A 113,851-nucleotide genomic window follows, 5' to 3' on the forward strand; every position below is an offset into this window, starting at 1 on the left:
CGCGGCCGGTTGCGTAGCGACCGCCCGGCCCCCGCTCCGCCCGTCCACCCCGCGGCGGGGCCGCTGGCGCCCGCCCCGGGCCCCCCACGGCGAGGAGCACCGAACCCGCGGTCCAGGTGGTGAGTTCGCGCGGCCAGACGGCGTTGTCATCGAAGACGTAGCCGGTCCAGTACAGGCCGCTCTCGGCGTCCCGCAGGTGCCGGATCGACTGGAGTATCTCCAGCGCCCGGTCGGACTCGCCCAACGCCCAGAGGGCCAGGGCGAGTTCGGCCGACTCGCCGCCCGTCACCCACGGGTTGGGAACGACGCAGCGCACCCCGAGCCCGGGGACGACGAAGCGGCTCCAGCCCTCCTCCACCCGGGACTTGGCCTCCGCACCGGTCAACGCGCCGCCGAGGACCGGGTAGTACCAGTCCATCGAGTAGCGGTTCTTGTCGAGGAAGCGCTCGGGGTGCAGGCGGATCGCATGCCGCAGCGCGCCGACCGCCAACTCCCAGTCCGGCTGCGGCTCTTCGCGCTGCTCGGCGATGGCGAGCGCGCAGCGCAGCGCGTGGTGGACCGAGGACGAACCGGTCAGCAGGGCGTCCGTCACGTCGGTGCCGTCGTCCTCGCGCTTCCAGCCGATCTGCCCGCCGGGCCGCTGGAGCCGCAGCACGAACTCGACCGCCGCGTAGACGGTGGGCCACAGCCGGTCCAGGAAGTGTTCGTCACCGGTGGCGAGGTAGTGGTGCCAGACGCCTACGGCGACGTAGGCGACGAAGTTGGTCTCGCGGCCCCGGTCGGTGACGTCCCGCGGGTCGCCGTCGGCGTAGGCGGCGAACCAGGAGCCGTCCTCGTTCTGGTGTTCCGCGAGCCAGTTGTACGCCCGCTCGGCGGCTTGGTGCTCGCCCGCCGCGTCCAGGGCCATCGCGGCCTCGGTGTGGTCCCAGGGGTCCAGGTGGTGGCCGCGGAACCACGGTATCGCGCCGTCCTCCCGCTGCACGGCGAGGATGCCGGCGACGGTCGCGGCGGCCTGCTCCGCGGTGAGGACCCCGGGCAGGACGAGGTGTTCTGTCCGGGGGGTGGTCACTTGGCGGCCGCCAGGGGGAGGTGCGGCTTGGTCGCGTACGCCACGAAGCTCTTGCCGAGGAGCGGGTTCAGGGCCTGTTCGGCGGCCCGGGTCGCCAGCGGCTTCTTCATGATGTCCCAGACCAGCAGCTTGTGGTACGCCCGCACGGGCAGCGCCTTGTCGTTGTCGACGCCGAACGCGCACTTCAGCCACCAGTACGGCGAGTGCAGCGCGTGGGCGTGGTGGGTGCCGTAGGGCCGCAGGCCGGCCTCGCGCATCTTCGCCAGGAGTTCGTCCGCCTTGTAGATGCGGATGTGGCCGCCCTCGACCTCGTGGTAGGCGTCGGAGAGGGTCCAGCAGACCTTCTCGGGGCCGTAGCGCGGAACGGTGACGGCGATCCGGCCGCCGGGCTTCAGGACCCGGACCATCTCGGCGAGGACGCCCTTGTCGTCGGGGATGTGCTCCATGACCTCGGAGATGATCACGACGTCGAAGGACTCGTCGGGGAAGGGCAGGGCGAGCGCGTCGCCCTCCATGGCCGTCGCGGTGGCGCCGGCCGGGGCCTCGCCGGCCTCCTTCATCGCCGCGAACCACTTCGCGACCTCGCGGATCTCCTCGGCGTTCTGGTCGAGGGCGACGACCTGGGCACCCCGCCGGTAGCACTCGAACGCGTGCCGGCCGGCACCGCATCCGAGGTCCAGGACTCGGTCGCCGGGGGCGAGCGGGAACCGGGAGAAGTCGACGGTCAGCACGTGGCCCTGCTTTCGGGATAGACACCGGTGACACCGGTCGAGGTGGGGGACTCGGGGTTCGCCGAGCGGGCGATCGCCTCGCGGTAGCCGGCCACCGTGCCCTCGGCGGCCCGCGCCCAGGTGAAGCGCGCCAGTACGCGGGCGCGGCCCGCGGCGCCGAGCCGCGCCGCCAGCCCGGGGTCGCCCAGCACCCGGCCGAGGGCGACGGCCAGCGCGCCGGCGTCACCGGGCGGTACGGCCAGGCAGGTCTCCCCGTCGCGGCCGGCGACCTCGGGGATCGCCCCGCCCGTGGTGGCGACCAGCGGGGTGGCCGTGGCCATGGCCTCGGCGGCGGGGAGCGAGAAGCCCTCGTACAGCGACGGTACGCAGGCGACCTCGGCCGAGCGGACCAGGCCGACGAGTTCGGCGTCGGAGATGCCCTTCACGAACTCGACGGCGCCTTCCAGGCCGTAGCGCTCGACGGCCTGGGCGACGGGGCCCTCGGCGGGTCTCCTGCCGACGACGACGAGATGGGCGTCCGGACGCTCGGTGCGTACCTTCGCCAGCGCCTCGACGAGGAAGACGAGGCCCTTGAGCGGCACGTCCGCGCTGGATGTCGTGACGATCCGGCCCGGCACGACGGGCACCGCGGGGTCGGGTGAGAAGAGGTCGGTGTCGGCGCCGATGTGGACGACGTGGATGCGGTCCTCGCGTACGCCGAGGTGGTCGACGATCTCCTGGCGCGAGGTGCCGGAGACGGTGACGACCGAGGGGAGGCGGCGGGCGACCCGGCGCTGCATGCGGGTGAAGCCGTACCAGCGCCGGACGGAGAGACGGCGGCGCGTGGTCTCGGCCGCCGCCAGGTCCAACTGCCGGTCCACGGTGATGGGGTGGTGGATCGTGGTCACCAGGGGGGCGCCGACGTCGCCCAACAGGCCGTAGCCGAGCGTCTGGTTGTCGTGCACGACGTCGAACTCGCCGCGCCGGGCGCGCAGATGACGGCGGGCCCGCAGCGAGAACGTGAGCGGCTCGGGGAAGCCGCCGGTCCACATGGTGGCGACTTCCAGCGCGTCGATCCAGTCCCGGTACTCGCCCCGTCCGGGGGTGCGGAAGGGGTCGGGCTGGCGGTAGAGGTCGAGCGAGGGCAGTTCGGTCAGGGAGATGCCGTCGTACCCCTCGTCGAGGACGGGGTAGGGCTGCGAGCCGATGACCTCGACGCGGTGGCCGAGCCGGGCCAGCTCGCGCGAGAGATGGCGGACGTAGACGCCCTGGCCCCCGCAGAACGGGTTCCCCTTGTAGGTGAGGAGCGCGATGGTGAGCGGTCGCTCTCCCCCGGTCCCGGCTCCGCTCGACCGGGAGGGCCCTCCACCGGCCGCGGATCCCTTCCGGGAGTCCGCTTCCCTGGCCTCAGCGGTCACTCCGGGCCCCCTTCTGCCTGCACTGTCCCGCGAGATTACGCCGGGACGCTAATCTAGAACAAGTTTCAGACTTGATCGTTCAGGAGGCTCTGAATCTACCGGCAGGTAGGGGTGGTGTGAGAAGTGGATCAGGTGATTCGCGCCACGGCGCGGGGCCCTGACATGCTGTGCGATCACTCGCCCTCACCGACTGTCACGGAACGGGATCCATGCCTGCGGAAGCCAAGGTGGTCAAGGTGGAAGCCAGCGGTGCGCGGCCGGCCTCGCCGCCCCTGACCGAGCGCCAGGAGGCGCGGCGGCGCCGCATCCTGCACGCGAGCGCGCAGTTGGCGAGCCGGGGCGGGTTCGACGCGGTGCAGATGCGCGAGGTCGCGGAGTCCTCGCAGGTGGCGCTCGGCACGCTGTACCGGTACTTCCCGTCCAAGGTGCACCTGCTGGTCGCCACCATGCAGGACCAGCTGGAGCACATGCACGGCACGCTGCGGAAGAAGCCGCCGACCGGCGACTCGGCGGCCGAGCGGGTCGCGGAGACCCTGATGCGGGCCTTCCGCGCGCTCCAGCGCGAGCCGCATCTGGCCGATGCGATGGTCCGGGCGCTGACCTTCGCCGACCGCAGCGTCTCCCCCGAGGTCGACCAGGTGTCCCGGCAGACCACGGTGATCATCCTGGACGCGATGGGCCTGGAGAACCCGGGCCCGGACCAGCTCTCCGCGGTCCGGGTCATCGAGCACACCTGGCACTCCGCCCTGATCACCTGGCTGTCGGGCCGTGCCTCCATCGCCCAGGTGAAGATCGACATAGAGACGGTGTGCCGTCTCATCGACCTGACGGACCCGGCCGCGAACGGCCAGGCCCGTTAGCTACTCCTCCGGCGGGAAGACCGGCTCGCCGCTTCCCAGCAGGGTGATCATGACGGCCTCCACCGGGCAGCCCTCCGCCGCCGCGAGGATCGTCTCGTTGGCGTCGGTCTCCGGCTCGGTCGGGTGGGACTGCATGCCGGTGTCGAGGCGGAAGCGGTCCGGGGCCTGGTGGACGCACTGGGCGGCCCCGACACAGACGGAGCGGTCGACCTCGACCAGCCAGCGGTCGCCCATCTACGCCTCCCAGCCGGCGGGCAGATGGATCATCTTGTGCTCCAGGAACTCGGAGTACCCCTCGGGCCCGAACTCCCTTCCCAGGCCGGAGTTCTTGTAGCCGCCGAACGGGCCGAGCATGTCGAGGCTGAAGGTGTTGACGGAGTAGGTGCCGGTACGGACCCGGCGGGCGACGTCGATGCCGTGCGCCACGTCGGCGGTCCACACGCTGCCGCTGAGCCCGTAGTCGGAGTCGTTGGCGATCTTCACCGCCTCGGCCTCGTCGCCGTAAGGGAGCAGGCAGATGACCGGGCCGAAGATCTCCTCGCGCGCGACGCGCATCGAGTTGTCGACGTCGCCGAAGAGGGTCGGCTCGACGTACCAGCCGCGGTCGAGGCCGGGCGGGCGCCCGCCGCCGGTGAGGACCTTGGCGCCCTCCTCCTGGCCGATGCGGATGTAGTCGAGGCTGCGCTGCTGCTGGCGCCTGGCGACCAGCGGGCCGACCTGGGTGGCGGGGTCGAGCGGGTCGCCGACCACCAGCGCGCCCGCCGCCGCGGCGAAGGCGTCCGCGAACTCGTCGTAGCGCGAGCGGGGCAGCAGGATGCGGGTCTGGGCCACGCACGCCTGGCCGTTGTTCATCCACGCCGCCGAGGCGATGCCGGGGACGGCGGTGGCGAGGTCCGCGTCGGGCAGCACGATCGCCGCCGACTTGCCGCCCAACTCCAGGGTGACGCGGGTGAGGTTGCGGGCGGCGACCTCCATCACGCGCTTGCCGGCGGCGACCGAGCCGGTGAAGGAGACCTTGTCGACGCCGGGGTGTCCGACGAGGTACTCGCTGACCTCGCGGTCGGCCGGGAGGATCGACAGCACGCCCTCGGGCAGCCCGGCCTCCCGTGCGATCTCCCCCAACAGGTAGGCGTCCAGGGGCGATTCGGGCGACGGCTTGAGGACGACGGTGCAGCCGGTGAGCAGCGCGGGCGCGAGCTTGGCGGCGGCGACGAACTGCGGGACGTTCCAGGGGACCACCGCCGCGACCACTCCGACCGGCTCCCGGCGGACGAGGATCGGGCCGAGGACACCGGCGCGCCGTTCCTCGTGGGTGAAGTTCCTGGCGACCGTGATCGCCGCGTCCCAGACCATCATCGCGCCGAGGGCCTGGGCGAGGACGCTCCAGGAGTACGGCGAGCCGTTCTCGGAGGAGATCACCCGGGCGATCTCCTCGTGCCGGGCGGCGATCCCGTCCTTGATCCGGGTGACGACCGCGAGCCGCTCGTCGAGCGTCGCCCGCGGCCAGGGGCCCTCGTCGAAAGCGCGGCGGGCGGCGGCGACCGCGCGGTCCACGTCCTGGGCGGAGGCGTGCGGCACGCGTCCGATGACCTCCTCGGTGTGCGGGGAGATCACCTCGATGACGTCCTCGCCCAGGGGGTCGGTCAACTCCCCGCCGATGAACAGCTGTCCGTGTTCCACGAGCTCGGTCATGGCCGACTGCCTCCCCGGTGACGGATTCTGACGATCCATCAGATACGAGCACTGAATACCAGTTCCGGTGAGCGGAGTCCACGTATAGTGACCGGAAGGACGGCGATTGGGGAGTCCATGGCTCAGGTCCACGACCACGGCGGCGGAGTCCGCTCCCTCCAGGTCCCCATCCCCGACAACCCCCTCGGCAGCACGCTGGTCTACGTCGTCGACACCGACCGGGGGCCGGTCCTGATCGACACCGGCTGGGACGACCCCGCCTCCTGGGACGCCCTCACCGAGGGCCTGACCGCCTGCGGCACCTCCGTCGGCGAGATCCACGGGGTGGTCATCACCCACCACCACCCCGACCACCACGGCCTCTCCGGGCAGGTGCGGGAGGCCTCCGGGGCGTGGCTCGCGATGCACGCGGCGGACACGGCGATCGTCCGCCGGGCCCGCTCGACCCGGCCGGACCGCTGGCTGGCGTACATGGCCGCCAAACTCGCCTCCGCGGGCGCCCCCGAGGAACACCTCGCGCCGCTGCGGGCGGCCCGGCCGCGCAATGTGCCGGGGCTCACGCCCGCGCTGCCCGACCGGGAGATCGTCCCCGGCGAACTCCTCGCCCTGGCCGGTCGCCGGCTGCGCGCGATCTGGACGCCGGGCCACACCCCCGGGCACGTCTGCCTGCACCTGGAGGAGGAGCACCCGGCGCGACTCCCGGGCCACGGACGGCTGTTCTCCGGCGACCATCTGCTGCCCGGGATCACCCCGCACATCGGCCTCTACGAGGACCCGGACGACACCACCCTGCCCGACCCGCTGGGCGACTACCTCGACTCGCTGGAGCGGATCGGCCGGCTCGGGCCGGCCGAGGTGCTCCCGGCCCACCAGCACACCTTCACCGAAGCGGCCTCCCGGGTAAGGGAGTTGCTGGACCACCACGAGGAGCGTCTGAGCGGTCTGCTGGCGCTGCTCTCCGTCCCCCTCACCACCTGGCAGGTCGCCGAGCGGATGGAGTGGAACCGCCCCTGGGCCCAAATCCCCTTCACGTCACGGAACATCGCGGTCTCCGAGGCCGAGGCGCATCTGCGCCGGCTGGTGAAGCTGGGGCGCGCGGAGGCGATGACGGGCAGCGATCCGCTCCGGTACGTGGCGGTGTAATCCGGTGGCCGCCGGGGCGGACCAGGTGCTAACAACTGATCATGGACCCCTTGGAACGACTCCTCGCCGAACGCGCCTGTGAACGACTCGTCCTGGACTTCGTCCGCCGCCTCGACCTGGGTGAACCCTCGTCCGTGGCCGAGCTGTTCACCGAGGACGGGGTCTGGGAGTGGCCGCCGCCGAACGGGGACGGGCGGCGGTCCGAGGGGCGGGCGGCGCTGCGGAAGTACTTCGGCGCGCGTCCCGTCGACCGGCTCTCCCGGCGCCTGATGTCGAACGTCCTGGTCACGCTCGTCCAGCCGGACACCGCGATCTCCACGGCGTACTTCACGACGTACCGCGTCGACGGCCACCACGGCGAGTTCGTCCCGGCCGGGCCGCCGGTGCAGGTCGGGCACTACGAGGACACGTTCCGCAAGGTCGACGGGGAGTGGCTGATGGCGACGCGGACGCTCTTCCTGCCGTTCGGGGGGCCCACTCCCCGGCGGTGACGGGCGGCGTCACGGGCTCGTCGCGTAGGCGATCCCCTCGTCGTACGACATCGCCCGGCCCTCGCCGTACGACCTGGCGTAGCGGGCGTCGCCGACGCTGGCGCGCACGCGGAGTTCGCAGGTGCGGCGGGTGGCGATGAGATCGGGCGAGTCCATCTGGGCGCGGCCGGTGAGTTCCCAGACGCGGGTGCCGATGCCGAGGAGGCGGGCGGCGCGGTGGCCGTCGCCGGAGGCGACGACGGCGGCGGCGAGCACGTCGAGCCCCAGGGCCGCGCCGGCGGTGTTGTGCAGCAGGGCGTGGCCGGCCACGGCGGTGCGGGCGCCGAGGACGGCGGCCGGTACGTCACCGCGGGCGAGGTCGGCCTGGGCGGCCAGGTAGTCGGCGAAGGCGCCCGCCCAGCGCTCGCCCTGCTCCCGGCTGGCGGTGCGCACCTCCTCGGCCACCTCCCGGCCCCGCTCGAACTCGCCGCCCAGGACGTGCGCGAGGGAGAGTGCGAGCCGCACCTGGAGCTGCGCCGCCCCCCACGCGTCGTCCCGCACGGGGAGTCGGCGGGCCGCGCCGAGGACGTCGATCGCCTCGGCGAGCCGGCCGGTGAGCGCCAGCCGGCCGCCCCGGAGGTACACGGCGGCGACCTCGGCGACCGGGTCGGCCTGGTCGCGGGCCGCGTCGGCGCAGCGCACCGCCCAGTTGGCCGCCGCCTCGTGGTCGCCCTGGAGGATGGCGACCGCGCCGCGCGACCAGAGGGCGAGGGTGCGGCCGGGGCCGGCCGGCGGACCCGCGGCGAGCGCCTGGTCAAGGCAGTGCTGGGCCTCACGAAGGTGGCCGCAGTGCCGCCACAGGAAGCCGACGTGGGCCACCGTCTCCACGGCCTGTCCGGTGTCCGGCCCGGCCAGCGCGCAGTCGACGGCCGCGCGCAGGTTGGCGTGTTCGGCCAGGACGCGTTCGCACCAGACGACCTGCTGTCCGGTGTTCCACTCCGCGCAGCCCTGCCGGGCCAGGTGCGCGTAGTGGTCGCGGTGGCGCAGCCGTACGGAGTGTTCCTCGCCGAGCGCGCGCAGCCAGTCGGCGCCGTACTCGCGGACGGTGTCGAGCATCCGGAAGCGGGTGGGGTCCTCGCGCCGGGGCAGCACGATGGACTGGGCGACCAGCCGGCCGAGCAGTCCGGCGACACCGGAGGCGGGCAGTGGGCCGCCCGCGCAGACGTCCTCGGCGGCCTCGGCGCGGAAGCCGCCGGCGAAGACCGACAGCCGTGCCCACAGCAGGCGTTCGAGGGGCGCGCACAGTTCGTGGCTCCAGCCGATGGCGGTGCGCAGGGTGCGGTGGCGGGGCGGTCCGTCGCCGGTCTCGGCGGCCAACAGGTCCAGTGGGGACGGCAGATGGGCGTGGAGGCGGGCGTGCAGCTGGTCGAGGGTGAGGTCGGCGAGGCGGGCGGCGGCGAGTTCGAGGGCGAGGGGGATGCCGTCGAGGCGGCGGCAGACGGCGGCGGCGGCGGGCCGGGCGGCGGGGTGCAGCCGGTAGCCGACGGCGGCGGCGCGCTCGGTGAACAGGGCCAGGGCGTCGCCGGAGACGCCGTCCATGAGCAGGGGTTCGACGGACTCGACGCGCTCGCCGGGCAGGCCGAGCCGTTCCCGGCTGGTGACGAGGATGCGTACTCCGGGCAGCCGGGGCAGCAGGGTGGCGGCGAGCGCGGCGGCGTCGGCGAGGACGTGCTCGCAGGAGTCGAGGATGAGCAACAGCCCTTTGCCGCGCGCCCATTCGGCGATGACGTCGGTCACCGGGTGGGTCGAGTGGTCGGCGAGCTTCAGCGTCTCCATGACGGCGAGGGCCACCAGCCCGGCGGTGTGCAGCGGGGAGAGCTCGACCAGCCAGACCCCGTCGGGGTAGGCGTCGCGCACGACGGTGGCCGCCCGCAGCGCCAGCCGGGTCTTGCCGACCCCGCCGACGCCGACGAGGCTCACCAGCCGGGCCGGCCCGCCTCCCGGGTCGAGGGCGGCGCCGAGCCGGTCGAGTTCATGGCGCCGCCCGATGAAGCTGCGTGTCTCGGGCGGCAGATTCCCGCGGTGAGTCCTGTGCGGCACGGGTCCCAGTGTGTCGGCGGCTCCCCCGCTTCATACGCCGCTCCTGGAACTCGGGGCACGCTCGGACAGAAAGCCGGAAAGGAGAGGTCCCGATCGGTCGCTTTCGGACGGATGGCGACGACTTCGATCGTCAAGAGGTCAACTACCCGCCGGAGCCGCCGCGAGCGGGGATTTTGCGCCATGGTCGTCCGGACGATGGGCCGAGCGGGACTCGACGAGAGGCAGCGCGTGAACGCCATGGGTGGAGGGCTCCGATTCCTGGCGGCGCCGGTGGGCTGCCTGCTGGCCGCCGTGCCGGGGCTGCTCCTCGGCCAGTCGCAGCCGCTGCTTCCGCTGCTGGCCATCGGCCCGCTGATGGCGGCCGTCTTCCTCACCGCCCGCCGCACCGCGCTGGTCTGCTGCTGCACGGTGCTGCCCGCCCTCGTGGCGGGCGACGTCTGGGAGCCGACCGCCGGGTCCGTCGCCCGCTGGGGCGGGCTGCTGCTCGCCTGCGCGTGCGGGGTGTACTCGGCCCGGCAGCGGGACCGGCTGCGGGCCCGCCTCGCCGAGGTGCGCGAGGTGGCTCGGGTCACCCAGGAGACGATCCTGCGCCCGGTCTCGCGCACCCTGTCCGGCACCCAGGTCAGCACCCGCTACCACTGCGCCACCCGCGAGTCCTACGTCGGCGGCGACCTGTACGACCTCGCGGTGACGCCGTACGGTCTGCGGGTGCTGGTGGGCGATGCCCGCGGGCACGGTATCGACGCGCTGCGGATGAGCGCCGGCACGATCGCCGCCTTCCGTGAACTGGCCTATACGACATCGGACTTGACGGAGCTGGCGGCCGGACTCGACGCCCGGCTGACCCCTGTTCTGGGCGCCGAGGACTTCGTCACGGTGGTGCTGGCGGAGTTCGCGCCGGGCGAGGTGCACCTGGTCAACTGCGGTCATCCGGCGCCGTTGCGCTCCGGCCAGCGCCTGGAACTGCTCGAACCGCCCCTCCCCTGCGCGCCGTTGGGCCTGAACCCCGAGCCGCGGCAGTACCGGGTCCGCCTCCAGCCCGGCGACCGCCTGCTGCTCTACACGGACGGCCTGACGGAGGCCCGAGCCCCTGACGGCACCCCGTTCGCCCTGCTCACCGAGTCCGCCACGGCGCTCGGCCAGCCCTTCCCGGAGGCGGCCCTGCGCGAACTGCACGACCGCCTGCTCGCCCACACCGGCGTCCCGCCCGCCGACGACCTGGCCCTTGTCCTCTGCCAGCCGACACCCCTGCCGACCCCGGTGCGCGTGTAGGCCAGGGCCGGGAAGAGACCGCCGTCACCTCCGCCGCCCGGGCCGCGTGAGGCCGCGCGCACCGCGAGTGACACCGGGCGGCGGAGAGGGTGAAGCGCCCCACATGACCCAGGTCACCCACGAAGGGGAGTAGTAGCTGAAAGGGGTGACATGTCTCCGGTAAAACCGCCCCTGACCAGGGCATTGAGAGCCTGGTCACATAGTTGACCATTAACTCAAATGCGGCCACAACTAGTAAAAGGGGTCTTTGCGGACAGCCCCCCGGGCCTGTTTCTCTGGAGCAGTCGCACGGCGCCGACGAGCCTTCACGGGCCGCGGCGCCGCCGCACGCAGGAGCCGCGCACCGCGTGGTGACGGCAGGCGGCCGACGTCAATGTCCCCGAAGAAAAGGTTCTCCGTGTCCGTCTCCCGCATCGTCTCCCGACTCGCCTCCCCGAAGAAGGCACTGACGACCGCCGCCCTGGCCGCCGCGACCACCGGCATGGTGCTGACCGCGGCTCCCGCCCAGGCCGCGACGGCCTCGGCCTCCTCCGCCCAGGCGGTCGCGCACAAGATGATCCCGAGCGCCGCGCAGTACAACGCGTTCAGCAACATCGTCGAGCACGAGAGCGGCTGGAACATCACCGCCACCAACTCGTCCTCCGGCGCCTACGGCCTCGTCCAGGCGCTGCCCGGTTCGAAGATGGCCTCGGCCGGCTCCGACTGGAAGACCAACGCCGCCACCCAGATCAAGTGGGGCCTGGACTACATGAACTCCCGCTACGGCAGCCCCGCCGCCGCCTGGAACTTCTGGCAGTCCAACGGCTGGTACTGAGCCGCCCGGCATGCCGTACCGGGACACCCCCGCACTCCGGCGCTGTCGGGACACCGCACGATCTGCGGCACCGACGCCACCGACGACCGGCACCGGTCGACGCCCCCCTGAAGCACCTGCCGCGCCCTCGCCCCCATCCCCGGCGAGGGTGCGTTCGCGTGCGCGGGCGCTGCCGATCGGCACGTCAGGGTCCCGCCCGGCCGCGTGGTGCCGGGTCTCCGTGGTGGACTTGGGCACACCGTGCCCCTACCGCTGACCGGAGCCGCCCGGATGAACGACCAGAGCGACCGGGACGACCGGGACGGCCAGAACCAGCCTGGGCCCGCGGAGGGGCGGGGGCCGGCCCACGGGCGGGCGGGGGCGGAGGCGCGGGGGGTGCGGCTGGTGGCCGTGCTGCTGGGGTTGACCGTGGTGAGCGGGCTGATCGACGCCGTGAGTTATCTGGGCCTCGGGCACGTCTTCACCGCGAACATGACCGGCAACGTGGTGGTGCTCGGCTTCGCGGCGGCCGGGGCGCCCGGCTTCTCGGTGCCGCACACGCTGACCTCGCTGGTGTCGTTCCTGGTGGGCGCGGTGGCCGGCGGCCGGATCGCGGTGCGGATGGGGACCGGTTCGCGGCGCACCTGGGCGCGGGTGACCCTCGCCGCCGAGGCGCTGCTCGTGGGGGTCAGCGCGGTGGTCGCGTTCGCGGTACCGCACGCGACGGTGACGGCGTACACGCTGATCGCGCTCACGGCCCTGGCGATGGGGCTGCGCAACGCGACGGTCCGCAAGCTGGGCGTGCCCGATCTGACCACCACGGTCCTGACGATGACCCTGACCGGCCTCGCCTCCGACTCGCGGGCGGGCGGCGGTTCCGGCCACCACTCCCCGCGCCGCTCGGCCTCGGTGGTCGCGATGCTCGCCGGTGCCTTCCTCGGCGCGTGGCTCACCCTCCACCACGGGCTGGGCATCCCACTGCTGATCGCGGCGGTGGCGGCCGGGGTGTTCGCCGTGACGGCTTCGGGACACGAGTGAGGTATCACTTGCGTGAAGTGCTCAGGCAGACTTCACCCGTTGTGTCCCACCAGCCAGCAAGAGGAACGCGCATGATCACGCTCACGAAGGAAGACGGCCCGGCGGATCTGGACGGAGTCACCCATCTGTCGATCGGGGTGTCCTGGGACCCCACCGCCGGCAGCAGCGGCGGACTGATCGGGAAGCTGCGGCGGACCGCCGGCACCGACCTGGACCTGATCGCCGTCGCGATGCAGGGCGGCGAACCGGTACGGCTGGCGGGGCTGGACTCGCTCGACCCGCTCGGCAACGGCTCGTTGGTGCACAGCGGCGACAACCAGACCGGCAAGGGCGACGGTGACGACGAGACGGTGACCGTCGAGTTCGGCCGGATACCGACGAACGTCACGTCGATCGTGTTCGTGGCCGCCGCCTACAAGAAGAGCAGCTCGTTCCAGAAGGCGCGCAACATCAGCTTCAAGGTCTACGACGCGACCGGCGGCACCAGCCAGCAGGTCGCCGACATCTGGCCGAGCCTGCTCAGCAACGACAACGGATGCGCGGTGGCGAAGGCGATCCGGGTCGGCAGCGGCTGGAAGCTGGAGGTCATCAACGAGACCGGCAAGATCAAGCAGGGGGACGAGCGCGACCTCATGCGGTTCGCCGCGCGCAGGTAGCGGCGGAGACGGGCCGACGGCGCCGGGAGGCCGCCGGCCCGAGCCTGTCAGCCGGCGCTCACCCGGAGCTCCTTGACCCCGTTGATCCAGGCGGAGCGCAGCCTGCGCGGGTCACCGGTGAGCCGCAGCCCCGGCATGGCGTCCGCGATCGCGTGGAAGATGAGGTCGATCTCCAGCACGGCGAGGGACTTGCCCAGGCAGTAGTGCGGACCTCCGCCGCCGAAGCCCAGGTGGGGGTTGGGGTCGCGCAGGACGTCGAAGACGTCCGGGTTCTCGAAGACCTCGGGGTCGTGGTTGGCGGAGGCGTAGAAGATGCCGACCCGGTCGCCCTTCCTGATGGTCCGGCCGCCGAGTTCGGTGTCCTGGGTGGCGGTGCGCTGGAAGGCGTTGACCGGGGTCGCCCAGCGGACGATCTCCTCGGCGGCGGTCCCCGGCCGCTCGCTCTTGTAGAGCTCCCACTGCTCGGGGTGGGTGAGGAACGCGTGCATGCCGTGGGTGATGGCGTTGCGGGTGGTCTCGTTGCCGGCCACCGAGAGCATCAGCACGAAGAAGCCGAACTCGTCGGAGTTGAGGTTGCCCTCGTCCTCCGCCGCGACCAGGGTGCTGACGATGTCCTTCGCCGGGCACTGCTTGCGGTCGGCCGCCATCGCCATGGCGTAGGTGATGAGTTCGGCCGCCGACTCCGCGCCGACCTCGGCCGTGATGGCGTACTCCGGATCGTCGTACGCGATCATCCTGTTGGACCACTCGAAGATGCGGGTGCGGTCGTCCTGCGGGATGCCGATGAGTTCGGCGATGGCCTGGAGGGGCAGTTCGCAGGCGACCTCGGTGACGAAGTCGAACGGTCCCGAGCGGGCGCGGGCGCGGGCCACGATCGCCTGCGCGCGGTCGCGCAGCCGCTCCTCCAGGGCGCGGATCGCCCTCGGGGTGAAGCCGCGTTGCACGATTTGGCGGACTCGGGTGTGTTCGGGCGGGTCCATGTTGAGGAGAATCAGGCGCTGGGCGTCGATCGCGTCGCGCCGCATGTGCTCGCCGAAGCGGATGATCGCCGTGTTGAGGTACGAGGAGAAGAGGTCCGGGTGCGTGGAGACGTACCGGACGTCGGCGTGCCGGGTGACGGCCCAGTAGCCCTCGTCCTGGAAGCCCGCGATGTTGCGCGGCTGGGCGATCCAGCGCACCGGTTCGGCCTCGCGCAGGGCGGCGAACTCCGGCAGGGGGACCCGCGCGTGCAGCAGGTCGGGGTCGGTGAGGTCGAACCCGTCGGGGAGAGCTGGACAGGGCATCGGCGACTCCAGCCTGTTTCTGACGGTCCATCAGGATGGCCGTGAAGGTAATAACGGGTTCTACAAGTCGCAAGAGGTACGGCACGCCGAATTCCCTGCACGACCCTTGCGGTTGAGGACGGCCGGTCAGCAGACTGCAACACAGAACTAGAACGCGTACTAGTTCTGCGTGGCGGGTGGCCGGGACGCCCGCGCCGCGCGGTGTCCGAGGAGAGGACGTGTCCCATGGTCGCGGAACCCGTCATCGTGGAAGCCGTACGCACCCCCATCGGCCGGCGCGGCGGAGCGCTCGCCAACCTGCACCCCGCCTACCTCCTGGGCGAGACCTACCGTGAACTCCTCGGCCGCACCGGCATCCAGGCCGACTGCGTCGAACAGATCGTCGGCGGCACGGTGACCCACGCCGGCGAGCAGTCCATGAACCCCGCGCGCAACGCCTGGCTGGCCATGGGCCTGCCCTACGAGACGGCCGCGACGACCGTCGACTGCCAGTGCGGCTCCTCCCAGCAGGCCGCGCACCTGGTCGCCAACATGGTCGCGGCGGGCGTCATCGACGTCGGCATCAGCTGCGGGGTGGAGGCGATGTCCCGGGTGCCGCTCGGCTCGGGGTCCAAGCACGGGCCCGGGAAGCCGTTCCCGGAGGAGTGGAACGTCGACCTGCCCAACCAGTTCGAGGCGGCCGAACGCATCGCCCGCAACCGGGGGTTGACCCGCGAGGACGTCGACTCCCTCGGCCTGCTGTCGCAGGAGCGGGCGGCGGGCGCCTGGTCGGAGGAGCGCTTCAAGAGGGAGACGTTCGCCGTCCAGGTCCCGACCACCGAGGACGAACAGGCGGCGGGCCAGGGCATGTGGCGGCTGGTCGACCGTGACGAGGGGCTGCGCGACACGTCCATGGAGGCCCTGACCCGGCTGAAGCCGGTCATGCCGACGGCCGTGCACACGGCGGGCAACTCGTCGCAGATCTCGGACGGCGCGGCGGCGATCATGTGGGCGTCGAAGCGGATGGCGAGGGCGCTGAAACTGCGTCCCAGGGCGCGGATCGTCGCCCAGGCGCTGGTCGGTTCCGACCCGCACTTCCACCTCGACGGGCCGATCGACGCGACGCGGGCCGTGCTCGGCAAGGCGGGCATGACGCTGAAGGACATCGACCTCGTGGAGATCAACGAGGCGTTCGCGTCGGTGGTGTTGAGCTGGGCGCGGGTCTTCGGGCAGGACCTGACGAAGGTCAACGTGAACGGTGGCGCGATCGCGCTCGGGCACCCGGTGGGCGCGACCGGCGCCCGGCTCATCACCACCGCCCTGCACGAACTGGAGCGCGCGGACAAGGAGTTCGCGCTGATCACGATGTGCGCGGGCGGCGCGCTGGCCACCGGCACGATCATCCAGCGGCTGTAGTCGGGCGGATCGGGCGGCCCGCGGCCGTCAGGTCAGATGGGTCCGGGCGCAGGCGCGGAAGGCCGCGAGCAGGGGGCGGTCCTCCTCGCCCGCGCGGGTGGCCACGACGACGCGGATGGGTTCGACGCCTTCCAGGGGGACCGTGGTCAGATCCGGCCGCAGCCCCTTGCGGACCGCGCCCGCCGGGGCGAGCGACACCGCCTCGCCCCCGGCGACGAGTTCGAGCTTGTCCTCCAGGTTCGCGACGAGCGGACCGTCCGGCGCCGGCCGGCCGCCAGGGCGGGGATCGACGCGCCAGAACGCGTTGAACTCCTCGTCGGCGAAGCGCGGAACGGGCTCGTCCGCGATGTCGTCGAGGGTGACGTACTCCTTGCCCGCCAGCCGGTGGTCGACCGGAATCACCAGCACCCGGGGTTCCTCGTACAGGACCGTCACGCTCAACTCCTCGGTGCGGAACGGAAGTCGGCCCACCACCACGTCCACCCGGCGCTCCCGCAGGGCCGACCACGACTCGCCCCAGACGAGGAAGCGGCTGTGCACCTCGGCGTCCGGACGGGCGCGGCGCAGCGCGCGTACCGCCGGGGTCACGAGCAGCCCCGTCATGTAGCCGATGACGACCCGGCTCGGCTGCCCGGCCGCGCGCACCACGGCCACCGCCTCCGCGGCCGACCGCAGCAACGCCTCGGCGCGGGGCAGGAACTCCCGCCCCGCGTCGGTGAGCCGGGCGCCCCGCGGCGTCCGGTCGAAGAGCCGAGTCCCCAACTCGCCCTCCAGCCGCCGGACATGGCGGCTCAGCGACGGCTGCGCCAGATGCAGTACGGCGGCGGCGCGGCCGAAGTGCAGCTCCTCGGCGAGGACGGTGAAGCAGCGCACGAGGCGCAGGTCCAGGTCGGCGGCCGGGACGGACGGGAGTGGCGGTGACGGCGGAGGCGACGGAGGCGGTGACGCGGGCGATTCACTCACTCTTCGACTGTACGTCGGCCTGACCTGCCGCGATACGGGAAATGAATCGGGCGTTCCCGGACCCGTCTTGGACCGGCGGGGTGCGGCGGGCGCAGGGTGGGAGAACACCGTTTGTTTCCGACCCGTATCTGATGTGGGTGATCTTGTCATGCGTGTTTTCGTCACCGGAGCGACCGGATTCGTGGGCAGTGCCGTGGTCCGCGAACTGCTCGGCCATGGGCACCAAGTGCTGGGCCTGGCCCGCTCCGACGCCTCGGCGGACCGGCTGACGGCGGCCGGGGCCGAGGTGCACCGGGGTTCCCTGGAGGACCTCGACGCGCTGCGCGCGGGCGCGCGGGCCGCCGACGGTGTGATCCACACCGGCTTCGTCCACGACTTCTCGAACTACGCCGCGTCCGTCGTCACCGACCTGAACGCGGTCAACGCGCTCATCGACACCCTCGCGGGCTCCGACCGCCCCCTCGTCGTCAGCTCGGTCATCGGCCACGCGAACCTCGACCGCCCCGCCGGTGAACTCGGCAGCGAGGACGACGTACCCGATCCGGCCGCCCACCCGGGCGACCCGCGCCTGCCCGCGGAGGCGGCGACCCTGGCGTCGGCGGCGCGGGGCGTCCGCGCCTCGGTGATACGGCTTCCGGCGTCGGTCCACGGCGAGGGTGACTACGCCTTCGTCCCCGCCCTCATCGGCGTCGCCCGCGAGAAGGGCGTCTCGGCCTACCCCGGTGAGGGCGCCAACCGCTGGGGCGGCGTCCACCGCGAGGACGCGGCCGTCCTGTACCGGCTCGCCGTCGAGCGGGCCCCGGCGGGCTCGGTCCTGCACGCGGTCGCCGACGAGGGCGTACCCCTGCGGGAGATCGCCGAGGTCATCGGCAAGCGGCTGGACGTACCGGTGACGAGCATCCCGCAGACGGAGGCCGACGACCACTTCGGCTGGCTCGGCCGCTTCTGCACCATGGACCTGGCGGCCACGAGCACGCTGACCCGCGAGCGGTTCGGGTGGACCCCGACCCGCCCCGGTCTGCTCGCCGACCTCGACCAGGAGTACTACTTCACTCCGCGGTAACCGCGGTCGCGGAGGTCCAGTCGACGAAGGTGGTGAAGACGGCGGGATCGACCGTGAGGACCGGTCCCGCCGGAACCTTGGAGTCGCGGACGGCGATGCATTTGCCTTCGGCGATCTCCAGGCAGTCGCCGCCCTGATCACCGCTGTAGGAGGACTTGCGCCAGGCGAGCGGGCCGAGGGGCGCGCATTCGACGCATTCGCCACCCTGGTCACTGCTGTAGCTGGACTTACGCCAATGGTTCACCGTCGGCATCGCGTTGCTCCCCATAGCGCTCCTCCATCACCCGCCGGATCAACACCGCCGAGTCCCGGATGGAGAGTGCGGCGGCTTGGAGATGATCGTAACGGAGCGAACAGCCCTCGACGGCGTCCGGGTTGGCGCTCGGATGCCCGCTTCCGTAGCTCTCCGTGTAGACGATGGCTGGGTCGCTCGCGAAGCGGAAGAGCGTGTACGAGCCAGTTAGTCCGGCGTGTGCCCCCGTCGTGAACGGGAGAATCTGGACGTTGACCCTCGGGTTGTTTTCGAAGGCCAACAGGTGGGCCAGTTGGCCGTGCATGACCTTCGCGCCACCGATCTCCTGGTACAACCCGGCTTCGCTGACGATGGCCCAGAAGACCGGCGGGCCCTGCTTCTCGAAGATGCGCTGACGGGACAGTCGCACGGCGGTGCGGTCGTCGAGCTTGCTCTGGTCCAACGCCCCGAGCGTGGCACGGGCGTAGGCGTCGGTCTGGAGGAGGCCGTGGATCAGGTGGGTGTGAAAAGTGGAGATCTCGACGGCCCGTGCCTCCAACTCCGCTACTTCCCTGAACCAGGCCGGTAGTTGACTACGCATCACCAGGTCCTGGAGCCGGGACAACAAGCCCCCCGTCCCCAGTGCCGCGTCCACCCGTTCGCTGAACTCCCGGGTCGGCAGCTTTCTCGCCGTCTCGATCTGGCCGACCAGTGACCCCGTGTAGTTGACGATCTCGCCGAGCTGGCGTTGCGTCAGGCCGGCCGCCTCGCGGTGTCTGCGGAGTTCGAAGCCGTAGTAGTCGAGAGGTGACGCTCCCGGATCGAGGGTGTTGATGTGGGTCACGCGATGGCCCCCTGCCGTGCAACTCGGTCCACGCGGGGACCCGTTGTATTCATTCCGTAGCCGAGCGTAGTCAGCGCACGTCAGTCTCGTCCTGTGAACGAACAGATTCCCCCCACCCTCCTGGCGCCCCGTTTCGCCCAGTACGTCATGCGGCTCACCGTCGGCGAGCACTCGGCCCGGCACATCCGCCGTATCGTCCGCTCGTACCTGGCCGAGTGGGAGCTGTCCGCCCTCGCGGACGCCGTCGAACTCGCCGTGACCGAGCTGGTCGCCAACGTCGTACGGCATGTTCCCGACCGGCGCTGCACCCTCGCGCTGCTGCGCCAGCCGGCCGGTGTCCGGGTCGAGGTGAGCGACGGGTGCCCCCGACTTCCGTGCCTGCCAAGGGAGTTGTCCATGAAGTCGGAGGGCGGGCGCGGGCTCCTCCTGCTGGACGCGGTGGTCGACCGGTGGGGGGTGCGGCGCGAGCCGGCGCCCGGTACCGGCAAGACCGTGTGGTTCGAGTGCGCCGGGCGCCAGGCGGTCCGGGTGGGCTCAACGTCCGCCCCCGCAGTGGCTGACGCGGGCGTACACGACGACCTGGGCGCCGTGCAGCCGGGTCCGCGCGCAGGCCACGAAGTACGTCCGTAGCGTCCGCCGTTTGACCTCCTCCCGCGGGAACGGGTCGAGCGGCTGCCCGGCGGGGTCGGTCAGCGCGATGACGCGGTGCGCGACGAGGAGGCGGCGCCGGATGGTGGCCGCGGGCAGTTCGGTGCCCTGGAGGGTGCCCGAGGCGCGGGGTGACTCGTCCAACGCCAGGTCATGCACCCGGTGGTAGACGGACGGCGACGACAACAGCCACTCGCGGCGGCGCGCGGGCAGGAAGAGAACGTCGTCACCGTCGCGCGCGTTCCACTCGACCGCCGTCGAGACGGCGATCACGTCGTCCTTGCGGCTGCCGGGCGAGCGCAGGGCCAGCGACCACGGCAGCAGGACGGAGAGGGCAACCACCGTCAGCAGCACGGCGGTTACGCTCCGAACAGCGGGGGTGAACCGGTGCCTGCGGTCGTGGAGCCGCGCGAGCGCGGCCCCGGCGAGCAGCGCGAGTCCCGCCATGCCGTACAGCACGTACCGGTCGAGGTACCAGGGCTTGAGCTGGGAGACCACCAGCAGCAGACCCGCCGGGACGACGAGCAGCGGCAGCGCCACCGAGACCAGCACCTCCGGCCCCGGGTCGGCCCGCCCACGCATCAGGAACCCGCGGAGCAGCACGCCCGTGCAGGCCGTCGCCAGGAACTGGAGCCACGCGGCCGGCCCCGGGGGGCCGAGCCAGCCCAACTGCTCGTCCGCCTGCCCGGCGCTCGCCACCACCAGCGGGACGAGCGCCGCCAGCACCGCCGTCGCCGAGACGGCCCACCGCCGCCACACGGCTTTCGGCACCCCCAGCCTCCACAGCGTCAGCCCGTGGGCCGCGAGCGTCAGCGCGGCGAACTCGTGCAGCCAGCAGGAGACTCCGAGGGTCAGCGCGTACGCCGTCCACCAGCGGCGACCGGACCCGGCGGTGATCCGTGCGTCGGCCGCGCGCAGCAGGAGATACGTCGCCCAGGTCACCCCCGCGGTCACCAGGGCGTACGAACGGCCCTCCTGCGCGTACCGCTGGACCAGCGGCAGCACCGCGAAGACCAGCCCCGCGAGCGTCCCGGCCCGGCGGCCGGCCAGTCGGGCGCCGATCGCACCGACCCCGGCCGCCGCCAGCGAGGCCGCCACCACCGAGGGCAGCCGGAGGGCCGGCAGGCCGCCGTCCCAGCACGCGAAGACGGCGTGCATGAGCAGGTAGTACAGACCGTGCACGGCGTCGATGCGCCCCAGCAGCCGCCACAGCTCCCGCAGCGAGCGGTGGGCCACCTGGTAGGTGACCGACTCGTCGCGCCACATGCTGTCCTGCCGGTCGATCCCCCACAGGCCCAGAGCGAGCGCGGCCCCGCCCGGAACGGCCACCGGCACCACCGGCACCGCCCGCGCTCTGCGGCGCGGGGCGCGCAGGCGCCGTACACCGCTCGTCAAGTCCCGTACGGAGTCCAGGTGTTGACTGATGAGCTGCTCCTCGAACGGGTAACGACATACGGCCCGCGGGGACGAGTCCCTGCGGGCCGTACAACGAGGTCGAGGTGTGCGAGGAGGCGGGGGCGCGAGGAGGAGGACTGGCGCGCGACCCCGGGCGGGCTGCCCGGGATGGTCAGTTGAGCACGGGGTCGGGTTCGCGGGTCCGCACCGCGGGCTCGGCCGGTTCCTTCGAGGCCGCCCGCGGCCCCGACAGGAGATACGTGAGGCCGAAGCCGGCGACGACCACCGTGGCACCGCCGACCGCGTCGAGGATCCAGTGGTTGGCGGTCGCGACGATCGCGGAGACCGTGAAGAGCGGGTGCAGCAGACCGAGGGCCTTCATCCACCACTTGGGCGCCATCACCATGATGACGATCCCGCACCACAGCGACCAGCCGAAGTGCAGCGAGGGCATCGCCGCGTACTGGTTGGTGACGGCGGTCATCGCGCCGTAGTCCGGCTTCGCGAAGTTCTGGACGCCGTGCACCGTGTCGATGAAGCCGAGGCCGGGCATCAGCCGGGGCGGGGCCAGCGGGTAGAGCCAGAAGCCGAGCAGGCCGATCAGGGTGGCGATACCGAGGGAGCTGCGGGCCCAGCGGTAGTCGGCGGGGCGCCGGACGTAGAGCACGCCCAGGATGGTCAGCGGGACCACGAAGTGGAACGACTCGTAGTAGAAGCCGAGGAAGTGCTCCAGCCACGGCAGCTTGACCACCGTGTGGTTGGCCCAGTGCTCGACGTCGATGTGCAGGGCCTTCTCGATCGAGTGGATCTGGTGCCCGTGGTGCTCCGCGAGGGCCCGGCTGCCGGGGGCGGCGGCGCGCACCGCGGAGTAGGCGGCGTAGAAGACGCGGATCAGCAGCAGTTCGAGGAGCAGGTTGGGTTTGGTGAGCACCCGGCGCCAGAACGGCAGCAGCGGCACCCAGGACCAGCGGGCCGGGACCGGGGCCGCGTACTCGGTGGGGATCGGACGGCGGTAGTACGGCGACGCGCACGACAGGAACGGCACGACGGTCACGGCGGCGAGGGCCGCGAACAGCACCACGTTGTCCCGCACGAAGAACACCGACGACATGTTCGGCAGCAGCATCTTCGCCGGCAGGGTCACCACCAGGACCACCGCGACCGGCCACACGAACCGGTTCGAGACCCGCTTGCCGACCCTGCCCACCACCGCGAGCAGCACCCACAGCAACTGGTACTGCCAGGACGTGGGCGACACCACGATCGCCGCGCAGCCCGTGATCGCGACCGCGAGGAGCAGCTGCCCGTCGCGCGCGTACCGCACCGCCCGGCGCACCCCCACGCAGGCGACGGCCGCGCCGAGGGTCAGGAACAGGCCGATCTCCAGCGGGCCGGTGAGTCCCAGCCGCAGCAGCGCCCCGTGCAGCGACTGGTTGCCGAGGGCGTCCGCCTTGCCGCCGAGACCGACCCCGGCGATGTGGTGCACCCAGTAGGTGTGGGAGTCGTGGGGCATCGCGGCCCACGCGAGCGCCACGCTCGCCGCGAACGTGATCCCGGCCGAACCGGCGGCGCGGCGGCGGTCGGTGAACCACAGCAGCGGCGCGAAGAGCAGCAGCGTCGGCTGGAACGCCGCCGCGACCCCGATCAGCACACCGCCGGTCCGCTCACCGCGCACCGTGAAGACGCCCAGCAGCACCAACAGGACCGGAATGACGCTGATCTGACCCAGCCAGAGGGTGCTGCGCACCGGCAGCGACAGCATGAGCAGGCTGATCGCCACCGGGGCGGCGAGCAGCGTGGAGCGGCGGGTGACGGGCGGCGGCAGCGCACGCGCGGCGGCCAGGCCGACCGCCACGACCAGCAGGAGGGTGCCGAAGGTCCAGCCCCAGCCGAGCGCCTGTTCAGCCGCGTGGGTGAGGGGCTTGAGGACCAGTCCCCCGAAAGGAGTGCCGGTGAACCGCGTCGAGTCGTACAGGGAACCCTTCACGTGCAGGACGCCGTGCGGTCCGACCCAGGTCTCCAGGTCCGTCAGCCGCTCCCCGCGCGGCGTGCTGAGGACGACGGCCACCTGCCGTACGGCCAGGAACGCGGCGACCAGCCACAGGCCCAGACGGGCCGCGCGCAGCCGGGTCCTGACCCCGGCCGCGCCCGTCGCTCCGAAAGCTCCCGCCGGTCGCCCGCTGTGCTCCACATTCGCCACGCCTCGTAGGCCTCCCGCCCCGTAAGTCCCACGCGTCCAGCGCGGGGTTCCTCCGCGCACCCTACGAGCCTCGCACCGCCCGTGCGCACAGCCGCAGGCAACCCCCTGGTCACCTGACCGCCGTCCCACTCCGTCCGGTGTTTCTTCCGCGCTCGCCCGGGCTCCCGCTGCCATCCCCCTGTGCTCTTCCTGTTCGACGACCATAGTCGGCCGCCGGTTCACCGGGCACGTCACGTGACTGCGCGCTTTTGATCCGTCCCGCTGAGTGGATGCGCCACCTCGGCCGTACCGTCTGAAGCCCCGTGTGGCCTGGTGGGGCGGTGGGCGGAGGAGCCTGTGAGAGTGGTCGGTGTGCGGCGGGGGCGGGTGGGCGCGCGGGCCCTGGCGGTCGTGCTGGCGCTGTGCGCGTTCCAGCTCGGGTCGCTGGTGGCCCCGGCGTGGGCGTGCGGCTGCGGGGCGATGGTGCCCGGCTACCGGCAGCACCTCGCCGTGGGCCGCGAGGAGTCCGTGGTGCGCTGGGACGGACATCGGGAGCAGATCGTGATGAGCCTGACGGTCTCCGGGGACGCCGGACGGGCCGCGTGGATCATGCCGGTGCCGCACCGGGCCACGGTGACGCTCGGCGACCCGGCGCTCTTCGGTACGCTCGCCGCCGCCACCGCGCCCGTGCACCGCCACCGCTACCACTTCTGGCCGCACGACGGCGACTGGCCGCTCACCTCCGGCGACGGCTTCGGCGGCCCGCCGCCCGGCGTGGGGGCGGCGCCGTCGGTGAACGTGGTCGGCCGGGAGCGGCTCGGGCCGTTCGACGTGGCCCGGCTGACGGCCACCGACCCGGCGGCCCTCGGCGACTGGCTGACCGCGCACGGCTTCACCCTCCCCGCGAGCCTGCCGGGAGCCCTGCGGCCCTACGTCGACCAGCGCTGGGAGTACGTCGCGGTCCGGCTCGTCCCGAAGACCGCGGACACCGCCCTCAACGGCACGCTGGACCCGCTGCACCTCGCCTTCGCCGCCGAGGCGCCGGTCTACCCGATGCGCCTGTCCCGGCTGGCCCGCACCCCGCAGTCGCTCGGCCTCTACGTCCTCGCCGCGCACCGGATGGAACCGGGCTCCGCGATCGGCGGCGACCAGCCCCGGGTCGTCTACGCCGGGCGGCTCACCGCGAAATCGGGCGCGCTGGCCCAACTCCTCCCCGGTACCCCGTACTTGACCGCCGTCGACCAGGAGTTCCCGGAGCCGTCGCGGATTTCGGGCGACCACCTGCTGCGCCGGGCACCGACGGACGCCGCCTTCCAGCAGGTGATCTACGAGGACCGGCTGCGCGAGGTGGCGGGGGTCCCGGCGTGGCTGCTGACGGTCGCGGGCGGCCTCGCCGTCCTGGTCGCGGTCCCCGTGGTGCGGACCGCGGGGCGCGCACGGCGGGGACCCCGCGCGGGGCGTGCGCGGGAGTAGTCAGCGCGGCCCCACCGGACAGGGTCGCCTCATGTCTCGTGGTAGAAGCCGACGTTGACGCTGCGCGGTCCGGTCCGGTCCTGGATGACGATCTCGCCGCTGCCGCCCCGGGGCAGCGGCACGGACCCCCCGTAGCCGACGGTCTGGGCGTACTCCCCGACGATCAGCCGCACCTCGGAGGAGGGGTCCGGCTGGGAGCCGCGCAGCCAGCTCACCTGCCAGGTGCCCTCGGGCCCGCACAGGAACTCCAGATGCACCCGCGAGATGAACAGCCAGTCGTCCGGCGTCGCCAGCCGGCAGACGGCCTGGTCCCGGCCCACCCGCAGCACGGCGCCGGGGTCACTGGGCGCGTCCGCCATTAGCATGCCTGCCGTGGCGCCCGCGTCCGCCCCGGAGACGGAGGCCATGGTGAGTTCGAGCACGTGCGCTCCTTCGAAGTGCTGGTGCGACAGCTTGGGGGAACTGCCTTGCGCGGCGGCCGGGTTGGCGCACCGCCGCCGCATGATAAATCGCCCGGGACCCTCTCGTCCGGCACAATGGAGTCATGACCGAGCGAAAGCCACCGGGCGTGCGCTTCGATACCTGGGTCGACAGGCAGATCCGTGAGGCCGAGGAGCGCGGCGACTTCAGCGGACTGCCGGGCGCGGGCAAACCCCTGCCGGGCGGCGACGACACGTCGTACGACGAGTTCTGGTGGATCAGGCAGAAGATGGCCCGCGAGGGCCTGTCGGTCCTGCCGCCCGCCCTGGCGCTGCGCAAGGAGGCCGAGGACGCCCTGACGGCGGCCCTCGCGGCCCCCTCGGAGCGGATCGTCCGGAAGACCGTCGAGGACGTCAACGTCAAGATCCGCGCCATGATGTACAGGCCGCCGCCCGGCCCCCCGCTGGGCAAGAAGCCGTACGACGTCGAAGAGGTCGTCAGGCAGTGGCGGGAGGGCCGGGCGGCGGCCGGTTCGGTCTAGCGCCGTACCGGTCGTGCCGGTGGTACGGGTCCTGCGGGTGCTGCGGGTTGCTCGGTCCTTCCGGTGGTGCCGGTCGGACGTCGGGTCACGCGTGCAGGAGGCGTTCCGCCAGCTCGCGGTAGTCCTTCAGGGCCAGGCGGAGCTGCTCGGTGTCCTCCTCGGCGGAGTGCCAGGTGCCGTGCAGGGTACGCCGGCGCTCGGTCACGGCCTCGGTGAAGAGCGTGGCGAGCTCCTCCAGCACGTGGTCGGCCTCCTCCACGGCGGACCGGGGCCCGTCCACGAACCCGGTCACCGCGTGCTGCAAGCGCAGGCTGAGCTTGTCGGTCTCGTCGTGCGGGAGCAGACGGGCGCCGGAGTCGTGGCTTGAGCCCTCGGTGCGGGACGTGGTGCCGGACGTGGAGCGGGTCGTGCCGGACGTGGGGGCGACGGATCCGGTGCCGGTGCTCGTGGTGCCGGTGCTCGTGGTGCCGGTGCTCGTGGTGCCGGTGGTGCCCGTAGCGCCGGTGGTGCCCGTCGTGCGGTCGCGCGCGGCCCGGTCGGTGTCCTTGGCGCGGTCGTCGTCGCCGTCCAGGGCGCGGTCCGCGTCCTGGGTGCGGCCGAGGTCCTTGGTGCGGTCGGCGCCCGCGACGGCGGTGCCGGACTGGGCCGGGAGCTGGGTCGCCTCGCGGTCGGTACCCGTGGTCGTCGCGGTACCCGTGGTCGACGCGGGCGTTGCGGTCGTCGCGGTTTCCTTGCGCCGCTCGGCGGCCGTACCGGCCGGGTCGGCCGAAGTGCCGTTGCCCAGCGGGGAGTTCGAGCCGCGCGTACCGGTCGTGGTGCTCGCGGTGCTCGTGCTGCCCGTGCCATCCGTGCTGCTCAGGTCGCGCGCGTCACGGGTGTCACGGGTGCCGCGTGCCTCGCGGGTGTCGCGTGCCTCGCGGGTGTCGCGTGCCTCGCGGTTGTCGCGTGCCTCGCGGGTGTCGCGTGCCTCGTCGGCGGTGCCGCTCGTCACCGTGCTGCCGGTCGGGTCGGCCGTCGGTCGGGTCGTGTCGGGCATCTGGGTCAACTTCCCTTCACTGTCTGCTGGTTGGACGCGCCGAGGACGCGGCGCCCGTCGTGCTCGTCACTGGTGGCGGTGCTGGTGGCGGTGCCGGTGGCGCGGTCGTCGCGGCCGTGGTCCGCCTTCACGAGGTCCTCGAAGAGGGCGCGGGCCTCGACCATCGCCTCGCGCATCTCCTCGGTTCCGGCCTGGCTCTCGGAGGCACCGGCCGTGGGCGCGGCGACGCTGTGCACGCGCCGGTAGCCGTGCACGTGGTGCGCGTGGTGCACCGAGAGCGCGTCGAGCCGCTGGTCGTGGTCGTCGGCCGGGAACCCGCGGGTGTCGGCCAGTTCGGCGATCAGCTGGTCGGCCTCGGCGAGCGCCTCCCGCGGCGAGTCGACGAAGTGTTCCTGGGCGGCGGTCCAGCGCGTCTCGAACCGCTCGCGGGCCGCGGGCTCCAGCGGTCGCAGTCGCAGGGAGCCGTGCCGCTCCACCCGCTCGGTGAGTTCGCGCTCGGCCGCCTTGGTGTCACCGTCGTGCCGGGCCACCGTCCGGTCGTACTCAGGTCCGAAGCGCCGCTTCAGACCGGGGCCGCCGTGCCGGCCGCGGGCCCGCAGAATGAGGGCGGCCGCCACTACGACGACGGCCACGATCACGATAAGAGCGATGATCACGCCTGTGGACATGGGTGCCTTCCGGATTCTCGGCCAACCGGCCTTCCGTACGGGCCGGTTCGAGGTTCGGATTGCCCCGAAGGCGCTCCTCAAACGGGTCCCGTCACTACCGCGGTGGCCCGGGAGACCGGAGAGAGGACGTTCCGCCGCCGTGTCGGTCCCGGCGGGCGCTGCCGAAGCGAGGGGGCGAGGCGCCGGACGGGCGCCCGGCCCGGCCCGGTGGCGCCGGAGACCTCAACTGGCTTGACGCGCGGTCTTGTTGTGGGGTTGCTCGCCGTCCGAGCCGCACAGTTCGGCGCTCATCTCCCGCACCAGCTGGATCAGGTCGGTGGGCCGGCCGGGGCCCCACCAGTCGCCGAGCAGCGCGGCCAGGGACTCCTCGCGGGCCTGCGCCAGCCGTTCGGCCACCGCGTGACCCTCGCCGGTCAACTCCAGTTCGAGACCCACGCGTCGGGCGAGCCGGCGTTCCTCGACCTGACGGGCGGCGGCGAGGATCACGGGCAGTGGCACGGCACTGCGCTCGGCGAGCACACCCGGCTCGGCCCAGCCGTACCGCCTGATGCGCAGCAGCAGCCAACTCGCCGCCGGCTGGAGGTCGCAGCCCGCGCGTGCGGTGATCTCGCGGTAGATCTCGCGCCGTCCCTCGCGGGTGCCGAGCACGGACAGGGCGCGGCACACCTCGTCGTACGACGACCGCTCGACCGGGTTGCTGGCGAGCGTCTCGGTGACGTCGGGGGCGGTGACCGAGCCGCGCAGCTTGTCCTCCTTGAGGAACCAGGCGAGCGCGAAGCCGACGAGGGCGACCGGAGCGGCGTAGAGGAAGACGTCGGTGATGGACGACGCGTAGGCGTGCAGGGCCGCCGGGCGGAGGGCTGCCGGCAGGGCGGCGATGCCGCGCGGGTCGGACTCCAGGGTGTCCGTGCTGACGCCGGGCGGGAGCGGGGTGCCGCGCAGGGCGTCCGCGAGCTTGCCGCCGAGGCGGCTCGCGAAGACCGTGCCGAAGATGGCGACGCCGAAGGAGGCACCGATGGAGCGGAAGAAGGTCGCGCCGGAGGTGGCGACGCCGAGATCCTCGTAGGGGACGGCGTTCTGCACGATGAGGACGAGCACCTGCATGACGAGGCCGAGGCCCAGGCCGAAGACGAAGAAGTAGACGCTCATCTCGGCCGTGGAGCTGTTCACGTCGAGCCGGTGCAGCAGGAGCAGGCCGAGGGCGGTGACGCCGGTGCCCGCGATCGGGAAGACCTTCCAGCGGCCGGTGCGGCTGACGATCTGGCCGGAGGTGGTGGACGACAGCAGCATGCCGAACACCATCGGCAGCATGTGCACGCCGGACATGGTCGGCGAGACGCCCTGGACGACCTGGAGGAAGGTCGGCAGATAGGTCATCGCGCCGAACATCGCGAAGCCGACGATGAAGCTGATGACGGCGGCGAGCGCGAAGGTGCGGACGCCGAACAGGCGGAGCGGCAGCACGGGTTCGGCGGCCCGGCGCTCGACGAGGACGAACACCACGGCCAGCACCACGCCCAGGACCGCGAGCCCGATGATCCGCGGTGAGCCCCACCCCCAGGTCGTGCCGCCCATCGAGGCGACGAGGACCAGACAGGTCGCGACGGCCGCGATGAGGAAGGTGCCGAGGTAGTCGATGGTGTGCCGGGCCGACTTGCGCGGGATGTGCAGCGCGGTGGCGATCACGGCGAGCGCGACCACGCCGACGGGCAGGTTGATGTAGAAGACCCAGCGCCAGCTCAGGTGCTCGGTGAACAGGCCGCCGAGCAGGGGTCCGAGGACGCTGGTCGCTCCGAACACGGCCCCGAAGAGACCCTGGTAGCGACCGCGTTCCCGGGGTGACACGACATCCCCCACGATCGCCATCGACAGCACGATCAGACCGCCGCCGCCGAGCCCCTGCAAGGCGCGGAAGCCGATCAGTTCGGGCATGTTCCGCGCCATGCCGCAGAGCGCGGAGCCGATGAGGAAGATCACGATCGCGGTCTGGAAGAGCCGCTTGCGCCCGTACTGGTCGCCGAGTTTGCCCCACAGCGGGGTCGCGGCGGTCGACGCGAGCAGGTACGCGGTGACCACCCAGGAGAGGTGTTCGAGGCCGCCGAGGTCGCTGACGATGGTCGGCAGCGCGGTCGACACGATGGTCTGGTCGAGGGCGGCGAGCAGCAGTCCCAGCAGCAGCGCGCCGATCGAGACGAGGACGTTCCCGGACACGTGCTCCTGCGCGGCGCTGCCCTGCCGCGGGGCGTTCCCGGGCGGCTGCGCGTCGCCGATCTCGCCCGTCCTGCCGTGCGCGTCCCCGGCCATCCGGACCTCCCGAGGGTTTCGTTACACATCCATGGTGAGCGGTGTGCCCCGTTATGGCCTGTCGAGTCCCGGTGGAAGCGGGTATTCCGGGGGGACTGGGGAGAGCGCGTGAAGAAGGCCCGCATAATCTCTGGAGTCCGACGGGAGGGGACGAACACATGAACGACCCGCAGAACCACGTATGCCCGGAGTGCGGCGCGCCTCGCACGGCCGACGGCAGCCCCTCCTGCGGGTGCACCCGGCGCGCCGCCGACGCCCTGCGCGACACCCGCACCGCGGAGGCCGCCGCCGCGGAGGACTTCGACCCCCTGCGGATCCGGCCCTATGTGGGGCTGGGGAACAGCGGCGGGACCGAGGGGACCACGGCGGGCGGGCCGGCGCGCGCGGGCGGTGCGGGGCCCGGCGCGGCGGACACCTCCGTACAGGCGGGTTCGGCGGGAACGCCGGCCGCCGCCTTCCAGGACGAGACGCAGCCGCTGCCGGCCGTGGACGCCACGACGGCTCCGCGCACCGGGGCACCGGCGGACGCCTCGCCCCTCTACGCACACACCGCGAACACCGCCGTGATACCCGCGGCGGACGGCACGGTGACCCCGCAGGGGATGGCGGCGGACCCGGCGGGCCACACCACCGACACCGCCCAAGTGACCGCCCCGGACGCCACGATGGCTCTGCGGACGGCGACGCCCACGGACATGCCCGGCCTCTCCACGGCCTCCGCCGCCGACGGCTACGACGGCTACGACGGCTACGACGGCTACGACGGCCAAGGAACGCCGCGCCGCTCCCGCCGGACCGCCCTGCTCGCCGCCACGGGTGCCGTCGTGGCGGTGGTGGCGGTCGGCGGTTTCGCGAGCGGGCTGTTCGCCTACAAGTCACCGACGCGGAACGACGCGGCACCCCAGGACGTACGGACCGGCATGGGGAACGCCCCGACGACCGAGGCCCCGCCGTCCCTCACCGCGAGCCCCACGGCCGCACACTCGACGTCCGCCCGCCCCTCTCCCTCGGACAGCGCGAGCGGCTCCCCCTCGGCCACGGCGACCAGCGCGTCCCCGAGCCCCTCCGACTCGGGCAGCCCCAGCCCGACCCCGACGAGGAGCTCCGCCACCGCGTCGCTCGCCCCCGCCCCGGACCAGGGAAGCAGCAGCAGCCCCGCCCCCGTCCTGCGCCGTGGCGACCACGGCGCTGAGGTCACCGAACTCCAGCTGCGCCTACGTCAGTTGAACCTCTACCTGGGTCCCGACGACGGCGACTACTCCGGCCGGGTCGAAAGCGCCGTTCGCACCTACCAGTTGGCGCGCGGTGTCACCGGCGACCCGTCGGGCGTCTACGGCGCGGCGACACGAGCGAAGCTGGAAGCGGAGACCTCCGAACCGTGACACCCACGCGAGACCGGCCAACGGGCTGACGGAGACGGTCGGTTGGCGAGCGGGCGGGTCTGGTCTGGTCTGGCTGGTCTGGTCGGACACCGAGCCGACGGCGAAAGCCGAGCCGACGAGGCGGCCGGGTCCGCACCCGCGTCGCTCATCCGGCGATGTGCAGCCGGATCTCCCCGCCGCCGGTGTTCTCCACCCGTATCTGCCGAAGATCTGGTACCACCACGTCCGCCCGGTGGTACCCGGCCTGCGGCCCGACGCCGACGACCCGCATCCCGGCCGCGCGTCCCGCCGCGATGCCCGCGCCGGAGTCCTCGAAGACGACACAGTCCGCGGGGGCGACGCCCAGCTCGGCGGCTCCCTTGAGGAAACCCTCGGGATCGGGCTTGCTCGCGCCGACGGACTCGGCGGTGACGCGGACCTCGGGCAGCGGCAGCCCCGCCGCGGCCATCCGCGCCGTGGAGAGCGCGACGTCGGCCGAGGTCACGAGCGCGTGCGGAACACCCTGGAGCGACGCCAGGAACTCCGGCGCTCCCGGCACGGCGACGACGCCGTCCAGGTCCGCGGTCTCCTCGGCGAGCATGCGCGCGTTCTCGGCGTGGTTCAGCTCCATGGGCCGGTTCGGGAGCAGCAGCGCCATCGACGCGTAGCCCTGCCGGCCGTGGACGACCTTCATCACCTCGTCCCCGTCCAGCCCGTGCCGGTCGGCCCAGCGCCGCCAGATCCGCTCGACGACGGCGTGCGAGTCGACGAGGGTGCCGTCCATGTCCAGCAGGAGGGCGCGGGCGGTGAGAACGGTCGTGGCCGTCATCGGCAGCTCCAAGACGCGGTAGAGGGGGCGAGAAGAATGCGCCGGGTGCGGTGCGTTCGGTGGATGCGAGGGGAGTGCTCGCACCGGCTCGGCCCCGGTGGGACGGGTCGGCCCCCGAAGGGACACCTCACCCCGGCGGGCACGGTCGGCCCGGACGGGACCTGGCGGCCCCGGAGGGACAAGGCGGCCCCGCCCGCCGGTCAGGGAGAACGGGCGGGAGCCACTTTGTTTCTCTACGGTACAAAACCCGGCCCGCTTCCCGCCACCGCCCCCGGAAACAGTTCACTCACAGTTCAGCTCCACCGGTTCCGCACCGGGGTCCGCCCGGGGCCCCGCAGCGCGGTCCCGCGTCGGTGTCAGGCAGCGAAGGCCTCGTAGAGGCTCCAGACCCCGAGCGCCACCATCAGCACCGCCGCGATCTGCGTGATCAGCCGCAGCGGCACCCGCTTCATCAGCGCCTTGCCGCCGACGATGCCCAGCCCGCCGACCGCCCACAGGGCGAGCACCGCGCCGAGGCCGACGGAGAGCGGGTCGTCGTAGCGGGCGGCGAGGTTGGCGGTCATGATCTGGGTCAGATCGCCGAACTCGGCGACCAGGATGAGCATGAAGCCGGTGCCCGCGACCTTCCAGAAGGACTGGTCGGCGGGTGTGCGGATCTCCTCCTCGCCCTCGTCCCCCTTGAAGAGGAGAACCGCGGCGCCGCCCAGGAAGAGCACACCGGTCAGCGCGTGCACGAGCTGCTGCGGGAGCAGGGTCAGGACACTGCCCGCGGCGACCGCGAGCACGACGTGCAGCAGGAAAGCGGCGGCGACGCCGGCGAAGACGTACGAGGCGCGGTAACGGGTGCCGAGGACGAGGCCGGCGAGCGCGGTCTTGTCGGGGAGCTCGGCGAGAAAGACGACGCCGAACACGAGCGCCGTGACGGTGATGCTGATCAAAATTCCTCAATCGGTCGGGGCTGCCCCACCGAGAGCGCGTGTACCAGCTGCGGACACCTCGGCACGGCAGCACACGCGGCTTGCCGTGTCCGGGGACACGGAGGGTGCACTGCTCTGCCGAAGGTCTCGCTGGCCGGTCCGCGCGTCCGTGAACGGACGGATCTGCCTCCGGGCGCCGGCTCAGACGAGCTGAGCAGTATGTCGACGGTCCGGCGAAGAGCTACTCCCCTTCTGCGCCGTCCATAGTACGCGAGCCCCGGACGGGCCCTCCCGTGAGGAAAGTCCCGCCGCGCCCCTTGTTGTGTCATGTGCACGTCACTAGCTTCTTACCGGACGCACACCTTCCCGCAACACGGCACCGCGAGCATTTCCCCGCTCGTACTCCAACACCCCCACACCACAAGGGAGTTCGTATGCCGAAGTTCTACGCGCGTCGACGGCTCAGCATACTCGCGGCACTCACCGGACTCATAGCCTGGATCGGGCTCCTCAACGGCCCGACCGCCTCCGCCGCGCTGCCCACCCCCGTCAGCGCCGCGACCGCCCGCACCTACCTCGCCTCGCTCTCCGTCGCGACCGAGAACCGCACCGGCTACGCGCGTGACCTGTTCCCCACCTGGATCACGATCAGCGGCACCTGCAACACCCGTGAGTACATCCTGAAGCGGGACGGCACGAACGTCGTCACCGACTCCGCCTGCGCCTCCACCAGCGGCAGCTGGTACTCGGTCTACGACGGCGCCACCTGGACCGCCGCCTCCGACGTGGACATCGACCACCTCGTCCCGCTCGCCGAGGCCTGGGACTCCGGCGCCGGCGCCTGGACCACCGCCCAGCGCCAGGCCTTCGCCAACGACGTGACCCGCCCGCAGCTCCTCGCCGTCACGGACAACGTCAACCAGTCCAAGGGCGACAAGGACCCGGCCGAGTGGATGCCCTCCCTCAGCTCCTACGCGTGCACCTACGTCCGCGCCTGGGTCCAGGTGAAGTACTACTACGGCCTCTCGGTCGACACCGCCGAAAAGACCAAGCTCAGCTCGGTCCTCAGCGGCTGCTGATCCCTCTCGGGGGAGCGGAGAACTGGCCACCGGCCTCCGTCGTTCCGTACGGTACGGAGCGACGGAGGAGGACGATCGACTTGGCCGGAATACGCCTGGGCCCACTGCTTCGCTACGTAGACGGCTCGTCCGCGACCGTGTGGATCGAGACGAGCCGCCCGTGCGCGGCCGAAGTGCGCTGCGCGGACGGCGCCCGCGGCACCGCCCGCACCTTCCAGATCGCGGGCCACCACTACGCCGTGGTACCGGTGGAGGGACTCACGCCCGGCACCTCGTCGCCGTACGAGGTGTTCCTGGACGGCGCCCACGAGTGGCCGCCGCCCGAATCGCCGTTCCCACCCCCGGTGATCCGCACCCCCGACGCCGACGGAACCATCCGGGTCGCCTTCGGCTCCTGCCGCTGGGCCGCGCCGCCCGCCGACGCCCAGGACCCGGTCGGGCCCGACGCCCTGGACTCGATGGCCGCCCGCCTCGCCGGCGCCCCGGAGGCCGAACGGCCGGACGTACTCCTCCTGTTGGGCGACCAGGTGTACGCCGACGAGGTCTCCGACGACACCCGCCGCTGGCTGGCCTCCCGCCGCGACCTGAGCGAACCGCCGGGCGCCGGAGTCTCCGACTACGAGGAGTACACCCACCTCTACTACGAGTCGTGGCTCGACCCCGAGATCCGCTGGCTGCTGTCGACCGTGCCGAGCTGCATGATCTTCGACGACCACGACGTCATCGACGACTGGAACACCAGCGCCGCCTGGCTGGCGGACATCCGGACCACACCGTGGTGGCGCGAGCGGCTGCTGAGCGGCCTGATGTCGTACTGGGTGTACCAGCACCTCGGGAACCTCAACCCCGCCGAACTCGCCGCGGACCCGCTCTACGCCCGGGTCCGCGCACACCCCGACGGCACCGACGAACTGCGCGCCTTCGCCGCCGGGGCCGACGCCGACCCGGCCTCCGTCCGCTGGAGCTACCGGCGCGACTTCGGCCGCGTACGGCTGCTGATGGTGGACAGCAGGGCCGCGCGCGTGCTCGACGAGGACCGGCGCGCGATGATCGACCCCGGCGAGGCGGAGTGGCTGCGCACCGAGGCCCTCACCGACCGCGACTGCTACGACCATCTGCTGCTCGGCACCTCCCTGCCCTGGCTGCTGCCGCACCTGGTGCACGACGCCGAGGAGTGGGACGCGGCCCTGTGCCGGGGCGAGCGGGGCCCGCGCTGGGCCCGCTTCGGCGAACGCCTGCGCAGAGCAGCCGACCTGGAGCACTGGGCGGCCTTCCCCGACTCCTTCGAGGAACTGGCGGGACTGATCGCCGAGACCGGCACCGGCCCGCAGGCACCGGCCACCGTGCTCGTGCTCTCCGGCGACGTGCACCACGCGTACGCGGCCGAGGCGACCTGGCCGGCCGGCCGCGCGCCGGACGCGCGGGTGCTCCAGCTGACCTGCTCGCCGGTCCACAACTCCATACCCGCCTACATGCGGCACGGGTTCCGCCTCGGGTGGAGCGCGGCGGGCCGGGCACTGGGCCGCCGGCTCACCCGGCACGGCCGCTGCGCACCGACATCCGTCAAGTGGCGCAGAACGGGCGGCCCTTGGTTCGGCAACCAGATCATGACCCTTACGCTGCGCGGGCGTTCGGCCCGGCTGCGGCTGGAACGGGCACAGCCCGACGGGACGCTGACGACCGTGCGGGAGTCCACCCTGACCGAACCGTGAGCGGCAGGCGCGGCGGGCCCTTCCGGCCGGGGTGCCCTCCCGTGCGCGGGCGCGGGAGGGCACCCGGCGCGTTCAGGTGCGGCCGGCCGCCCAGCCGAAGGGCACCGTGAAGCACGCCGAACGCGCTCCCTTGGTACCCGGCATGTCATGGATCACCACGGAGGACGCCTCGCCCCGGCGGAAGCCCCAGCCGTGCCGGGCGCTCGCCCCGCCGGAACCGTGCCCGTCGGCGGTGAAGTCCAGCCAGACCTCGTTGGCGGCGGTGACGTCGGCCGGGTTCTTCGACGGCCGGTGCTGGTAGTGCGGACCGGCCGCCGCCGGATCGGCGCCGCACGGCTTCTGGTGCACATGGACGCCGTACGCGTGCCCGGGGCGCAGCCCGCGCACCCGCAGCTCCACGGTGGTCGCCCCGCCCGCCCCGGTGTGCTGGCTCACCTGGACCCACGCGCCGGCCGGAACCAGATCCATGTCGTACGTCACCGCGGCCGACGGCACGAACGCGGAGGGCGGCGCGAAGCGCCCGTCCGTCCGCATCCAGTAGCCGTCCGGGGCGGCACCGCCGCCGGAGCCGGCCGCGCCGCCCGCCAGCAGGGCCGCCACGACCGCGCCCACACCTGTCACTGCCACCATGTTGGACACCGTTCCTCACGTCTCGACACCGGGGCCGCCTTCGCTTCCCCCTCCGTTGCTACGGGACATGCGCGCGGGCCGCTCCCCGGGACGGGGCAGCCGGGTGAACCCGCCGCGCGCGACCCACGAACCCCCCGTGAACCACCGGCCACAGCCCGGGCGTACGCTGTACGGCTGTCATGGGGGAGTAAACGGGGGATCGTGTGTTCGAGAGTGTGGGGTCGCTGACCGGCAGTCCATGGATCTACGCCATGGTCGCCCTGTCGGTGCTCCTCGACGTGTTCCTGCCGGTGCTGCCGAGCGGAGTCCTGGTCATCGCGGCCGCCACGGCGGCCGCCGCCGGGTCGGGTGCCGCGTCCGGCGCGGTACCGCACGAGGTCCCGGACATCCTGGCGCTGATCCTCTCCGCCGCCACCGCCTCCCTCCTCGGCGACCTGGTCGCCTACCGCCTGGCCTGGCGCGGCGGCGCACGCCTGGACCGCGCCATCTCCCGTTCCCGGCGCCTCACCGACGCACAGGAACGTCTCGGCGTGGCGCTGGCCCGCGGGGGCGGCGCGCTGGTCATCCTGGCCCGCTTCGCCCCGGCCGGCCGCTCGCTGGTCTCCCTCGGCGCGGGCGCCGCCCACCGCCGCGCCCGCGACTTCCTCCCCTGGTCCGCCCTCGCGGGCCTCTCCTGGGCCGTCTACAGCGTCGCCCTCGGCTACTTCGGCGCCCAGTGGCTCGGCGCGACCTGGCTGGCGACGGGGGTGTCCTTCCTGGCGCTGTTCGGGGCGGGAGCGGGAGCGGCGTACCTGATGCGGAGGGAACCCGAGCCGGCGGAGGCGGCGGCTGCGGGTTAGAGGCCGCCGCGCCGCGCCCGGCGGGGCAGCGGTCCCGTCAGGCCGGGGTGCGGTGAGGAGTCCGGCCCCGCACCTCCAGACCGGCCAGCAGCTCGGCCGTGGCGTCGGCGATCAGGTCCACGGCGTGGTCGAAGACCTCACGGTTGTGGGCGGCGGGCTCCCGGAAGCCGGAGACCTTCCGCACGAACTGGAGCGCGGCGGCGCGGATCTCCTCCTCGGTCGGCTCGTCGGGCAGTGCGGGCGGTCGAAGGGTCTTGATACTGCGGCACATATGTCCAGTCTCCTGCCGTCGAGGACATACCGTCGACCGTTCCGCCGGAGCAGCCGGAAGTCCCCGTAAGGAACTCGCGACTCAAAATCGAACAGGCGTACCATTGCGGGGTGGCTACGACCTACGACTTCCCGAGTGACCTCCTCGCCGGTCAGGAGGAGCTGCATCAGGTCCGGGCGGAGCTGTCGGCCCTGCTGAAGCGGCTTCCCTGGTCGGTCGAGCCGCTCGACGGCTTCAGCGACACCGGCGGCTGGCGCAAGGTGGAACGCCCCGCCTCCCCCGGCTGGACGGCCGACGAACAGGCCGAGGTCGAGAAGCTCCGCCGGCGCGAACACGAACTCGCGGTCTTCGTCACCGGCCACCGCTTCTGGGCAGAGGTCACGGCGCCTGAACGGGTGGACGCGCGCACGGAGTTGAAGCACGCCGAGCCGCGCGACGCGACCTGATCGGCAGCGGAAAAGGACGAAGGCCCGGGCCACCGGTTTCACACCGGCTGACCTGGGCCTCGTTCGTGTCCTGGAACTGGTGGGCGCGGACGGTTTCGAACCGCCGACATTCGCCTTGTAAGGGCGACGCTCTACCCCTGAGCTACGCGCCCAGGACGAGTCGACAGCCTACATCGCCCGGGGCGGGTCCCCGCACATCCGCACCGGCCGGGGGGTTATCCCCACCCCGGGTCCGGGAGGGCGCCGGATGCCGCGGGCGGGCGGAAGTCCCTACGGTTCACAGGAGTCGTAGCGGCTCGTACGGGGCCGTAGCGGGTCGTCGTCCGGTTCTGGGGGAGATCATCGTGGGTCGTCACAGCGTGGCCGTCCGTTCCGTCGCCGTGGCCGGGGGCGTGGTGGCGCTGCTCGCCGGGGTCACCGCGTGCGGGGCCTCCGCCGGGGACGACAAGCATCCCGATCAGCGGTCGTTCGCCCTGCACGGGCGGACGCTGACCGTGGACTCCGACGACTCCGCGCTGGAGATCGTCTCGGCCCCGGCGAACCCCGCGGGAAAGGTCGAGGTCACCCGGTGGTGGCAGGGGTCGGTGACGTTCGGGAAGGGCCCCGCGGTGACCTGGGCGATGAAGGACGACCGGCTGGTGCTGCGGATGAAGTGCTCCGGGATCGTCGCCGACTGTTCCGCCAGGCACCGGATCGAGGTTCCGCGCGGGATCGCCGTGAAGGTGGAGAGCCGGGACGGGAGTGTGCGGGCGCGGGGGTTCCGGGACGCGCTCACCGTGCGCACCGGTGACGGGAGTGTGCACGTCACCGACTCCAGCGGGCCGTTGCGGCTGCGCAGCGGGGACGGATCCGTGCGGGCGGAGGTCTCCTCGCGCCGGGTGAGCGCCACCACGAGGGACGGCTCCGTGCGGCTCGAACTCGGCGCCGTGCCCGACCTGGTGGAGTCGCGCAGCGGGGACGGGTCCGTCACGATCGGGCTGCCCCGGTCCGCCGCGTACCGGGTGACGACCACGACCGGCGACGGCTCGGCGCGGATCTCGGTGCCCCGCGACGCGTCCAGCGCCCATGTGGTGACGGCGCACACGGGCGACGGCGGAATCACCGTACGAACGGCGAACTGACCGGGCCGTGTGTTCGTCCTTCACGGGTGGGAGAATGACACCACGCAGGGCGGACACCAGCACGGGAGAGGGATGTGACGGCGACACCTACGCAGCCGTACGCGCCGTTCACCGGGGCCCGGCGCGGCTCCGCCGCCGTCCGTGCCGCGGTCGACACGGTCACCCTGGCGGGACTGCCGCTGCTGCTCGCCCTCGCGCTGCCCGCCGCGTTCGCGGGCGGCGGCACCCGGCGCTGGTTCGGCGGGCGCGCGGAGAGCCAGCGGGCCGAGGCCCAGGCGGCGAAGGACGCCGCCGCCGCCGCGTTCTACGAACTGGACACCGCCCAGCGCGACCTGCGGATCTCGATCGAGACGATCACGGCGGTCGACGACTCCCCCGCCGCCCGGCGCGCGGTCACCGACTTCGAGGCGCTGGGCCGGCGTATCGACGAGGCGAGCAACCAGTACATCAACGCCATCGACGCCCACGATCTGGACCGGGACGATCTGGAGGCCGCCGCCGCCCATCGCGCCCGTACCGAACTGACCGCCGCCAAGGACCAGTTGGGCCGGGTCAAGCAGGAACTGGACCGGTTCGAGAGCGGACTCGGCCCGCTGCTCGGCAAGGCCGAGACCCAGCTCGCCCGGCTGGCCCCCGCCGTCGAGCGGGCCCGGCAGGCGCTGCTCGCCGCGAGCAACGCCCTTGACGCCGTGCGGAGTTCGGGGCTGACCGCGGACGACCTCGCCGCCCGGCTCGCCGCGCTCGCGCCGGAGCTGACCAAACTGAACCAGGGCGCCGGACAGCACGGCGTACCGCAGACGCTGGAGCGGGCCGCGCAGGTGGCCCGGGAGGCTGAGGCGATCCGGGCCGAGGCCGAGCGGCTGCCGGAGCGGGCCGCCGAGATCGACCACCGGCTGGTGTCGCTGCGCACCCGCGCCCAGGCCCTCACCACGCGCGCCGGGCAGGTGGACCCGGTGCTGAGCGAACTGCGGCGGCGGTTCTCGGCCGCGTGCTGGCAGGACCTCCAGCACGTGCCCGAGCAGGCCGGGCAGAACGTGGGACAGGCCGAGCTGAAGCTGAAGGAGGCGCGGGCCGCGCGGGACGCGCAGCGCTGGCCGGACGCGACGGCGCTGCTCTCGACCGCGCGGGCGCTGCTGAACACGACCGACGAGGCCGTGTCGGCCGCCGGGGACCGGCTGCGGCGGCTGAACGCCGTACAGAAGGACCCGCAGCAGGAGACCGACCGCACCCGGTTCGCGATCCGGGACGCCCAGCGGCTGGCGATGACCGGCCGCAGCACCCCCGACCCGCGCCACGCCCGCCCCTTGGACGAGGCCGTCGCCCGCCTGGACCGGGCGGTCGCCTCACTGGAGGGGCGCCACCCCGACTACTGGCACTTCCTCACCGAGACGGAGGCGGTGCGGCAGACCGCCGCCGGCGTCGTCACCCGCATCCGCGAGGAACGCGGCACCGGGCACTGAGGGCCCCGCGCGGTCCCGCCGCCGACCGCCGTCTCCGGAACCGGGACGGTAGCCGCGGCTCGGCCCGGCGACGGGACCAGGACGGGTGCGGGGGCGGGGCATGCGGCAGGGACAGGGACCAGGCCCTAGTCGTGGATCGCCGACCAGGCGCTGTCCCCGGCGCGTACCACGGTGGTGGTGGACGTGTCCGACGTGCCCGCCGACGGGGCTGTCAGGGAAGCGACTTGGGGCAGAACCGACAGCAGTACGGCGGAGAGGGCCACCGCCGCCACGGTCAGGCGGCGGTGGATCGACTTCCTGGGACTCACGGCATTCTCCTCGACCCGGGGTGATCGGTCCCCGAGGGGAAGATCTTTACATGTTCTCCCCAAACAAGGGGAGTCCGGGGAGGGACCGGGAACACTTCACGCCACGGCGGGGATCACTTCACCACCGTCGACCAGTCCGGTGACTGCCCGGGATCAAGGCTGCGCAGCCGCTCCAGGGTCTGCGGGGTCTGTACGTCCATCCAGGCGGCCAACTCCTTGAAGGAGACGCACTTGACGCCCTTCTTGGTGCAGATCTTGGGGACGATCTGGTCGATGGCCTTCATGTAGATGCTGCCGTTCCAGTTCTCGAAGTGGTTCCCGATGAACAGCGGCGCCCGGCTGCCGTAGTAGACCCGGTTGAAACCGGCCATGTAGGAGTCGACCGTCTCCTGCTCCCAGGCGGCGAACTTCGCCGCGTCGCCCTGGGTCTCGCCGTCGGACTGGTTGTAGAGGAAGTTGAAGTCCATCGACAGGCCCTGGTACTTGCCGCCCTCGTACGGCAGCAGTTCCAGCGGGAAGTCCCACAGGCCGTTCTTCTTGGTGGGCCATATCTGGAAGTCGCCCGCGGAACTGGCGTCGTACGTCCAGCCGTAGCCCTTCAGGGCCTTCAGCAGGTTGGCCTGACCCTCCAGGCAGGGGGCGCGACCACCCACGACCTCCTTCTTGAAGTCGAAGGGGAGCGGGGCGATGTCCTTGTAGCCGGTGTTGGTCTTCCAGTTCTCGACGAACGAGAAGAACTGGTCGATCTCGCTCTTCCACTGCTCCACACTCCAGTCGCCGCCGCCCTTGGCGCCGCAGAAGTGGCCGTTGAAGTGGGTGCCGATCTCGTTGCCCTGGTCGTACGCCTCGCGCAGCTGCTCCAGGGTGTCGCGTATGTGCTGGTCGGTGGGGAAGTCGATGGCCGCGGAGCCCACCGGGTGCAGCGGCGGGTGGTAGAGGTCCCTCTTGCTCTTGGGCAGCAGATAGATGCCCGTGAGGAAGAACGTCATGTGGGCGTTGTACTCCTTGGCCATCTCCCGGTAGTGCGAGAAGAGTTTGTCGTCGCCCTGGAGCGCGCCGTCCCAGGAGAAGACGACGAACTGGGGCGGTTTCTCACCCGGTTTGAGCGGTACGGCCTTCAACTCGCCCTTCTGCGGCCCGGTGTACGACGTGGACCCGTCCCCGAGCACCCGCGTCTTGCCGTCCCACACCGGGTCCTTGCTGGACTTGGCCGAGTTGCCCTTGCCGGAGGAGGCCGCCGGCGCGGTGTCGTCCGTGCGCGTCAGGACCAGGTATCCGGTGACCAGCGAGGCCACCGCCAGGAAGACCGCCAGGGTGAGGAATCCCGGCCGGGCGGCGCGGCGCGGTGCTCGTGCGCGGTGCCGGCGGCCGGATGGCGCCTTCGTTCCAGGCTTCATGTGCGGCTCATTCTTCGAAGGGGCGGGGGCGGCGCGGCGGTCAGCCGAGGGGGCTCATGGCACTCGACCAGATGCCGTAGGGGACGTCGGCGGTCGCGCCGGCGAGGCCCTCCAGGGGAAGCGGTTCCAGGCTCTTGGACAGATCGATGCGGTAGACGACGATCGCGGTGGACACCTGCTTGTCCGTCCCGACGTACCAGGCGGCGGTGTCACCCTCGGTGGTGCCGACCTTGCCCGCGACGTCCGCGGCGGCGGGAGCGGCGGTCGGGTGCGCGCTGTCGAAGGAGTCGGTGAGCGCCTCGCTGACCTCGCGGGCGGTCACGGTGCTCACCGCCCGGTTCGGCGCGGGCCGGTCCAGTGCGACCCCGGAACCGTTGCGGGTGATCCGGCGCACCGAGTACGGCTCGGTGTGCACGCCCTTGGCGGCGAACGTCGTGTAGGCGCTCGCCATGCGCAGCGCGCTGGGTGTGGCGCTGCCCATGGACATGTCGGGCACCTGCGGCCCGAAGCTGGAGGAGAGGATCCCGGCCGCCTCGGCGGTCCTGCGCACCGTGGGCAGGCCGGTGTCCATGCCGAGTTGCATGAACGGGGTGTTCACGGACTCGGCGAGCGCCTTGCGCAGCGTGATCTGGCCGTAGGACTTGCCGTCGTCGTTGTGTGCGGCGACCTTCTTCCCGCTGCGGTCCCAGTAGGGGCCCTCGGGCGTGGTCACCGGCACGCCGTCGTCCCCGTCGTAGAGCGTGTCCGGGGTGACCGGTTCCGGCGGTCCGCCCCTGCTCTTGGTCACGCCGTGTTCGAGACCGGCGGCGTAGACGAAGGGGAGGAACGCGGTGCCCGCGGGGACGGTGCTCGCGTTGGACTCGTTGTACCCCTGGGTGCGGTGGTCGGGGCCGCCGTAGAGGGCGAGGATACGGCCGTCGGAGGCGACCGAGGAGGCTCCGTAGTGGGCCGACTTCGCCTTGGCCGGACTGGCGGCGAGGGCCTTCTTGCGGGCCTTGGTCACGGCGTCGGTCAGCGCGGCCTCCCGGGTGCGGTCGAAGGTCGTGTAGATCTGGTAGCCGCCGAGGTCGAACTGCTTGTCCGTGATGTGCGCGGTCTTCTTCGCGTACTGGGCGGCCAGCTCCACCAGATAGTCGCTCTGCTTTCCGGTGTCGTAGGTCTTCGATTGCTTCAGCGGCTCGGGGAAGGTCTTGTACTTGGCGCGCTCGGCCGCCGACAGCTTGCCGGTCTTCACCATCCGGTCGAGGATCCAGGACCAACGGGCCACCGCCCGCGCGTGGTTGGCCTTGCTGATAGCCGGGTCGTAGAGGCCGGCGCCCTTGAGGAGCGAGGCGAGGAAGGCGCCCTCGCTGGCGTTGAGCTGGCTGACGTCCTTGCCGTAGTAGGCCTGCGAGGCGCGCTGGAGGCCGTAGGTGCCGCGACCGAACCAGCTGGTGTTGAGGTACCCCTCCAGGATCTTGTCCTTGCTCATCCGGTTGTCGAGCTTGAGGGAGATCATCGCCTCGGTGAACTTGCGGCTCACCGTCTGGTTCTGCGTCAGGTAGACGTTCTTCACGTACTGCTGGGTGATGGTGGAGCCCCCCTCCGTGACACCCTTGCCGACCGTGCTGTACAGGGCGCGGGTGATGCCCCGCACGGAGACTCCGGGGTCGGTGTAGAAGCTCTCGTTCTCCGCCGCGAGCACCGCCCAGCGGACGTTCTGGGGTATGTCCTTCAGCGGCATCGCCTGGCGCTGCACCCAGCCCGTACGGGCCATGGGGGTCCCGTCGGACCAGAAGTAGACGTTGTCCTGCTGGGTGGCGTACGAGTTCAGGTTGCTCGGTATGTCCGTGGCCGCGTAGGCGACGACCAGGAACAGCCCGGTCAGGCCGATCGCCGTCAGCCAGGCGCCCAGCCACTGCCGCCAGGAGGGTATCCAGCGGCGCCAGTCGTCCCGGCCCGGGCGGGGGTAGTGCGGGCGCAGCCTGCGGGCGTAGGGGGCGAGGCGGCGGGCGAGGGGGGTCAGCCGTTCGACGAGCACGGCGAGCCGGGGGCCCACGACGGCGGCTATCCGTCCCCACGCCGTGGGCCTCGGTAGCGCGCGACGCATCGCGGAGCGAGTGATTTTCGCCACATCGGCCGGCTTGACCATGCGTATCTGCATGGTTTCGTCCGGCCTCGGGGGCATATCGTCCCGCGAAGGCAGCTCCGCCGACGCGGACGCGGCGGACGACGCGGCGGCGCTGCCGGGCTTGAGCGACGGGTCGGCGCGCAGCGACTCGACGTTCAGCTTCATCGTCGCGTCCGCCGGCGGGGGCGGACCGTCGGCGCCGGCCCTCGGTGTCCGGGCGGCCTTGGCCGGAGGGCTGCCCTTGGCCGAGGAGGTACCCCTGGTCGGGAGGTTGCTCCTGGCCGGAGGGGCGCCCGTGGTCGGCGGGTTGCCCGTGGCCGGGTTCGTCGAAGGGGTGCCGTCCACCGCGGAGTCGCCCTTGGTCGGGGGCTTCTCGCGGCCGGCCGACGGCTCCCGCCGTCCGGCCGGCGGGTCGGGGTTGAGCAGCGGATCGGCGCGCAGGGCCTCGACGTTGAGCCGCATCGTGGCGTCGGCCGGCGGTGGCGGGTCCGCCTGCCGGGCCTCCTCGGGCGGTACGCCGTCCTCGGCGCCCCGGCGCCGGGGTCGTTTCGGCTCCGCGCGGCGGCCATGCGCCCCGCGGTCACCGTCCTGGGCGTCCCCCCCTTGCCCTGCCTCGGTCACGTCCGCTTCTCCCTCCGCACTCGGTGGTGCTCGCGCGGGTAGATGCAGCGGCCGACAGAGCGGCTGCGAGCCCCCCTGTTTCCCCCGGCCTTACGGCCTCCTCGCGGCCTTCACAAATTACCAGCGATCTTTTCAATTTGTTCGATCACGAATCAGTCAGAAATGGGTCGATGTGATGCACGCAACTCGCCAGCACGGTCGCGCCCGTTAATCTGAACACATGCCACGCTATGACTTCCGCTGCCGTACCTGCGGCGCCACTTTCGAACTGAGCCGCCCGATGGCGGAGTCCGCAGCGCCCGCGACCTGCCCGTCCGGGCACGACGACACCGTGAAACTGCTGTCCACGGTAGCCGTCGGCGGTTCGGCGCAGGCCCCGGCCCCCGGGCCCAACGCGGGCGGCGGGGGCGGTGGCTGCTGCGGGGGCGGCTGCTGCTCCTGACCCTCCGCGGAGTGCGAATTTCTCAGGAAGTCTTCAACTTCCGTGCCCTGTCGCGGCCGGGCGGGCCGCCCCAAGGAACTCCCGCAGGATGCGCTCCCCGGCCAGCACCCCGCCCTCGGTGAGCGCGCCGACCGTGGGCGCCGTCCAGCCGCACTCGGCGAGCTCGCCGTGGCCCGGCCGCCAGCCCCGGTCGGCCGCGAGCAGCAGATCGGCGTCGAGCAGCGAGTCACCGGCGGCGAGGGTCAGTTCGGCACCGGTGCGCCGGGCGACCTCGCGCACGGCCGCGCCCTTGGTGAGCGGCTTCGGTACGGCGTAGATCTTGCGGCCCTGGAGCGACACCGTCCAGCCGCGCTCCTCCGCCCACACCGCGAACTCCTTCACCCAGTCCTCGGGGAGCAGCTCGCGCTCCACGACGAGATAGACGAAGAGGTCCTCGGCGACGCGGTGCTTGCGCACCCAGGCCGGGTCGGCGGAACCCTCCAGGTGGTCGCGCACCTCGGCGAGCGGCGCGCACTCGGCGGCCAGCCGGCCGGTCACCGTGGCGTGCCAGTCCAGGTCGGAGACGCCGTCCACCAGCAGATGGCCGCCGTTGGCGCAGATCGCGTAGACCGGCTCGGGGCCCGGCAGGCTGATCCGCTGGTACTGCTTGCGGGTACGGGTCGTGGTGGGCACGAACACCGCCGCGCCGCCGAGTTCGGTGAGGAGTCCGGCCGCGGTCTCCGTCATGAAGGAGAGCGGTCTGCTCTCGTGCACCTCGACGCAGAGCAGCCGGGGCGCCCGCGCGTCCGGCATGGTCAGCGCGAGGGAGGCGGCCGAGTAGATGAGCGTACGGTCGAGATCGCTCGCGACGAGGACCGGCATCAGACCGCCACCGTCCGGCCGTCGGCGCCGGTGGCCCCGCGCGTGTACTGAGGGTGGATCAACCCGACGCAGGTGTACGGCAGTTCGGCGACCTCCTCGACGGGCACCCCGCGCTGAGCGGCGAGCAGCCGGACGTGGTCGAGGTCGGCGCCCGCGCCGGCCCGGGCGAGGATCTTCCACGGCACACGGCGCAGCAGCACCCGGGTGGTCTCGCCGACCCCGGGCTTCACCAGGTTCACGTCGTGGATGCCGTACTCCTCGCTGATCCGCTCAACCGCCGCCCAGCCCTGCCAGGTCGGCCTGCGGTCGGCGGAGAGCAGCTCCTTGGCGCGGGCGGCGACGGCGTCGGAGACCTCGGGAAAACGGGCGGCGACCGCGTCCAGGAAATCCACCGAGACATCGGCGCCGGCGAGTTCGCGGTAGAACTTGGCGCCGTGGAAATCATCCGGGCCGACAAGGTCGGAACGGAGTACGGTACGCGAAATCAGCCCGGACACCGTCGAGTTGAGGCAAGCGGACGGAATGAGGAAATCCTCCCGGGTACCGTACGTGCGTACGCAGGAACCCGGATCGGCGAGTACCGCGATCTCCGGATCGAAGCCGGTGATGCCGTCGGATTCCTCGAACTCCTTTATGGCGTCGGCTAGTTCGCGGGTGATGGCACCCTTGCCGGTCCAGCCGTCGACGAACACGACGTCGGCCGGGTCGTGATGGGCGGCCAGCCAGCGCAGCGCGTTGGCGTCGATGCCCCGGCCGCGCACGATCGACACGGCGTAGTGCGGAAGGTCGAGACCGTGCCGGTGCTGGGCCCAGCGGCGCATCAGGACGCCCACGGGGGTGCCGGCCCGGGCGAGCGAGACGAGGACCGGGCGGGGACGCTCGGCGAGGACGATTTCGGTGACCGCCCCGACGGCCAGCGCGATCCGCGCGGCGGAGCCGGCCAGCGCGGTGTGGAACAGCTCCTGGTACCGCTCGCTCGGCTGGTACTCGACCGGCAGCGACTCCGCGTAGTGCGCCCCGCCACTCTGGATCGCCTCCTCCCGCTCCTCGGTCGGCGCCTCCAGCGTGACGTCCGAGAGGTCCTGGAGCAGCCAGCCGACCTCCTCGGGGGCGTACGAGGAGAAGGCGGGGCCGCGGAGGGGCTCGGGCAGCATGGCGGGCCTTTCGGGTACGGGCGGGGGCTCGGGTGCGTAGCTGGGCACGACCGCCAGCAGCACGTGCGGGGTGTGCGCGGCGAGCCGGGCCAACAGGCCGTCGGGGGCGTGCAGTTCGGGGGTGTCCGCACGGGAGTCGACGATCGCGACGACGGCGTCGAAGCCGGCGCCGGCCACGTTGTAGGCGTATCGCTCGCCGGGTCCGTCGGCCGGGGCGTCGTGGGCGGGGAAGACGAGCCGGCTGCGTATCGCGTAGCCGGGGTCGTCCACCGCGAGGACGGGCGAACGGGTCGTGGTGGAGTACCGCACCTCGGCCCCGACCACCTGCTCCAGCTCCCGCGCCACCCGCAGCGGCGCGTACATCAGCTCCTCGAAGCCGAGCACCAGCACGCGTCCGGCGTCACCGGGCAGCGCCTCCGCGAGCCGCGCGGCGAGGGCGGGCAGCGCGCCCTCCAGCCGCGCCCGGTGCGCGGGGGTGAACCCGTGCCGCCCGCCGTCGGGGAGCCCACGCGGCCAGCACAGCTCGACACGGGTCACGCGGCCGGGGGCGGGGGCCGAGGCGGGGGCGGGTTGGCTCCCCGCCGCCTGCTCGTACCGGGCGACCAGCTCCTGGCCCTTGCGCAGTACGTCCGCCGGGAGCCGCACCGTGCCGGAGGCGGCGGCGATCAGATCCACCCGGGCGCCGATCTCCGCGGCGAACGCGTCGAGGCGTCCGGCGTCCGCCGCCGAGCGCATGTCGACCAGGGCGACCACGACGTAGCGGTCCCGGGGATAGCGTTCGTGCAGGTCGCGGATGGTGTTCAGGATCGTGTTGCCGGTGGAGAACTCGTCGTCGACCAGGACCAGCGGGCCGCTTGTGGCCAGCAGGGCGGGGTCCTCGGGGAGCAGCAGGTGGGACGTGGCGTGCGAGTGGGACTCCTCGAAGCCGCCCGCGCGGGCCACCCCGGCGACCGGGCGGCGGGTGGAGTGCAGACAGGTCGCCAGGGCGACGCCGTCCGCGACGGAGTGGCCGAGGCCGGTGGCGGTCTCCGCGTAGCCGAGGACGACCGCGCGGCGGGCCTCGTCGTCGCCGAGCAGCTCGCGCACGCGCCGGCCCAGCGCGAATCCGTGGCCGTAGACGACGGACGGCGACTGCGGCACGTGCTTGCCGAGCACGTTCGACACGAGCAGATGGGCCCGCTTGGGGTTGCGGCGCAGCGCCAGCCCCAGCAGACCGGTCAGCCCGGCGTCGCCGACCAGCTCGACACCGAGCCGCTCGGCGACCCAACTGCCGCTCCAGACACCGTTGTTCACTGCCTTGTTCATACGTCCCTTGCGGTTCAGCCGGGTATCCCGGCGGCGAGCAGCTCCACGAAGCCGACGTCCTCGCGTGCGACCCCGAAGAGCTCGGCGCGCAGCAGGGTCCGCTCGGCCCAGGCGCGGTGCGGCTTCACCTCGTTCATCTTGTTGGTGTACGCCGAGCGCAGCACGCCCCCGCCGAGCAGCTCCGGCCGCAGGATGTCCTGCGCGTCGCTGTACTCCTCGTGGCTGACCACGGAGAGCGCGTGCACGGGCAGCACGTGCGAGGGGTGGATGCAGGTCTTGCCCATGAGCCCGTTGGCCTGGTCGAGGGCGATCTCGCGCAGCAGCCCGTCCATGGCGTGCTCGATCAGCGCCTCGCGCAGCTCCTCGGCCTTGCCCTCCAGGAAGGGGCTGCGGCGCAGCTGCGGCTTGAACATGCGCTCCTGGACCCGGAAGTACTCCCACACCGGTCCGGTCACGGTGAAGCCGGTGCCGTCGGCGCGGCCCAGCATGTTCACCACGTCGGCGATCACGGAGGCGACGATCTGGACGTCGTAGGCGGTCATGTCGGAGGCGCGGCGCAGCCCGTACGACGAACAGAAGTCGGTCACGCCGAGGCGCAGGGCGAGGACGCGGTCGCGGTACTTGACGACCGCGCGGGAGATGCCCTCCAGGGTCTCCACCCGCGACTCGCGGTACAGCAGCTCGGGCGACTCCAGGACCGGCATACCGAAGAGGCGCCGGCCGCTCGCCGCCTCGGCGTCCGCGAGGGCCTCCAGGAAGGGCATCCCGCGCTCTTCGGTGAACTTGGGCATCACGAACCCGGAGAGCAGCCGTACGGCCGGGCCGAGCCGCCGTACGAGGTCGGGGATCTGCTCGGGCACCCGGACCCGGACGAAGAGCAGCGGAAGGTCGGCGTCCGGGCGGCCGGCCAGCTCGGTGAACTGACGGACCAGGTTCTCCTCGGCGGCCGGGACGTCCTCGTCACTGATCGAGTCCTCGAGACAGAGCACCATCGAGACGACACCGCGCCCCGCCTGCTTGACGATGTCGTCGGCGAGCCCGGGCCGGGTGGCCGGGCTGTACAGGGTGGCGCCCAGGCCGGCGGCGAGCAGCCGGGCCGGGGAGTCCGCGTCGAACTCGCACGGCTCCTGGTAGAAGAGACGCGCGCGTACCGTAGGGGCAATCTGCCCGAAATGCTGCATAAAGCTCCCCCATGGTGACGTAGTGGCTGGTGAGGTGTGGACAGGTGGCCGGTAATAGTACGTAGGTATTCATGTCCTCAGTTCCCGTAGGGCATGAATTTCAGGTAACTCGGCCATGTCGACGACCCGTGGCCCCGCATTGTCGTGACCAGGACCGAGAGGGCAGGATGACCGCATGACGCACGCGATGCTGAAGGGGTCGAACGTTCCGGTCGAAGCGACGACGGTACGCGCCGTGCTGCGCTGGACGCCCGGGCAGGGGGGCCCGGACGTGGATGTCTCGGCTCTCCTCCTCGGCCCGGACGGCCGGGTCCGCTCCGACGAGGACTTCGTCTTCTACAACCAGCCCCGGCACCCCTCCGGGAAGGTCTGGCGGCTCGGGAAGAAGCGTGTCGCGGAGGGCCCCACCGACACGATCCAGACAGATCTCGCCGGTGTCGAGCCCGAGGTCGGGCGAATTCTCATCGTCGCATCGGCGGAGGACGTTCCCTTCAAGCTTGTCACCGGCCTGCGCATCCTGCTGTACGACGCCGCGGCCACCGGCGCCGAACCGCTGGCCTACTTCGACATCAAGCCGGAGACCGGCGAGGAGACCGCGCTGATCTGCGGCGAGGTGTACCGGCGGGGCGAGGGCTGGAAGTTCCGCGCCCTCGGCGAGGGCTACTCCAACGGCCTGCGGGGCCTCGCCACCGACTTCGGCATCACGGTCGAGGAGTCGGAGGGCGCGCCCGAGACCGGCCGCCCGCTCCCGCCCGAGCAGCCGACGACGGTCCCCGCACAGCCAGCGTACGGCTACCCGCAGGAGCCGGCGCCCCAGTCTGCCTACGGCTACCCGCAGCCGTCCGCCCACCCCGACTACGGCTATCCCCAGCCGCGGACGGCCGCCCCGGTCCCGCCGGTGCCCGCCGGCACGTACGGCTATCCGCAACCGGTGCCCTCGACCACGGCGTCCGACCCGGACTTCCGGCTGCCGCCGCAGGGACCGCAGTTCGTCGGAGGCCGGTGACGGCCGCCCTGCGTCCGGCGGCCGGCCGCCCGCCGGTGGTTCACCTCTCGGCCTTGGTCTTGTAGCCGCGGCCCCACTGGAGGCCCCACCCGTAGAGCCGGTCCAGCTCCGCCTGGAAGCCGTAGACGAACTTCACCTCACGGCGGACGACCAGTTCGCCCTTGACGTTCTCGATCAGCACGACCGCGCAGGAGCGGGCCTGGGGGTGCCGCTCGTCGAGGCCTATCTCGATCCGGGGCCCGTTGCTCGGGTAGAGCGTCACGATCGCGTGCGTACGGTCGAACGCGGGCGTCTGGTCGTAGATGTACACGAAGACCAGCAGCCGCTTGATGTCGTCCCGGTGGTCGAGGTTGACGTACATCGTCTCGCCGGAGGCGGAGCCGAACCGGTCGTCGCCGCTGAGCTTCACGTACGGCGGCGCGTTGACGTCGCCGAGGAGGCCGCCGAGGGGCTGGACGACGCCCTTGGTTCCGTCCATCAGCTCGTACAGGCAGCCCAGGTCGAGGTCGACGTTGACCATGCTCTGGCTGTGGCCCATCACCTCCGGCGGCTTCAGCGCCTTGAAGGGGTGGCGCAGCAGACTCTCCCGCTGCGGGCCGCCTATGTCGGAGGTCCGCATCCGCCAGGACAGGTTGACGCGCAGGTTGCCGGTGGCCGCGCCCTGCTTGGTGAGCGAGACCTGATGGTGCCGCTTGGTCAGCTCGATGGCGTTGCTCGCCGCGCTGCCCGAGTCGAAGGCGGCATCGCGCCCGCGCCAGATCCCGTCCAGGAAACCCATTCCCGCCCCCACGTCCACATCACAGCCCGAAGGGGCGGCCGAGCAGAGGAGGAGTCCTCAACGACCGCCCCGCTACAGAGCGTTCCCTTGCCCGGGGTGGCTTCACACGTGCGGCACCCCGTGAACCGCGCCTCGGCGAACGGGCGCGTCACACGCCGGAGGAGACCTCGCTCTTGTCCGCCGGGCCCGCCGCATCTCCCTCGGCCGCCGCGATGGCCTGGTTGCGGCGGACCGAGGACCAGAACGACCAGCCGATGAGGATGACGCCCACCAGGCCGGTGATGACCTCGTTGATCTGGTACTGGATGGTCACCATGAGGATCACGGCCAGCGCGCCGATCGCGTAGTGCGCGCCGTGCTCCAGGTAGACGTAGTCGTCGAGGGTGCCCTGGCGGACCAGGTAGACCGTCAGCGAACGGACGTACATCGCGCCGATGCCGAGGCCCAGCGCCATCAGCACGATGTCGTTGGTGATGGCGAAGGCGCCGATCACGCCGTCGAAGGAGAACGACGCGTCCAGCACCTCCAGGTAGAGGAACATGAAGAACGCGGCCTGGCCGGCGAGGACGACCGGCGGCTTCTGCCTGCCGGAGCGCTCGGCCTCCTCGTCCTCCTCGTGCTCGCGTTCCTCCTCCGCCTCCAGGCGGTCCTCGAAGTAGCCGGAGAGCCCGCCGACGATCATGTACGTGATCAGACCGGCGATGCCGGCGATCAGCACCGTCTGCGCCTTGTCGGTGTGGGCGCCGCCGTGCTGGTGGGCGTGGGCGGCGAAGGTGAACGAGGTGATCAGCAGGACGATCAGCGCGATGCAGACCGACAGCATGTCGACCTTGCCGAGCTTGGCGAGCGGGCGCTCGATCCAGCGCAGCCACTGGATGTCCCGGTCCTCGAAGATGAAGTCGAGGAAGATCATCAGCAGGAACATGCCGCCGAACGCAGCGATCGCCGGGTGGGCGTCGGTGACCAGCTGCTCGTAGCGGTCCTTGTTGTTCAGCGCGAGGTCGACCGCGTCGATCGGGCCGATCTTCGCGGTGATGGCGACGATGACGACGGGGAAGACCAGCCGCATACCGAAGACGGCGATCAGCACGCCCACCGTGAGGAAGATCTTCTGCCAGAAGGCGGACATCTTCTTCAGGATCCCGGCGTTGACCACCGCGTTGTCGAAGGAGAGGGAGATCTCCAGGACGGCCAGGATCGCCACGATCCCGAAGGCGGTCCATCCCCCGTAGAGCACGGCTGCGACCAGGCCGATGGCAGTGATGCCGAACGACCAGCCGAAGGTTTTCAGAAGCACTGGCTACCCAATCGTGTGTTGGGGGTTCCCCCATTACGGTGTCCGGGGGAGGCCCTCCCCCGCGCCGCACTCGGTTTTACTCAGACTTTGGACTTCGGGAACCGAGTCTAGAGGGAACCCCCACCGGCCTGGACACCTGCCCGGAACCGACGCCTTTACGAGACGTTGACCCCGAAATCCAGGGCGATGCCCCGTAGTCCGGACGCATACCCCTGTCCCACCGCTCGGAACTTCCATTCGCCCTGGTACCGGTAGAGCTCGCCGAAGATCATCGCGGTCTCGGTCGAGGCGTCCTCACTCAGGTCGTAGCGCGCGAGCTCCTGGCCGTCGGCCTGGTTGACCACACGGATGAACGCGTTGCTGACCTGGCCGAAGGTCTGGCCGCGCTCATCGGCCATATGGATGGAGACCGGAAAGATGATCTTGTCGCAGGTGGCCGGCACCTTCGGCAGGTCGACCAGGATCGACTCGTCGTCACCCTCACCCTCACCCGTGAGGTTGTCGCCGGTGTGCTCGACCGAGCCGTCCGGGCTCGTGAGCTGGTTGTAGAAGACGAACCACTCGTCCCCCATCACCCGCCCGCCGGTGCACAGCAGCGCGCTGGCGTCCAGGTCGAAGTCGGCTCCGGTGGTGGAGCGCGCGTCCCAGCCCAGCCCGATCATCACCTGCGTGAGGTTCGGTGCGGCCTTGGACAGGGAGACGTTGCCCCCCTTGGCGAGCGTGACGCCCATGATGCTGGTCCTCCCCGAGGTACTGCTTCACTGATTGTCCTGCGCGTCCGGCACCGCGCACACGGCGCGGTGCCGGACGATCGGGCGTCCCGGGTGCGCGGACGCCGGGGGTCTCAGACGTTGACGCCGAAGTCCTGGGCGATACCGCGCAGGCCCGAGGCGTAGCCCTGGCCGATGGCGCGGAACTTCCACTCCGCGCCGTTGCGGTACAGCTCGCCGAAGACCATGGCGGTCTCGGTGGAGGCGTCCTCGGAGAGGTCGTAGCGGGCGATCTCGGCGCCGCCGGCCTGGTTCACCACGCGGATGAACGCGTTGCGGACCTGGCCGAAGGACTGCTGGCGGTTCTCGGCGTCGTAGATCGAGACCGGGAAGACGATCTTGTCGACGTCGGCCGGGACCGCCGCGAGGTCGACCTTGATCGCCTCGTCGTCGCCCTCGCCCTCGCCGGTGGTGTTGTCACCGGTGTGCTCGACCGAGCCGTCGGGGCTCTTGAGGTTGTTGAAGAAGACGAAGTTCGCGTCACTGGCGACCTTGCCCGCCGCGTTCACCAGCAGCGCGCTGGCGTCCAGGTCGAAGTCGGTGCCGGTCGTGGTGCGGACGTCCCACCCCAGACCGACGATGACCGCGGTCAGGCCCGGGGCCTCCTTGGTCAGTGATACGTTGCCGCCCTTGCTGAGGCTGACTCCCACGAGTCCTCCATTGGTTTCTGGGGGCGGGGAGCCCCGGCGTGCGTTGGTATCGGATCAACGTGTCGATCCTAGTAACGGGTTCCCGTACCCCGCAGGCCCGGAATCCAACAATCACAGGGTGTCGAGCGCCTTCACGTACTCGTCGAGGTCGCGCGCGTCGGGCAGTCCGTTCACCACGGTCCAGCGCACCACGCCCTCCTTGTCGATGACGAAGGTGCCGCGCAGGGCGCAGCCCTTGCCCTCGTCGAATACGCCGTACGCGCGCGAGGTGTCGCCGTGCGGCCAGAAGTCGGAGAGCAGCGGGTACTCCAGGCCCTCCTGCTCGGCGAAGACGCGCAGGGTGTGGATGGAGTCGTTGGAGACGGCGAGCAGCTGGGTGTCGCGGTCGGTGAACCGCGGCAGGTTGTCGCGCAGCGAGCACAGCTCGCCGGTGCAGACGCCGGTGAAGGCGAACGGGTAGAAGAGCAGCACCACGTTCTTCTCGCCGCGGAAGTCGGAGAGCCGCACGGTGGCGCCGTGGTTGTCCTTGAGCTCGAACTCGGGGGCCTTGTCGCCGACCTGGATCGCCATGTCGTCCTGCATCCCTTCGGTGGGGCTGTTCGGGTGTCACCACCCTACGCAGCGATCACCGCATGCGGACGGACGGGCTGGTGAGACCAGCCCGTCCGGGATCCGGCGAACGAGGTACCGCCGGCGACTACCTCTTGGACTTGGCGGCCTTGGGCGTCACCAGCCGGCTGCCGCTCCACTCCTTGCCCACGCTGACGCTCTTGGTGGCCGACAGCCCCGCCGTCGTCGCGGCTTCCGAGACGTCGCTCGGCTCCACATAACCGTCGCGGCCGGTCTTCGGGGTCAGCAACAGGATGGAGCCGCCCTCCTCGACGTACGTGGTGGCGTCCACCAGGACGTCGGTCAGATCGCCGTCGTCGTCGCGGAACCAGAGCACCACGGCATCGGCGACGTCGTCGTAGTCCTCATCCACAAGGTCGCTGCCGATGACTTCCTCAATGGCCTCGCGGAGTTCCTGGTCTACGTCGTCGTCGTAGCCGATCTCCTGGACCACCTGCTCGGGCTGGAACCCCAGCCTGACGGCAGGGTTCGTCCGCTCCTCCGCGTGGTCCGCGGTCGCGCTCACGGGGTGCCTCCTGATCATGTCTTCATATGGGGGTCCCCCCAGGCCCGTCCGGGGCGCTGGGGGAGTCTCAGCCACGCGCGTGCGCGCAGCGTTGGCCGTAGTCCACACGGGCGGGACGGATCGCGCAAGTACCCGGCGGTTCGGACCGCCGAAACGGTGACGATCCTGGCCGTGTCGCCGCAACTCCTGGCACGGTATCGCGGCCTCCGGTGACGCACACCACAGCGTTCTGCCCGGTTTGCTCCGTTGAGAACCATCCAAAGGTACGGGACTCGAATGGGCTTCCGCCCCAGTACCCGCCCCTACGGGCCCCAGAATACGGACATCCGGGTATCGGTTACCTCACGGTAGAGATGACGATTGCTCCACCGAGGTACACGATGGGGACGATGCGGGCACATGGCCCAACAGGAAAGACACCTTCTCAGACAGGCTTCTGACCGCCCTCCGACCGCCCTCCGACAGCGAAGGAACAGCGTGGCTTCCGGATCCGATCGCAATCCGATCATCATTGGCGGCCTTCCGAGTCAGGTCCCTGACTTCGATCCCGAGGAGACCCAGGAGTGGCTCGACTCCCTGGACGCCGCCGTCGACGAGCGCGGCCGTGAGCGGGCCCGCTACCTGATGCTCCGGCTGATCGAGCGGGCCCGCGAGAAGCGCGTGGCCGTGCCCGAGATGCGCAGCACGGACTACATCAACACGATCGCCACCAAGGACGAGCCGTTCTTCCCCGGCAACGAGGAGATCGAGCGCAGGATCCTGAACGCGACCCGGTGGAACGCCGCGGTGATGGTCTCCCGGGCGCAGCGGCCGGGTATCGGCGTCGGCGGTCACATCGCCACGTTCGCCTCCTCCGCCTCGCTCTACGACGTCGGCTTCAACCACTTCTTCCGGGGCAAGGACGAGGGCGACGGCGGCGACCAGATCTTCTTCCAGGGGCACGCCTCGCCGGGCATCTACGCCCGCGCGTTCCTGCTGGACCGGCTCTCCGAGCAGCAGCTGGACGCGTTCCGCCAGGAGAAGTCGAAGGCGCCGTACGGGCTCTCCTCGTACCCGCACCCGCGGCTGATGCCGGACTTCTGGGAGTTCCCGACGGTCTCCATGGGTCTCGGTCCGCTGGGCGCGATCTTCCAGGCGCGGATGAACCGCTACATGGAGGCGCGCGGGATCGCGGACACCTCGAAGTCCCACGTGTGGGCGTTCCTCGGTGACGGCGAGATGGACGAGCCGGAGTCGCTCGGGCAGCTGTCGATCGCGGCCCGCGAGGGCCTGGACAACCTGACCTTCGTCGTCAACTGCAACCTCCAGCGGCTCGACGGCCCGGTGCGCGGCAACGGCAAGATCATCCAGGAGCTGGAGTCCCAGTTCCGGGGCGCCGGCTGGAACGTCATCAAGCTGGTGTGGGACCGCACCTGGGACCCGCTGCTCGCCCAGGACCGCGACGGTGTGCTGGTCAACCAGCTGAACACCACGCCGGACGGCCAGTTCCAGACGTACGCCACCGAGACCGGCGCGTACATCCGGGAGCACTTCTTCGGGCACGACCACCGGCTGCGCGCGATGGTCGAGAACATGACCGACGCCCAGATCCTGCACCTGGGGCGCGGCGGGCACGACCACAAGAAGGTGTACGCGGCCTTCGCGGCGGCCAAGGCGCACACGGGCCAGCCGACCGTGGTGCTCGCCCAGACGGTCAAGGGCTGGACGCTGGGCCCCAACTTCGAGGGCCGCAACGCCACGCACCAGATGAAGAAGCTGACGGTCGACGACCTCAAGCGCTTCCGCGACCGGCTGCACCTGCCGATCTCCGACAAGGAGCTGGAGTCCGGCGCCCCGCCGTACTTCCACCCGGGCCGGAACTCGGAGGAGATCCAGTACATGCACGACCGCCGCAACTCGCTCGGCGGCTACGTGCCGACGCGGGTCGTGCGCGCCAAGCCGCTGCCGCTGCCACCGGAGAAGACGTACGCGAGCGTGAAGAAGGGGTCCGGGCAACAGTCGATCGCCACCACCATGGCGTTCGTCCGGCTGCTGAAGGACCTCATGCGGGACAAGGAGATCGGCAAGCGGTTCGTGCTGATCGCGCCGGACGAGTACCGCACGTTCGGCATGGACTCGTTCTTCCCGAGTGCGAAGATCTACAACCCGCTCGGCCAGCAGTACGAGTCGGTCGACCGGGAGCTGCTGCTCGCCTACAAGGAGTCGCCGACCGGCCAGATGCTGCACGACGGCATCTCCGAGGCGGGCTGCACCGCCTCGCTGATCGCCGCGGGTTCGGCGTACGCGACCCACGGCGAGCCGCTCATCCCGGTCTACGTCTTCTACTCGATGTTCGGTTTCCAGCGCACGGGTGACCAGTTCTGGCAGATGGCCGACCAGTTGGCGCGCGGTTTCGTCCTGGGCGCGACCGCCGGCCGTACGACTCTGACCGGTGAGGGGCTCCAGCACGCCGACGGCCACTCCCAGCTGCTCGCCTCGACCAACCCGGGCTGTGTGGCGTACGACCCGGCGTACTCGTACGAGATCGCGCACATCGTGCAGGACGGCCTGCGGCGGATGTACGGGCCGGAGAGCGAGGACGTCTTCTACTACCTGACCGTCTACAACGAGCCGATCCAGCATCCGGCCGAACCGGCGGACGTGGACGTGGAGGGCATCCTCCAGGGCATCCACCGAATCCGGCAGGGCACTTCGGGGACCGTGCCGGCGCAGATCATGGCGTCCGGCGTGGCCGTGCCGTGGGCCCTGGAAGCGCAGCGGATCCTCGCCGAGGAGTGGAGCGTGCGCGCCGACGTGTGGTCGGCGACCTCCTGGAACGAGCTGCGGCGCGAGGCCGTCGCGGTGGAGCAGCACAACCTGCTGCACCCCGAGGAGGAGCAGCGCGTGCCGTACGTGACGCGGAAACTGAGCGGGGCCGAGGGTCCGTTCGTGGCCGTGTCCGACTGGATGCGAGCGGTTCCCGACCAGATCGCGCGGTGGGTGCCGGGGACGTACCAGTCGCTGGGCGCGGACGGCTTCGGCTTCGCGGACACGCGCGGCGCGGCCCGGCGGTTCTTCCACATCGACGCGGAGTCGATCGTGGTGGCGGTGCTGACCGAGCTGGCGCGCGAGGGCAAGGTCGACCGGTCCGTGCTGAAGCAGGCCATCGACCGGTACCAGCTGCTGGACGTGACGGCGGCGGACCCGGGCGCGGCGGGTGGCGACGCGTAGCACCACGCACGGCGGGGCGCCCGTTTCCGGGGGCCGCGGGGACTGTTCAACGGTTTCCCGCGGCCCTTGCCGGGCGCCCCGCCGACCTACGATGCGGCCATGAAGGAACATCCGGCACAAGCCCGTTGGGAGCAGCGCACCCAACGGCCCCTGCTGGCGCTCGCGGTGGGGTTCGCCGTCGCCTACGCGGTGCCGATCGTGGACAGCACCGCGGGCCACTCGCTGACGACGGTGTGCACGGTCGTCGAGTGGGTCGTGTGGGGGGCGTTCGCCGCCGACTACCTGATGCGGCTCGCGATGTCCCGGGACCGCCGCTGGTTCGTGCGGAGGCACTGGATGGACCTGTGCGCGGTGGTGGTGCCGATCCTCCAGCCGCTGCGGCTGCTGCGCATGGTGTCGACGCTGATACTGGTCGGGCGGCGGGCGCGGATGGCCTCGCAGATCCAGCTGACCACGTATGTCGCCGGCGCGGTGATCGGGCTGCTGATGTTCGGATCGCTCGCGGTGCTCTCCGTGGAGCGGGACTCCCCCAGGGGGAACATCCGCACGCTGGGTGACGCCGTCTGGTGGTCCTTCACCACGATGACGACCGTGGGCTACGGCGACCACGCGCCGACCACCGGACTCGGGCGGATGATCGCGGTCGGGCTGATGCTCTCAGGTATCGCGCTGCTCGGCGTGGTGACCGCCAACATCGCCGCCTGGTTCATCGCCCGGTTCGAGAAGGACGACATGGAGGAGCTGCGTCAGACGCTCGCCATCGAGTCGCTCACCGCGGAGGTGCGGGCGCTGCGGGCGGAGGTGGCGGCGCTGTCGGGGACGGCGGCACCGCGGTCCGGTGTCACCGCCGACGACTGACGCCGGCCACCTCTCGTCGCGACGGGCCTCAGAAGAGGCCGCCGCCCGGGGTCGCCACGCCCGCCAGCCAGACGAGCGCCAGCAGGGTGTCGATCGCCCCCAGCACCAGGGCGACCAGGGCCGGCAGGGGCTGGGAGCTCGACCAGGTCCGGCCCATGGCCAGCCAGCCGCACACCACCGCCACCGGGCCGAGGACGATCCCCAGCGCGAAGAAGCCCGCGACCGCACAGACGAGTCCGACGATGCCGAGCGTCGCGCGATCCGGCCCGGTCCCTGACCACGTACGGCCACGTGACCGAGGGTGCCTGCGCGTTCCGTTACCGAAGCTCGTCATCATCAACTCCCTGGTCGTGCCGACCAGTTGATTACGCCCTGGCCGGTTCGGCTACGACCACCGGGTACCCCGGACCGCACGAAGAAAGCCTGCCTGCGCGCCGCCCCCCTCCGGCAGCGCGCCGCAGACCTCACGTCCTCCCGTGGCCTGCGGAGGAGTTGACCCACTGTGACCTGCGGCGCGTACCGGATGCCAGGGACCTTTAGCGGAGTCACCCTGATAGGCGAACTCGCCCTGAAAATCGGTCAGATGTGGTCATCATCGCCGGCGGCGACGAGACCGGCCGGACCCGTCGCGGAGACGGGCGAGTCGCACCGCACCACCTGGTGATCTTCGCGGCCGTGGGCACCGGGGCGCCCGGGGCGACCGGCGCGACACCCGCCCGGACCGCCTCGCCCGGGAGGTCACCGACGACGCGGAAGGCCGTCACGGCACCGAGCACGGCCGTACCGGGACAGCCGCCGACGGGCCACCGGCGTACCCTGCCAAGCACCGGCGCGTACCGGATCGAGAGCCCTCCGGAGCCGAAACCGTGATCCCCGTCACTCGGTTACCGCGAGACCCTCCCGTAGTCTTAGTGTGTCCTCCCAGTGACTTCCTTCGACTCCTCCCCCATCCTGAACGTCTGGCGCGCACTGGCCGCGCTGGCCGTGGTGTTCGTGATGCTGGCGACCACCGGCTGGACAGCGATCCGCAGCCACCCCGGGAACACCGCACTCCAGACCTCCCTGCGCGCATGGGACCACGGCCGGATCGACGGGCACCGCCTGCCCGACCCGGACGTCTCCCCCGCCCGGGTGGCCCGCTTCTTCGCCTCGCTCACCGCCCAGGACCGCGGCCGCCTCGCGCACCGCTATCCGCTCGCGGTCGGCAACATGAACGGCGCGCCCGCGCCGCTGCGCTACCTCGCCAACCGGATCGCGCTCGACCAGGCCCGCAAGGTCGAGAAGAAGCGGATGCACGACAGCCGCCTCTCGGCCGACGGGCAGCGGGAGGCGGGCCGCCTCATGCACCGCTTCGAAGCGCTGCGGAGCGGGGGCCGGCAGATCCTCGCCTTCGATCCCGAGGGCTCGGGGCGGGTGGCGGAGGTCTTCGGCGACCTGACGACGGCACAGCGGGTCTCCGTCGTCGTCCCCGGCGTCGACACCGACCTGCTCACCTTCCAGAAGACGTACAAGTGGTACTCGGCGCCGGTCGGCATGGCCACCGCCCTGTACGCGGCCGAGAGCACGGCCGACCCGGCGGCCCGTACGGCCGTCATCGCCTGGGCCGACTACACCGCCCCCGGCGGACTCGGCCTCGACTCGGCGACCGCGCGGCGCGCCGAGAACGGCGCCGTACGGCTGAACGCGCTGGTGCGGGCGCTGCCCGGCACCTCGCCGGTCGCGCTGTTCTGCCACAGCTACGGCTCGGTGGTGTGCGGCGTCGCCGCACACGCGCTGCCGGACCGGGTGAGCGACATCGCGGTGGCCGGCAGCCCCGGCATGCGGGCCCCGACCGCCGCGCGCCTGCGCACCTCCGCCCGGGTGTGGGCGATGCGGGACCCCGACGACTGGATCCAGGACGTCCCGTACCTGGAGGTCGGCGGCCTCGGCCACGGGGCCGACCCGGTCTCCACGGAGTTCGGTGCCCGGGTGCTGTCCGCCCGGGACGCCCAGGGACACACGGGCTATTTCCGGCCCGGCACGGAGAGCCTGCGCAACTTCGCCGACATCGGCGTCGGGGCGTACCGCACGGTCACGTGCGCGCACCTCGGCAGCGCGTGCCGGCTGGGGCTGTCCGGCACCACGACAGCCGGACGCGCGTAGCGAGCGCGAGAACCGCGGTCCGCGCGGAGAGGGGACGAAAAAAGCACGTGCCGCCTACGATGAGCCGCATGGGTGACGTACTGGCCGGATTTCATGCCGCCTGGGAGTTCGAGTCCGACTCGCTGGTCGTCCGCTACGAACGAAGTCTGCGCACCCCCAAGCTGTTCCAGGCGCTCGGCGAACGCCGGGTCCCGCTGGCCGCGCTCTCCGGGGTGACCCTCACCCACGGCAGGCGCGGCACGGTGGTCCTGCGCGCCGAGCCGAGGCCCGGCGCCGACCCCCTGATGGAGGCCGCCGCGGGCCAGCTCAAGGAGGGCTGCGACCCCTACCGCCTGGTGCTGCCCGCGGAGCGCGAGACCCTCGCCGAGTACTACGCCGACGAACTGCGCGCCCGCCTCACCCACACCGGGCCCACCGACCGCTTCCTGGTGGCCGCGCCCGAGGCGCCGCTCCAGTTCAAGGCGTACGACGGCAAGGCCTCCTTCGACGGCCGGTCGGTGTTCTTCCGCTGGTTCTGGACCGGGGCCTCGTCCGCCAAGTGGAAGGCCGGCGACCAGAGCGTTCCCGTCGCCGACCTCGTCGGCGTCGAGTGGCGCTCGCCGGAGCTGCTGGAGGGCCATCTGCGGCTGCTGCACCGCGACTCGGCCGCGACGCCCGCACCGGCCGACCAGGACCCGCGGGCCGTGGTGTTCGGCCTGGGGTACGGGCCGGTGCACGAGTCGCTGCCGTTCGCCGCGGCGGTCCTCGCCGCGGTCCGCAGGGCGGGGCCCACGGCGGTGATCGCCTCGCCGGCCGCGCGGCGCGACCCCGCCGACATCGCGGAACGCATCCGTCACCTCGGGGCGCTGCACGAGGCGGGGCTGGTCACGGACGAGGAGTTCACGGCGAAGAAGGCGGAACTCCTCGCGGAGCTGTAGCGGCGCCGGCCCCGCCGACCCCGCTCCCCGCACTCACCCGCTCCTCCGCCGCGCCCCGCCCCTCCCCTCGCCTCCTCCTGCCGCCTACTCCCGGGTGGTGGAAGCGAAGGCCATGTCCGCGTAGCGGTCCCCCGCCACCTTCGCCGCGATCGGTTCCAGGAGGGCGAGTTCCTCCTCCGTCAGGACGAGACGGGTGGCCGCCGTGTTCTCCTCCACCCGGGTGCGCCGGGTGGTGCCGGGGATCGGGACCACCGGCAGACCGTGCACCCGGGCCTGCTGCTGGACCCAGGCGAGGGCGATCTGCGCGGGGGAGGCCCGGTGGGCCTGCGCGACCGTGCGGACCGGCTCCAGGAGGGCGGCGTTGGCGGCGGCGTTCTCGCCGGTGAAACGGGGCTGGCGGCGGCGGAAGTCGTCCTCCCCGAGGTCCTGCTCGGCGTCGGCGAAGGAACCGGTGAGGAAACCCCGGCCGAGCGGCGAGTACGGGACGAGGGCCACGCCCAGCTCACGGGCGGCGGCGACCAGGCTGATCTCGACGTCACGGCTGAACAGCGACCACTCCGACTGCACGGCGGTGATCCGGTGCACGCCCTGGGCCGCGCGCAGTTCGGTGCCGGTGACCTCGCTCAGCCCGAGGTGCTTCACCTTCCCCTCGGCCACCAGCTCCGCCATGGCGCCGACGGTCTCCTCGATGGGGACGGTCACGTCACGGCGGTGCATGTAGTAGAGGTCGATGACGTCGACGCCCAGCCGCTCCAGGCTCGCCTCGACGGCCTGGCGGAGGTAGGGCCGGTCGTTGCGGATGATCCGCCGGGTCGGTTCGCCGGGCGGGCTCGACAGCGCGAACTTGGTGGCGACGACGACCTCGTCGCGGTGCGCCCGGAAGAAGGGCGACAGGAACCGCTCGTTCTCCCCGGCGCCGTACGCGTCCGCCGTGTCGTACAGCGTCACACCCAGCTCCAGCGCCCGCTCCAGGGCGGCCCGCGACTCCTTGGCGTCGCGGTAGCCGTACGCGGCGCTCATGCCCATGCAGCCGAGCCCCTGGACACCCACCTCGGGTCCGTCCGTGCCCAGCCGTACCGCGGGAATTGCGTGCTCCGTCATCCGGCCTTCTCCGTTTCGTAGGCCCGTACGCGGTCGGCGTCCGCGTAGAAACTGATCTTCCGGTCGAGTACGGCGAGCGTGTCGTTCAGCTCGGCGATCCTCGCCCTCACGTCCCGGCGGGTCGCCTCCAGCAGCGCGAACCGCTCCCCGTAGGTGTGCTCGCCCGCCCGCACCAGTTCGGCGTAGCGCACCATGTCGGCGACCGGCATTCCGGTCAGCCGCAGCTTGCCGACGAGATCCAGCCAGTCCAGGTCCCGGTTGGTGTAGCGGCGCTGGCCGGTGTGCGAGCGGTCGATGTGCGACATCAGCCCGATCCGCTCGTACCAGCGCAGCGTGTGCGCCGTCAGGCCGGTGCGGGCGACGACCTCGCTGATCGTGTAGCTGTCCTGGCCCTCCGGGCGCCGCCGCGCGAGCGGCGGGGCGGCGCAGCTGTCGGTCCTGGTGCCCGTGGTCTCCATCACCGTCATGACCCCAACGTATGACCTTCGAGTGCACTCGAAGCAAGCGGAAACCGGTGAGAAATCCGCGCGACGCGTCCGCGGCCGGGTGACTACCGTGCGGGCCATGAGTCTCGTACGACGGGCCGCGCCCGAGGATGCCGAAGAGCTGCTGCGCCTGCGCCAGGTGATGATCGACTCGATGCGCGGCGCGGACCACTCGACGGAGTGGCACGGCCGGTCCCTGCCGACGGTACGCGAGAGGCTGGCGGACGCCGACGGTGGCTTCGCCGCGTTCGTCGTCGACCACCCGGAGCGGCCGGGGGCGCTGGCCGCGCTGGTGGCGGGGACGGTCGACTACCGGATCGGGAAGGCGGGCGACCCGCTCGGCAGCGTCGGTCACGTCTTCAGCGTGGCCACCGACCCGGACGCCCGCCGGCGCGGATACGCGCGGGCGTGCATGACGGAGCTGCTGGCCTGGTTCCGTGAGCGCGGCGTGCGGCGCGTCCACCTCACCGCGTCCGCCGAGGCCGAGCCGCTGTACGCCTCCCTGGGTTTCGCCCGCAAGCCCGACCCCTTGATGGAGCTGAGCCTGTGACCGCCTAGGCTCGGCTCCATGTCGCTGCAGAGCCTCGCGCTGATCGGGAACTGGCCGGTGCCGACCGCTTCGGCGGCCGTCGTACGGGCGGACGGCACCGTTCCGGGCACCTATGGTCCGACCGGCCACCGCTTCCCCCTGGCCTCGGTCACCAAGCCGCTCGCCGCGTACGCCGCGCTCGTCGCCTACGAGGAGGGCGCGATCGAGCTGGACGAACCGGCGGGTCCGCCCGGCTCGACGGTGCGTCATCTGCTCGCCCACACCTCGGGACTCGCCTTCGACGAGCACCGGGTGACGGCCCCGCCCGGGGAGCGCCGCCTCTACTCCAACGCGGGTTTCGAGCAGCTCGGCGACCACCTCACGAAGGCGACCGGGATCCCCTTCGCCGAGTATCTGCGCCAGGCGGTGCTGGCCCCCCTCGGCATGACCGCCACGACGCTCGCCGGCTCCCCGGCGAAGGACGGGGTCTCCACGGTCGAGGACCTCGTCCGCTTCGCCGCGGAGCTCCAGGGCCCGCGGCTGCTGGACCCCCGTACGGTCGCCGAGGCGATGACGGTGCAGTTCCCGGGCACGAAGGGCGTCCTGCCGGGCTACGGCCACCGGAACCCCAACGACTGGGGCCTCGGTTTCGAGCTCCGGGACTCCAAGTCCCCCCATTGGACGGGCACTTCGTCCTCGCCGCGCACCTTCGGCCACTTCGGCCAGTCCGGCACGTTCCTGTGGGTGGACCCGGCGGCGGGCGCGGCCTGCGTGGCCCTGACGGACCGGGCGTTCGGACCGTGGGCGGTCGAGGCGTGGCCGGTGTTCACGGACGCGGTACTGGCCGAGCTCTAGGCCATCTCCCAGAGCAGCAGCTCCGCCCCGGTCGCCGCCTCGGCCGCCAGGCCCCGCGCGTCGGTGATCCGCACCGCGTCCCCCGGCCCCAACTCCGCACCGCCGAGCCGGACTTCACCGCGCACCACATGCACGTAGACATGGGGCGCGTCCGGTACGGCGGTGCGCTCGCCCGGTGTCAGCCGCCGCACGTGCAGCATCGCCCCCGCCTCCGGTACGGCGTACGGCGTGGAGTCGGCGATGCCGTGCACGATCTCGTAGGCGGGGTCGCCGCCGGGCCGCCGGGGCGAGAGCCACATCTGGACGAAGGTGAGGGGGCTGTCGGAGTCGTTGCGTTCGACGTGCCGCACGCCCGAGCCGGCGCTGAGGCGCTGCACGTCCCCGGGCCCGACCCGGGTCGGGCGCCCCGTCGAGTCCCGGTGGGTCAGCTCGCCCTCGACGACCCAGGTGACGATCTCCGTGTGGCTGTGCGGATGCTCGTCGAAGCCGGCGCCCGGCGCGAGCCGCTCCTCGTTGCAGGCCAGCACCGCCCCGAAGCGGAGGTTGCCGGGATCGTAGTGCGGCCCGAAGGAGAAGGCGTGCCTCGAGTCGATCCCGGCCGCGGGGTCGCCTCCCCGATAGCGCTCGTCAGCCCGCCGCACGTCCATCACGCCCCCAAGGTAGACCGCTCGACGCCCCCTCCCCCGGCCGACCCGCCCCGATTGCGAGCGCCCCGCCGCCCATGAGGCAGGCTTGTCCCCGTGCCCGAACCCGAAACCAGCAGACCCGCAGCCCCCCAGTCCGGCGCCCACTCGCACCCCGCGACCCTCAAGCGGCTGGAGCAGTCGTCCGGGAGTCTCGCCGCGCAGGCCATCGCGCGGATGGACGAGACGCTGCCGTGGTACCGGGCGATGCCCCCCGAGAACCGTTCCTGGATCGGGCTGGTGGCCCAGGCGGGTATCGCCGCGTTCACCGAGTGGTTCCGGCGCCCGGACGCCCCGCAGGCCATCTCCACCGATGTGTTCGGCACCGCGCCCAGGGAGCTGACCCGGGCGATCACGCTGCGGCAGACGGTCGAGATGGTGCGGACGACGATCGAGGTGATGGAGTCGGCCATCGACGAGGTGGCCGCGCCCGGTGACGAGGCGGTGCTGCGCGAGGCGTTGCTCGTGTACGCGCGGGAGATCGCGTTCGCGACGGCGCAGGTGTACGCGCAGGCCGCCGAGGCACGCGGTGCCTGGGACGCGCGGCTGGAGTCGCTCGTCGTCAACGCGGTGCTGAGCGGTGAGGCCGACGAGGGCGCGGTCTCCCGGGCCGCCGCCCTGGGGTGGAACTCGCCCGAGCACGTGTGCGTGGTGCTGGGTACGGCGCCCGAGGGCGACAGCGAGCTGACCGTGGAGGCGATCCGGCGGGCCGCCCGGCACGCCAAGCTCCAGGTGCTGACGGGGGTGCTCGGGGACCGCCTGGTGGTGATCGCCGGCGGCAGCGACAACCCGCTCAAGGTGGCCAAGTCGCTGATCGGGCCGTACGCGGCGGGTCCCGTCGTGGCGGGTCCCGTCGTACCGGATCTGCTGGCCGCGACCCGGTCCGCGCAGGCCGCGGCGGCCGGGATGAAGGCGTGTTCGGCCTGGCAGGACGCCCCGCGGCCGGCGCTGGCGGACGATCTGCTTCCGGAGCGGGCGATGGCGGGAGATCCGAGCGCGCGCGAGCAGTTGGTGGAGGAGATCTACAGACCGCTGGAGGAGGCGGGGTCCGCGCTCCTGGAGACGCTCAGCGTCTATCTGGAGCAGGCGAGTAGCCTCGAAGGGGCCGCGCGGATGCTGTTCGTGCACCCCAACACCGTGCGCTACCGGCTTCGACGTGTGACTGACGTCACCGGCTGGTCGCCCTCGGATGTACGCTCCGCGTTCACGCTGCGGATCGCGCTGATCCTGGGACGTCTCGCCGATGGCGATCTCCAGAGCTAGCTTTTTGTCGGAGCCCCACAAAACCCCTTCCCGTTCTTCGTCCCTGTCCCCACGGGCGGCCATGGCCGTCCCCAAGAGAGAGTGTGAGAGTGCTCGTACTCGTCGCTCCCGGCCAGGGCGCTCAGACGCCCGGCTTCCTGACCCCCTGGCTCGACCTCCCCGGTGTCGAGGACCGGCTGCGTGCCCTGTCGGCCGCGATCGACCTCGATCTGGTGCACTACGGCACGAAGGCCGACGCGGACGAGATCCGTGACACCGCGGTCGCGCAGCCGCTGCTGGTGGCCGCCGGTCTGGTCTCCGCCGCAGCACTCGGCGCGGTGTCGCCCGGCGCCGTCGCCGGTCACAGCGTCGGCGAGATCACCGCCGCCGCCTTCGCGGGCGTCCTGGACGACACGGCCGCGCTGACCCTCGTCCGCAGGCGGGGTCTGGCGATGGCCGAGGCCGCCGCCGTCACCGCGACCGGGATGTCGGCGCTGCTCGGCGGCGACCCCGCCACGACCGTCGCCCACCTGGAGAAGCTGGGGTTGACGCCGGCGAACGTGAACGGCGCGGGCCAGATCGTCGCCGCCGGCACGCTGGAGCAGCTCGCCGCCCTGGAGGCGGACAAGCCGGAGGGGGTGCGCCGGGTCGTCGCCCTGAAGGTGGCCGGCGCGTTCCACACGCACCACATGGCCCCGGCGGTCGACGCGCTCGCCGAGGCCGCCCGTCGACTGGCGCCCGCCGACCCGCGCTTCACCTACGTGTCGAACAACGACGGCCGTACGGTCGCCACCGGCGCCGAGGTCCTGGACCGGCTGGTCGGCCAGGTCGCCAGCCCGGTCCGCTGGGACCTGTGCATGGAGACCTTCAAGGAGCTGGGCGTCACCGCCCTGCTGGAGGTGTGCCCCGGCGGCACGCTGACGGGCCTCGCCAAGCGCGCGCTGCCGGGTGTGCGGACGGTGGCGCTGAAGACCCCCGACGACCTCGACGCCGCTCGCGCGCTCATCGCCGAGACGACCACACCTGCCGCTGACGCGGCGGGCGCCTGACAAGGAGCCCAAGACCAATGTCGAAGATCAAGCCGAGCAAGGGCGCCCCGTACGCGCGCATCCTCGGCGTGGGCGGTTACCGTCCGGTGCGTGTCGTCCCGAACGAGGTCATCCTGGAGACGATCGACTCGTCCGACGAGTGGATCCGTTCGCGCTCCGGCATCGAGACCCGGCACTGGGCGAACGACGAGGAGACCGTCGCCGCGATGTCCGTGGAGGCGTCCGGCAAGGCGATCGCCGACGCGGGGATCTCCGCCGCTCAGATCGGCGCCGTGGTCGTCTCCACCGTGTCGCACTTCAAGCAGACCCCGGCCGTCGCCACCGAGATCGCCGACAAGCTCGGCACGGCCAAGGCCGCCGCGTTCGACATCTCGGCGGGCTGCGCGGGCTTCGGCTACGGCCTCACCCTCGCCAAGGGCATGATCGTCGAGGGCAGCGCCGAGTACGTCCTCGTCATCGGCGTGGAGCGGCTGTCGGACCTGACCGACCTGGAGGACCGCGCCACGGCCTTCCTGTTCGGCGACGGCGCGGGCGCGGTCGTGGTCGGCCCCGCCAAGGAGCCGCACATCGGCCCGACCGTGTGGGGCTCGGAGGGCGACAAGTCCGACACGATCAAGCAGACCGTGCCGTGGACCGAGTACGACAGCTCGGGCAAGTTCCCCGCGATCACGCAGGAGGGCCAGGCGGTCTTCCGCTGGGCCGTGTTCGAGATGGCGAAGGTCGCCCAGCAGGCGCTGGACGCGGCCGGGATCGCCCCGGACGACCTGGATGTCTTCATTCCCCACCAAGCCAACGAGCGGATCATCGACTCGATGGTGAAGACGCTGAAACTGCCGGAGCACGTCACGGTCGCGCGTGACGTACGCACCACCGGCAACACCTCGGCCGCGTCGATTCCGCTCGCGATGGAGCGGCTGCTGGCGACCGGCGAGGCCAAGAGCGGCGACACCGCGCTCGTCATCGGCTTCGGGGCGGGTCTCGTATACGCCGCGACGGTCGTTACCCTCCCCTAGGCACTCCGTGCCGGATCATCGTCTGGTCCGGTGCGGCCGTACATACCTGCCGCTGCCGCGGCGGGCACTGCCACACCCTCTGGAACACTAAGAAGGAGCGCCTCACATGGCCGCCACGCAGGAAGAGATCGTCGAAGGTCTCGCCGAGATCGTGAACGAGATCGCCGGCATCCCGCAGGAGGACGTCCAGACGGACAAGTCCTTCACGGACGACCTGGACGTCGACTCGCTGTCCATGGTCGAGGTCGTCGTCGCCGCCGAAGAGCGCTTCGACGTCAAGATCCCGGACGAGGACGTCAAGAACCTCAAGACGGTCGGTGACGCGACCGAGTACATCCTCAAGCACCAGGGCTGAGTCACCGCTCAGGCCTGACGCTGCAAGCCCCGCCACCCGGCGGTGGCGCCGCTGAATCCCGATCCGTTGGAGAAAGAATTCCCGTGAGCCCGACCAATCGCACTGTGGTCGTCACCGGTATCGGCGCAACCACACCGCTGGGTGGCGACGCAGCCTCTACCTGGGAAGGCCTGATCGCCGGCAAGTCCGGTGTACGGCCTCTGGAGCAGGAGTGGGCCGCCGAGCAGGCGGTCCGTATCGCCGCGCAGATCGCCGTGGAGCCCACCGAGGTCATCCCGCGGCCACAGGCGCGGCGGCTGGACCGTTCGGCGCAGTTCGCGCTGATCGCCGCCCAGGAGGCCTGGGCGGACGCCGGTTTCACCGCCAAGGCCGGCGACGACTCCGCCGTGGACCCGGACCGTCTGGGTACCGTCATCGCCTCCGGTATCGGTGGTGTGACGACCCTGCTCGACCAGTACGACGTGCTGAAGGAGAAGGGCGTACGCCGGGTCTCCCCGCACACCGTCCCCATGCTGATGCCGAACGGCCCGTCCGCCAACGTGGGGCTGCTCGTGGGCGCCCGCGCGGGTGTGCACACGCCGGTCTCCGCGTGCGCCTCGGGCGCCGAGGCCATCGGCTACGCCATCGAGATGATCCGTACCGGCCGCGCCGACGTGGTCGTCGCGGGCGGCACGGAGGCGGCGATCCACCCGCTGCCCATCGCCGCGTTCGGCAACATGATGGCGATGTCCAAGAACAACGACGACCCGCAGGGCGCCTCGCGTCCCTACGACACCGCGCGCGACGGTTTCGTCCTCGGCGAGGGCTCCGGTGTCCTCGTCCTGGAGTCCGCCGAGCACGCCGCGAAGCGCGGCGCCCGGGTGTACGCGGAGGCGGTCGGGCAGGGCATCTCCGCCGACGGCCACGACATCGTGCAGCCGGAGCCGGAAGGGCGCGGTATCTCGCACGCGCTGCAGAACCTGATCGACAGCACCGGTCTGGACCCGGCGGAGATCGTGCACGTGAACGCGCACGCGACCTCGACGCCGGCCGGTGACGTGGCGGAACTGAAGGCGCTGCGCAAGGTGTTCGGCGACGACGCGGACCACATGGCGGTCTCCGCGACGAAGTCGATGACCGGGCACCTGCTGGGCGGTGCGGGCGGTGTCGAGTCCGTCGCGACGGTCCTCGCCCTGTACCACCGGATCGCTCCGCCGACCATCAACGTCGAGAACCTGGACCCCGAGGCCAACGCGGACATCGTGCGCGGCGAGGCCCGCAAGCTGCCCGTGGAGGGACGTATCGCCGCCCTGAACGACTCGTTCGGGTTCGGCGGCCACAACGTGGTGCTGGCGTTCCGCACGGTCTGAGAAGCGCTCGCCCGCTGAGGCGACGAGCAGTGCACGGTACGGAGCAGGGCCCCCACCGGCCGGTGGGGGCCCTGCTCCGTTCAGCGGTCTTCGCGGTCTCGCCCGCTTCCGCGCGGCTCACACCACCTGGTGCAGCCAGCGCACCGGGGCGCCCTCCCCCGCGTACCGGAAGGGCTCCAGTTCGTCGTCCCACGGCTTGCCCAGGAGCTTGGAGAGTTCCGACTCCAGGTGGGTCTCGCCGCGCTGGGAACGGACCAGGGCGGCGCGCAGACGGTCCTCGGGGATGAGGATGTCGCCGTGGATGCCGGTGACGGCGTGGAAGATGCCGAGGTCGGGGGTGCAGCTGTAGCGCTCGCCCTCGGCGGTGGGGCAGGGCTCGGCGGTGACCTCGAAGCGCAGGAGGTGCCAGCCGCGCAGCGCGGAGGCGAGTTTGGAGGCGGTGCCGGGTTCGGCCTGCCAGGAGAACTCGGAGCGCCAGGTTCCGGGGGACGCGGGCTGCCGGATCCAGTCGAGGCTGACGCGGGTGCCGAGCACCCCGGCGACGGCCCACTCGACGTGCGGGCAGAGCGCGCGCGGCGCGGAGTGCACGTACAGGACTCCACGTGTCGTCACCGGGACCTCCGGGCAGAGCGGGACATTGTGCGACTGGCTAACGGCGGCGGCGAGGACAGCCACGCTGAGGGCGAGGCTACCGTGCGGCGGCGCAAGGAGTGTGACGTACCGTCGGTCCTGGTGCCAGGAATCGCCCGCCGTTCACCCGGGGGGACGCCTGTACGGGGTGTGCGGCCGCAGCGGGCGGGCGCGGGAACTCCCGCACGTTGTCATGGCGTACGGAGAACCCGTACCGAGTAGCGGGTGACGAGTTGTGAGCAAGAGTGAGGAGCTGGGCCGGGGCATGCGAAACCGACGCGGGCGTTCACGGGCCGTGCTCGCCGTGGTGGCGGCGGCCGTCCTGGGCGTGGCGGGCTGCGACGCCGGCGGCGACCCGCCCGACGGCGGACAGGGCACGAAGGCGAAGGCACAGGCCGCGGTCTGGGACCGCAGCCCGTCCTCGCTCGCGGCCGTCGGCGACTCCATCACCCGCGGCTTCGACGCCTGCGCGGTCCTCTCGGACTGCCCCGAGGTGTCCTGGGCCACGGGCGACTCGGCCGAGGTCGACAGTCTCGCGGTACGGCTGCTGGGGCCGACGGGCGCGGCGGAGCACAGCTGGAACTACGCGGTGACCGGGGCGCGGATGGCGGACCTGCCCGGTCAGATCGGCCTGGCGGCGGCCCACGCCCCGCAGTTGCTGACGGTGATGGTCGGGGCGAACGACGCCTGCCGTTCGTCGCTCTCGGCGATGACGTCGGTGGCCGGCTTCCGGTCGGACTTCGAGGAGGCGCTGCGGACCCTGCGGCGGACGCTGCCCAAGACGCAGGTGTACGTGGCGAGCGTGCCGAACCTGAAGCGGCTGTGGTCGCAGGGGCGGACGAACCCGCTGGGCAAGCAGGTGTGGAAGCTGGGGATCTGCCCGTCGATGCTGGGCGACGCGGACGCGGTGGACGCGGCGGCCACGAAGCGGCGGGACGCGGTGGAGAACCGGGTGGAGGCGTACAACAAGGTGCTGGGCCAGGTCTGCGCGACGGACGTGCGGTGCCGGTTCGACGGCGGCGCGGTCTTCGACTACCGCTTCGGAACGGACCAGTTGAGCCACTGGGACTGGTTCCACCCGAGCCAGGACGGACAGGCGCGGCTGGCCGCCATCGCCTACCGGAAGGTCACGTCGTAGGTGTCGGCCGAGCCTTGTGACAAGCCGTGAATTAAAGTCCCCGGCATGCACAGTGAACTCTTCGGCACCCTGCCCGACGGCACCCCTGTCCACCGCTGGACGCTGGAGCGCGCCGGGGTGCGGGTGCGGATCCTCTCCTACGGCGGGATCGTGCAGTCGGTGGAGGCACCGGACCGGGACGGCGCGTCGACCGGCGTGGTGCTGGGGTTCGCGGAGCTGGAGGGCTATCTGGCGCATCCCGAGCCGTATCTGGGCGCGCTGGTCGGGCGGTACGCCAACCGGATCGGGGGCGCCCGTTTCGCGCTGGCGGGCCGGACCTACGCGCTGGCGCCGAACAACGCCCCCAACTCCCTGCACGGCGGCGAGCGCGGCTTCGACAAGCGGGTGTGGGACGTCGAGCCGGTCGGGCACGGGGTGCGACTGACCCGGGTCAGCCCGGACGGCGAGGAGGGTTTCCCGGGGCGCCTGGAGGTGTCGGTGACGTACACACTGGACGAGCGGGGCGCGCTGCGGGTCGCCTACGAGGCGGTCACCGACGCGCGGACGGTGGTGAACCTGACCAACCACAGCTACTTCAACCTCGCCGGTTCCCACGACGCGAGCGGTCATGAACTGCGGCTCGCCGCCTCCCGGTTGACGCCGGTCGACGCGGTGCAGATCCCGACCGGCGCGCTGGAGGAGGTGGCGGGGACGCGCTTCGACTTCCGTACGGCGCGCAAGGTCGGCACCGGTTACGACCACAACTTCGTGCTGGACAAGGGCGTGACGCCGGAGCCGGTCGAGATCGCCGAGCTGTACGACCCCTCGTCCGGCCGGGTGCTGACGGTGGCCACCACCGAGCCCGGCATCCAGCTGTACACGGCGGACCACCTGGGCGAGCCGTTCGCCCCGGGCGCGGGGGTCGCCCTGGAGACCCAGCACTTCCCCGACTCCCCGAACCGCCCGGAGTTCCCGAGCACCGAGCTGCGTCCGGGCCAGACCTACCGGTCCGAGACGGTCTACGGCTTCACCGCCCGTTAGGGCGTGTTCCGCCCCGGCCGCACGGCCGGGGGCGCGCCGAGCCCCGGTCCGGGGGTCAGGTCCCGGACCGGGACTGTTCGCGGGGGACACGTGTCCCGGAGCAGACGTTAACCGCGGCGGCGGGCCCGCGACCGAAGATCGACCGGCCCCGCCTGGATCCCGTACGAACCCTTTACAACTGCCCACCTGTTCGCCGTCTCATCCCCGCTCCCGCCCTTTCGCGCGCGGCAGTTCGACGACGGCCGGGTCCGGCGCCCCATGGCGCCCACGGCATCCGTCGGGAGATACTGCGCCCGTCCCAGCACCCCCACTCCCCGCCCCCGCATACACTCCCGCATGCACGCTCCCCAAGCTCCCCAAGCTCCCCACGGCGACGGAAGGGCTGAACTCCCATGCGCAGCAACCGTGTTCGCGCCGGCGTACTCGGACTGACCCTCCTGACCGGGCTAGCCTCCCCCACCACCGCCTCGGCGGTGGACGCCGTTGCCGCCCCCAGCGTGGAGGAACAGCGGCTGGACCGGGCGGTGCCGCAGGAGATCCTCAGACGTTCCGGATTCGACGCGGTGGCACCGGAGTTGGCGCGGGCCCTGGGAGCGGCGCGGAGTTACGCGCGGGCCCGGCAGGTCGTCGCGGGCGAGGGCGCGGCACTGTGGCGGCGGGCCGTGGACCGGGCGCAGGGGCGGGGCCCGGCCGGTGGCGACCTCAGCCGGGACGACGACCGGCCGCTGTACTGGGCGCGGTTGGGCATGACCCGCGAAGTGCGTGCGTGGCTCCCGGTGTTCACGCTCACCGATCGCCAACGCGCGCGCCTGCTGACCGATTTGGAGAGGTCCTCACGCGGCCAGGACGGAATCCGCTATCCGCGCGGAAAGGGGCTCAAGCGGATTCTGGTCACCGGCTTCGACCCGTTCACCCTGGACCGGGACATCCGGATCTCCAACCCGTCCGGGGCGACCGCGCTCGCGCTGGACGGCACGGTGATCGAGACCGCGCACGGTCCGGCGCGGATCGAGACGGCCGTGTTCCCGGTGCGCTGGGCGGACTTCGCCGCGGGCACGGTGGAGCGGGCGCTGCGCCCGTACCTGCCGAAGGTGGATCTGTTCACGACGGTGAGCCAGGGCCGCGTGGGCCGCTTCGACGTGGAGCGGACCAACGGGGCCTGGCGGGGCGGCTATCCGGACAACGACAACGTCTCCCGCACCGGGACCGTCCCGGTCGCCGATCCCGGCTCGCAGCCGCAGTGGACGACCACGACCCTGCCGTACCGCGCGATCGTGGCCGCGGACACGGGCCGTTTCCCGGTCTACGACCACGCGGAGGTCACCGAGATACCGGCGGGCGGCACGGATTCCGTCGTACGCCCCGACGGTCCCACCCCGGGGTCGACGGCCCGGGCGGGTGGCGGCGGCGACTACCTCTCCAACGAGATCGCCTACCGGGTGACGCTGCTACGGGACCGGCTGGGGCTGCGCGACACGCTGCCGGGCGGCCATGTGCACACGCCGGTGCTCCAGTTCGGCGCGGGGAACACGGACCCGGTGACCGGGTCGGTGACGGACCCGACGTTCGTGCGGAACCGGCTGGACATCATCGCGCAGGTACGGCGGATGGTGGCCGTGGCGATGGGCTCGGCGCCGGCCTCACCGGACGCGTAAGCACTCGTCGCCGGGCGCGCACCCCGCCTCAGCCGTCGGACGAGACGGGAGCGACATCCCCGCCGGACGCACCGGACGCACCGGACGCACCGGACGCCTGATCGCCCTCCCCCATCAGATCCCGCGCCATCATCGTGGCGCCCGCCACCGCCCCCGGCATCAGGAAGACGGCGACGACGGGGATGAGGAAGGCGAGGCCGAGGGGGGTGCCGAAGCCCCAGACCAGGGCCTTGCGGGAGCGCAGGAGGGCGAGGCGGGCGCGGAGTTCGACGCCTCGGCGCTGGAGGGCGACGGCGGCGAGTTCCTCGGTGAGGAAGAACCCGGTGACGAAGAAGCCGATCACCGGGACGACGGTCTGCCCGATGACGGGGACGAAGCCGAGGGCGAAGAGCAGGATGCCCCAGAGCACCGCGCGGACGAGGATGCGCAGGCTGTCGCGGGCGGAGATCCACAGTTCGCGCCAGAGCGGCCGGCCCGACTCCAGGGCGACGCCGTCCGGGGAGAGGTCGCGGTCGACCTTCTCGGAGAGGTTCTCGTAGAAGGGCTGGCCGACCAGGAGGGTGACCGCGGTGAAGGTGAGGACGGAGAGCAGCAGCGCCAGCAGGAACAGGACAGCGGTCAGCAGCCCGCGGAACACTCCCTGCCAGGGGCTCGACCAGTCGTCCGCGAACGGCGTGGCCCAGGAGACGAAGTCCTCGCCCCAGAGCGCCAGGGCGACCAGCGCCGCGAGGTACAGGACCAGCGTTATCAGCCCCGGGACCAGCCCGAAGCCGTACTGCCTGCCGTGCCGGGCCATCCATCGCTGGCCCTTCAGGAGATAGCCGAAACCCGCCCTGAGATCACCCATGGGGTGAACTTTACTCAGCCGTACCGACAGTGACCACGAGCCCTGGGCCGCCGGCCGGACCAACGCCTTTCCGCCGCGATTGAGTCGAACGGGTACGGCTCGCCGTACCCGTTCGGGGAGACCCTGAGTCCGGACGCGGGGCCCCTCTCGCGGGATCGTCCGAAGGGGGAACTTCCGCAGGTCGGAAGGGCGTTGATCACCATGGCACACGCGAGCGGCGGATCAGTTGAGGAGAGCGGATGACCCAGGAGATCCACGGCACCGTAGCCGACGGTTTCGAGACGGTACGGGAGGAGTTCGCCGCGTTCGTCGCCGGTGAACTGCCGGACTACGAAGGCCAGTTGTGTGCTTACGTGCACGGCCGTCAGGTGGTCGACCTGTGGGCGGGCCCGGACACGGACGGCGACTCCCTGTATGGCGTGTTCTCGTCCTCCAAGGGGGCCGCGCACCTGGTGGTCGCGCTCCTCGTGCAAGACGGCACGCTGGAGCTGGACCGCAAAGTCACCTACTACTGGCCGGAGTTCGCGGCCGAGGGCAAGGGCGCGCTGACCCTGCGCGAGCTGCTGTCGCACCGGGCGGGTCTGATCGGGACGGACACGGGGTTCACCCCGGCCGACCTGGCCGACGACCGGGTGGTGGCCGAACGCCTCGCCGACCAGCGTCCGTTCTGGCGGCCGGGCACGGCCTTCGGCTACCACGCCCTGGTGATCGGCGCGTTGACCGGTGAGATCGTCCGCCGCGCCACGGGCCGCACGCTCCAGGAGGTCCACGAGGAGCGCGTCCGCGCCCCCTACGGCCTGGACTTCTTCCTCGGTCTGCCGGCGGCCCAGGACCCCCGCTTCCGCACCACGCAGCCGATGAGCCCGCCACCGGAGCAGCCGGCCACCACGGCCCTCCAGGACGGCCCGCACACCTTGTCCGCCATCGCCTTCAACCGGCACGCGGCGGACCCGACCGATCTGGCGTCGCTGCCGAACGAGCGCCTGGTCCGCGCCAAGGGCCCGGCCTCGGTCGGCGGGGTGGCCTCGGCGCGCGGCCTGGCCGGGTTGTACGCGGCGGCGATCAGCGCGGTGGGCGACCGGGCGGCGCTGCTGAAGCCGGACACGGTGGCCGAGTCGGGTCAGCTGCACTCCGTCGGGTACGACCTGGTGACGCGCACGCACCGGGCGTACGGCCTGGGTTTCCAGGCGACCGCGGACGCCTGGTACCCGTTCCTGGGAGCGGGCACGATAGGCCACAGCGGCGCGGCCGGCTCCCAGGCCTTCGCGGACCCCCGCAGCGGCCTGGCCTACGGCTACACCCGCCGCCGTTTCGCCTTCCCGGGCGGCGCCGCCACCGAGAACGAACGCTTCGCCAGAGCCACCCACCGCGCAGCCCTGGCAACCCAGACAACCTGACCCACCCCAGCGAAACCAGCAAGGGCTCACCGAGGCCCCCTGCCGCCCGCCACCCCCGCGGAGACGGCAGGGCCTCACCGGGCCCCCTGCCCCCGACCGCCCCTGCGGAGACGGCGACATCTCACTGCCGCCCACCGACGCCCACTGTCCCCGCGGCGCCCCGTGCGGAGACGGCAAGGGCCCACCCACGTCAACTGTCCCCACGCGTCGGCCGCGAGGGAGCCGTAGGGGCGCGCCGGTGTCGAGAGGCCGAACGCGCGGAGGCCCGACGAAGGAGGGCCGAGCACGATCGGCCTCTCGACACCGGCTTGAAGCGCCCCGAAGGTGACCGAGCCAAAAGAGGTGCGCGCGACGGCACTTGGCAACTCCGGCGCGACACACTCTGTGAACCCTGCTCCAACGCACCGAACTTGAAGGCTGAGCCCGGCCGCCCCGAAGGCACCCAAGCCACCGGGGTTGCCCACGACGGCACTTGAAGACCCCGGCCCGACACACTCTGTGAACACCGCCCCCACACGCCGCACTTGGAGGCTGGGGGGCTTTGGAGGCTGGGGGACTTTGGGGGCTGGGGCCAGGCCCCGCCAACCCCGCCTCGCCCCCCGCGAAGCGTCAGACCTTGACGATCATCTTCCCCGTGTTCTCGCCGCGAAGCTGGCCGAGGAATGCCTCGACGTTGTTCTCGATGCCTTCGACGACGGTCTCGCGGTGCTTGAGTTCGCCGGAGGCGACCCATCCGCCGACTTCCTGGACGAACTGGGGCTGGAGGTCGTAGTGGTCACCGACGAGGAAGCCCTGGATGCGGCCGCGGGTCTGGATGAGCCGGGCGAGGTTCTTGGGGCCGGGGGCGGGCTCGGTGTTGTTGTATACGGAGATCATGCCGCAGATCGCGATCCGGCCGTCGACGTTGAGGGAGCCGATCGCGGCTTCCAGGTGCTCGCCGCCGACGTTGTCGAAGTAGATGTCGACGCCGTCGGGCGCGGCCTCCCGCAGCTGGGCGGCGACGGGGCCGTCCTTGTAGTTGAAGGCGGCGTCGAAGCCGTACTCCTCGACCAGGAGTTTGACCTTCTCGTCCGAGCCGGCGGAACCGATGACCCGGGAGGCGCCCTTGAGGCGGGCGATCTGGCCGACCTGGCTGCCGACGGCACCGGCGGCGCCGGAGACGAACACGGAGTCGCCTTCCTTGAAGGAGGCGGTGCGGGTGAGGCCGGCGTAGGCGGTGAGGCCGGTCATGCCGAGGACGCCGAGGTAGGTGGAGAGCGGGGCGAGGGCGGGGTCGACCTTGACGGCGTTCTTGGCGTCGACGACGGCGAATTCGCGCCAGCCGAGGAAATGCAGGACGTGGTCGCCGACGGCGATGGTGTCGGCGTTGGAGGCGATGACCTCGCCGACGGCGCCACCCTGCATGACCTTGCCGAGTTCATAGGGGGCGGCGTAGGACTTGGCCGCGCTCATCCGGCCGCGCATGTAGGGGTCGACCGAGACGTAGGCGTTCCGCACCAGCACCTGTCCCTCGCCCGGCGTGGGGACCTCGGTCTCGACCAGGGAGAAGTCCTCCGGCTTCGGCCAGCCGACGGGACGGCTGAGCAGGTGCCATTCACGGTTGATCATGACAAGCGCCTTTCTTCGTGGGGGGAGGTGCGTGGCGGCGGCAAAATACTTCACCACCTTAAACAACCATGCGCTTGAATATTTCATGGTGTCAAGTAACAGGGTACGCTGGGCCCCATGCCCACGCGAGCGAAGAGCCGTCCCGACCCGCTGACCATGGAGGTCGTCGAGCTGATCGGCGACGTCGTGACACGGTTCTACGCGGACTACGAGGAGGCGGCGGGCGACCACTCGCTGACCGGGGCACAGGCCCGTCTGCTCAGCCTGCTCTCCCTGGAACCGCTGCCGATGCGCAAGCTGGCGCACAAGCTGAAGTGCGAGCCGTCGAACGTCACGGGGATCGTGGACCGGCTGGAAGCGCGTGGCCTGGTCGAGCGCCGCCCCGACCCGGCGGACCGGCGGGTGAAGCTGGCGGCGGCCACGGAGGAGGGGCTGCGGACGGCCCGCAGTCTGCGCGAGTCGCTGCGGTTCGCGAAGGAGCCGCTGGCCGGGTTGTCCGACGAGGAGCGGCTGGCGCTGCGCGGACTGCTGCGCCGGATGCTGGACCGCTGAACCCGGTTCCGCTCGCCTTACGAACCCCCGACTCCCGCTGTCGCGGCCGTCGTTGACTCAGGAACACCACCACAGGATCTGCCTGCATGTCTGTGAAGGCGACGGTGCCGGGCTGGGGTCGGCGGTGGTGGGGTTCGCGGTCGGAGCGGCCGTCGGTGCCGCGCTGGTCCCCGGCGCGGGGGCCGAGGCGGTGGAGCCGGTGCCGCCCGTCAGCGCGGGCGCGCCCGACACCTCCGCGGTGTCCGGGTCCTTGGGGCCCTTCGTGCCCTTGGCCGACGCCGATGCCGACGGTGTGGCGGACCCGGACGCGGTGGCCTCCGCCGTCGGCGTGCCGCCCTCGCCGCCCGCGGTGTCTCCCAGTGGCTGAGCGGTCTCGTCCGCCCCCGTGGACGCCTCGCTCTGCGCCGCGATGTCGCCGGACGTGGCGGGCTTCCCGGCGGAGAACGGCGCGTCCATGCCCAGTTCCGCCAGGCTCAGCCCGCCGGCCGCCAGGACGAACCCGGCCGTGACGAGCAGGACCCGGCGGCGGCGCCGGCGATGCGCCGCGGCCTTACGATCGCGACGGCTTCCGCCGCCGGCCCGACCGCCTCGGGACCCGGCCGCCTCAGGACCGTCCGCCGCCGTGGAGCCGCCCGCCTCCTCGAAGCCCTCGGAGTCCCCCAACTCGTCCGGTTCATCCGGGACTTCGCCCGCGCTCCCGTCCCAGGCGTCCATCCCCGCGCCGGAACCCGAACCCGCACCCGTACGCGAGCCCGCACTCAGACCCGAGCCCGAACTCACACCCGGACCCGAGCCCGCACCCATACCCGCACCGGCGCCCACGTCCGCGCCCGAACCCGCACCCACGCCTACGCCCCCGCCCGTCCACAGGCGCGCGTCACCCCCCTCCGCGTACGCAGGTGGGGGTTCCGCTGGCGTTTCGACTGGCGTGCCGCACCCGGGGCACGCGAGGGCGCCGTTGAGGTGCCGACCGCACGGGTGGCAATAGTCCATGACGCGGGAAGACTAGGTTCCGCGCAGGTCTCGTTCATAGGCACGGCTGTGAAAGTTCTGTGCTGAACTGGCCGTTCCGGCGCGGGGAGTTGCGACATGCCACCCAAAGGACGGCCAATGGGCCACCGACCGGCCGGGACGCGTGTCGAAACTCTTGCCGAAACTGTTACATGTTCGACCCATTGACACCCCTGCCCCGTCCTCCTTACTGTCACGCCAGGATTTCGAACGTGAGCCGAAATTTCGAACGTACTGATCGAGCCGACGAACAGGCCGACGGAAGCAACGAGGGGCAACAGCCGTGCGCATCACCGGAATCAGCACACACGTGGTCGGGACGCCGTGGCGCAACCTGACGTACGTCCAGGTGCACACCGACGAAGGGATCACAGGAGTCGGCGAGACCCGGATGCTGGGCCACACCGACGCACTGATCGGCTATCTGCGGGAGGCCGAGGCCAATCACATTCTCGGGTCCGACCCGTTCGCAGTGGAAGACCTCGTACGGCGGATGAAGTACGGCGACTACGGCCGGGCCGGTGAGATCGTGATGTCCGGCATCGCCGTGATCGAGATGGCCTGCTGGGACATCAAGGGCAAGGCGCTCGGGGTGCCGGTGTGGCAGCTGCTCGGCGGCAAGGTCACCGACAAGGTCAAGGCGTACGCCAACGGCTGGTACACCACCGAGCGGACCCCCGAGGCCTACCACAAGGCCGCGCAGGGAGTCGTCGAGCGCGGCTACAAGGCGCTGAAGATCGACCCGTTCGGGACCGGGCACTTCGAGCTCGACCACGAGCAGACCCGCTACGCGGTCTCCCTCATCGAGGCCGTACGGGACGCGATCGGGCCGGACACCGAGCTGATGCTGGAGATGCACGGCCGGTTCTCGCCGTCGACCGCCGTACGGCTGGCGCACGAACTCGCCCCGTTCAAGCCCGCGTGGCTGGAGGAGCCGGTCCCGCCGGAGAACCTGAAGGCGCTGGAGAAGGTCGCCGCCAAGGTGGACATCCCGATCGCCACGGGTGAACGCATCCACGACCGCATCGAGTTCCGCGAGCTGTTCGAGAGCCAGGCCGTGGACATCATCCAGCCCGACGTCGGCCACCTCGGCGGCATCTGGGAGACGCGCAAGCTCGCCGCGACCGCCGAGGCGCACTACGTGCTCGTCGCCCCGCACAACGTCGGCGGCCCGGTCCTGACCGCCGCCTCCCTCCAAGTCGGCTTCAGCTCCCCGAACTTCAAGATCCTGGAGCACTTCAACGACTTCGCCGACTCGGAGATCAAGAAGGTCGTGAAGGGCGCCCCGCAGGTGATCGACGGCTACTTCCACCTCTCCGACGCCCCCGGTCTCGGAGTCGAGCTGGACACCGACGCGGCGGCCGAATTCCCGCAGCAGCAGGCCCGGTTCGACCTGTGGGCGGACGGCTGGGAGCAGCGCAGGCCGAAGGCGAAGAAGTGAGCGGCGCGGTCGTCGTCGACGGACCCGGCGAGCACCGGCTGACCGGGCACGAGCCCCGGCAGCCGGCGGCCGGCGAGGCCCTGGTGCGGGTCCACGCGGTCGGTATCTGCGGCAGCGACCGCGAGGTGTACCAGGGCAACCGGCCCGAGGGGTACGTCCGTTACCCGCTCACGCCCGGCCACGAGTGGTCCGGAACGGTGGCGGCGGTCGGCGCGGACGTACCCTCGGACCTCGTGGGACGCAAGGTGGTCGGCGAGGGCTTCCGCAACTGCCAGGTCTGCGACCGCTGTCACGCGGGCGAGACGACCCTGTGCACCGCCGGGTACGAGGAGACCGGGTTCACCCAGCCCGGCGCGATGGCCGGCACGCTCACGCTCCCCGCCCGGCTGCTCCATGTCCTGGCGGACGACGCCGACTTGACGGCCGCCGCGCTGCTGGAGCCGGCCGCGTGCGTCGCCGCCGCCGCGCTGAAGGCGAACGCGCGGCCGGGCGAGCGGACGGCCGTCGTCGGGACCGGAACGCTCGGGATGTTCGCGGTGCAGTTCCTGAGGGCGGGCTCCCCCGCCGAGCTGCTCGTGGTGGGCACCCGGACCGAACGGGAAGAGCTGGCAAGGGAGTTCGGCGCGACCGACTTCCGTACCAAGGACCAGGAGCTGCCCGACGACTTCGACGTCGTGATCGAGACCGCCGGGTCCGCGTCGGCCGCCCGCACCGCCGCCGCCCTGCTGCGGCGCGGCGGACGGCTGGTCCTGACGGGTATCCCGGCGGCGGGCGCCGAGGGTCTGGACCCGACCGATCTGGTGGTGCGGCAGCTGGAGGTGCACACCGTCTTCGGGGCACCGCCGGACGCCTGGGCGCACACGGTGCGGGTGTTCGGGGCCGGGTTGCTTGATCCGCTGCCCCTGGTCACCCATGAGCTGCCGCTCGCCGAGTTCCCGCGCGCCATCGAGCTGGTCGGGGCAGGCGATCCCAAGGTCGGCAAGGTGCTGTTGCGGCCGTAGGAACCCCAGCCGTACGCCGGTGCGGGGTGACCTGACAATCTCGCACCGGCGTACCACCCGTTCTTCTTCTGAACCCAGAGCCGCGAACCTTGACCGAGATAACGAACACGAAGGACAGCTTGTGACCGACGCTACCGCCACTGCCGCCCGCAGGCCCGGTGAGCAGGTGCTCTCCGCGCTCGGCCTGGGCGCCCCCGCCCACGACCCCGCGGACACCTCGCCCCACGCCTTCCCCGGCGGTGGCCGCTGGCGCACCGAGATCCCTTCCTGCGAGGGTCCCGAGGCCGTGTCCGTGGTCCTCAAGGAGTCCTCGCGCCTCGATGTGCCGATCCACCGGATCAGCCAGGGCAGCGGCGTCTGGATGCTGACCGACGCCGAGATCACCGAGATGGTCGAGGCGACCGCCGAACGGGACATCGAGCTGTGCCTGTTCACCGGTCCGCGCGGGACGTGGGACATCGGCGGTTCGATCCGCAGCGACTCGCGCGGGGCGGGGCTGCGGGCCCGGGGCCACGACGCGGTCGCCGGCTGTGTCGAAGACGCCGTCCGCGCAACGGAGTTGGGCGTCAAGTGCCTGCTCGTCGCCGACGAGGGCGTGCTGTGGACGCTGCACCGGGCGCGGGTCGCCGGGATCATCCCGGCCGACACCACGCTCAAGGTGTCGGCGCTGATCGGGCCGGTCAACCCGGCGTCGTACGCGGTCTACGAGCGGCTCGGCGCCGACTCGCTGAACGTGCCCAGCGACCTGACGCTGGATCACCTCACGGAGATCCGGCGGGTGTCCGCCGCTCCCATGGACATGTACATCGAGGCCCCCGACGACCTGGGCGGCTATGTGCGGATGTACGAGGTCGCCGAGCTGATCCGGCGCGGCGCACCGCTCTATCTGAAGTTCGGTCTGTCCAAGGCCCCCGGTATCTACCCGTGGGGCACCCACCTGCGGGACGTGACCCTGGACACCGCGCGGGAGCGGGTGCGGCGCGGCCGGCTCGCTCTCGACCTGCTCGCCCGGCACGGCGCGGACGGCGACATGGCGCCGCTCGGTTCCCGGCTGCCCGGCACGCTCCAGCGCTTCCCCGCCGAAGCCTGAACCACCCCCTGGGGCCCTCCCGGGAACTGGCTCGACCTCTCAACGACGAGAAGAATGAGGAAAGATCACATGCGCAACCGCAGAAGCACCCTCACGGTGATAGCCGGCGCCGCCTCCCTCGCCCTCGCCCTGTCCGCGTGCGGGCAGAGCGGCTCGGGCGGAAGCAACGAGAAGGCGAGCGACTCCAAGGGCGGCACCATCGGCATCGCGATGCCGACCAAGTCCTCGGAGCGGTGGATCTCCGACGGCAACAACCTCGTCAACGACATCAAGGCCAAGGGGTACAAGACCAAGCTGGTCTTCGGCCAGGACGACCCGGACACCCAGGTCTCGCAGATCGAGAACCTGATCACGCAGGGCGTCAAGGGCCTGGTCATCGCTGCGATCGACAACAAGTCGCTGAACAACGTGCTCCAGGAGGCCGCGGACGCCCACATCCCGGTCATCGCCTACGACCGGCTGATCCTCGGTACCAAGAACGTCGACTACTACGCGTCCTTCGACAACGAGAAGGTCGGTGTCGAGCAGGGCACGTACATCGTGCACAAGCTGGGCCTGGACAGCGGCAAGAAGGGCCCGTTCAACATCGAGCTCTTCGCCGGCTCCAACGACGACAACAACACCAAGTACTTCTTCAACGGCGCGATGAGCGTGCTTCAGCCGTACATCGACAAGAAGCAGCTGGTGGTCAAGTCCGGCCAGACCGCGCTGAACAAGGTCACGACGCTGCGCTGGGACGGCGCGACCGCGCAGTCGCGCATGGAGGACATCCTCACCTCCTCCTACAAGTCCGTGAAGGTCAACGCGGTGCTCTCGCCCTACGACGGCATCTCGATCGGCATCCTCGCCGCGCTGAAGTCGGACGGCTACGGTTCCGCCGCCCAGCCGCTGCCCGTCATCACCGGCCAGGACGCCGAGCTGGCCTCGGTGAAGTCGATCATCGCGGGTGAGCAGACGCAGACCGTCTACAAGGACCTCCGCAAGCTCGCCAAGGTCGCCGCCACCATGGTCGACGACGCGCTGAACAAGAAGACCCCGCAGGTCAACGACACCAAGACCTACGACAACGGCAGCAAGGTCGTGCCCGCCTACCTGCTCCAGCCGGTGAGCGTGGACAAGAGCAACTACGAGGACGTGCTGGTCAAGGGCGGCTACTACACCGAGTCCGAACTGAAGTAGTCCCGTCCCCCACCCGACCCCTCACTTGATTGGAAGGCACGACCATGGCGGGACCCGTCCTGGAAATGCGCTCGATCGTCAAGACCTTTCCCGGTGTCAAAGCGCTGTCGGACGTGACGTTGACGGTCCGTCAGGGCGAGGTCCACGCCATCTGCGGGGAGAACGGCGCCGGCAAGTCCACCTTGATGAAGGTGCTCTCCGGCGTCCATCCGCACGGCAGTTACGAGGGCGACATCCTCTTCGAAGGAGAGGAGTGCCACTTCCGGGACATCCGGGCGAGCGAGCAGCACGGCATCGTCATCATCCACCAGGAGCTGGCGCTGGTGCCGTACCTCTCCATCGCGGAGAACATCTTCCTCGGCAACGAGCACGCCACGCGGGGGCTCATCAACTGGAACGAGACCCTCAAGCACGGCACCGAACTGCTGCGCCGGGTCGGGCTCGGCGACCACCCGGAGACCCGCGTCGCCGACATCGGCGTGGGCAAGCAGCAGCTCGTGGAGATCGCGAAGGCGCTGTCGAAGAAGGTCAAGCTGCTGATCCTCGACGAGCCGACGGCGGCTCTGAACGACGAGGACAGCGACAAACTCCTGGATCTCATCCTGGAGTTGAAGAACCAGGGCATCACCTCGATCATCATCTCGCACAAGCTGAACGAGATCCGCAAGGTCGCCGACTCGGTGACGATCCTGCGCGACGGCCGGTCGATCGAGACGCTCGACGTGAAGGCGCCGGAGACCACCGAGGAGCGGATCATCTCCGGCATGGTCGGCCGCGACCTCGACCACCGCTTCCCCGAGCGCACCCCGCACCGGGCGGAGGTGGACGCGGCGCCCGCGCTGGAGATCCGCGACTGGACGGTGCACCACCCGATCGACCAGCAGCGCAAGGTCGTCGACGGCGTGTCCATCAACGTGCGGCGGGGCGAGATCGTGGGCATCGCAGGCCTCATGGGCGCCGGCCGCACCGAACTCGCGATGAGCGTCTTCGGACGTTCCTACGGGCGGTACGCGGGCGGCACGGTCCTCAAGGACGGCACGGAGATCCGTACGAAGACGGTCGCCGAGGCGATCGGACACGGCATCGCGTACGTCACCGAGGACCGCAAGCACTACGGTCTCAACCTCATCGACACCATCAACCGGAACATCTCGCTGGCCGCCCTGGGGAAGGTGTCCCGGCGCGGTGTGGTCGACGAGCACGAGGAGCGGCAGGTCGCCGAGGGCTTCCGCACCTCGATGAACATCAAGGCGCCGACGGTCTTCGAGCCGGTGGGCAAGTTGTCCGGCGGCAACCAGCAGAAGGTCGTCCTCAGCAAGTGGATCTTCGCGGGTCCGGACGTGCTGATCCTGGACGAACCGACCCGCGGTATCGACGTGGGTGCCAAGTACGAGATCTACACGGTCATCGACAAACTGGCCGCCGAGGGCAAGGCGGTCGTCTTCATCTCCTCGGAGCTGCCCGAGCTGCTCGGCATGTGCGACCGCATCTACACGATGGCCGCCGGGCGGCTGACCGGTGAGGTCGCGCGTGCCGAGGCCACGCAGGAAGTGCTGATGCGCCAGATGACAAAGGACAAAGAGGTATCGCGATGAGCACGGATGTGACCGCCAAGAGCCCGGCCCCCGCGCCGCCGGGCAAGAGCGGACCGGCCGCGGGTGGCGGCCTGTTGCGGCTGGTCCTGGACGGTATGCGCCGCAACATGCGGCAGTACGGCATGCTGATCGCGCTCGGCCTGATCGTGGTCTTCTTCGAGGTGCGCACCGGCGGCGACCTGCTGCTGCCGCGCAACGTCTCGAACCTGGTGCTGCAGAACAGCTACATCCTGATCCTGGCCATCGGCATGATGCTGGTCATCATCGCCGGGCACATCGATCTGTCGGTCGGTTCACTGACGGCGTTCGTGGGCGCCTTCGCGGCCGTGCTGACCGTCAGCCACCATGTGGCGTGGCCGGTCGCCGTGGTGCTGTGCCTGCTGATGGGCGCGGTGGCGGGCTCCGTACAGGGCCTGTTGATCGCCTACGCCGGGATACCGTCGTTCATCGTCACCCTGGCCGGGATGCTGCTGTTCCGCGGTCTGACGGAGATCCTGCTCCAGGGCCAGACGCTCGGCCCGTTCCCGGGCGGTTTGCAGAAGATAGGCAACGGCTTCCTGCCCGCCGTCGGCCCGAACACCAACTACCACAACATCACGCTGCTGCTCGGTCTGGTGATGGTCACCGCCGTGGTGCTCCAGGAGGTGCGTGACCGGCGCCGGCAGCGGGAGTTCTCGCTGGACGTCGTGCCGGTGCAGTTCTTCGCCCTCAAGCTGGCGATCATCGTGGCGGCGATCGCGTGGCTGACGCTGCTGCTCGCCAGCTACAACGGCGCGCCGATCGTGCTGATCATCCTCGGTGTCCTGGTCGCCGGTTACGGCTACGTCATGCGCAACGCGGTCTTCGGCCGGCACATCTACGCCATCGGCGGCAACCTGCCGGCGGCCAAGCTGTCCGGTGTCAAGGACAAGCGGATCACCTTCCAGGTCTTCCTCAACATGGGCGTGCTCGCGGCCCTGGCGGGCATCGTGGTCGCCGCCCGCCTGAACGCGGCCTCGCCGAAGGCCGGCGTCAGCTACGAACTGGAGGCGATCGCCTCCTCGTTCATCGGTGGCGCGTCCATGAGCGGCGGTGTCGGCACGGTTCTCGGTGCCATCATCGGCGGTCTCGTCCTCGGCGTGCTGAACAACGGCATGAACCTCCTCAGTGTCGGCACCGACTGGCAACAGGTCATCAAGGGCCTCGCCCTGCTGGCCGCGGTCGGCTTCGACGTGTGGAACAAGCGCAAGTCCGGTTCGTAATTCAGCCCGGGCCCCGCCCGTCGCGAGGCGGGACGGGGCCCCTTCCATGTGCAGGAGCCGCAGTGGAACTGAACAGACGCACGGTCATTGCAGGAGCGGCCGCCGCGGGCATCGCCGCGAGCACGCTGGGAACAGGGACGGCGCAGGCCGCGTCGGACGGCAGGAGGCCCGTGAAGGAACTCTTCGGCACGCTCGCGGACGGAACGAAGGTCCACCGCTGGTCGCTGGCGAACGGCGGGACCCGCCTGAAGGTCCTCTCCTACGGCGGCATCGTCCAGTCGCTGGAGATCCCCGACCGGCACGGCACGTACGCCAACGTGTCGCTGGGCTACGACAACCTGGCCGCCTACGTGGCCGGCACCACGTTCTTCGGCGCGACCATCGGCCGGTACGGGAACCGCATCGCCAAGGGGCGGTTCACCCTGGACGGCAAGAGCTACCAGCTCTCCGTCAACGACGGTGTCAACAGCCTGCACGGCGGCGCCAAGGGCTTCAACACGAAGGTGTGGGACGTCGAGCCCTTCACCTCGGGCTCCGACGTCGGCCTGCACCTGTACTACACCAGCGTCGACGGGGAGATGGGGTACCCGGGCACCCTCAGGACGAAGGTGACGTACACCCTGACCCGGAACGGCGACTGGCGCATCGACTACACGGCCACCACCGACAAGGCGACCGTGGTCAACCTGACCAACCACACCTACTACAACCTCGCGGGCGAGGGCAACGGCGGCATCTACGACCACGAACTCACCATCGCCGCGAGCCGTTACACGCCCACCGACTCCGGTCTGATCCCCACCGGCGAACTGGCGAAGATCGCGGGCACCCCCTTCGACTTCCGCAAGGCCAAGCCGATCGGCCGCGACATCCGCGCCGGCCACCCGCAGCAGGTCACCGCCAAGGGCTACGACCACAACTGGGTCCTGGACAAGGGCGTCACGGCGAAGCCCGAGCACATCGCCACGCTGCGGGACCCCGCCTCCGGGCGCACCCTGAAGATCGCCACCGACCAGCCGGGCCTCCAGTTCTACTCGGGCAACTTCCTGGACGGCACCCTGACCGGCACCTCCGGACGCACCTACCGGCAGGGCGACGCACTGGCCCTGGAGACCCAGCACTACCCGGACTCCCCAAACCAGCCGTCCTGGCCGTCGACGGTGCTGCGGCCCGGCCAGACCTACCGGACGACGACGATCCACTCGTTCGGAGCCTGACCGGCCGCGACCGGACGCGGGGTTCGGGCCCGGGGTTCCCGAACTCACACTCTCTTCACACACGTTGAACAGCGCCACGCTCGTCTCCGTATTCAAGGGTGGCCCGCGCTCCCCCGCGCGGGCCACCCAGACGACGGGCCCGGTCGTCCCCACCGGGCCCGCCTGCGACGGAGGTTCCCTTGGCCGACTCCAACGTCACCTCGCTCTTCCGCGGTACGGCGGCGCACAGCCCGTCGATGGCGGCGTTGACGCGAGAGGGCGACGGCTCAGGCCCGGTGGACTTCTGCATCCCGTGCAACCCCTACTTCCCCACCCCCGCCATGTTCGACGCGATGGCGAGCCGGCTGCGCGACATCATCACGTACTACCCGAGCGGCGCCGACACGATCACGGCCGAGCTGTGCAGCCTGCTCAACCTTCCGCCGCAGTGTGTGGCGATGGGCAACGGTTCCACCGAACTGATCACGTGGATCGACCACTTGCTGGTCCGCGAGTCCCTCGCCATCCCCGTCCCCACCTTCGGCCGCTGGACCGACCAGCCCATGGAGACCGGCAAGCGGGTCGACATGTTCCCGCTCCAGGAGTCCAGCGGCTTCGCCCTCGACCTGTCGCAGTACGCGGAGTTCATCCGCAAGCGGAACACCAGGGTCGCGGTGATCTGCAACCCCAACAACCCCGACGGCGGCTTCCTGCACAAGCAGGCGCTGACCCAGTTCATGGACGCGATGGCCGACCTGGACCTGATCATCGTGGACGAGTCGTTCCTGGAGTTCGCCGACGCGGAGGCCGAACCGAGCGTCGTACAGGAGGCGATGCTGCGGCCCAACGTGATCGTGCTGCGCAGCCTCGGCAAGAACTTCGGTCTGCACGGCATCCGGTTCGGCTATCTGGTTGCCAACCCCTCGCTGGCCGGCCGGATCCGCTCGATGCTCCCCAAGTGGAACCTCAACTCCTTCGCCGAACACGTGGTGTTCATGCTGAAGGAGCACGGCGCCGAGTACGCGCAGAGCCTTCAGCAGGTGCGCCGGGACCGGCTCGACATGGCCGGCCACCTCTCGGCGCTGCCCGGCCTGACGGTCTACCCGTCGCAGGGCAACTTCCTCTTCGTACGCCTCCCCGTGGGCGCCGAAGGCACCGTGGTCCGGGACCGGATGCTCACCGAGCACCGCATCCTGGTCCGCGAGTGCGGCAACAAGATCGGATCGTCCAGCCGCTTCCTGCGGCTCGTGGTGCGCCCCCAGGTGGACGTGCGTCGCCTGGTGTCCGGCCTGGAACAGGTGCTCTACGGGACCAGGAGGGGAGCCGCCGTACCCGAGCTGAGTACCGGGACCAACTACAGCTCGGGTACGGCGGCCGTTGACCGGTTGGTCAGCGCGACCAACGGGGCCGGTATGCCGGGGCTGGCCGCTCAGGCGCTCGCCGCCGCCCCGGCACCGGGTCCCGCGATGCCGCTGCCCGCCGCGGCGGCGCAGAGCCGGCAGATACCGGAGCCGATGGCCCCGCAGCCCCAGCCCTCGCAGCCCCCGCGGCAACCCCAGCCGGCCCCGATGCCGATGGTGGCCGCCGCGCAGTCCCAGCAGATGCCGATGGTCGCCGCCGCCCAGTCCCAGCAGATGCCGATGACGGCGATGGGCGCCCAGCAGTCGAACGGCGTCGGGATGCCCATGCAGGCCGTGGCGCAGATGCAGCAGTTCCCGCAGCAGAGGGAACCGGCCCCGCAGCAGCAGATGCCGCAGATGCCCCAGCAGATGCCGCAGATGCCCCAGCAGCAGCCCTACGGGACTCCCACCCCGGCGCCGTTCCCCTCGCCGGTTCCCGAGCCCGCCCCGATGCCGGGGCTCACTCCGCCCGGTGTGCCGGCCCGGAACGGGCTCACGGCGGCGCAGGTGCGGGGTACGACGAGTCCGGCCGGTATGCAGAACCTGGCGCCGGCCCCGGCCACCGGGTGGCCCAACGCGCAGAGCTGGCCGAACGCGGCGGGGATGGGCCAGGCCGGGTAGCCGGCCGGTCCTACGGGTTCTCCCAGGCCGCCGGTTCCGCCGCCAGCAGCCGCACCGGCTCCGGCAGCGTGTCCGCCGCGATGTCCGCGACCGTGACGCCCTCCAAGATGCGGCGAACGTTGGCGCGCAGCGCGATCCACAGGGGCAGCAGCGGTTCGGCCGAGCCCGTGTAGGACAGCCCGGTCGGGCGTTCGCCGCGGACGGAGACGATCGGGCCGTCGACGGCCCGGATCACGTCGGCGACGGTGATCGCGCCGGCCTCCCGGGCGAGCCGGTAGCCGCCGCCCCCGCCGCGCCGGCTGTCGACGATCCCGGCCCGCCGCAGATCGCCGAGGATGCCCTCCAGGAACTTGTGCGGGATGTCCTGGACGCGGGCGATGGCCTCCGCTTTCACCGGGCCGCCGTCGGTCCGTACGGCGAGCTCCAGGACCGCCCGTACCGCGTAATCCGCCCGTGCCGAGATCCTCATGCGTCCATTGTGGGCCCGTGTGGCGTACAGAATGGCCCCGCACGACAAGACCCCGCACGACGGCCTTCCTGGGCGACCACGGAGGATGGTCCCGCACGTGCCGCCGACGGACCGCACCCGGGAGGAGCTTCCTTTGGAGCTGAGCCGACGTACCTTCAGCACTCTGGCCGGGACGGCCGTGCTCGGCTTCGCGCTGGGCGGCGGGAGCGCGGGCACCTCCGACGCGTACGCGTCGCACGTGGTGCCGACCGGCCCCGCGCCCGGCCCGCCGGGCGCGGACGGGCTGCGGCACACCGTCGGCCACGACCGCTACTCGCTGATCGTGGACGGCCGGCGGCTGGTGCTGTGGTCGGGCGAGATGCACCCCTTCCGGCTCCCCAGCCCGTCCCTGTGGCGGGACGTCCTGCAGAAGATGCGCGCCTTCGGCTACAACGCGGTCAGCGTCTACGTGTCCTGGAACTACCACTCCGCCGCCCCGGGACAGTACGACTTCACGGGCGTCCGCGATCTCGACCTGTTCCTGCGTACGGCCGCCGAGACCGGGCTCTACGTCGTCCTGCGCCCGGGGCCGTACATCAACGCGGAGATCGACGGCGGCGGCTTCCCCGGCTGGCTGACGGCCACCGCGGGCACCGCGCGGACCGCCGACCCGACCTATCTGTCCCACGCCGACGAGTGGCTGACGGCCGTCAACGGCATCGTCTCCCGGCATCTCTTCACCCGGGGCACCGGCACGGTCCTGCTCTACCAGATCGAGAACGAGTACGACTCCCACGTCACCGAACCGGCCGGGCGGGCGTACATGTCCCACCTGTACCGGAAGGTGCGCGCCGACGGGATCGACGTACCGCTGTTCCACAACGACAAGGGGCGCAACGGGTACTGGACCCCCGGGTCCTTCGACACCGGTGGCGAGAAGGGGCGTTGGCTCTACGGCTTCGACGGTTACCCGTCGCCCTCCCAAGTCCCCTCGGACTGGGGGCACTTCGGGGCCGGTGGCGCCCGGGGCGGTGCGACGGCCAGTCCCCGCACCCCGGGTTTCGTGCCGGAGTTCGGCGGCGGCTGGTTCGATCCGTGGGGCGGGTCGTGGTTCCAGGGGAAGGGGTACGCGGAGTCCCGGCGGACGCGTGACGCCGCGTACGAGCGGCGGTTCTATCTCACCAACCTCGCCAACGGACTCACCCTGCACAACGTCTACATGACGTTCGGCGGCACCTCGTGGGGCTGGCTGCCCGCGCCGGTCGTCTACACGTCCTACGACTACGGCGCCACCTTCGACGAGGGCCGCAACCCGACCGCCAAGCTGGTCCCGATGCACCAGCTCGGGCACCTGCTCCAGCGCGTGCCCGACCTGGCGAAGCTGGACCGGGCCGCGGACGTCCGGGTGGAGGGGCTCAAGGTCTACCACCTCACCAACCCCGACACCGGCTCCCACGTCTACGTCCTGCGCAACGACGGGACGGCCGAGGTCTCCTCGACGCTGCCGACCGCCGCCGCCGACGTGGAGGTCACCGTCCCGGCCCGGGACGCCCGGCTGCTGGTCACCGAACTCGCCCTCGGCAAGAGGAAGTTGAAGTACGCGACGGTCTCGCCGATGCTGACCCTCACGGCCGGCCGGTCGGAGATCGCGCTCTTCGCCGGACGGCACGGCGAGATGGCCCACGTGGCGCTGGACTGCCCGGCCGAGCCGGTCGTCACCCGTCTCGACGCGGAGGCCGCCTGGGCCTACGACAGCGGCCGGTTGCACGTCACGGCCCCGCTCGGCGTCGGCGGGCTGACCCGGGTGCTCGTCGAGGGCGGCGGCATCGACACCCCGCTGCTGCTGTTCCTCGCCGACGAGACGACCTCCGTACGGCTGTGGCCGGTCGAGACCCCGTCCGGCTCGGTGCTGGTCTACGGTCCCGCGCTGGTGCGGTCGGCCGCCGTGCACGGCACCACCGTGCGGCTCACCGGCGACACCGTCGGGGAGACCGGGCTGGAGGTGTGGGGGCCGCGCGGGATCGACTCGGTGGAGTGGAACGGGCGCCCGGTGGCCACGATCGTCACCAACTCCGGGAGCCTGCGGGCGAGCGTGCTGCTGCCCGGGGTCACACCGGTCACGCTGCCCGCGCTCGACGGCTGGCGGCGGCGTACGGAGAACCCGGAGTCCGCCCCCGGCTTCGACGACTCCGCCTGGACGGTGGCGGACCGGACGTCGTCGTTCAGCACGACACCCGTGCCCGCCGGACAGCCCGTGCTCTTCGCGGACGACTACGGCTTCCACTACGGCGACGTCTGGTACCGGGGCCGGTTCACCACCGACGACAAGAGCGGCGTCGAGTCCGTCTCCCTCGCCTACAGCACCGGCACCCAGGGCCTGCTGATGGCCTGGCTGGACGGGAGGCCGCTGGGCACGCACCGGATGCCGGTGCCCGACAACAGCACCGTACGGCAGGGCACGTGGACCGCGACGGCCGTCTTCCCGGTGCCGAAGAAGCTGCGCGGAGCGGGCGACCGGGTGCTGTCGGTGCTCGTCCGGCGGATGCAGCACGACCAGGACGGCAAGGCCCTCGACACCCACAAGGCGGCCCGCGGACTGACCGCGGTGACCTTCAAGGGGGCTTCGCCGAAGGTGAGTTGGCGGCTCCAGGGCGAGGCGTCCGCCGACCCGGTGCGCGGGCCGCAGAACAACGGCGGTCTGTACGGGGAGCGGGAGGGCTGGCATCTGCCGGGGTACGCGGACGGTGGATGGGACCCCGTCGAGCTGCCCCGGGCCGACCGGGGACAGGGCGTCACCTGGTACCGGACGGAGTTCGGACTCACCGTCGACTCCGGTGTGGACGCCTCTATCGGGCTGGTCCTCGACGACGATCCGGCGCGCGCCTACCGCGTCCAGATCTTCCTCAACGGCTGGAACATGGGCCAGTACGTCAACGACGTCGGCCCGCAGCACACCTTCGTCCTGCCGAACGGCATCCTGCGCACCCGCGGCGCCAACACCCTGGCGCTGGCCGTCCTCTCCGACGGCACCACACCCGCGGGCCCGAAGGACGTCCGGCTGACCCTGCTGGGCAGCGCGGCCGGCGGAGTGCGGGTGGACCCGGTCGCCTCCCCCGGCCGCTGAGCGCCGAAGCCCCGCCGGAACCCGCTACGCCAGCCGGATCACGTTCCAGGAGAGCGGCTCCAGTACGGCGGTGAGGGTGCCGTCCCGCAGCGCGGTGCCCTCGACCGGGTGCGGGGCGACCCGCTCCGGCGCGTCGAGGGTGTTGCGGGCGCCGGGGTCGGCGTCCGCGAGCGCGCTGTGCTCGACGACCGACGTCAACGCGAGCCCGTGCAGGGCCACTTCGAGCGGCAGCGGCTCGGCGCGGTCCCGGTTGACCGCGAAGACGGTGACCGAACCGTCCTCGCCGCGCACGGCGGTGGCGTGCAGCAGGTCGGTCTCGCCGTACTCGCGGGTGCCGTAGGTCGGCGAGTCGACGCGGACGTCCAGGACCCGGCCACGGCCGTACCGGGAGGCCTGCGCGAACGGGAAGAACGTCGTCTGCCGCCAGGCCGGGCCGCCGGGCTCGGTCATGATCGGCGCGATGACGTTGACGAGTTGGGCGAGACAGGCGACGGTGACGCGGTCGGCGTGGCGCAGCAGCGCGATCAGCAGCGAGCCGAACACGACCGCGTCCAGCACGCTGTAGCCGTCCTCCAGCAGCCGCGGGGCCTCCGGCCAGTCGGCGGGGTCGGCGGTGCGGTCGTGCTCCTCCCAGTCCGACTGGTACCAGACGTTCCACTCGTCGAAGGAGAGGTTGATCCTCTTCGGCGACTTGAGCCGGGCGCCCACGTGGTCGCAGGTCGCCACCACGTCCTCGATGAAGGACTCCATGCCGACGGCGGAGGCGAGGAAGGAGCCGATGTCGCCGTCGTGCGGCTGGTAGTAGGCGTGCAGGGAGATGAGGTCGACCACGTCGTACGTCTCCCGCAGGACCGTCGCCTCCCAGGCGGCGAAGGTCGGCATGGCGCGGTGGGAGGAGCCGCAGGCGACCAGTTCGATGCCGGGGTCGAGGCGGCGCATGGCGCGGCCGGTCTCGGCGGCGAGCCTGCCGTACTCCTCGGCGGTCTTGTGGCCGGTCTGCCAGGGGCCGTCCAGCTCGTTGCCGAGGCACCAGAGCCGGATGCCGAAGGGGTCCGGGTCGCCGTGGGCGACGCGCAGGCCTGAAAGGGCCGTGCCGGCCGGGTGGTTGGCGTACTCCTGGAGTTCCAGGGCCTCGGCGACACCGCGGGTGCCGAGGTTGACCGCCACCATGGGTTCGACCCCGGGGCCGATCGCGCGCAGGAAGCCGATGTACTCGGAGAGGCCGAAGCGGTGGCTCTCCGTCGAGCGCCAGGCGAGGTCCAGGCGGCGGGGGCGGTCCTCGGCGGGGCCCACCGAGTCCTCCCACTTGTGGCCGGAGACGAAGTTGCCGCCGGGGTAGCGGACCGTGGTGACCCCGAGTTCGCGGACCAGTTCCAGGACGTCGGTGCGGAGACCGGCGGCGTCGGCGGCCGGGTGGCCGGGTTCGAAGATGCCGGTGTAGACGCAGCGGCCCAGGTGTTCCACGAAGGAGCCGTAGAGGCGGGGGTCGACCGTTCCGACCGTGAAGGCGGGGTCGAGGGTGAAGCGAGCGGCGCGCATCCTGTCCTTTCGTTCGACCTGTCGGATCACGATCGCGAGACCGAACGTGACGCTAGGATTCAGGCGCCCCCGCGTCAATGGGCCGCACATCCGCCGGCCCGTCGGTTTCCCGGCGCTCCTTTCCGGACAGAGTGCGCGTTCCGGTCGCCACAACGGCCACCGAAGGGCCTGACGGCGGTAGTTGGGGGCGCGTAACCTCTGACGGACCGTGCGCCGGACAGTGGGAGAAGGGGGAGCGTACGACGTGGAGACGACCTTCCTCGGCGAGCTGTACACGCCCTTCGCGGGGATTCCCGCAGCGGTCCTCTCCGCCGCCCTCGCGGGCGTCCGGCGGCGGCGGGATCCACTGCCGCGCACGTCGGCGGGGGGTACCACGAGGGCGGGCGGCGTGGCGGGGGTGGCCGGCGCGACGGAAGCCGCCGGTTCGTTCCGGCCGCGTCGACGGTGAGGGTGGCTGAGGCGGCTCATGTCCTGGCATATTGCAGCCGTGCGCACGAAGAAGGAGATGCGCCGGCTGGCCGGCGCCCTCATCGACCCCATGCGCGTACCCGTCCCCGCGGACCCCGAGGCGCTCTTCGAGGCGTTGGTCGAGTCCGTCAGCCGCTGGCGGGGACGCGAAGTCGTCGTGCGCCGCGAGGTGTTCCCGCCGCGCACCGCCAGCGGGCTGTGGCTGGAGGGCGACACGTACGACGTCATCGTGGTCGACCAGCGGGCCGCCGCCTGGCACCAGGTCGTGATCTTCTGCCATGAGGTGTGGCACATGCATCAGCGGAGCGCGCACCCCGCGCCGGCCCCCACAGGCGTCCCCCAACCGGCCGCCGCGCGCACCGACTTCAGCCTCGCCGACGAGCAAGAGGCGGACCGCTTCGGCATGTTGATGAGCGGGCGGCTGCGCCCCTGGCTGGAGACCGTCGCCGAGAGCGGACCCGGCGGCCCCGACGAGGGCGCGGCGGACCTCGCCGGACGTATCGGCGCCGCCCTCAACTACCGCGGGCCACAACGGTGAGCGGCCTCATCAACTACGTCAGCTGCGGCCTGCTCTGGCTGGGCCTGCTGGTGAAGGCGCCGGACCTGGTACGCCACTGGCGCGACCCCTATCTGCGGGTCACCTGTGCCGTGCTGGGCCTGGCCGGTGCCTGCTTCTTCCTCGGGGCGCCGCCGACCGTCGGCGCCGTCAACCACGTCAGCGGCGTCACCAACCTCGCCGCCCCGCTGACCTACGCCTCGATCACCGCGTACAGCGCCTCCTCCCAGGTGCTGATCGTGTACTGGCGGGGCGGCCCGGGGATGCGCCGCACCGCCCGCCGCTGGATCGTCGCCTACGCCTTCGTCCTCGTCGGCATCGCGACGACGTTCGCGCTGGGCCGTACGCCCGTGGAGCGCCGTACCGACCTGGACACCTACTACGCGACCACGCCGTACATCGGCGAGATGATCGTGCTGTACCTGGCCGGGCACCTCGCCGCCGTCAGCGTCACCACCGTGTCGTCGCTGCGCTGGGCCCGGCAGGTGCGCGGCTGGCTGCGCGCCGGGCTGATCACGCTGGGCATCGGCTCGCTGTGCGCGTCCGGGTACAGCGTGACCAAGCTGACCGCCGTGATCGCCCGCTGGTGCGGGCGGGACTGGACGGCGCTCGGCACCATCGTCTCGCCGGCCGCCGCCGGGCTGGGCGCGGTGATCACGGTCGTCGGCGTGCTGATCCCGCTGACCGGGCCCCGGCTGACCCGCCGCCGGCAGGACCGGCGCGCCTACGCCCGCCTGGAGCCGCTGGAGCAGGAGCTGGACGAACTGCTGACCCGGCGCGCGCTGCGGCTGCCCCGGCCGCGCTGGTCCTCCCCCGCGACCCGGCTGGTGTGGCGCAGGACCAGCATCCACAACGCGCTCGGCCACCTGGACGCGTTCTTCGACCGGGCCCTGTACGAACGGACGTTGGAGAGCGCGGCCCGGGCCGGCGGTGACCCGGAGTGGGCCGAGGCGACCGCGTGGGCGGCGGTCCTCGCCGCGGCCGTGGCGGAGGAACGGGAACGCACCGAGCCCCTCGCCGCCGCGCCCGACTGGCACCCGGCCCCGGCGCCGGGTCCGGCCGTACTGGTGCGCATCGCCGACGCGCTGGCGATGTCGCCGCTCGTCGCGGCGGCCCGGGTGCGTACCGGTACGACGGAAGGGAGTTCCCGGGCATGAACCTCGTGGTGTACCTCGCGGCCACCGTCTTCGGGCTGTCCTGCACCGTCCTGCTCGGCAGACCGCTCACCGCCCCGCGCAACCCGCTGACCGTCTCCACCTGCGCGGCGATCGTCCTGGGCGCACTGGTCCTCGTCTGCTCGGCCCCGCTGACCCTGAGCACCGTCAACCGCCTCACGGGCGTCCCCAACTTCGGCGCCCCGCTGACCTACGGCATGCTCTCGGCGTACAGCTGCTCGCTGCTCGTCCTGCTGGTCAACTGGCGGGGCGGCTCGGCGGCCCGCATCCGGCGCCTGGTGCTGCGCTGCATGGCGGCCTACGGTGCGCTGATCGTCGTCATCGTCGTGCTCTTCACGCTGGCCCACGCGGACACCGAGCGGCTCACCGACCTCGACACGTACTACGCCAACACGCCCTACATGCGCGAGATGATCGTGCTCTACCTGCTCGGGCACAGTGCGGCCACGCTGGTGATGTGCACGGTCTGCGTCACCTGGGGGCGCGAGGTGGACGGGCTGCTCAGGGCCGGACTGCGGCTGATCCTGATCGGGACGATGCTGGACGTGGTGGGTTTCCAGCTCGCCAAGTACACGGCGGTGGCGGCCCGTTGGACCGGTCACGACCTCGACTTCCTGTCCACCGGGGTGGCGCCGCGGATGGCCTCGCTGGGCGCCCTCACCTGTTCGCTGGGGTTCGTGCTGCCCAGGCTGCTGCCGGCGGCGCGCGCGCACTGGCACGGGCTGGGCGATCTGCGCCGGCTCGGGCCGCTCTGGTCGGAGGTGCGGTTCGCCTCGCTCGCCCCGAAGCCGCCCTGCACGGTGTGGCAGCTGCCCCGGGTACGGCTGCACTGGCGTGAAGTCTCCATCCACGACGGCCTGTTGGCCCTGGCGCCGTACTTCGACGACCGGGTCAGGGAGCGGACCCGCGACGCCGCGCTGCGGGCCGGGTACACCGCGCACGAGGCCCGGGTCGTGGCCGAGGCGGCGATGGTGGCCGACGCCGCCCGCCGCGCCGCCGCCCGCGAGGAACCCTTCGGCACCCCGAGCACCTACCGGCTCTACGCCACGGAGGTCTCCGGGCCGGGCGGGCTGGTCGAGCTGGCGCGGGCGCTGGCACGATCACGCCTCGTCACCGCCGTACCGGAGGGTACGGTGAAGGCCACCCCTGGCTGAGATCGAGGAGCCCCATGCCGCGCAGAGCTGTCGTCATCGGTGCCGGACTGGCCGGCCTGCTCGCCGCGGCCTCGCTGTCCGCCCACGCGGACGAGGTGATCGTGCTGGAGCGGGACGAGCTGCCCGCCGGGCCGGAGCACCGCAGGGGACTGCCCCAGGGACGGCACGCGCATCTGCTGATGTCCGGCGGGCTGGCCGCGATGGAGGAGCTGGTGCCCGGCGCGGGACTGCGCGGGCGGCTGCTCGCCGCGGGCGCCCACGAGATATCGCTCTCCTCGGGCATGCTGGCCCTGACCGCCGAGGGCTGGATGCGGCGCTGGCGGCACGAGGGGCCGCGGATGGTCACCTGTAGCCGGGCGCTGCTGGACTGGGTGGTGCGCGCGGCGGTGCTGGCGGGTACGGGGGCGCGGGTGCGTACAGCGCGCGGGCTGGGCCTCACCGGCGACGCGGGCCGGGTCACCGGGGTCCGGATCTCGACCGACGCCGGCGAGGAGGTGCTCGACGCCGATCTCGTGGTCGACGCCGGCGGGCGCGGCTCGCGGGTGACGCGGTGGCTGGCGGAGCTCGGGGTGAGCGGGGTCCGGGAACGGACCGTCGACTCCGGGCTCGTCAACGCGACCCGCGTCTACCGCAGGCCGGAGGGGGCCGAGCACTTTCCCCTCACGGTGCTCCAGGCCGACCCGTATGCCTCCCGGCCGGGGCGCAGCGGCATGGTGCTGCCCATCGAGGGCGACCGGTGGATGGTCAGCCTCGCCGGTACGCGCGGCGGTGAGCCGCCCGCCGACCCGGACGGCTTCCTGCGGTACATGCTCGAACTGCCCGACCCCATCCTGGGGCGGCTGGTCTCCGGGGCCGAGCCGCTGACCGACGTGCATGTCAGCCACAGCACCCACAACGCGCGCCGCTATCTGGAGAAGGTCCGGGAGTGGCCCGAGGGGCTGGTGGTCCTCGGTGACGCGCTGGCCACCTTCAACCCCGCCTACGGGCAGGGCATGTCGGTGGCGGCGCTCGAAGTACGGGTGCTGAAGCGGGAGTTGGCGCGGGCGGGGCTCGGCGCGGCCGGTCTGGCCCGGCGGGTGCAGCGCGGGGCGGCGGGTCCGGTGGAGGGCGCCTGGGCGACGGCCATAGGCCAGGACGTCTGGTACCCGGCGACCCGTGGCGGCGACCCCGGCACCGGCGACCGTCTCGTCGCCCGCTACTCCCGCCGCCTGCTGAGGTCGGCCACCGGCTCCTACCCGGCCGCCGCCGCCCTCTGGGACGTCACCAGTCTGGAGGCCGGCCCGTCCCGCCTGCTGCGCCCCGGCGCGCTGCTGGCCGCCGCCAACGGGCCGTTACTGCCGCGGCTTCCGGGTCCGCCACTGACGCCGGAGGAGCGCAAGACGGTGGAGGCGCTGGACCGTACGGCGCCTTGAGGGCGGCCTGGCCCACGGCGTACCGCTCCGGCTGATCACTCCGCAACGGCGGTCGCGGCGCGGGGAGTTGGGGTACGCCCCTCCCCGGCCGCCATCGACTCTCAGCCCGCGAAGGGCGGTTGCGCCACTCCCTTTCCGGCGCCGGGGACCACCAGCAGCGAGCCGGCCACCGGGTGCGGCGCCGTCAGGCCGACGCGGGCGGTGGTGACGTAGAGGTCGGTCAGGTCCGGACCACCGAAGGCGCAGGCCGTGACGCGCGGGACGGGGAGGCGGATCACCCGGTCGAGTTCGCCGTCGGGGGTGTAACGGCGGACCGCGCCGCCGTCCCACAGCGCGACCCAGACACAGCCGTCGGCGTCGACCGTGAGGCCGTCGGGGAAGCCGGCGCCCTCCTCGATCCCGACGAGCCGGCGGCGGTCGGTGACGCGGCCGTCCGCGTACGCGAAGACGTCGACGCGGCGGGTGGGCGAGTCGACGTAGTACATCAGCCGGCCGTCGGGGCTCCAGCCGGTGCCGTTGCTGACCGCCACCGAGTCCAGGACCGTCTCGGCCGAGCCGTCGCCGGTGATCCGGGTGAGGGTGCCGCCGCCGGCCGCCTCGTCGTAGCGCATGGTGCCCGTCCACAGGGCGCCGTCGGGTGCCACGGCCGCGTCGTTGGCACGGCGGCCGGGGACCGGGTCGCGGCGCAGCCAGCGGAACGTGCCGTCGGGGTCGAGGAGTCCCACCCCGTCGCGCAGGTTGAGCGCCAGCCCGCCGCCGGCCCGCGGCTTGGCCGCGCCCACGTGCTGTCCGGTGGAGCGGACCGTGCGCCGGCCGGAGGACGGGTCGTAGGTGTGCACCCGGGAGCCGAGGATGTCGATCCAGATCAGCCGCCCGGCCGCCGCGTCCCAGGTCGGGCCCTCGCCGAGGGTCGCCTCGGCCCGTACCGCCACCTCGTACCTCATCCCACGCTCCGGTGGCCGAGCCGCTCGGACAGTTGCGCGGCGCCCTTCACGGCGAGCTGCTCCAGCTCGACGCGGCGCTCGTCGCTCCAGCGGATCATGGGCACCGAGATGGAGAGCGCGGCGACGACCTGGCCGGTGCGGTCGCGCACCGGGGCGGCCACGCAGGAGACGTCCGGGTTGGACTCGCGGCTCTCCACCGCGACCCCGCGCTCCCGGATCCCGGCGAGCGCCGCGCGCAGGGCGTCCGGCTCGGTGAGGCTGTTGGGCGTCATCGCGACGAGGGATGCGGTCTCCGGGATACGGGCGTTCAGCTCCGGCTCGGAGAGGGAGGCCAGCAGCATCTTGCCCACGGAGGTGCAGTGCGCGGGCAGCCGGCGGCCGGCCGCCGACACCATGCGCACCGCGTGCGTGGAGTCGACCTTGGCGATGTAGATGACGTCGGTGCCTTCGAGGATGGCGACGTGCACGGTCTCGTCGCAGGTCTCGGCGACGGACCGGGCGACCTGCTGGCCCTCGGCGGCGAGGTCGAGCTGCTCGGCGTAGCGGCTGCCGAGCTGGTACGGGCGGACGCCGAGCCGGTAACGTCCGGGTTGTCCGGGCACGGGCACGATGTACGCCCGGGCGGCGAGCGTGGTGACGAGTTCGTGCACGGTGGTGCGCGGCAGTTGCAGCTTGCGCACGATGTCGGGGGCCGAGAGCGTCCCGTCCCCGTCGAGGAAGAGCTCAAGAATGTCGAGAGCCCGGGTCACGGCAGGTACGAGTCGTCCCACAACCGGCCCCCTCTCCTGTGTCGTTGTGAGTGGCTGTGTCGTTGTGAGTAGCTGTGTCGGCGTATGTCGGTATGCTTGAGCGGTAGTGTTCGAAATTTCAACTGGCGATCGGCATAACGAACACAGGCTAGCCATCCCCGGTTGCACGGGCAATGGCCGCGCAGGTCACCGCTGCGGACGGTCCGCGCGGCGGTGCGCGACGATGGGCGGTATGCCCGCCGCGAAGCGTCCCGCCGCCCCCTTCACCCCGCTCGCCTTCCAGCTCGTCCTGCTGCGCCGCATGGCCGACCACAACCCGGAGCTGGTCGAGGCGGCCCGCCGCGAGCTGGGCGTCTCGATCACCGACATGCGCGACGCCAACAAGCGGTGGCAGGCGATGCTGCGCTCCCCGCACGGCCGGGCCGCCGCCGCCCGCTACCGCTCGGTCCTCGGCGCCCCCGAGTCGACGGCCCCCCGCATCCTCGGCGACCTGGAGTGCGAGTCCTGGCAGTGGCCCCTCCCCCTCTGGCCCGGCCTCCGCTTCGAGGTGCTCGCCGCCCCGAACGGCGCGGTGTGGAACGAGTGGCTGGTCCGCGCGCCGGGCGCCGAGCCCCCGCCGCTGCGCACCCTCGACGATCTGACCCCCTGGTCCTGCACGGTCGACGAGGTGGCCCGCGCCTTCGCCCCCGTCCGCCCCCTGGAGGGCACCGCCCCCACCCGCTGGGGCCTCGCCTTCACCGCCCCCGACGCCCGCGGCGAACGCCGAATCTGCGCCGCCGAGTTCACCTGGGGGTTGCTGCAACGGACCGCCCTCACCGACCAGTTCGCTTGACCTTCCCCCTTGGTGAGGGCCCAGCATCGGTGACGGACCAGGGAAACGAGGTCAGGACACCGATGGAGATGCTGACGATCGGGGCGTTCGCACGGGCGAGCAGGCTGTCGCCGAAAGCCCTGCGGCTCTACGACGAGCTGGAGTTGCTGCGGCCGGCGCGCGTGGACCCGGACACCGGATACCGGTACTACGCGGCCGAACAGCTGGAGCGGGCACGCCTGGTGGCGTGGCTGCGCCGGCTCGGGATGCCGCTGGCCGCGATCCGCCGGGTGTGCGCCCTAGAACCGGCGACCGCCGCCGGTGAGGTCCATGCCTTCTGGGCGCGGGCCGAGACGGAGACCGCCGCCCGCCGTGACCTAGTGCTGTGACCGGGAAGGTTCACCGGCTCGCGACGCCCGGCACGGCACCTCGCCGCGTTGTCGCATCACCCGAGTACATCCAGTACGCGGGCAATGCTCCGCCTTGCGATGCACCGCACCGGACGCCGCGAGCTTTCCGGCAAACCCTCCCGGTCACAGCACTAGCCGCCTTCCTGGTCGACCACCTCACCGCGGCCGGCCCGGCCGCACCGGGAAAGGACACCACCATGCTCGCGCTGCGCTACTCCGCCCACTCCGACCGCGGCCTGGTCCGCCCCACCAACCAGGACACGGCCTACGCGGGCACCCGCCTCCTCGCCGTCGCCGACGGCTTCGGCCCGGCGGGCGCCCCCGTCAGCACCGCCGCCGTGGAGGCGCTGCGCTTCCTCGACACCGGGGAGCCGACGGCGGGCGACGTGCTCAACCTCCTGGAGGACGCGGTACAGGGCGCGTCCCAGGCGGTACGGGACGCGGCGGACGGCGACGAGGAGGCCGGCACCACCCTCACCGCCCTCCTGCTGACCGGCTCCCGCCTGGCCCTGGTCCACATCGGCGACTCCCGCGCGTATCTGCTGCGCGGCGGCGGCCTGTTCCGCATCACCCACGACCACACGGTGGTCCAGTCACTGCTCGACGAGGGCCGCCTCACCCCCGAGGAAGCCCTCACGCACCCCCAACGCTCCATGCTGGTACGGGCGTTGACCCACGGCGCGGTCCCGCAGCCGGACCTGCGCCTGCACGACGTCCTCCCCGGCGACCGCTTCCTCGTCTGCTCCGACGGCCTGTCGACGGTGGTCCCCGACGACCGCATCCGCGAACTGCTGTACGCCACGACGGACTTGGACGAGACGGTACGCACCCTGGTGGAGGCCGCGAACGCGGCGGGCGGCCCGGACAACGTGAGTTGCGTGGTGGCCGAGGTGACGGCGGAGACCCACGGAACGGGCGGGGCCGAATCGGCTGCTTGAGCCGCACGGGAGCGAGGCACCGGGGCGCGGGGCTACGGCCGTTCCACGCGAACAGGAGCACCATCGTCGTCATGTCAGCCAACGGACCTGCTCGTCCTGGACGGCGGCGGCCAGGGCAAGGTGCCCGGGGACCCGGCCGCCGACGTGACCCGGCTGCTCGCGCCCGGCGGCTCCGTGGTCGTCGACGACTTCACCCCGTCGGCCACCTGGCCGCCGCTCCACGACGGCGCCCCGGACCGGGCCAGGCTCCGGTGGCTGGGGCATCCCGCGCTCCGCACCGTCGAACTCCGGCTTGCGCCCGACTTGAGCACCCTCGTGGGGACGCGGCACCTGGTGTAGGAACGGATCAGGTGTCGTCGTTTCCTGTGCTGAGGAGTGTGCCGCGTGTCCTCCCTCTTTCCCGCCCTGGCCGACCATCCGGGCGAGCGAACCGCCCTGCGGTTCGGTGACCGGTCCCTGACCTACCGGGAACTCGCGGCGGCGACCGGCGCCCTCGCCGGCCGGCTCCGCGGCGCCGGCCGGGTCGCGGTCTGGGCCACGCCGGCCCTGGAGACCGCCGTGGCGGTGGTGGCCGTACTCCGGGCCGGCGCCGCGGCCGTGCCGCTCAACCCGAAGTCCGGCGAGAAGGAACTCGGGCACATCCTCGCCGACAGCACACCCGCCCTCGTACTGGCCGCGCCGGACGACCAACTGCCGCCCGCACTTGCACACTTGAAGCGGATCGACATCGACGTGCACGCCACCGGCCCGCTCGCCGAGGAGGACGGCGCCCCCGACGCCGCCCCCGCCCTCGTCGTCTACACCTCCGGGACCACCGGCCCGCCCAAGGGCGCCGTCCTCCCCCGCCGGGCCGTCGCTGCGACCCTGGACGCGCTCGCCGACGCCTGGCGGTGGACCGGCGACGACGTACTCGTGCACGCGCTGCCGCTCTTCCACGTGCACGGCCTGGTGCTGGGCATCCTCGGCCCGCTGCGGCGCGGCGGATCGGTGCGGCACCTGGGCCGGTTCGGCACGGACGGGGTGACACGGGAGCTGAACGACGGCGCGACCATGCTGTTCGGCGTCCCGACGATGTACCACCGCCTCGCGGAGTCCCTGCCCGGCGACCCCGCACTCGCCCGCGCGCTCGGCCGCGCCCGGCTGCTCGTCTCCGGCTCCGCCGCGCTGCCGGTCCACGACCACGAGCGCATCACGGCCGCGACCGGCCGCCGGGTCATCGAGCGCTACGGCATGACGGAGACGCTGATGAACACCAGCGTCCGCGCGGACGGCGAACCCCGCGCCGGCACGGTCGGCGTCCCGCTGCCCGGGGTCGCGCTGCGCCTCGTCGAGGAGGACGGCGCCCCCCTCACCTCGTACGACGGCGAGAGCGTGGGCGAGATCCAGGTGCGCGGCCCGAACCTCTTCACCGAGTACCTCAACCGGCCCGACGCCACGGCCGCCGCCTTCACCGCCGACGGCTGGTTCCGCACCGGGGACATGGCGGTGCGCGACCCCGACGGCTATGTCCGGATCGTCGGCCGCAAGGCCACCGACCTGATCAAGAGCGGGGGTTACAAGATCGGCGCCGGGGAGATCGAGAACGCGCTGCTGGAGCACCCGGGGGTGCGGGAGGCGGCCGTCACCGGGGAGCCGGACCCGGACCTGGGCGAACGGATCGTCGCCTGGATCGTGCCGGCCGACCCGGAGAACCCGCCGGGAACAGCGGAGTTGGCCGGCCATGTGGCCGCCCGGCTCGCCCCGCACAAGCGCCCGCGCGTCGTCCACCACCTCGCCTCCCTCCCCCGCAACGACATGGGGAAGATCCTGAAGCGGGCCCTCACCGATGGCTGACCGCAGCTCCGCCCGCGAGATGCTCGACCTGGTCACGGACGGCGGCACCTTCACCGAACTCCCCTACCCCGAGCGGGAGTCCAAGCCGGACGGCCCCCTCGCCTGGCAGGGCTACGACGCCTCGCGGGCCCGCGCCGCCGCACGCACCGGCGAGTCGGAGTCCGTCGTGTGCGGTACGGCGAGTGTCGGGGGCACCCGGGCGGTGCTCATCTCCTTCGAGTTCGGCTTCCTGGGCGGCTCGCTGGGCGAGCGCACCGGGGACCGGCTGACGGCGGCGTACACCCACGCCCGCGAACACCGGCTGCCCGTGGTGCCGTTGGTCGCCACGGGCGGCAGCCGGATGCAGGAGGGCATGGTCGCGCTCAGCCAACTCCAGCGCGTGGCACGGCAGTCGGCGCTCACCCGGGAGGCCGGGCTGGCGCAGCTCGCGGTGGCCCGGGACCCGACGACCGGGGGCGGCTGGGCGACGCTGGGCGCGGGCGCCGATGTGATCCTCGCGCTCTCCGGCGCGCAGGTCGGCTTCGCGGGCTCCCGGGTCCGTCCGCCGGACGCCGACCCGGCGGCGTACACGGCGGAGGCGCAGGTGGCGGCGGGCGCGGCCGACGCCGTCGTGGCGCCGCACGAGCTGCGGGAGTCGCTGGGCCGGTGGCTGCGGCTGCTGACCCGCCCGTCGTCCGAGCCGGCCCCGGTACCGGCCGTGCTCGGCGGCCCGGCGCTCCCGACGACCGGCTGGGACGCGGTCCGCCGCGCCCGCTCCCCCCAACACCCGCGGGCCAAGGCCTATTTGGACGCCTACTTCAGCTTCCGGACGGCGGTCTCCGGGGACCGGTGCGGCGGCACCGACGCGGGCATGCTGTGCGGGTTCGGCGAGCACGAGGGGCGGACGGTCGCGTACGCGGCGCAGACCGGGACGGCGACCCGGCCGGCCGGTTACCGCACGGCCGCCCGGCTGATCCGGCTCGCGGACCGGCTCGGCATCCCGGTGCTGACGCTGGTGGACACCCCGGGCGCCGCGAACGACGCCGAGGCGGAGCGGCAGGGCGTGGGGGCGGCGATCGCGGACCTGTTCGGCGCCGTGGCCGCCGCCCGTACCCCGCTCACCACCCTGCTGATCGGCGAGGGCGGCTCCGGCGGGGCGCTGGCGCTGGCCGCGCCGGGCAACACCTGGGCCACTCCGGACAGTTACTTCTCGGTGATCGCCCCGGAGCCGGCCGCGGCGATCCTCAAGCGTCCGCCGTCGGAGGTGGAGGCGACGGCGGACCAACTCCGGCTCCGGCCGCAGGACTTGGCGGAGCTGGGGGTGGCCCGCACGGCGGACCGGCCGTCCCCGCGCCCGGCCGACCCTCGCCCCTGAGGAGAGCCGAGAAGGAGGGGGAGCCGGAGAGAACCGAAGAAAGCTGGAGGGAGGGAGCTGGAGGGAGGGAGCCGGAGGGAGCGGTCACTATCACGTCCCGGGGCGAATTTGATCTTACCCCTCGCTTATTTGTGAAGGTATGCCGAAAATTCCCCCGTTCGGTGGCCCCCCGCTCGGCCCACCACAAGGAGCGTCCGCCCTCCGGCCCCCGCACGATGCGAGGGAGGCCCGCCACCCGGCGGCACCCGTGGTCTGCGCTCTCGGGAGGACCTGCCATGACCGTCAGTCTGGAGCAGTTGCGACGCTGCCACTTCGCCGTCGATCTGGGGGCCGCCCGAACCCGCGTCTACGTCAAGGGCTCCGGGCTCGTCGTCGACCAGCCCTCGGTCGCCGCGGTGAACACCCGGACCGGGGCGCTGATCGCGGTGGGCGAGTTCGCGGAGAAGATGACGGGCCGTACACCCGACTACATCCGCGTCGTCCGGCCCGTCTCCGGCGGAACCGTCGTCGACATCGAGATGGCGCAGCGCATGCTGCGGCACCTGCTCGGCGACAAGGTCCGCCGCGCCCTGCGCCGCAAACCCCGGCTGCGGGCCGCCGCCTGCACCCCGCACGACGCCCATCTGCTGGCGCAGCGGGCCACGATCGAGACGCTGGTCGGCCTCGGGGCGCGCCGTGTCGAACTGGTCGACACCCTGATCGCCGCCGCCGTCGGCTGCGGACTGCCCGTCGAACAGCCGGAGGCCACCATGATCATGGTGTGCGGGGCGGCGGCGACCCAGGTCGCGGTGCTCTCCCTCGGGTCGATCGTCACCGCCGAACGCATCCCGGTGGGCGGCGAGGCGGTGGACCACGCGATCGTGCAGCACCTGCGCCACGAGCACGAACTGATGCTGCCCAGCCAGTCCGTACGCCCCCTGCAAGTCGCCCTCTCCGGCAACGGTCTGACCGCACAGGGGCCGACCACCACCGAGATCCACGGCCGGGACGTGGCCACCGGGCTGGCCCGTTCCGTGCACGTCGACACCGCCGCCGTACGGGACGCGATCGAGACCCCGCTGACCGCCGTGCTCGACGGAATCGGCAGGGTGCTGCGCAGCTGCCCGCCCGACCTGGTGGCCGACCTCGCCGACCGCGGGATCATGATGGTCGGCGGCAGCGCCCTGCTCCCCGGCCTCGACCAGATGCTGCGGATGGCGACCGGCATGCCGGTGCACATCGCCGAACGCCCGGACATCTGCGCCGTACAGGGCCTGGGCGCGATGCTGGAGGGCAGGATCGAGCCGCTGGTGCTGGACCCGCTGGCCCCCTGAACCGGAGAGCGCCGAGCCGGTCGACGCTCCTCGGCACGCGGCGGCACGCCCCGGCGGCGGCCCGCTCACGCTCCGCCGCCTCCCGGGTCGAGGCGGCGGCGGACGTGACGACGCCCCTCCCGGACGGCCGCGACGCCGTACGCCTGACGGTGTACGGCGACGGCGCCCGGAGGGACGGCGGGTCGGGAACGACGGTGACCTGGCGCTCACCGCTGTGGCCGGAGCGGCACCCCGGCCACGGGTCAGTAGGGGAGCAGGCGCCCCGACGGCGTCCTGCGGTCGATCGTGTCGTCGCGCGGTGTGGTGGGTCGACGGCTGACGCGAACGCGGACCTGACGGTTCATGACGCCCTCCTCGTGACTCATGGCTCATGCCCTGATGCCTCGCGCCTCATGCATCGCGCCGAGACCTCGATGCGATCCAGCCTCCCCTTCGCCCCGCCCCGGCACATCGCCCCCACGGAGGCACCTGCCCTGCCTCCGGGGAGGGAGGGCGGCCGGACCGCCTACTCCCGCGGGAGGAGACCGGCCCCCCGCATCCGGCGAAGGCCCAGCTCAGCCCCGTGAGGACACGGAGGACCCGGCCGCGCCGACGGCGACCGCGCTCCTCGTCTCCGCCGCAACGGCTCCGATCGCCCGTTACCCCTTGCGCCCATGACCCCGTGAGCTGATGAGTCCATGAGCTCACGGGTCTCTGAGCTCACGGGTCCCCAAGCTCACGGGTCCCGAGCTCATGACACGGTGAGTCCATGACCACGTTGACGCTCCTCCACCCCGGCGCCATGGGCGCGAAAGTCGGCGCCCAGGCCGTGCGCGGCGGGGCCCGCGTGCTCCATGTGCCCGCCGACCGGAGCCCCGCGAGCCTGCGACGCGCCCGGGAGGCGGGCCTGGAGGCCGCCGGGTCCCTCGCGTCCGCGCTCTCCGAGAGCGACCTGGTCCTCTCCCTCTGCCCGCCGCACGCGGCCGAGGAGGTGGCCCACGAGGTCCTCGCCCACGCCTTCCAGGGCGTCTACGCGGAGGCCAACGCGATCAGCCCCGACCGCGTCCACCGCATCGCCGCGGCCTGTGCCGAGCGTGGCGTCACGATGGTCGACGGCTCGGTCATCGGCGGCCCGCCCGGTCCGGACAGCGCGCCGCGCCTGTATCTCAGCGGCGACGACCGGCCCGCCGTCGACCGGCTCGCCGCGGTCTTCGCCGGTACGCGGGTGGTGGCCAGGCCGCTCGACGCCGGGGTCGGTGCCGCGTCGGCGCTGAAGATGGCCTACGCGTCCTTCCAGAAGTCCGCCCGTGCCCTGGCCGCCGTCTCGCACGCCCTCGCCGCCGGTCACGGCGTGGGTGACCAACTGGCCGCCGAAGCCGAGGCGTTGACGTCCAACATCCTCGCCGAGGTGGAGTACTTTCCCGGTCTCGCGGCCCGCGCCTGGCGCTGGGCCCCGGAGATGGCGGAGATCGCGGCCACCCTGCGCGCGGCGGGCCTGCCGCCGGCGCTGGCCGAGGCGTCCAAGACGGTGCTGGGCCGCTGGGCCGAGGACAAGGACCGCTTCGACCTCCCGGTCGACGAGGTGCTGGCGCATCTGCGGGACTGACCGCACGGCGGGCGTCCGCGCGCACGGCGCCCGCGCACACGGGAGAGCCCCGGGACTCCGTACGGAGTCCCGGGGCTCTCGGCCTGACGCGGGTCAGATGTGCTGGCCCGGCGCGGGCGGGGTGGCGGGGCCGGTGCCCCGGTCCGTGCCGTAGTACGTGCCCAGCTCATCGTGGTAGCCCGGGTCGCCGAGGTGCTTGTCGCGGTCGAACTCGGGGGCGTCCTTGATCTCCTGCTTGGTGAGGTGAACGAAGACCTTCTGCTCGTTCGGGTCGATGCTCACGACCGTGCTGGCCGGAAGCAGGACCTCCTTACCGAAGATCCACACGCCCGTGTCGACCACCAGGTAGGCGTCACCGACCTCGTCGGAGTGCTTGTCGACCTTGCCGACGCTGCCGTCGGTCGCCTCCACCTTGTAGCCGGTGAGGTCGGCACCCGCCAGACGGCCGGCGGTCGACTTGTAGCTCCACACATTCTCAGTCACGCGAAAACAACTCCTCCGGTAAACGCAGGACAGCGGAACGAACCGCTGCTCCTTTTATTTCCCGTTCCATCGTGCACGGCAGTTTCTCTGACCGCCTGAATTACGGTTTCCCCGCATCCAGGGGTTCACGCGTCGTATTTTTCAGCGGCGACGCCCACCGCGGGAGCGGCCGGCTACCAGCGGTACCAGCGACCGCTTCCACCCTTCGGACGTGCGACGAAGCCGACCAGCCACAGGACCAGGACGACGATCGCCACCCACCAGAGGATCTTCAGCGCGAAACCGGCGCCGAAGAGAATGAGAGCCAGCAGAAGAACAAGAAGCAGGGGAACCATGATTATCAACCTCCGCTCACTCGTGTGCCCCGGCATTCCACCCTCACGCCTCCGTCTTCACGATCCGGCCGCCTCTCCTCCACGGACCACCACAGAATCGGTCCCCCGGTTTCCCGTCACCGTCCGAGCCGAGGAGCCCGAACGAAGCGCGCACGCTCTCCCCCGGGAGGCCGCACGCGACGCCGCTCCCGGCACCTTCACACCAGCGGATCGAGGAACGTCAGCACGGAGGCGACCTCTTCGATCAACGGGACGAGGGACGCGTTGAACGGGCCGCCGTAGGGGGCGTCCAGGTGCGCCTGGAAGGCGTCCTCGTCGCGGTACACCTCGAAGATCCAGAAGGCGCGCGGGTTGTCCGCCCTCGTGTAGACGTCGAAGGCGATGTTGCCTTCTTCCTCGCGCACCTTCAGGGCGTAGTCGCCGATCAGGCGAGCGACCTCGTCCTGAGCTCCCTCGGCGGCGGTGAACTCGGCGAGCAGGGTTCTCTTCACGGTCTCGTGTCCTTGTCGGTGTGGGTGTCACTCACGGGCAGAAGCTCGGACGGGGGTGCGGACGGTCGCCGGCGCCGCCGTCACGCGGGGAGGCGGGCACGCGGGCACGCGTCAGGCGTGACCGGCGGCCGTCGACCGCGCCAACTGGTTACGCCACGGCGGGTTGGGACCGGCGACGGAGCAGGTCAGAGCCGCGACCCGAGCGCCGAACCGGCAGGCTTCGGCGACCTCTTCAAGACGGAGACCGGCCAGCCGGCCACCGAGGAGTTCGCGGACGCCGAGGTGGTGCAGCAGGCCGGCGGTGAAGGAGTCCCCCGCGCCCACCGTGTCGACGACCCGCGTGGCCACCGCGGGCACCCGCATCCGTTCGCCGTCCAGTGAGGCCAGGGCGCCGCCCGCGCCGAGTGTGATCACGACGAGCCGCACCCCTGCGGCGTGCCAGGTGTCGCACGCCCGCTCGGGCGGCGTGCCGGGCAGGAGGAGTTCCAGGTCGTCCTCGCTCAAGCGCAGAATGTCCGCGAGACCGCACCAACGCGCCAGCCGGGCTCGGTACGCCTCGGGCCGTACCAGCAGCGGCCGGACGTTGGGATCGATGCTGATGGTGGCCTGCGGAGCCGCCGCCGCGAGGAACTCCTCCACCACCGGCCCGCCGGGCGCACGCACCAGTGCCAGCGACCCGGTGTGCACACAGGCCGTTCCGGACAGATCCACCCCTGCCAGTTCGCCCGGGGTCCACTGCCAGTCGGCCGTCCTCTCCGCGTGGAAGGAGAACGCGGCCTGCCCGGTGCCGTCCAGCTCCGCCACGGCCAGCGTGCTGGGCTCGGCGGCGGCGACGGCGTACGACAGGTCGACGCCGGACGCCTCCAGGTGCCCCCGGAACAGACGGCCGAACGCGTCGCCGGACAGGCGGGCGAGGAAGCGGGCCGGCGTGCCGAGCCGGGCCAGGGCCACCGCCGTGTTCGCGGGCCCGCCAC

102 protein-coding genes, 1 tRNA gene and 5 pseudogenes (1 of these 108 cut by a window edge) are annotated in these 113,851 nt (G+C 71.9%); 59 read left to right on the plus strand and 49 right to left on the minus strand.

Annotated features, from left to right (window positions below; genetic code table 11):
- The 3 genes from ABZT12_RS04215 to ABZT12_RS04225 all read right to left on the minus strand — a co-directional run.
- Positions 1-1,069, minus strand: a 1,069-nt coding sequence (locus tag ABZT12_RS04215; RefSeq protein WP_356376969.1) for a prenyltransferase/squalene oxidase repeat-containing protein, incomplete at its 3' end; no start/stop codon positions are given.
- Positions 1,066-1,800: a class I SAM-dependent methyltransferase gene (locus tag ABZT12_RS04220; protein ID WP_356376972.1), complete on the minus strand. Its 735-nt coding sequence runs from the start codon at positions 1,798-1,800 to the stop codon at positions 1,066-1,068. The genes ABZT12_RS04220 and ABZT12_RS04215, both read right to left, overlap by 4 nt.
- Positions 1,794-3,197, minus strand: a complete 1,404-nt coding sequence (locus ABZT12_RS04225) for a glycosyltransferase family 4 protein (protein WP_356376975.1) — start codon at positions 3,195-3,197, stop codon at positions 1,794-1,796. Before ABZT12_RS04225 ends, ABZT12_RS04220 begins: the two co-directional genes overlap by 7 nt.
- Before the next feature lie 209 nt (positions 3,198-3,406).
- On the opposite strand from ABZT12_RS04225, the gene ABZT12_RS04230 reads away from it, so the two are divergent.
- Complete coding sequence (locus tag ABZT12_RS04230; RefSeq protein ID WP_356376978.1) at positions 3,407-4,057, plus strand: TetR family transcriptional regulator; 651 nt, start codon at positions 3,407-3,409, stop codon at positions 4,055-4,057.
- On the opposite strand, the gene ABZT12_RS04235 is transcribed toward ABZT12_RS04230, so the two are convergent.
- Positions 4,058-4,291, minus strand: a complete 234-nt coding sequence (locus ABZT12_RS04235) for a ferredoxin (protein ID WP_356376981.1) — start codon at positions 4,289-4,291, stop codon at positions 4,058-4,060. It lies immediately after the preceding gene.
- A complete protein-coding gene (locus ABZT12_RS04240) occupies positions 4,292-5,749 on the minus strand; it encodes an aldehyde dehydrogenase (RefSeq protein ID WP_356376984.1) in 1,458 nt (485 codons plus the stop codon). It lies immediately after the preceding gene.
- Between the two features lie 117 nt (positions 5,750-5,866).
- Between ABZT12_RS04240 and ABZT12_RS04245 the strand changes: the two genes are divergently transcribed.
- Complete coding sequence (locus tag ABZT12_RS04245; protein ID WP_356376987.1) at positions 5,867-6,892, plus strand: MBL fold metallo-hydrolase; 1,026 nt, start codon at positions 5,867-5,869, stop codon at positions 6,890-6,892.
- A 41-nt stretch (positions 6,893-6,933) separates the two neighbouring features.
- Entirely contained in the window at positions 6,934-7,383 is a 450-nt protein-coding gene (locus ABZT12_RS04250; RefSeq protein ID WP_356376990.1) for a nuclear transport factor 2 family protein, read from the plus strand.
- Positions 7,384-7,392: 9 nt separating this feature from the next.
- Here the strand turns inward: ABZT12_RS04250 and ABZT12_RS04255 are convergent, their stop codons facing one another.
- Positions 7,393-9,462: an NB-ARC domain-containing protein gene (locus tag ABZT12_RS04255; RefSeq protein WP_356376994.1), complete on the minus strand. Its 2,070-nt coding sequence runs from the start codon at positions 9,460-9,462 to the stop codon at positions 7,393-7,395.
- Between the two features lie 180 nt (positions 9,463-9,642).
- Here ABZT12_RS04255 and ABZT12_RS04260 point away from each other — a divergent pair, with 180 nt between their 5' ends.
- From ABZT12_RS04260 to ABZT12_RS04275, 4 genes are all read left to right on the plus strand, one after another.
- Positions 9,643-10,734 carry a PP2C family protein-serine/threonine phosphatase gene (locus tag ABZT12_RS04260; RefSeq protein WP_356376997.1) on the plus strand — a complete coding sequence of 364 codons (1,092 nt, stop codon included), beginning with the start codon at positions 9,643-9,645 and terminating at the stop codon, positions 10,732-10,734.
- A gap of 397 nt (positions 10,735-11,131) precedes the next feature.
- The gene (locus ABZT12_RS04265) at positions 11,132-11,548 is read left to right on the plus strand and encodes a transglycosylase SLT domain-containing protein (protein WP_356377000.1); all 417 of its coding nucleotides are present in this window, start codon (positions 11,132-11,134) and stop codon (positions 11,546-11,548) included.
- Positions 11,549-11,818: 270 nt separating this feature from the next.
- Positions 11,819-12,565, plus strand: coding sequence for a YoaK family protein (locus ABZT12_RS04270; RefSeq protein ID WP_356377003.1), 747 nt, complete (start codon positions 11,819-11,821; stop codon positions 12,563-12,565).
- Between the two features lie 71 nt (positions 12,566-12,636).
- The gene (locus ABZT12_RS04275; protein ID WP_356377006.1) at positions 12,637-13,221 is read left to right on the plus strand and encodes a TerD family protein; all 585 of its coding nucleotides are present in this window, start codon (positions 12,637-12,639) and stop codon (positions 13,219-13,221) included.
- Positions 13,222-13,268: 47 nt separating this feature from the next.
- Here ABZT12_RS04275 and ABZT12_RS04280 read toward each other — a convergent pair whose 3' ends face one another.
- A complete protein-coding gene (locus ABZT12_RS04280) occupies positions 13,269-14,504 on the minus strand; it encodes a cytochrome P450 (protein WP_356377009.1) in 1,236 nt (411 codons plus the stop codon).
- 225 nt (positions 14,505-14,729) lie between these two features.
- On the opposite strand from ABZT12_RS04280, the gene ABZT12_RS04285 reads away from it, so the two are divergent.
- Positions 14,730-15,899 (plus strand): steroid 3-ketoacyl-CoA thiolase, encoded by a 1,170-nt coding sequence (locus ABZT12_RS04285; protein WP_356377013.1) that lies wholly within the window; start codon positions 14,730-14,732, stop codon positions 15,897-15,899.
- A 27-nt stretch (positions 15,900-15,926) separates the two neighbouring features.
- Here the strand turns inward: ABZT12_RS04285 and ABZT12_RS04290 are convergent, their stop codons facing one another.
- On the minus strand, positions 15,927-16,787 hold the full coding sequence (locus tag ABZT12_RS04290; RefSeq protein ID WP_356378076.1) for a LysR family transcriptional regulator: 861 nt from the start codon (positions 16,785-16,787) through the stop codon (positions 15,927-15,929).
- 223 nt (positions 16,788-17,010) lie between these two features.
- On the opposite strand from ABZT12_RS04290, the gene ABZT12_RS04295 reads away from it, so the two are divergent.
- Entirely contained in the window at positions 17,011-17,925 is a 915-nt protein-coding gene (locus ABZT12_RS04295) for an SDR family oxidoreductase (protein WP_356377017.1), read from the plus strand.
- Here ABZT12_RS04295 and ABZT12_RS04300 read toward each other — a convergent pair.
- Both ABZT12_RS04300 and ABZT12_RS04305 read right to left on the minus strand, forming a co-directional pair.
- Positions 17,912-18,178, minus strand: a complete 267-nt coding sequence (locus tag ABZT12_RS04300) for a DUF397 domain-containing protein (protein ID WP_356377021.1) — start codon at positions 18,176-18,178, stop codon at positions 17,912-17,914. The genes ABZT12_RS04295 and ABZT12_RS04300 overlap by 14 nt on opposite strands.
- Positions 18,153-19,001, minus strand: coding sequence for a helix-turn-helix transcriptional regulator (locus ABZT12_RS04305; protein ID WP_356377024.1), 849 nt, complete (start codon positions 18,999-19,001; stop codon positions 18,153-18,155). The genes ABZT12_RS04300 and ABZT12_RS04305 overlap by 26 nt, the downstream gene beginning before the upstream one ends.
- Positions 19,002-19,148: 147 nt before the next feature.
- Between ABZT12_RS04305 and ABZT12_RS04310 the strand changes: the two are divergent.
- Positions 19,149-19,511: pseudogene (locus tag ABZT12_RS04310) on the plus strand (ATP-binding protein); the annotation flags it as partial.
- Between the two features lie 24 nt (positions 19,512-19,535).
- Here ABZT12_RS04310 and ABZT12_RS04315 read toward each other — a convergent pair.
- Together ABZT12_RS04315 and ABZT12_RS04320 are read right to left on the minus strand one after the other, a co-directional pair.
- Positions 19,536-21,044, minus strand: a complete 1,509-nt coding sequence (locus tag ABZT12_RS04315) for a glycosyltransferase family 39 protein (RefSeq protein WP_356377027.1) — start codon at positions 21,042-21,044, stop codon at positions 19,536-19,538.
- Between the two features lie 172 nt (positions 21,045-21,216).
- Positions 21,217-23,244 carry a bifunctional glycosyltransferase 87/phosphatase PAP2 family protein gene (locus tag ABZT12_RS04320; protein ID WP_356377030.1) on the minus strand — a complete coding sequence of 676 codons (2,028 nt, stop codon included), beginning with the start codon at positions 23,242-23,244 and terminating at the stop codon, positions 21,217-21,219.
- A gap of 342 nt (positions 23,245-23,586) precedes the next feature.
- Here ABZT12_RS04320 and ABZT12_RS04325 point away from each other — a divergent pair, with 342 nt between their 5' ends.
- A complete protein-coding gene (locus tag ABZT12_RS04325) occupies positions 23,587-24,696 on the plus strand; it encodes a DUF2330 domain-containing protein (protein ID WP_356377033.1) in 1,110 nt (369 codons plus the stop codon).
- A gap of 29 nt (positions 24,697-24,725) precedes the next feature.
- Here ABZT12_RS04325 and ABZT12_RS04330 read toward each other — a convergent pair whose 3' ends face one another.
- Positions 24,726-25,118, minus strand: a complete 393-nt coding sequence (locus tag ABZT12_RS04330) for a hypothetical protein (RefSeq protein ID WP_356377036.1) — start codon at positions 25,116-25,118, stop codon at positions 24,726-24,728.
- Positions 25,119-25,240: 122 nt separating this feature from the next.
- Between ABZT12_RS04330 and ABZT12_RS04335 the strand changes: the two genes are divergently transcribed.
- Positions 25,241-25,657 carry a DUF1992 domain-containing protein gene (locus ABZT12_RS04335; RefSeq protein WP_356377039.1) on the plus strand — a complete coding sequence of 139 codons (417 nt, stop codon included), beginning with the start codon at positions 25,241-25,243 and terminating at the stop codon, positions 25,655-25,657.
- 85 nt (positions 25,658-25,742) lie between these two features.
- Here ABZT12_RS04335 and ABZT12_RS04340 read toward each other — a convergent pair.
- The 3 genes and pseudogenes from ABZT12_RS04340 to ABZT12_RS04350 all read right to left on the minus strand — a co-directional run.
- A pseudogene (locus ABZT12_RS04340) lies at positions 25,743-26,012 on the minus strand (hypothetical protein); the annotation flags it as partial.
- 686 nt (positions 26,013-26,698) lie between these two features.
- The gene (locus ABZT12_RS04345) at positions 26,699-27,361 is read right to left on the minus strand and encodes a hypothetical protein (RefSeq protein ID WP_356377042.1); all 663 of its coding nucleotides are present in this window, start codon (positions 27,359-27,361) and stop codon (positions 26,699-26,701) included.
- A gap of 222 nt (positions 27,362-27,583) precedes the next feature.
- A complete protein-coding gene (locus tag ABZT12_RS04350; RefSeq protein WP_356377045.1) occupies positions 27,584-29,665 on the minus strand; it encodes an MFS transporter in 2,082 nt (693 codons plus the stop codon).
- Between the two features lie 158 nt (positions 29,666-29,823).
- On the opposite strand from ABZT12_RS04350, the gene ABZT12_RS04355 reads away from it, so the two are divergent.
- The gene (locus ABZT12_RS04355) at positions 29,824-31,047 is read left to right on the plus strand and encodes a peptidoglycan-binding protein (RefSeq protein WP_356377049.1); all 1,224 of its coding nucleotides are present in this window, start codon (positions 29,824-29,826) and stop codon (positions 31,045-31,047) included.
- 145 nt (positions 31,048-31,192) lie between these two features.
- Here ABZT12_RS04355 and ABZT12_RS04360 read toward each other — a convergent pair whose 3' ends face one another.
- Both ABZT12_RS04360 and ABZT12_RS04365 read right to left on the minus strand, forming a co-directional pair.
- The gene (locus tag ABZT12_RS04360) at positions 31,193-31,855 is read right to left on the minus strand and encodes an HAD-IA family hydrolase (RefSeq protein WP_356377052.1); all 663 of its coding nucleotides are present in this window, start codon (positions 31,853-31,855) and stop codon (positions 31,193-31,195) included.
- Between the two features lie 356 nt (positions 31,856-32,211).
- Entirely contained in the window at positions 32,212-32,793 is a 582-nt protein-coding gene (locus tag ABZT12_RS04365; protein ID WP_356377054.1) for a TMEM165/GDT1 family protein, read from the minus strand.
- Positions 32,794-33,206: 413 nt separating this feature from the next.
- Between ABZT12_RS04365 and ABZT12_RS04370 the strand changes: the two genes are divergently transcribed.
- Both ABZT12_RS04370 and ABZT12_RS04375 read left to right on the plus strand, forming a co-directional pair.
- On the plus strand, positions 33,207-33,851 hold the full coding sequence (locus ABZT12_RS04370) for an HNH endonuclease family protein (protein ID WP_356377057.1): 645 nt from the start codon (positions 33,207-33,209) through the stop codon (positions 33,849-33,851).
- An 80-nt stretch (positions 33,852-33,931) separates the two neighbouring features.
- On the plus strand, positions 33,932-35,563 hold the full coding sequence (locus ABZT12_RS04375) for an alkaline phosphatase D family protein (RefSeq protein ID WP_356377059.1): 1,632 nt from the start codon (positions 33,932-33,934) through the stop codon (positions 35,561-35,563).
- Between the two features lie 72 nt (positions 35,564-35,635).
- On the opposite strand, the gene ABZT12_RS04380 is transcribed toward ABZT12_RS04375, so the two are convergent.
- Positions 35,636-36,193, minus strand: a complete 558-nt coding sequence (locus tag ABZT12_RS04380; RefSeq protein WP_356377062.1) for a superoxide dismutase family protein — start codon at positions 36,191-36,193, stop codon at positions 35,636-35,638.
- Positions 36,194-36,396: 203 nt separating this feature from the next.
- Here ABZT12_RS04380 and ABZT12_RS04385 point away from each other — a divergent pair, with 203 nt between their 5' ends.
- On the plus strand, positions 36,397-37,032 hold the full coding sequence (locus tag ABZT12_RS04385) for a VTT domain-containing protein (protein WP_356377065.1): 636 nt from the start codon (positions 36,397-36,399) through the stop codon (positions 37,030-37,032).
- Positions 37,033-37,069: 37 nt separating this feature from the next.
- Here the strand turns inward: ABZT12_RS04385 and ABZT12_RS04390 are convergent, their stop codons facing one another.
- A complete protein-coding gene (locus ABZT12_RS04390; RefSeq protein WP_356377068.1) occupies positions 37,070-37,303 on the minus strand; it encodes a DUF2277 domain-containing protein in 234 nt (77 codons plus the stop codon).
- A gap of 110 nt (positions 37,304-37,413) precedes the next feature.
- On the opposite strand from ABZT12_RS04390, the gene ABZT12_RS04395 reads away from it, so the two are divergent.
- Positions 37,414-37,749, plus strand: a complete 336-nt coding sequence (locus ABZT12_RS04395) for a hypothetical protein (RefSeq protein ID WP_356377070.1) — start codon at positions 37,414-37,416, stop codon at positions 37,747-37,749.
- Between the two features lie 77 nt (positions 37,750-37,826).
- Here ABZT12_RS04395 and ABZT12_RS04400 read toward each other — a convergent pair.
- Positions 37,827-37,901 (minus strand) — tRNA-Val (locus ABZT12_RS04400).
- A gap of 192 nt (positions 37,902-38,093) precedes the next feature.
- Between ABZT12_RS04400 and ABZT12_RS04405 the strand changes: the two genes are divergently transcribed.
- The gene (locus tag ABZT12_RS04405; RefSeq protein ID WP_356377074.1) at positions 38,094-38,870 is read left to right on the plus strand and encodes a DUF4097 family beta strand repeat-containing protein; all 777 of its coding nucleotides are present in this window, start codon (positions 38,094-38,096) and stop codon (positions 38,868-38,870) included.
- 74 nt (positions 38,871-38,944) lie between these two features.
- Positions 38,945-40,330, plus strand: coding sequence for a hypothetical protein (locus ABZT12_RS04410; RefSeq protein ID WP_356377077.1), 1,386 nt, complete (start codon positions 38,945-38,947; stop codon positions 40,328-40,330).
- A gap of 125 nt (positions 40,331-40,455) precedes the next feature.
- On the opposite strand, the gene ABZT12_RS04415 is transcribed toward ABZT12_RS04410, so the two are convergent.
- The 3 genes from ABZT12_RS04415 to ABZT12_RS04425 form a co-directional block, all read right to left on the minus strand.
- Positions 40,456-40,638 (minus strand): hypothetical protein, encoded by a 183-nt coding sequence (locus tag ABZT12_RS04415; RefSeq protein WP_356377080.1) that lies wholly within the window; start codon positions 40,636-40,638, stop codon positions 40,456-40,458.
- 113 nt (positions 40,639-40,751) lie between these two features.
- Positions 40,752-42,035, minus strand: coding sequence for a hypothetical protein (locus ABZT12_RS04420; protein WP_356377083.1), 1,284 nt, complete (start codon positions 42,033-42,035; stop codon positions 40,752-40,754).
- A gap of 40 nt (positions 42,036-42,075) precedes the next feature.
- A complete protein-coding gene (locus ABZT12_RS04425) occupies positions 42,076-44,310 on the minus strand; it encodes a transglycosylase domain-containing protein (RefSeq protein ID WP_356378079.1) in 2,235 nt (744 codons plus the stop codon).
- A gap of 676 nt (positions 44,311-44,986) precedes the next feature.
- Here ABZT12_RS04425 and ABZT12_RS04430 point away from each other — a divergent pair.
- Entirely contained in the window at positions 44,987-45,208 is a 222-nt protein-coding gene (locus ABZT12_RS04430) for a zinc ribbon domain-containing protein (protein ID WP_356377086.1), read from the plus strand.
- Between the two features lie 33 nt (positions 45,209-45,241).
- Here the strand turns inward: ABZT12_RS04430 and ABZT12_RS04435 are convergent, their stop codons facing one another.
- The 3 genes from ABZT12_RS04435 to ABZT12_RS04445 are packed head-to-tail and all read right to left on the minus strand — an operon-like array spanning position 45,242 to position 49,709.
- Positions 45,242-46,069 (minus strand): HAD family hydrolase, encoded by an 828-nt coding sequence (locus tag ABZT12_RS04435; RefSeq protein ID WP_356377089.1) that lies wholly within the window; start codon positions 46,067-46,069, stop codon positions 45,242-45,244.
- On the minus strand, positions 46,069-48,528 hold the full coding sequence (locus ABZT12_RS04440) for a phosphoribosyltransferase (RefSeq protein ID WP_356377092.1): 2,460 nt from the start codon (positions 48,526-48,528) through the stop codon (positions 46,069-46,071). The genes ABZT12_RS04435 and ABZT12_RS04440 overlap by 1 nt, the downstream gene beginning before the upstream one ends.
- A 14-nt stretch (positions 48,529-48,542) precedes the next feature.
- On the minus strand, positions 48,543-49,709 hold the full coding sequence (locus tag ABZT12_RS04445) for an HpcH/HpaI aldolase/citrate lyase family protein (RefSeq protein WP_356377095.1): 1,167 nt from the start codon (positions 49,707-49,709) through the stop codon (positions 48,543-48,545).
- A gap of 175 nt (positions 49,710-49,884) precedes the next feature.
- Here ABZT12_RS04445 and ABZT12_RS04450 point away from each other — a divergent pair, with 175 nt between their 5' ends.
- Positions 49,885-50,715: a TerD family protein gene (locus tag ABZT12_RS04450; RefSeq protein ID WP_356377098.1), complete on the plus strand. Its 831-nt coding sequence runs from the start codon at positions 49,885-49,887 to the stop codon at positions 50,713-50,715.
- A 40-nt stretch (positions 50,716-50,755) separates the two neighbouring features.
- Here the strand turns inward: ABZT12_RS04450 and ABZT12_RS04455 are convergent, their stop codons facing one another.
- The 6 genes from ABZT12_RS04455 to ABZT12_RS04480 form a co-directional block, all read right to left on the minus strand.
- On the minus strand, positions 50,756-51,493 hold the full coding sequence (locus tag ABZT12_RS04455) for a Tellurium resistance (RefSeq protein ID WP_356378082.1): 738 nt from the start codon (positions 51,491-51,493) through the stop codon (positions 50,756-50,758).
- A gap of 148 nt (positions 51,494-51,641) precedes the next feature.
- On the minus strand, positions 51,642-52,790 hold the full coding sequence (locus ABZT12_RS04460) for a DUF475 domain-containing protein (RefSeq protein ID WP_356377101.1): 1,149 nt from the start codon (positions 52,788-52,790) through the stop codon (positions 51,642-51,644).
- Positions 52,791-52,945: 155 nt separating this feature from the next.
- The gene (locus ABZT12_RS04465; protein ID WP_356377104.1) at positions 52,946-53,521 is read right to left on the minus strand and encodes a TerD family protein; all 576 of its coding nucleotides are present in this window, start codon (positions 53,519-53,521) and stop codon (positions 52,946-52,948) included.
- A gap of 113 nt (positions 53,522-53,634) precedes the next feature.
- The gene (locus ABZT12_RS04470) at positions 53,635-54,210 is read right to left on the minus strand and encodes a TerD family protein (protein ID WP_356377107.1); all 576 of its coding nucleotides are present in this window, start codon (positions 54,208-54,210) and stop codon (positions 53,635-53,637) included.
- Positions 54,211-54,321: 111 nt separating this feature from the next.
- On the minus strand, positions 54,322-54,780 hold the full coding sequence (locus tag ABZT12_RS04475) for a peroxiredoxin (RefSeq protein ID WP_356377110.1): 459 nt from the start codon (positions 54,778-54,780) through the stop codon (positions 54,322-54,324).
- A 127-nt stretch (positions 54,781-54,907) separates the two neighbouring features.
- Positions 54,908-55,345, minus strand: a complete 438-nt coding sequence (locus ABZT12_RS04480) for a DUF3052 domain-containing protein (RefSeq protein WP_356377113.1) — start codon at positions 55,343-55,345, stop codon at positions 54,908-54,910.
- 477 nt (positions 55,346-55,822) lie between these two features.
- Between ABZT12_RS04480 and aceE the strand changes: the two genes are divergently transcribed.
- The gene (gene aceE / locus ABZT12_RS04485) at positions 55,823-58,555 is read left to right on the plus strand and encodes a pyruvate dehydrogenase (acetyl-transferring), homodimeric type (RefSeq protein WP_356377115.1); all 2,733 of its coding nucleotides are present in this window, start codon (positions 55,823-55,825) and stop codon (positions 58,553-58,555) included.
- Between the two features lie 99 nt (positions 58,556-58,654).
- Positions 58,655-59,413 carry a potassium channel family protein gene (locus ABZT12_RS04490; RefSeq protein ID WP_356377118.1) on the plus strand — a complete coding sequence of 253 codons (759 nt, stop codon included), beginning with the start codon at positions 58,655-58,657 and terminating at the stop codon, positions 59,411-59,413.
- Positions 59,414-59,441: 28 nt separating this feature from the next.
- Here ABZT12_RS04490 and ABZT12_RS04495 read toward each other — a convergent pair whose 3' ends face one another.
- On the minus strand, positions 59,442-59,750 hold the full coding sequence (locus tag ABZT12_RS04495; protein WP_356377121.1) for a small hydrophobic protein: 309 nt from the start codon (positions 59,748-59,750) through the stop codon (positions 59,442-59,444).
- Between the two features lie 587 nt (positions 59,751-60,337).
- Here ABZT12_RS04495 and ABZT12_RS04500 point away from each other — a divergent pair.
- Positions 60,338-61,555 (plus strand): alpha/beta hydrolase, encoded by a 1,218-nt coding sequence (locus ABZT12_RS04500; RefSeq protein ID WP_356377124.1) that lies wholly within the window; start codon positions 60,338-60,340, stop codon positions 61,553-61,555.
- A gap of 68 nt (positions 61,556-61,623) precedes the next feature.
- Positions 61,624-62,472 carry a DUF4429 domain-containing protein gene (locus ABZT12_RS04505; protein WP_356377127.1) on the plus strand — a complete coding sequence of 283 codons (849 nt, stop codon included), beginning with the start codon at positions 61,624-61,626 and terminating at the stop codon, positions 62,470-62,472.
- An 84-nt stretch (positions 62,473-62,556) separates the two neighbouring features.
- Here ABZT12_RS04505 and ABZT12_RS04510 read toward each other — a convergent pair whose 3' ends face one another.
- Both ABZT12_RS04510 and ABZT12_RS04515 read right to left on the minus strand, forming a co-directional pair.
- A complete protein-coding gene (locus tag ABZT12_RS04510) occupies positions 62,557-63,573 on the minus strand; it encodes an aldo/keto reductase (protein ID WP_356377130.1) in 1,017 nt (338 codons plus the stop codon).
- Complete coding sequence (locus ABZT12_RS04515) at positions 63,570-64,040, minus strand: MerR family transcriptional regulator (protein WP_356377133.1); 471 nt, start codon at positions 64,038-64,040, stop codon at positions 63,570-63,572. Before ABZT12_RS04515 ends, ABZT12_RS04510 begins: the two co-directional genes overlap by 4 nt.
- 97 nt (positions 64,041-64,137) lie before the next feature.
- Here ABZT12_RS04515 and ABZT12_RS04520 point away from each other — a divergent pair, with 97 nt between their 5' ends.
- Positions 64,138-64,608, plus strand: a complete 471-nt coding sequence (locus ABZT12_RS04520; RefSeq protein WP_356377136.1) for a GNAT family N-acetyltransferase — start codon at positions 64,138-64,140, stop codon at positions 64,606-64,608.
- 18 nt (positions 64,609-64,626) lie between these two features.
- Positions 64,627-65,442 carry a serine hydrolase domain-containing protein gene (locus ABZT12_RS04525; RefSeq protein ID WP_356377139.1) on the plus strand — a complete coding sequence of 272 codons (816 nt, stop codon included), beginning with the start codon at positions 64,627-64,629 and terminating at the stop codon, positions 65,440-65,442.
- Here ABZT12_RS04525 and ABZT12_RS04530 read toward each other — a convergent pair.
- Positions 65,439-66,089: a pirin family protein gene (locus ABZT12_RS04530; protein WP_356378085.1), complete on the minus strand. Its 651-nt coding sequence runs from the start codon at positions 66,087-66,089 to the stop codon at positions 65,439-65,441. The genes ABZT12_RS04525 and ABZT12_RS04530 overlap by 4 nt on opposite strands.
- 93 nt (positions 66,090-66,182) lie before the next feature.
- On the opposite strand from ABZT12_RS04530, the gene fasR reads away from it, so the two are divergent.
- The 5 genes from fasR (at position 66,183) to fabF (ending at position 71,133) form a co-directional block, all read left to right on the plus strand.
- On the plus strand, positions 66,183-67,388 hold the full coding sequence (gene fasR, locus ABZT12_RS04535; RefSeq protein WP_356377142.1) for a fatty acid biosynthesis transcriptional regulator FasR: 1,206 nt from the start codon (positions 66,183-66,185) through the stop codon (positions 67,386-67,388).
- A gap of 89 nt (positions 67,389-67,477) precedes the next feature.
- Positions 67,478-68,416, plus strand: a complete 939-nt coding sequence (locus ABZT12_RS04540; protein WP_356377145.1) for an ACP S-malonyltransferase — start codon at positions 67,478-67,480, stop codon at positions 68,414-68,416.
- 17 nt (positions 68,417-68,433) lie between these two features.
- Positions 68,434-69,429 (plus strand): ketoacyl-ACP synthase III, encoded by a 996-nt coding sequence (locus tag ABZT12_RS04545; RefSeq protein ID WP_356377148.1) that lies wholly within the window; start codon positions 68,434-68,436, stop codon positions 69,427-69,429.
- Between the two features lie 106 nt (positions 69,430-69,535).
- Positions 69,536-69,784 carry an acyl carrier protein gene (locus tag ABZT12_RS04550; protein ID WP_356377150.1) on the plus strand — a complete coding sequence of 83 codons (249 nt, stop codon included), beginning with the start codon at positions 69,536-69,538 and terminating at the stop codon, positions 69,782-69,784.
- Positions 69,785-69,867: 83 nt separating this feature from the next.
- A complete protein-coding gene (gene fabF / locus ABZT12_RS04555) occupies positions 69,868-71,133 on the plus strand; it encodes a beta-ketoacyl-ACP synthase II (RefSeq protein ID WP_356377153.1) in 1,266 nt (421 codons plus the stop codon).
- A gap of 117 nt (positions 71,134-71,250) precedes the next feature.
- On the opposite strand, the gene ABZT12_RS04560 is transcribed toward fabF, so the two are convergent.
- Positions 71,251-71,745 (minus strand): DUF3145 domain-containing protein, encoded by a 495-nt coding sequence (locus ABZT12_RS04560; protein WP_356377156.1) that lies wholly within the window; start codon positions 71,743-71,745, stop codon positions 71,251-71,253.
- Between the two features lie 283 nt (positions 71,746-72,028).
- On the opposite strand from ABZT12_RS04560, the gene ABZT12_RS04565 reads away from it, so the two are divergent.
- From ABZT12_RS04565 to ABZT12_RS04575, 3 genes are all read left to right on the plus strand, one after another.
- Positions 72,029-72,901, plus strand: coding sequence for an SGNH/GDSL hydrolase family protein (locus ABZT12_RS04565; RefSeq protein WP_356377158.1), 873 nt, complete (start codon positions 72,029-72,031; stop codon positions 72,899-72,901).
- A gap of 45 nt (positions 72,902-72,946) precedes the next feature.
- Positions 72,947-73,921 carry an aldose epimerase family protein gene (locus ABZT12_RS04570; RefSeq protein WP_356377161.1) on the plus strand — a complete coding sequence of 325 codons (975 nt, stop codon included), beginning with the start codon at positions 72,947-72,949 and terminating at the stop codon, positions 73,919-73,921.
- 392 nt (positions 73,922-74,313) lie between these two features.
- Positions 74,314-75,576 carry a pyroglutamyl peptidase gene (locus ABZT12_RS04575; RefSeq protein WP_356377164.1) on the plus strand — a complete coding sequence of 421 codons (1,263 nt, stop codon included), beginning with the start codon at positions 74,314-74,316 and terminating at the stop codon, positions 75,574-75,576.
- 28 nt (positions 75,577-75,604) lie between these two features.
- On the opposite strand, the gene ABZT12_RS04580 is transcribed toward ABZT12_RS04575, so the two are convergent.
- Positions 75,605-76,423: an EI24 domain-containing protein gene (locus ABZT12_RS04580; protein WP_356377167.1), complete on the minus strand. Its 819-nt coding sequence runs from the start codon at positions 76,421-76,423 to the stop codon at positions 75,605-75,607.
- 239 nt (positions 76,424-76,662) lie between these two features.
- Between ABZT12_RS04580 and ABZT12_RS04585 the strand changes: the two genes are divergently transcribed.
- Positions 76,663-77,820, plus strand: coding sequence for a serine hydrolase domain-containing protein (locus ABZT12_RS04585; RefSeq protein ID WP_356377170.1), 1,158 nt, complete (start codon positions 76,663-76,665; stop codon positions 77,818-77,820).
- 609 nt (positions 77,821-78,429) lie between these two features.
- On the opposite strand, the gene ABZT12_RS04590 is transcribed toward ABZT12_RS04585, so the two are convergent.
- On the minus strand, positions 78,430-79,428 hold the full coding sequence (locus tag ABZT12_RS04590; protein WP_356377173.1) for an NADP-dependent oxidoreductase: 999 nt from the start codon (positions 79,426-79,428) through the stop codon (positions 78,430-78,432).
- Between the two features lie 117 nt (positions 79,429-79,545).
- On the opposite strand from ABZT12_RS04590, the gene ABZT12_RS04595 reads away from it, so the two are divergent.
- Positions 79,546-79,980, plus strand: a complete 435-nt coding sequence (locus ABZT12_RS04595; RefSeq protein ID WP_356377176.1) for a MarR family transcriptional regulator — start codon at positions 79,546-79,548, stop codon at positions 79,978-79,980.
- A 57-nt stretch (positions 79,981-80,037) separates the two neighbouring features.
- Here ABZT12_RS04595 and ABZT12_RS04600 read toward each other — a convergent pair whose 3' ends face one another.
- A complete protein-coding gene (locus tag ABZT12_RS04600; RefSeq protein ID WP_356377179.1) occupies positions 80,038-80,694 on the minus strand; it encodes a hypothetical protein in 657 nt (218 codons plus the stop codon).
- Positions 80,695-81,274: 580 nt separating this feature from the next.
- Between ABZT12_RS04600 and ABZT12_RS04605 the strand changes: the two genes are divergently transcribed.
- The 8 genes from ABZT12_RS04605 to ABZT12_RS04640 all read left to right on the plus strand — a co-directional run bounded on the left by ABZT12_RS04605 (position 81,275) and on the right by ABZT12_RS04640 (position 91,755).
- Positions 81,275-82,432, plus strand: coding sequence for a mandelate racemase/muconate lactonizing enzyme family protein (locus ABZT12_RS04605; RefSeq protein WP_356377182.1), 1,158 nt, complete (start codon positions 81,275-81,277; stop codon positions 82,430-82,432).
- On the plus strand, positions 82,429-83,433 hold the full coding sequence (locus tag ABZT12_RS04610) for an alcohol dehydrogenase catalytic domain-containing protein (protein ID WP_356377185.1): 1,005 nt from the start codon (positions 82,429-82,431) through the stop codon (positions 83,431-83,433). Before ABZT12_RS04605 ends, ABZT12_RS04610 begins: the two co-directional genes overlap by 4 nt.
- A gap of 121 nt (positions 83,434-83,554) precedes the next feature.
- Positions 83,555-84,523, plus strand: a complete 969-nt coding sequence (locus tag ABZT12_RS04615) for a hypothetical protein (protein WP_356377188.1) — start codon at positions 83,555-83,557, stop codon at positions 84,521-84,523.
- Between the two features lie 69 nt (positions 84,524-84,592).
- Positions 84,593-85,702: a multiple monosaccharide ABC transporter substrate-binding protein gene (chvE, locus tag ABZT12_RS04620; protein ID WP_356377191.1), complete on the plus strand. Its 1,110-nt coding sequence runs from the start codon at positions 84,593-84,595 to the stop codon at positions 85,700-85,702.
- A gap of 44 nt (positions 85,703-85,746) precedes the next feature.
- On the plus strand, positions 85,747-87,297 hold the full coding sequence (gene mmsA, locus ABZT12_RS04625; RefSeq protein WP_356377194.1) for a multiple monosaccharide ABC transporter ATP-binding protein: 1,551 nt from the start codon (positions 85,747-85,749) through the stop codon (positions 87,295-87,297).
- Positions 87,294-88,538: a multiple monosaccharide ABC transporter permease gene (mmsB, locus tag ABZT12_RS04630; protein ID WP_356377197.1), complete on the plus strand. Its 1,245-nt coding sequence runs from the start codon at positions 87,294-87,296 to the stop codon at positions 88,536-88,538. The genes mmsA and mmsB overlap by 4 nt, the downstream gene beginning before the upstream one ends.
- Positions 88,539-88,600: 62 nt before the next feature.
- Positions 88,601-89,755, plus strand: a complete 1,155-nt coding sequence (locus ABZT12_RS04635; RefSeq protein WP_356377199.1) for an aldose epimerase family protein — start codon at positions 88,601-88,603, stop codon at positions 89,753-89,755.
- A gap of 179 nt (positions 89,756-89,934) precedes the next feature.
- Positions 89,935-91,755, plus strand: a complete 1,821-nt coding sequence (locus ABZT12_RS04640) for an aminotransferase class I/II-fold pyridoxal phosphate-dependent enzyme (protein ID WP_356377202.1) — start codon at positions 89,935-89,937, stop codon at positions 91,753-91,755.
- A gap of 10 nt (positions 91,756-91,765) precedes the next feature.
- Here the strand turns inward: ABZT12_RS04640 and ABZT12_RS04645 are convergent, their stop codons facing one another.
- Positions 91,766-92,224: an Rrf2 family transcriptional regulator gene (locus tag ABZT12_RS04645; protein WP_356377205.1), complete on the minus strand. Its 459-nt coding sequence runs from the start codon at positions 92,222-92,224 to the stop codon at positions 91,766-91,768.
- Positions 92,225-92,357: 133 nt separating this feature from the next.
- On the opposite strand from ABZT12_RS04645, the gene ABZT12_RS04650 reads away from it, so the two are divergent.
- Positions 92,358-95,327, plus strand: a complete 2,970-nt coding sequence (locus tag ABZT12_RS04650; protein ID WP_356377207.1) for a beta-galactosidase — start codon at positions 92,358-92,360, stop codon at positions 95,325-95,327.
- 24 nt (positions 95,328-95,351) lie between these two features.
- Here the strand turns inward: ABZT12_RS04650 and ABZT12_RS04655 are convergent, their stop codons facing one another.
- Positions 95,352-96,866: an alpha-N-arabinofuranosidase gene (locus ABZT12_RS04655; RefSeq protein WP_356377210.1), complete on the minus strand. Its 1,515-nt coding sequence runs from the start codon at positions 96,864-96,866 to the stop codon at positions 95,352-95,354.
- 244 nt (positions 96,867-97,110) lie between these two features.
- On the opposite strand from ABZT12_RS04655, the gene ABZT12_RS04660 reads away from it, so the two are divergent.
- Genes ABZT12_RS04660 through ABZT12_RS04680 form a run of 5 tightly spaced genes read left to right on the plus strand, consistent with a single transcriptional unit; the run spans position 97,111 to position 101,631 of the window.
- Positions 97,111-97,314 (plus strand): hypothetical protein, encoded by a 204-nt coding sequence (locus ABZT12_RS04660; RefSeq protein ID WP_356377213.1) that lies wholly within the window; start codon positions 97,111-97,113, stop codon positions 97,312-97,314.
- A gap of 57 nt (positions 97,315-97,371) precedes the next feature.
- On the plus strand, positions 97,372-97,872 hold the full coding sequence (locus tag ABZT12_RS04665; RefSeq protein ID WP_356378088.1) for a toxin: 501 nt from the start codon (positions 97,372-97,374) through the stop codon (positions 97,870-97,872).
- Complete coding sequence (locus ABZT12_RS04670; protein WP_356377215.1) at positions 97,869-99,047, plus strand: MAB_1171c family putative transporter; 1,179 nt, start codon at positions 97,869-97,871, stop codon at positions 99,045-99,047. The genes ABZT12_RS04665 and ABZT12_RS04670 overlap by 4 nt, the downstream gene beginning before the upstream one ends.
- A complete protein-coding gene (locus ABZT12_RS04675; RefSeq protein ID WP_356377218.1) occupies positions 99,044-100,219 on the plus strand; it encodes an MAB_1171c family putative transporter in 1,176 nt (391 codons plus the stop codon). The genes ABZT12_RS04670 and ABZT12_RS04675 overlap by 4 nt, the downstream gene beginning before the upstream one ends.
- A gap of 14 nt (positions 100,220-100,233) precedes the next feature.
- On the plus strand, positions 100,234-101,631 hold the full coding sequence (locus tag ABZT12_RS04680; RefSeq protein WP_356377221.1) for an FAD-dependent monooxygenase: 1,398 nt from the start codon (positions 100,234-100,236) through the stop codon (positions 101,629-101,631).
- Positions 101,632-101,732: 101 nt separating this feature from the next.
- On the opposite strand, the gene ABZT12_RS04685 is transcribed toward ABZT12_RS04680, so the two are convergent.
- Together ABZT12_RS04685 and ABZT12_RS04690 are read right to left on the minus strand one after the other, a co-directional pair.
- A complete protein-coding gene (locus tag ABZT12_RS04685) occupies positions 101,733-102,575 on the minus strand; it encodes an SMP-30/gluconolactonase/LRE family protein (protein WP_356377223.1) in 843 nt (280 codons plus the stop codon).
- On the minus strand, positions 102,572-103,345 hold the full coding sequence (locus tag ABZT12_RS04690) for an IclR family transcriptional regulator (protein ID WP_356377226.1): 774 nt from the start codon (positions 103,343-103,345) through the stop codon (positions 102,572-102,574). Before ABZT12_RS04690 ends, ABZT12_RS04685 begins: the two co-directional genes overlap by 4 nt.
- A gap of 202 nt (positions 103,346-103,547) precedes the next feature.
- Here ABZT12_RS04690 and ABZT12_RS04695 point away from each other — a divergent pair, with 202 nt between their 5' ends.
- The 8 genes and pseudogenes from ABZT12_RS04695 (at position 103,548) to ABZT12_RS04730 (ending at position 111,568) form a co-directional block, all read left to right on the plus strand.
- Positions 103,548-104,156: a hypothetical protein gene (locus ABZT12_RS04695; protein ID WP_356377229.1), complete on the plus strand. Its 609-nt coding sequence runs from the start codon at positions 103,548-103,550 to the stop codon at positions 104,154-104,156.
- 62 nt (positions 104,157-104,218) lie between these two features.
- Positions 104,219-104,515: pseudogene (locus tag ABZT12_RS04700) on the plus strand (helix-turn-helix domain-containing protein); the annotation flags it as partial.
- 161 nt (positions 104,516-104,676) lie between these two features.
- Positions 104,677-105,483 (plus strand): annotated as a pseudogene (locus tag ABZT12_RS04705) (protein phosphatase 2C domain-containing protein); the annotation flags it as partial.
- 78 nt (positions 105,484-105,561) lie between these two features.
- Positions 105,562-105,822 (plus strand): annotated as a pseudogene (locus tag ABZT12_RS04710) (SAM-dependent methyltransferase); the annotation flags it as partial.
- Positions 105,823-105,867: 45 nt separating this feature from the next.
- Positions 105,868-107,316 carry an acyl-CoA synthetase gene (locus ABZT12_RS04715; RefSeq protein WP_356377232.1) on the plus strand — a complete coding sequence of 483 codons (1,449 nt, stop codon included), beginning with the start codon at positions 105,868-105,870 and terminating at the stop codon, positions 107,314-107,316.
- Positions 107,309-108,670 (plus strand): carboxyl transferase domain-containing protein, encoded by a 1,362-nt coding sequence (locus ABZT12_RS04720; protein ID WP_356377235.1) that lies wholly within the window; start codon positions 107,309-107,311, stop codon positions 108,668-108,670. Before ABZT12_RS04715 ends, ABZT12_RS04720 begins: the two co-directional genes overlap by 8 nt.
- Positions 108,671-108,945: 275 nt before the next feature.
- Complete coding sequence (locus ABZT12_RS04725; protein ID WP_356377238.1) at positions 108,946-109,983, plus strand: rod shape-determining protein; 1,038 nt, start codon at positions 108,946-108,948, stop codon at positions 109,981-109,983.
- Positions 109,984-110,731: 748 nt separating this feature from the next.
- Positions 110,732-111,568 carry a DUF1932 domain-containing protein gene (locus ABZT12_RS04730; protein ID WP_356377241.1) on the plus strand — a complete coding sequence of 279 codons (837 nt, stop codon included), beginning with the start codon at positions 110,732-110,734 and terminating at the stop codon, positions 111,566-111,568.
- Between the two features lie 93 nt (positions 111,569-111,661).
- Here the strand turns inward: ABZT12_RS04730 and ABZT12_RS04735 are convergent, their stop codons facing one another.
- The 4 genes from ABZT12_RS04735 to ABZT12_RS04750 all read right to left on the minus strand — a co-directional run.
- A complete protein-coding gene (locus ABZT12_RS04735; RefSeq protein WP_356377244.1) occupies positions 111,662-112,051 on the minus strand; it encodes a PRC-barrel domain containing protein in 390 nt (129 codons plus the stop codon).
- A gap of 173 nt (positions 112,052-112,224) precedes the next feature.
- Entirely contained in the window at positions 112,225-112,386 is a 162-nt protein-coding gene (locus ABZT12_RS04740) for a hydrophobic protein (RefSeq protein WP_356377247.1), read from the minus strand.
- Positions 112,387-112,583: 197 nt separating this feature from the next.
- The gene (locus ABZT12_RS04745) at positions 112,584-112,877 is read right to left on the minus strand and encodes an antibiotic biosynthesis monooxygenase family protein (RefSeq protein ID WP_356377250.1); all 294 of its coding nucleotides are present in this window, start codon (positions 112,875-112,877) and stop codon (positions 112,584-112,586) included.
- Positions 112,878-112,988: 111 nt separating this feature from the next.
- On the minus strand, positions 112,989-113,851 hold the 3' portion of the coding sequence (locus ABZT12_RS04750; protein ID WP_356377253.1) for a carbohydrate kinase. Its footprint extends 100 nt past the window's final position; 863 of the gene's 963 nt are visible here — the last part of the coding sequence; its start codon lies off the right edge, out of view — the gene reads right to left on this strand; its stop codon occupies positions 112,989-112,991.

Origin of the sequence: Streptomyces sp. NPDC005423 (genome assembly GCF_040606415.1) — a bacterium.
Classification (GTDB): domain Bacteria; phylum Actinomycetota; class Actinomycetes; order Streptomycetales; family Streptomycetaceae; genus Streptomyces.

Coding starts and splice junctions, on each gene's coding strand:
- ABZT12_RS04450 (WP_356377098.1), top strand. CDS start 49,885: ATGACGCACGCGATGCTGAAGGGGTCGAACGTTCCGGTCGAAGCGACG.
- ABZT12_RS04475 (WP_356377110.1), bottom strand. CDS start 54,780: ATGGCGATCCAGGTCGGCGACAAGGCCCCCGAGTTCGAGCTCAAGGAC.
- ABZT12_RS04490 (WP_356377118.1), top strand. CDS start 58,655: ATGAAGGAACATCCGGCACAAGCCCGTTGGGAGCAGCGCACCCAACGG.
- ABZT12_RS04515 (WP_356377133.1), bottom strand. CDS start 64,040: ATGACGGTGATGGAGACCACGGGCACCAGGACCGACAGCTGCGCCGCC.
- ABZT12_RS04390 (WP_356377068.1), bottom strand. CDS start 37,303: ATGTGCCGCAGTATCAAGACCCTTCGACCGCCCGCACTGCCCGACGAG.
- ABZT12_RS04285 (WP_356377013.1), top strand. CDS start 14,730: ATGGTCGCGGAACCCGTCATCGTGGAAGCCGTACGCACCCCCATCGGC.
- ABZT12_RS04425 (WP_356378079.1), bottom strand. CDS start 44,310: ATGAAGCTGAACGTCGAGTCGCTGCGCGCCGACCCGTCGCTCAAGCCC.
- ABZT12_RS04505 (WP_356377127.1), top strand. CDS start 61,624: ATGGGTGACGTACTGGCCGGATTTCATGCCGCCTGGGAGTTCGAGTCC.
- ABZT12_RS04260 (WP_356376997.1), top strand. CDS start 9,643: ATGGTCGTCCGGACGATGGGCCGAGCGGGACTCGACGAGAGGCAGCGC.
- ABZT12_RS04595 (WP_356377176.1), top strand. CDS start 79,546: ATGCCCACGCGAGCGAAGAGCCGTCCCGACCCGCTGACCATGGAGGTC.
- ABZT12_RS04565 (WP_356377158.1), top strand. CDS start 72,029: ATGCGAAACCGACGCGGGCGTTCACGGGCCGTGCTCGCCGTGGTGGCG.
- ABZT12_RS04250 (WP_356376990.1), top strand. CDS start 6,934: ATGGACCCCTTGGAACGACTCCTCGCCGAACGCGCCTGTGAACGACTC.
- ABZT12_RS04345 (WP_356377042.1), bottom strand. CDS start 27,361: ATGTCCACAGGCGTGATCATCGCTCTTATCGTGATCGTGGCCGTCGTC.
- ABZT12_RS04240 (WP_356376984.1), bottom strand. CDS start 5,749: ATGACCGAGCTCGTGGAACACGGACAGCTGTTCATCGGCGGGGAGTTG.
- ABZT12_RS04495 (WP_356377121.1), bottom strand. CDS start 59,750: ATGATGACGAGCTTCGGTAACGGAACGCGCAGGCACCCTCGGTCACGT.
- ABZT12_RS04695 (WP_356377229.1), top strand. CDS start 103,548: ATGGGCGGTATGCCCGCCGCGAAGCGTCCCGCCGCCCCCTTCACCCCG.
- ABZT12_RS04275 (WP_356377006.1), top strand. CDS start 12,637: ATGATCACGCTCACGAAGGAAGACGGCCCGGCGGATCTGGACGGAGTC.
- ABZT12_RS04295 (WP_356377017.1), top strand. CDS start 17,011: ATGCGTGTTTTCGTCACCGGAGCGACCGGATTCGTGGGCAGTGCCGTG.
- ABZT12_RS04300 (WP_356377021.1), bottom strand. CDS start 18,178: ATGCCGACGGTGAACCATTGGCGTAAGTCCAGCTACAGCAGTGACCAG.
- mmsA (WP_356377194.1), top strand. CDS start 85,747: ATGGCGGGACCCGTCCTGGAAATGCGCTCGATCGTCAAGACCTTTCCC.
- ABZT12_RS04270 (WP_356377003.1), top strand. CDS start 11,819: ATGAACGACCAGAGCGACCGGGACGACCGGGACGGCCAGAACCAGCCT.
- ABZT12_RS04350 (WP_356377045.1), bottom strand. CDS start 29,665: ATGGCCGGGGACGCGCACGGCAGGACGGGCGAGATCGGCGACGCGCAG.
- ABZT12_RS04465 (WP_356377104.1), bottom strand. CDS start 53,521: ATGGGCGTCACGCTCGCCAAGGGGGGCAACGTCTCCCTGTCCAAGGCC.
- ABZT12_RS04655 (WP_356377210.1), bottom strand. CDS start 96,866: ATGCGCGCCGCTCGCTTCACCCTCGACCCCGCCTTCACGGTCGGAACG.
- ABZT12_RS04685 (WP_356377223.1), bottom strand. CDS start 102,575: ATGAGGTACGAGGTGGCGGTACGGGCCGAGGCGACCCTCGGCGAGGGC.
- ABZT12_RS04675 (WP_356377218.1), top strand. CDS start 99,044: ATGAACCTCGTGGTGTACCTCGCGGCCACCGTCTTCGGGCTGTCCTGC.
- ABZT12_RS04430 (WP_356377086.1), top strand. CDS start 44,987: ATGCCACGCTATGACTTCCGCTGCCGTACCTGCGGCGCCACTTTCGAA.
- ABZT12_RS04420 (WP_356377083.1), bottom strand. CDS start 42,035: ATGAAGCCTGGAACGAAGGCGCCATCCGGCCGCCGGCACCGCGCACGA.
- ABZT12_RS04440 (WP_356377092.1), bottom strand. CDS start 48,528: ATGAACAAGGCAGTGAACAACGGTGTCTGGAGCGGCAGTTGGGTCGCC.
- ABZT12_RS04570 (WP_356377161.1), top strand. CDS start 72,947: ATGCACAGTGAACTCTTCGGCACCCTGCCCGACGGCACCCCTGTCCAC.
- ABZT12_RS04525 (WP_356377139.1), top strand. CDS start 64,627: ATGTCGCTGCAGAGCCTCGCGCTGATCGGGAACTGGCCGGTGCCGACC.
- ABZT12_RS04585 (WP_356377170.1), top strand. CDS start 76,663: ATGACCCAGGAGATCCACGGCACCGTAGCCGACGGTTTCGAGACGGTA.
- ABZT12_RS04680 (WP_356377221.1), top strand. CDS start 100,234: ATGCCGCGCAGAGCTGTCGTCATCGGTGCCGGACTGGCCGGCCTGCTC.
- chvE (WP_356377191.1), top strand. CDS start 84,593: ATGCGCAACCGCAGAAGCACCCTCACGGTGATAGCCGGCGCCGCCTCC.
- mmsB (WP_356377197.1), top strand. CDS start 87,294: ATGAGCACGGATGTGACCGCCAAGAGCCCGGCCCCCGCGCCGCCGGGC.
- ABZT12_RS04355 (WP_356377049.1), top strand. CDS start 29,824: ATGAACGACCCGCAGAACCACGTATGCCCGGAGTGCGGCGCGCCTCGC.
- ABZT12_RS04380 (WP_356377062.1), bottom strand. CDS start 36,193: ATGGTGGCAGTGACAGGTGTGGGCGCGGTCGTGGCGGCCCTGCTGGCG.
- ABZT12_RS04245 (WP_356376987.1), top strand. CDS start 5,867: ATGGCTCAGGTCCACGACCACGGCGGCGGAGTCCGCTCCCTCCAGGTC.
- ABZT12_RS04720 (WP_356377235.1), top strand. CDS start 107,309: ATGGCTGACCGCAGCTCCGCCCGCGAGATGCTCGACCTGGTCACGGAC.
- ABZT12_RS04600 (WP_356377179.1), bottom strand. CDS start 80,694: ATGGACGCCTGGGACGGGAGCGCGGGCGAAGTCCCGGATGAACCGGAC.
- ABZT12_RS04590 (WP_356377173.1), bottom strand. CDS start 79,428: ATGATCAACCGTGAATGGCACCTGCTCAGCCGTCCCGTCGGCTGGCCG.
- ABZT12_RS04545 (WP_356377148.1), top strand. CDS start 68,434: ATGTCGAAGATCAAGCCGAGCAAGGGCGCCCCGTACGCGCGCATCCTC.
- ABZT12_RS04550 (WP_356377150.1), top strand. CDS start 69,536: ATGGCCGCCACGCAGGAAGAGATCGTCGAAGGTCTCGCCGAGATCGTG.
- ABZT12_RS04520 (WP_356377136.1), top strand. CDS start 64,138: ATGAGTCTCGTACGACGGGCCGCGCCCGAGGATGCCGAAGAGCTGCTG.
- ABZT12_RS04445 (WP_356377095.1), bottom strand. CDS start 49,709: ATGCAGCATTTCGGGCAGATTGCCCCTACGGTACGCGCGCGTCTCTTC.
- ABZT12_RS04235 (WP_356376981.1), bottom strand. CDS start 4,291: ATGGGCGACCGCTGGCTGGTCGAGGTCGACCGCTCCGTCTGTGTCGGG.
- ABZT12_RS04530 (WP_356378085.1), bottom strand. CDS start 66,089: ATGGACGTGCGGCGGGCTGACGAGCGCTATCGGGGAGGCGACCCCGCG.
- ABZT12_RS04280 (WP_356377009.1), bottom strand. CDS start 14,504: ATGCCCTGTCCAGCTCTCCCCGACGGGTTCGACCTCACCGACCCCGAC.
- ABZT12_RS04370 (WP_356377057.1), top strand. CDS start 33,207: ATGCCGAAGTTCTACGCGCGTCGACGGCTCAGCATACTCGCGGCACTC.
- ABZT12_RS04510 (WP_356377130.1), bottom strand. CDS start 63,573: ATGACGGAGCACGCAATTCCCGCGGTACGGCTGGGCACGGACGGACCC.
- ABZT12_RS04435 (WP_356377089.1), bottom strand. CDS start 46,069: ATGCCGGTCCTCGTCGCGAGCGATCTCGACCGTACGCTCATCTACTCG.
- ABZT12_RS04335 (WP_356377039.1), top strand. CDS start 25,241: ATGACCGAGCGAAAGCCACCGGGCGTGCGCTTCGATACCTGGGTCGAC.
- ABZT12_RS04665 (WP_356378088.1), top strand. CDS start 97,372: ATGCGCCGGCTGGCCGGCGCCCTCATCGACCCCATGCGCGTACCCGTC.
- ABZT12_RS04455 (WP_356378082.1), bottom strand. CDS start 51,493: ATGGGTTTCCTGGACGGGATCTGGCGCGGGCGCGATGCCGCCTTCGAC.
- ABZT12_RS04580 (WP_356377167.1), bottom strand. CDS start 76,423: ATGGGTGATCTCAGGGCGGGTTTCGGCTATCTCCTGAAGGGCCAGCGA.
- ABZT12_RS04645 (WP_356377205.1), bottom strand. CDS start 92,224: ATGAGGATCTCGGCACGGGCGGATTACGCGGTACGGGCGGTCCTGGAG.
- ABZT12_RS04230 (WP_356376978.1), top strand. CDS start 3,407: ATGCCTGCGGAAGCCAAGGTGGTCAAGGTGGAAGCCAGCGGTGCGCGG.
- ABZT12_RS04730 (WP_356377241.1), top strand. CDS start 110,732: ATGACCACGTTGACGCTCCTCCACCCCGGCGCCATGGGCGCGAAAGTC.
- ABZT12_RS04575 (WP_356377164.1), top strand. CDS start 74,314: ATGCGCAGCAACCGTGTTCGCGCCGGCGTACTCGGACTGACCCTCCTG.
- ABZT12_RS04740 (WP_356377247.1), bottom strand. CDS start 112,386: ATGGTTCCCCTGCTTCTTGTTCTTCTGCTGGCTCTCATTCTCTTCGGC.
- ABZT12_RS04360 (WP_356377052.1), bottom strand. CDS start 31,855: ATGACGGCCACGACCGTTCTCACCGCCCGCGCCCTCCTGCTGGACATG.
- ABZT12_RS04725 (WP_356377238.1), top strand. CDS start 108,946: ATGACCGTCAGTCTGGAGCAGTTGCGACGCTGCCACTTCGCCGTCGAT.